Origin of the sequence: Sphingomonas sp. NBWT7, from assembly GCF_014217605.1 — a bacterium.
Classification (GTDB): Bacteria; Pseudomonadota; Alphaproteobacteria; order Sphingomonadales; family Sphingomonadaceae; genus Sphingomonas.
Window position 1 is genome coordinate 2,656,976 of the sequence record NZ_CP043639.1, and the last position, 113,016, is coordinate 2,769,991.

At 69.5% G+C, this 113,016-nt stretch carries 113 protein-coding genes, 1 pseudogene and 1 riboswitch (2 of these 115 only partly in view); of the genes and pseudogenes, 57 read left to right on the plus strand and 57 right to left on the minus strand.

Annotated elements, in window-relative coordinates; genetic code table 11:
- Positions 1–961: the 5' portion of an amidohydrolase family protein gene (locus tag F1C10_RS12870; protein ID WP_185206731.1), read on the minus strand. It extends 2,447 nt beyond the left edge of the window; 961 of the gene's 3,408 nt are visible here — the first part of the coding sequence; it begins with the start codon at positions 959–961; its stop codon lies off the left edge, out of view.
- A 120-nt stretch (positions 962–1,081) separates the two neighbouring features.
- Between F1C10_RS12870 and F1C10_RS12875 the strand changes: the two genes are divergently transcribed.
- On the plus strand, positions 1,082–2,185 hold the full coding sequence (locus F1C10_RS12875; RefSeq protein WP_185206733.1) for an NAD-dependent epimerase/dehydratase family protein: 1,104 nt from the start codon (positions 1,082–1,084) through the stop codon (positions 2,183–2,185).
- A 3-nt stretch (positions 2,186–2,188) separates the two neighbouring features.
- On the opposite strand, the gene F1C10_RS12880 is transcribed toward F1C10_RS12875, so the two are convergent.
- The 4 genes from F1C10_RS12880 to F1C10_RS12895 form a co-directional block, all read right to left on the minus strand.
- Positions 2,189–3,193 carry an NAD(P)-dependent alcohol dehydrogenase gene (locus F1C10_RS12880; RefSeq protein WP_185206735.1) on the minus strand — a complete coding sequence of 335 codons (1,005 nt, stop codon included), beginning with the start codon at positions 3,191–3,193 and terminating at the stop codon, positions 2,189–2,191.
- Positions 3,194–3,299: 106 nt separating this feature from the next.
- On the minus strand, positions 3,300–6,455 hold the full coding sequence (locus tag F1C10_RS12885) for a helicase-related protein (protein WP_185206737.1): 3,156 nt from the start codon (positions 6,453–6,455) through the stop codon (positions 3,300–3,302).
- Positions 6,456–6,550: 95 nt separating this feature from the next.
- Complete coding sequence (locus F1C10_RS12890; RefSeq protein WP_185206739.1) at positions 6,551–8,245, minus strand: DEAD/DEAH box helicase; 1,695 nt, start codon at positions 8,243–8,245, stop codon at positions 6,551–6,553.
- Between the two features lie 117 nt (positions 8,246–8,362).
- On the minus strand, positions 8,363–8,656 hold the full coding sequence (locus F1C10_RS12895; RefSeq protein ID WP_185206740.1) for a 4a-hydroxytetrahydrobiopterin dehydratase: 294 nt from the start codon (positions 8,654–8,656) through the stop codon (positions 8,363–8,365).
- 68 nt (positions 8,657–8,724) lie between these two features.
- Here F1C10_RS12895 and F1C10_RS12900 point away from each other — a divergent pair, with 68 nt between their 5' ends.
- From F1C10_RS12900 to F1C10_RS12910, 3 genes are read left to right on the plus strand one after another with little or no spacing between them, the layout of a single operon-like run.
- Positions 8,725–9,135 (plus strand): metallopeptidase family protein, encoded by a 411-nt coding sequence (locus F1C10_RS12900; RefSeq protein ID WP_185206741.1) that lies wholly within the window; start codon positions 8,725–8,727, stop codon positions 9,133–9,135.
- Positions 9,132–9,734, plus strand: a complete 603-nt coding sequence (gene ccmA, locus F1C10_RS12905; protein WP_185210304.1) for a heme ABC exporter ATP-binding protein CcmA — start codon at positions 9,132–9,134, stop codon at positions 9,732–9,734. The genes F1C10_RS12900 and ccmA overlap by 4 nt, the downstream gene beginning before the upstream one ends.
- Positions 9,731–10,366, plus strand: a complete 636-nt coding sequence (locus tag F1C10_RS12910; protein WP_185206742.1) for a heme exporter protein CcmB — start codon at positions 9,731–9,733, stop codon at positions 10,364–10,366. The genes ccmA and F1C10_RS12910 overlap by 4 nt, the downstream gene beginning before the upstream one ends.
- Before the next feature lie 15 nt (positions 10,367–10,381).
- Here F1C10_RS12910 and F1C10_RS12915 read toward each other — a convergent pair whose 3' ends face one another.
- Positions 10,382–11,422, minus strand: coding sequence for a cell wall hydrolase (locus F1C10_RS12915; protein ID WP_258042916.1), 1,041 nt, complete (start codon positions 11,420–11,422; stop codon positions 10,382–10,384).
- A 132-nt stretch (positions 11,423–11,554) separates the two neighbouring features.
- On the opposite strand from F1C10_RS12915, the gene F1C10_RS12920 reads away from it, so the two are divergent.
- Positions 11,555–11,833 (plus strand): hypothetical protein, encoded by a 279-nt coding sequence (locus F1C10_RS12920; protein ID WP_185206743.1) that lies wholly within the window; start codon positions 11,555–11,557, stop codon positions 11,831–11,833.
- A 17-nt stretch (positions 11,834–11,850) separates the two neighbouring features.
- On the opposite strand, the gene F1C10_RS12925 is transcribed toward F1C10_RS12920, so the two are convergent.
- From F1C10_RS12925 to pyrE, 16 genes are all read right to left on the minus strand, one after another.
- Positions 11,851–12,201, minus strand: coding sequence for a hypothetical protein (locus tag F1C10_RS12925; RefSeq protein WP_185206744.1), 351 nt, complete (start codon positions 12,199–12,201; stop codon positions 11,851–11,853).
- 69 nt (positions 12,202–12,270) lie between these two features.
- Positions 12,271–12,582 (minus strand): hypothetical protein, encoded by a 312-nt coding sequence (locus tag F1C10_RS12930; protein WP_185206745.1) that lies wholly within the window; start codon positions 12,580–12,582, stop codon positions 12,271–12,273.
- Positions 12,583–12,701: 119 nt separating this feature from the next.
- Complete coding sequence (gene aroC / locus F1C10_RS12935) at positions 12,702–13,775, minus strand: chorismate synthase (RefSeq protein WP_185206746.1); 1,074 nt, start codon at positions 13,773–13,775, stop codon at positions 12,702–12,704.
- Positions 13,772–14,296, minus strand: a complete 525-nt coding sequence (locus tag F1C10_RS12940; RefSeq protein ID WP_185206747.1) for a GNAT family N-acetyltransferase — start codon at positions 14,294–14,296, stop codon at positions 13,772–13,774. Before F1C10_RS12940 ends, aroC begins: the two co-directional genes overlap by 4 nt.
- Positions 14,296–15,099, minus strand: coding sequence for an enoyl-ACP reductase FabI (gene fabI, locus F1C10_RS12945; RefSeq protein ID WP_308458060.1), 804 nt, complete (start codon positions 15,097–15,099; stop codon positions 14,296–14,298). Before fabI ends, F1C10_RS12940 begins: the two co-directional genes overlap by 1 nt.
- Positions 15,096–16,061 carry a YihY/virulence factor BrkB family protein gene (locus F1C10_RS12950; protein ID WP_258042917.1) on the minus strand — a complete coding sequence of 322 codons (966 nt, stop codon included), beginning with the start codon at positions 16,059–16,061 and terminating at the stop codon, positions 15,096–15,098. Before F1C10_RS12950 ends, fabI begins: the two co-directional genes overlap by 4 nt.
- A gap of 25 nt (positions 16,062–16,086) precedes the next feature.
- Complete coding sequence (locus F1C10_RS12955; protein ID WP_185206749.1) at positions 16,087–17,031, minus strand: DnaJ C-terminal domain-containing protein; 945 nt, start codon at positions 17,029–17,031, stop codon at positions 16,087–16,089.
- Between the two features lie 78 nt (positions 17,032–17,109).
- Entirely contained in the window at positions 17,110–17,991 is an 882-nt protein-coding gene (locus F1C10_RS12960) for a transglutaminase family protein (RefSeq protein WP_185206751.1), read from the minus strand.
- A gap of 11 nt (positions 17,992–18,002) precedes the next feature.
- Entirely contained in the window at positions 18,003–20,483 is a 2,481-nt protein-coding gene (locus tag F1C10_RS12965; protein WP_258042918.1) for a circularly permuted type 2 ATP-grasp protein, read from the minus strand.
- Between the two features lie 104 nt (positions 20,484–20,587).
- A complete protein-coding gene (locus F1C10_RS12970; protein ID WP_185206753.1) occupies positions 20,588–22,210 on the minus strand; it encodes an alkaline phosphatase in 1,623 nt (540 codons plus the stop codon).
- A gap of 152 nt (positions 22,211–22,362) precedes the next feature.
- Positions 22,363–23,004, minus strand: a complete 642-nt coding sequence (gene maiA / locus F1C10_RS12975) for a maleylacetoacetate isomerase (protein WP_185206755.1) — start codon at positions 23,002–23,004, stop codon at positions 22,363–22,365.
- Positions 23,001–24,092: an AI-2E family transporter gene (locus tag F1C10_RS12980; protein ID WP_185206757.1), complete on the minus strand. Its 1,092-nt coding sequence runs from the start codon at positions 24,090–24,092 to the stop codon at positions 23,001–23,003. The genes maiA and F1C10_RS12980 overlap by 4 nt, the downstream gene beginning before the upstream one ends.
- Entirely contained in the window at positions 24,089–25,021 is a 933-nt protein-coding gene (lepB, locus tag F1C10_RS12985) for a signal peptidase I (protein WP_185206759.1), read from the minus strand. The genes F1C10_RS12980 and lepB overlap by 4 nt, the downstream gene beginning before the upstream one ends.
- Before the next feature lie 5 nt (positions 25,022–25,026).
- Positions 25,027–25,446, minus strand: coding sequence for a holo-ACP synthase (gene acpS, locus F1C10_RS12990; protein WP_185206761.1), 420 nt, complete (start codon positions 25,444–25,446; stop codon positions 25,027–25,029).
- Positions 25,443–26,177 (minus strand): pyridoxine 5'-phosphate synthase, encoded by a 735-nt coding sequence (locus tag F1C10_RS12995; protein WP_185206763.1) that lies wholly within the window; start codon positions 26,175–26,177, stop codon positions 25,443–25,445. The genes acpS and F1C10_RS12995 overlap by 4 nt, the downstream gene beginning before the upstream one ends.
- Positions 26,174–26,758, minus strand: coding sequence for an orotate phosphoribosyltransferase (pyrE, locus tag F1C10_RS13000; RefSeq protein ID WP_185206765.1), 585 nt, complete (start codon positions 26,756–26,758; stop codon positions 26,174–26,176). Before pyrE ends, F1C10_RS12995 begins: the two co-directional genes overlap by 4 nt.
- A 215-nt stretch (positions 26,759–26,973) precedes the next feature.
- Here pyrE and coxB point away from each other — a divergent pair, with 215 nt between their 5' ends.
- Together coxB and ctaD are read left to right on the plus strand one after the other, a co-directional pair.
- Positions 26,974–28,164, plus strand: coding sequence for a cytochrome c oxidase subunit II (coxB, locus tag F1C10_RS13005; protein ID WP_185206767.1), 1,191 nt, complete (start codon positions 26,974–26,976; stop codon positions 28,162–28,164).
- Positions 28,165–28,168: 4 nt separating this feature from the next.
- Positions 28,169–29,848, plus strand: coding sequence for a cytochrome c oxidase subunit I (ctaD, locus tag F1C10_RS13010; RefSeq protein WP_185206769.1), 1,680 nt, complete (start codon positions 28,169–28,171; stop codon positions 29,846–29,848).
- A 101-nt stretch (positions 29,849–29,949) separates the two neighbouring features.
- On the opposite strand, the gene F1C10_RS13015 is transcribed toward ctaD, so the two are convergent.
- Positions 29,950–30,639, minus strand: a complete 690-nt coding sequence (locus F1C10_RS13015; protein WP_185206771.1) for a DUF2490 domain-containing protein — start codon at positions 30,637–30,639, stop codon at positions 29,950–29,952.
- A gap of 77 nt (positions 30,640–30,716) precedes the next feature.
- Between F1C10_RS13015 and F1C10_RS13020 the strand changes: the two genes are divergently transcribed.
- From F1C10_RS13020 to F1C10_RS13030, 3 genes are read left to right on the plus strand one after another with little or no spacing between them, the layout of a single operon-like run.
- A complete protein-coding gene (locus tag F1C10_RS13020; protein WP_185206773.1) occupies positions 30,717–31,688 on the plus strand; it encodes an alpha/beta fold hydrolase in 972 nt (323 codons plus the stop codon).
- Between the two features lie 49 nt (positions 31,689–31,737).
- The gene (locus tag F1C10_RS13025; protein ID WP_185206775.1) at positions 31,738–33,081 is read left to right on the plus strand and encodes a lipopolysaccharide biosynthesis protein; all 1,344 of its coding nucleotides are present in this window, start codon (positions 31,738–31,740) and stop codon (positions 33,079–33,081) included.
- Positions 33,078–34,115 carry a glycosyltransferase family 4 protein gene (locus tag F1C10_RS13030; RefSeq protein WP_185206776.1) on the plus strand — a complete coding sequence of 346 codons (1,038 nt, stop codon included), beginning with the start codon at positions 33,078–33,080 and terminating at the stop codon, positions 34,113–34,115. Before F1C10_RS13025 ends, F1C10_RS13030 begins: the two co-directional genes overlap by 4 nt.
- On the opposite strand, the gene F1C10_RS13035 is transcribed toward F1C10_RS13030, so the two are convergent.
- Entirely contained in the window at positions 34,081–35,562 is a 1,482-nt protein-coding gene (locus F1C10_RS13035; RefSeq protein WP_185206778.1) for a hypothetical protein, read from the minus strand. The genes F1C10_RS13030 and F1C10_RS13035 overlap by 35 nt on opposite strands.
- 145 nt (positions 35,563–35,707) lie before the next feature.
- Between F1C10_RS13035 and F1C10_RS13040 the strand changes: the two genes are divergently transcribed.
- From F1C10_RS13040 to F1C10_RS16740, 6 genes are all read left to right on the plus strand, one after another.
- The gene (locus F1C10_RS13040) at positions 35,708–36,298 is read left to right on the plus strand and encodes a putative colanic acid biosynthesis acetyltransferase (protein WP_185206780.1); all 591 of its coding nucleotides are present in this window, start codon (positions 35,708–35,710) and stop codon (positions 36,296–36,298) included.
- Positions 36,299–36,318: 20 nt separating this feature from the next.
- Positions 36,319–37,257 carry a glycosyltransferase family 2 protein gene (locus F1C10_RS13045; RefSeq protein ID WP_258042919.1) on the plus strand — a complete coding sequence of 313 codons (939 nt, stop codon included), beginning with the start codon at positions 36,319–36,321 and terminating at the stop codon, positions 37,255–37,257.
- Complete coding sequence (locus F1C10_RS13050) at positions 37,254–38,438, plus strand: glycosyltransferase (protein WP_185206782.1); 1,185 nt, start codon at positions 37,254–37,256, stop codon at positions 38,436–38,438. Before F1C10_RS13045 ends, F1C10_RS13050 begins: the two co-directional genes overlap by 4 nt.
- Positions 38,439–38,500: 62 nt before the next feature.
- Positions 38,501–38,929 (plus strand): hypothetical protein, encoded by a 429-nt coding sequence (locus F1C10_RS13055; protein ID WP_185206784.1) that lies wholly within the window; start codon positions 38,501–38,503, stop codon positions 38,927–38,929.
- Positions 38,926–40,350, plus strand: a complete 1,425-nt coding sequence (locus F1C10_RS13060; protein ID WP_185206786.1) for an SGNH/GDSL hydrolase family protein — start codon at positions 38,926–38,928, stop codon at positions 40,348–40,350. Before F1C10_RS13055 ends, F1C10_RS13060 begins: the two co-directional genes overlap by 4 nt.
- Positions 40,351–40,409: 59 nt before the next feature.
- On the plus strand, positions 40,410–41,384 hold the full coding sequence (locus F1C10_RS16740) for an acyltransferase family protein (RefSeq protein WP_374939350.1): 975 nt from the start codon (positions 40,410–40,412) through the stop codon (positions 41,382–41,384).
- 59 nt (positions 41,385–41,443) lie between these two features.
- Here F1C10_RS16740 and F1C10_RS13065 read toward each other — a convergent pair.
- Positions 41,444–42,607 (minus strand): annotated as a pseudogene (locus F1C10_RS13065) (WcaI family glycosyltransferase); the annotation flags it as partial.
- 414 nt (positions 42,608–43,021) lie between these two features.
- Between F1C10_RS13065 and F1C10_RS13070 the strand changes: the two are divergent.
- From F1C10_RS13070 to F1C10_RS13085, 4 genes are read left to right on the plus strand one after another with little or no spacing between them, the layout of a single operon-like run.
- Positions 43,022–43,717, plus strand: a complete 696-nt coding sequence (locus F1C10_RS13070; RefSeq protein ID WP_185206790.1) for a glutathione S-transferase family protein — start codon at positions 43,022–43,024, stop codon at positions 43,715–43,717.
- Positions 43,714–44,427, plus strand: coding sequence for a DUF1428 domain-containing protein (locus F1C10_RS16920; RefSeq protein ID WP_185206792.1), 714 nt, complete (start codon positions 43,714–43,716; stop codon positions 44,425–44,427). The genes F1C10_RS13070 and F1C10_RS16920 overlap by 4 nt, the downstream gene beginning before the upstream one ends.
- Before the next feature lie 43 nt (positions 44,428–44,470).
- A complete protein-coding gene (locus F1C10_RS13080; protein ID WP_185206793.1) occupies positions 44,471–44,968 on the plus strand; it encodes a VOC family protein in 498 nt (165 codons plus the stop codon).
- Positions 44,965–45,411, plus strand: coding sequence for an SRPBCC domain-containing protein (locus F1C10_RS13085; protein WP_185206795.1), 447 nt, complete (start codon positions 44,965–44,967; stop codon positions 45,409–45,411). Before F1C10_RS13080 ends, F1C10_RS13085 begins: the two co-directional genes overlap by 4 nt.
- Before the next feature lie 15 nt (positions 45,412–45,426).
- Here the strand turns inward: F1C10_RS13085 and F1C10_RS13090 are convergent, their stop codons facing one another.
- Both F1C10_RS13090 and F1C10_RS13095 read right to left on the minus strand, forming a co-directional pair.
- Complete coding sequence (locus tag F1C10_RS13090) at positions 45,427–46,884, minus strand: S41 family peptidase (RefSeq protein WP_258042920.1); 1,458 nt, start codon at positions 46,882–46,884, stop codon at positions 45,427–45,429.
- A 53-nt stretch (positions 46,885–46,937) separates the two neighbouring features.
- On the minus strand, positions 46,938–47,372 hold the full coding sequence (locus tag F1C10_RS13095) for a DUF1810 domain-containing protein (protein WP_185206799.1): 435 nt from the start codon (positions 47,370–47,372) through the stop codon (positions 46,938–46,940).
- Between the two features lie 72 nt (positions 47,373–47,444).
- On the opposite strand from F1C10_RS13095, the gene F1C10_RS13100 reads away from it, so the two are divergent.
- Positions 47,445–48,077 (plus strand): YbhB/YbcL family Raf kinase inhibitor-like protein, encoded by a 633-nt coding sequence (locus F1C10_RS13100; protein WP_185206801.1) that lies wholly within the window; start codon positions 47,445–47,447, stop codon positions 48,075–48,077.
- A gap of 366 nt (positions 48,078–48,443) precedes the next feature.
- Here F1C10_RS13100 and F1C10_RS13105 read toward each other — a convergent pair whose 3' ends face one another.
- Positions 48,444–49,523, minus strand: a complete 1,080-nt coding sequence (locus F1C10_RS13105) for a GGDEF domain-containing protein (protein WP_258042921.1) — start codon at positions 49,521–49,523, stop codon at positions 48,444–48,446.
- Between the two features lie 97 nt (positions 49,524–49,620).
- The gene (locus F1C10_RS13110) at positions 49,621–50,160 is read right to left on the minus strand and encodes a peroxiredoxin (RefSeq protein ID WP_185206803.1); all 540 of its coding nucleotides are present in this window, start codon (positions 50,158–50,160) and stop codon (positions 49,621–49,623) included.
- 65 nt (positions 50,161–50,225) lie between these two features.
- On the opposite strand from F1C10_RS13110, the gene F1C10_RS13115 reads away from it, so the two are divergent.
- Positions 50,226–51,059 carry an inositol monophosphatase family protein gene (locus F1C10_RS13115; RefSeq protein WP_185206805.1) on the plus strand — a complete coding sequence of 278 codons (834 nt, stop codon included), beginning with the start codon at positions 50,226–50,228 and terminating at the stop codon, positions 51,057–51,059.
- A gap of 42 nt (positions 51,060–51,101) precedes the next feature.
- Here F1C10_RS13115 and F1C10_RS13120 read toward each other — a convergent pair whose 3' ends face one another.
- A complete protein-coding gene (locus F1C10_RS13120; protein WP_258042922.1) occupies positions 51,102–53,222 on the minus strand; it encodes an AsmA family protein in 2,121 nt (706 codons plus the stop codon).
- A gap of 150 nt (positions 53,223–53,372) precedes the next feature.
- On the opposite strand from F1C10_RS13120, the gene rpmI reads away from it, so the two are divergent.
- The 11 genes from rpmI (at position 53,373) to F1C10_RS13175 (ending at position 65,081) form a co-directional block, all read left to right on the plus strand.
- Positions 53,373–53,576 carry a 50S ribosomal protein L35 gene (gene rpmI / locus F1C10_RS13125; RefSeq protein WP_076743996.1) on the plus strand — a complete coding sequence of 68 codons (204 nt, stop codon included), beginning with the start codon at positions 53,373–53,375 and terminating at the stop codon, positions 53,574–53,576.
- 17 nt (positions 53,577–53,593) lie between these two features.
- Positions 53,594–53,965 (plus strand): 50S ribosomal protein L20, encoded by a 372-nt coding sequence (rplT, locus tag F1C10_RS13130; RefSeq protein ID WP_085808231.1) that lies wholly within the window; start codon positions 53,594–53,596, stop codon positions 53,963–53,965.
- Between the two features lie 184 nt (positions 53,966–54,149).
- Complete coding sequence (gene pheS, locus F1C10_RS13135; RefSeq protein WP_185206807.1) at positions 54,150–55,256, plus strand: phenylalanine--tRNA ligase subunit alpha; 1,107 nt, start codon at positions 54,150–54,152, stop codon at positions 55,254–55,256.
- A 13-nt stretch (positions 55,257–55,269) separates the two neighbouring features.
- Entirely contained in the window at positions 55,270–57,636 is a 2,367-nt protein-coding gene (pheT, locus tag F1C10_RS13140; RefSeq protein WP_185206809.1) for a phenylalanine--tRNA ligase subunit beta, read from the plus strand.
- Positions 57,637–57,760: 124 nt separating this feature from the next.
- Positions 57,761–58,636: an aldose 1-epimerase family protein gene (locus F1C10_RS13145; protein WP_185206810.1), complete on the plus strand. Its 876-nt coding sequence runs from the start codon at positions 57,761–57,763 to the stop codon at positions 58,634–58,636.
- Positions 58,633–59,517: a class I SAM-dependent methyltransferase gene (locus F1C10_RS13150; RefSeq protein ID WP_185206812.1), complete on the plus strand. Its 885-nt coding sequence runs from the start codon at positions 58,633–58,635 to the stop codon at positions 59,515–59,517. Before F1C10_RS13145 ends, F1C10_RS13150 begins: the two co-directional genes overlap by 4 nt.
- Positions 59,518–59,566: 49 nt before the next feature.
- Positions 59,567–60,616, plus strand: a complete 1,050-nt coding sequence (locus F1C10_RS13155; RefSeq protein WP_185206814.1) for a type III polyketide synthase — start codon at positions 59,567–59,569, stop codon at positions 60,614–60,616.
- Complete coding sequence (locus tag F1C10_RS13160; RefSeq protein ID WP_185206816.1) at positions 60,613–61,296, plus strand: methyltransferase domain-containing protein; 684 nt, start codon at positions 60,613–60,615, stop codon at positions 61,294–61,296. The genes F1C10_RS13155 and F1C10_RS13160 overlap by 4 nt, the downstream gene beginning before the upstream one ends.
- Entirely contained in the window at positions 61,293–62,405 is a 1,113-nt protein-coding gene (locus F1C10_RS13165) for an NAD(P)/FAD-dependent oxidoreductase (protein WP_258042925.1), read from the plus strand. Before F1C10_RS13160 ends, F1C10_RS13165 begins: the two co-directional genes overlap by 4 nt.
- A gap of 5 nt (positions 62,406–62,410) precedes the next feature.
- Positions 62,411–62,806, plus strand: coding sequence for a peptide-methionine (R)-S-oxide reductase MsrB (msrB, locus tag F1C10_RS13170; RefSeq protein WP_185206820.1), 396 nt, complete (start codon positions 62,411–62,413; stop codon positions 62,804–62,806).
- A 97-nt stretch (positions 62,807–62,903) separates the two neighbouring features.
- A complete protein-coding gene (locus tag F1C10_RS13175; RefSeq protein ID WP_185206822.1) occupies positions 62,904–65,081 on the plus strand; it encodes a transglycosylase domain-containing protein in 2,178 nt (725 codons plus the stop codon).
- Here F1C10_RS13175 and F1C10_RS13180 read toward each other — a convergent pair.
- From F1C10_RS13180 to F1C10_RS13190, 3 genes are read right to left on the minus strand one after another with little or no spacing between them, the layout of a single operon-like run.
- Positions 65,051–65,731: a M48 family metallopeptidase gene (locus F1C10_RS13180; RefSeq protein ID WP_185206824.1), complete on the minus strand. Its 681-nt coding sequence runs from the start codon at positions 65,729–65,731 to the stop codon at positions 65,051–65,053. The genes F1C10_RS13175 and F1C10_RS13180 overlap by 31 nt on opposite strands.
- Before the next feature lie 7 nt (positions 65,732–65,738).
- Positions 65,739–66,170, minus strand: a complete 432-nt coding sequence (locus tag F1C10_RS13185) for a YcgN family cysteine cluster protein (protein ID WP_185206826.1) — start codon at positions 66,168–66,170, stop codon at positions 65,739–65,741.
- A 27-nt stretch (positions 66,171–66,197) separates the two neighbouring features.
- Entirely contained in the window at positions 66,198–66,779 is a 582-nt protein-coding gene (locus F1C10_RS13190) for an SCO family protein (protein WP_185206828.1), read from the minus strand.
- Positions 66,780–66,841: 62 nt separating this feature from the next.
- On the opposite strand from F1C10_RS13190, the gene F1C10_RS13195 reads away from it, so the two are divergent.
- The 6 genes from F1C10_RS13195 to F1C10_RS13220 all read left to right on the plus strand — a co-directional run bounded on the left by F1C10_RS13195 (position 66,842) and on the right by F1C10_RS13220 (position 72,576).
- On the plus strand, positions 66,842–67,438 hold the full coding sequence (locus tag F1C10_RS13195) for an ankyrin repeat domain-containing protein (protein ID WP_185206830.1): 597 nt from the start codon (positions 66,842–66,844) through the stop codon (positions 67,436–67,438).
- Positions 67,439–67,599: 161 nt separating this feature from the next.
- Positions 67,600–68,604, plus strand: a complete 1,005-nt coding sequence (cobS, locus tag F1C10_RS13200) for a cobaltochelatase subunit CobS (RefSeq protein WP_185206832.1) — start codon at positions 67,600–67,602, stop codon at positions 68,602–68,604.
- 3 nt (positions 68,605–68,607) lie between these two features.
- The gene (gene cobT / locus F1C10_RS13205) at positions 68,608–70,431 is read left to right on the plus strand and encodes a cobaltochelatase subunit CobT (protein WP_185210247.1); all 1,824 of its coding nucleotides are present in this window, start codon (positions 68,608–68,610) and stop codon (positions 70,429–70,431) included.
- A 6-nt stretch (positions 70,432–70,437) separates the two neighbouring features.
- Positions 70,438–70,695, plus strand: a complete 258-nt coding sequence (locus F1C10_RS13210) for a ribbon-helix-helix domain-containing protein (protein ID WP_185206834.1) — start codon at positions 70,438–70,440, stop codon at positions 70,693–70,695.
- A gap of 34 nt (positions 70,696–70,729) precedes the next feature.
- Positions 70,730–71,413 carry a Fe2+-dependent dioxygenase gene (locus F1C10_RS13215; RefSeq protein WP_185206836.1) on the plus strand — a complete coding sequence of 228 codons (684 nt, stop codon included), beginning with the start codon at positions 70,730–70,732 and terminating at the stop codon, positions 71,411–71,413.
- Positions 71,414–71,472: 59 nt separating this feature from the next.
- A complete protein-coding gene (locus tag F1C10_RS13220; protein ID WP_185206837.1) occupies positions 71,473–72,576 on the plus strand; it encodes a PepSY domain-containing protein in 1,104 nt (367 codons plus the stop codon).
- Positions 72,577–72,581: 5 nt separating this feature from the next.
- On the opposite strand, the gene F1C10_RS13225 is transcribed toward F1C10_RS13220, so the two are convergent.
- The gene (locus tag F1C10_RS13225) at positions 72,582–73,274 is read right to left on the minus strand and encodes an anti-sigma factor domain-containing protein (RefSeq protein WP_185206839.1); all 693 of its coding nucleotides are present in this window, start codon (positions 73,272–73,274) and stop codon (positions 72,582–72,584) included.
- On the minus strand, positions 73,258–73,815 hold the full coding sequence (locus F1C10_RS13230; RefSeq protein WP_258042926.1) for a sigma-70 family RNA polymerase sigma factor: 558 nt from the start codon (positions 73,813–73,815) through the stop codon (positions 73,258–73,260). The genes F1C10_RS13225 and F1C10_RS13230 overlap by 17 nt, the downstream gene beginning before the upstream one ends.
- A gap of 234 nt (positions 73,816–74,049) precedes the next feature.
- Here F1C10_RS13230 and F1C10_RS13235 point away from each other — a divergent pair, with 234 nt between their 5' ends.
- The 7 genes from F1C10_RS13235 to dapF all read left to right on the plus strand — a co-directional run bounded on the left by F1C10_RS13235 (position 74,050) and on the right by dapF (position 81,750).
- Positions 74,050–75,033, plus strand: a complete 984-nt coding sequence (locus F1C10_RS13235) for a ferritin-like domain-containing protein (protein ID WP_185206843.1) — start codon at positions 74,050–74,052, stop codon at positions 75,031–75,033.
- Positions 75,034–75,061: 28 nt separating this feature from the next.
- Complete coding sequence (locus F1C10_RS13240; RefSeq protein WP_185206845.1) at positions 75,062–76,084, plus strand: ferritin-like domain-containing protein; 1,023 nt, start codon at positions 75,062–75,064, stop codon at positions 76,082–76,084.
- Positions 76,085–76,167: 83 nt separating this feature from the next.
- Positions 76,168–76,276: riboswitch (TPP riboswitch) on the plus strand.
- A 40-nt stretch (positions 76,277–76,316) separates the two neighbouring features.
- Positions 76,317–78,191, plus strand: coding sequence for a phosphomethylpyrimidine synthase ThiC (gene thiC / locus F1C10_RS13245; protein WP_185206847.1), 1,875 nt, complete (start codon positions 76,317–76,319; stop codon positions 78,189–78,191).
- Between the two features lie 114 nt (positions 78,192–78,305).
- On the plus strand, positions 78,306–79,061 hold the full coding sequence (locus F1C10_RS13250; RefSeq protein WP_185206849.1) for a DUF4019 domain-containing protein: 756 nt from the start codon (positions 78,306–78,308) through the stop codon (positions 79,059–79,061).
- Between the two features lie 450 nt (positions 79,062–79,511).
- Positions 79,512–80,249 carry a phosphatase PAP2 family protein gene (locus tag F1C10_RS13255; protein WP_185206851.1) on the plus strand — a complete coding sequence of 246 codons (738 nt, stop codon included), beginning with the start codon at positions 79,512–79,514 and terminating at the stop codon, positions 80,247–80,249.
- A 59-nt stretch (positions 80,250–80,308) separates the two neighbouring features.
- Positions 80,309–80,773, plus strand: a complete 465-nt coding sequence (locus F1C10_RS13260; protein WP_219729756.1) for a DUF6456 domain-containing protein — start codon at positions 80,309–80,311, stop codon at positions 80,771–80,773.
- A gap of 44 nt (positions 80,774–80,817) precedes the next feature.
- The gene (gene dapF / locus F1C10_RS13265; RefSeq protein ID WP_185206854.1) at positions 80,818–81,750 is read left to right on the plus strand and encodes a diaminopimelate epimerase; all 933 of its coding nucleotides are present in this window, start codon (positions 80,818–80,820) and stop codon (positions 81,748–81,750) included.
- A 10-nt stretch (positions 81,751–81,760) separates the two neighbouring features.
- Here the strand turns inward: dapF and F1C10_RS13270 are convergent, their stop codons facing one another.
- Genes F1C10_RS13270 through F1C10_RS13290 form a run of 5 tightly spaced genes read right to left on the minus strand, consistent with a single transcriptional unit; the run spans position 81,761 to position 87,957 of the window.
- On the minus strand, positions 81,761–83,362 hold the full coding sequence (locus F1C10_RS13270; protein WP_185206855.1) for an acyl-CoA dehydrogenase family protein: 1,602 nt from the start codon (positions 83,360–83,362) through the stop codon (positions 81,761–81,763).
- Between the two features lie 28 nt (positions 83,363–83,390).
- Positions 83,391–84,614, minus strand: a complete 1,224-nt coding sequence (locus tag F1C10_RS13275; RefSeq protein WP_185206857.1) for an acetyl-CoA C-acetyltransferase — start codon at positions 84,612–84,614, stop codon at positions 83,391–83,393.
- A 24-nt stretch (positions 84,615–84,638) separates the two neighbouring features.
- Complete coding sequence (locus F1C10_RS13280; protein ID WP_185206859.1) at positions 84,639–85,835, minus strand: CoA transferase; 1,197 nt, start codon at positions 85,833–85,835, stop codon at positions 84,639–84,641.
- 3 nt (positions 85,836–85,838) lie between these two features.
- Entirely contained in the window at positions 85,839–87,029 is a 1,191-nt protein-coding gene (locus tag F1C10_RS13285) for an acyl-CoA dehydrogenase family protein (RefSeq protein ID WP_258042927.1), read from the minus strand.
- Between the two features lie 10 nt (positions 87,030–87,039).
- Positions 87,040–87,957, minus strand: a complete 918-nt coding sequence (locus tag F1C10_RS13290; protein WP_185206861.1) for an SDR family NAD(P)-dependent oxidoreductase — start codon at positions 87,955–87,957, stop codon at positions 87,040–87,042.
- Positions 87,958–88,052: 95 nt separating this feature from the next.
- Here F1C10_RS13290 and F1C10_RS13295 point away from each other — a divergent pair, with 95 nt between their 5' ends.
- On the plus strand, positions 88,053–88,796 hold the full coding sequence (locus tag F1C10_RS13295; RefSeq protein ID WP_185206863.1) for an IclR family transcriptional regulator: 744 nt from the start codon (positions 88,053–88,055) through the stop codon (positions 88,794–88,796).
- A gap of 54 nt (positions 88,797–88,850) precedes the next feature.
- Here F1C10_RS13295 and ispG read toward each other — a convergent pair whose 3' ends face one another.
- Positions 88,851–89,975, minus strand: coding sequence for a flavodoxin-dependent (E)-4-hydroxy-3-methylbut-2-enyl-diphosphate synthase (gene ispG, locus F1C10_RS13300; RefSeq protein WP_185206865.1), 1,125 nt, complete (start codon positions 89,973–89,975; stop codon positions 88,851–88,853).
- 69 nt (positions 89,976–90,044) lie between these two features.
- Here ispG and F1C10_RS13305 point away from each other — a divergent pair, with 69 nt between their 5' ends.
- The 4 genes from F1C10_RS13305 to F1C10_RS13320 are packed head-to-tail and all read left to right on the plus strand — an operon-like array spanning position 90,045 to position 93,991.
- Positions 90,045–90,566, plus strand: a complete 522-nt coding sequence (locus tag F1C10_RS13305) for a DUF1993 family protein (protein ID WP_185206867.1) — start codon at positions 90,045–90,047, stop codon at positions 90,564–90,566.
- 43 nt (positions 90,567–90,609) lie between these two features.
- On the plus strand, positions 90,610–91,797 hold the full coding sequence (locus tag F1C10_RS13310) for an acyltransferase family protein (RefSeq protein WP_185206869.1): 1,188 nt from the start codon (positions 90,610–90,612) through the stop codon (positions 91,795–91,797).
- 11 nt (positions 91,798–91,808) lie between these two features.
- Positions 91,809–92,978, plus strand: a complete 1,170-nt coding sequence (locus tag F1C10_RS13315) for an acyltransferase family protein (RefSeq protein WP_185206871.1) — start codon at positions 91,809–91,811, stop codon at positions 92,976–92,978.
- A gap of 11 nt (positions 92,979–92,989) precedes the next feature.
- Positions 92,990–93,991, plus strand: coding sequence for an isoaspartyl peptidase/L-asparaginase family protein (locus F1C10_RS13320; RefSeq protein WP_185206873.1), 1,002 nt, complete (start codon positions 92,990–92,992; stop codon positions 93,989–93,991).
- A gap of 137 nt (positions 93,992–94,128) precedes the next feature.
- Here the strand turns inward: F1C10_RS13320 and F1C10_RS13325 are convergent, their stop codons facing one another.
- From F1C10_RS13325 to F1C10_RS13400, 16 genes are all read right to left on the minus strand, one after another.
- On the minus strand, positions 94,129–95,457 hold the full coding sequence (locus F1C10_RS13325) for an HlyD family type I secretion periplasmic adaptor subunit (RefSeq protein WP_185206875.1): 1,329 nt from the start codon (positions 95,455–95,457) through the stop codon (positions 94,129–94,131).
- A 4-nt stretch (positions 95,458–95,461) separates the two neighbouring features.
- Positions 95,462–97,189 carry a type I secretion system permease/ATPase gene (locus F1C10_RS13330; protein WP_185206877.1) on the minus strand — a complete coding sequence of 576 codons (1,728 nt, stop codon included), beginning with the start codon at positions 97,187–97,189 and terminating at the stop codon, positions 95,462–95,464.
- Entirely contained in the window at positions 97,186–98,580 is a 1,395-nt protein-coding gene (locus tag F1C10_RS13335) for a TolC family protein (RefSeq protein WP_185206879.1), read from the minus strand. The genes F1C10_RS13330 and F1C10_RS13335 overlap by 4 nt, the downstream gene beginning before the upstream one ends.
- A 193-nt stretch (positions 98,581–98,773) precedes the next feature.
- Positions 98,774–99,679, minus strand: a complete 906-nt coding sequence (locus tag F1C10_RS13340; protein WP_185206881.1) for a flagellar motor protein MotB — start codon at positions 99,677–99,679, stop codon at positions 98,774–98,776.
- The gene (motA, locus tag F1C10_RS13345; protein WP_185206883.1) at positions 99,680–100,543 is read right to left on the minus strand and encodes a flagellar motor stator protein MotA; all 864 of its coding nucleotides are present in this window, start codon (positions 100,541–100,543) and stop codon (positions 99,680–99,682) included. It lies immediately after the preceding gene.
- 117 nt (positions 100,544–100,660) lie between these two features.
- Entirely contained in the window at positions 100,661–101,548 is an 888-nt protein-coding gene (gene flgL / locus F1C10_RS13350) for a flagellar hook-associated protein FlgL (RefSeq protein ID WP_185206885.1), read from the minus strand.
- Positions 101,548–102,882 carry a flagellar hook-associated protein FlgK gene (gene flgK / locus F1C10_RS13355; RefSeq protein WP_185206887.1) on the minus strand — a complete coding sequence of 445 codons (1,335 nt, stop codon included), beginning with the start codon at positions 102,880–102,882 and terminating at the stop codon, positions 101,548–101,550. The genes flgL and flgK overlap by 1 nt, the downstream gene beginning before the upstream one ends.
- Entirely contained in the window at positions 102,879–103,283 is a 405-nt protein-coding gene (locus F1C10_RS13360; protein WP_258042928.1) for a rod-binding protein, read from the minus strand. The genes flgK and F1C10_RS13360 overlap by 4 nt, the downstream gene beginning before the upstream one ends.
- Positions 103,280–104,374 (minus strand): flagellar basal body P-ring protein FlgI, encoded by a 1,095-nt coding sequence (locus tag F1C10_RS13365; RefSeq protein WP_185206889.1) that lies wholly within the window; start codon positions 104,372–104,374, stop codon positions 103,280–103,282. The genes F1C10_RS13360 and F1C10_RS13365 overlap by 4 nt, the downstream gene beginning before the upstream one ends.
- Positions 104,375–104,427: 53 nt before the next feature.
- Complete coding sequence (locus F1C10_RS13370) at positions 104,428–105,165, minus strand: flagellar basal body L-ring protein FlgH (protein ID WP_185206891.1); 738 nt, start codon at positions 105,163–105,165, stop codon at positions 104,428–104,430.
- Positions 105,166–105,177: 12 nt separating this feature from the next.
- On the minus strand, positions 105,178–105,966 hold the full coding sequence (gene flgG / locus F1C10_RS13375; protein WP_185206893.1) for a flagellar basal-body rod protein FlgG: 789 nt from the start codon (positions 105,964–105,966) through the stop codon (positions 105,178–105,180).
- Between the two features lie 32 nt (positions 105,967–105,998).
- Positions 105,999–106,751, minus strand: a complete 753-nt coding sequence (locus tag F1C10_RS13380) for a flagellar basal body rod protein FlgF (protein ID WP_185206895.1) — start codon at positions 106,749–106,751, stop codon at positions 105,999–106,001.
- A 113-nt stretch (positions 106,752–106,864) separates the two neighbouring features.
- Positions 106,865–108,121: a flagellar hook protein FlgE gene (locus tag F1C10_RS13385; protein ID WP_185206897.1), complete on the minus strand. Its 1,257-nt coding sequence runs from the start codon at positions 108,119–108,121 to the stop codon at positions 106,865–106,867.
- A gap of 42 nt (positions 108,122–108,163) precedes the next feature.
- Positions 108,164–108,844 (minus strand): flagellar hook assembly protein FlgD, encoded by a 681-nt coding sequence (locus F1C10_RS13390; protein WP_185206899.1) that lies wholly within the window; start codon positions 108,842–108,844, stop codon positions 108,164–108,166.
- 3 nt (positions 108,845–108,847) lie between these two features.
- A complete protein-coding gene (gene flgC, locus F1C10_RS13395) occupies positions 108,848–109,258 on the minus strand; it encodes a flagellar basal body rod protein FlgC (RefSeq protein ID WP_185206901.1) in 411 nt (136 codons plus the stop codon).
- A gap of 3 nt (positions 109,259–109,261) precedes the next feature.
- Positions 109,262–109,606 carry a flagellar basal body protein gene (locus F1C10_RS13400; RefSeq protein ID WP_085808279.1) on the minus strand — a complete coding sequence of 115 codons (345 nt, stop codon included), beginning with the start codon at positions 109,604–109,606 and terminating at the stop codon, positions 109,262–109,264.
- A gap of 259 nt (positions 109,607–109,865) precedes the next feature.
- Here F1C10_RS13400 and F1C10_RS13405 point away from each other — a divergent pair, with 259 nt between their 5' ends.
- The 6 genes from F1C10_RS13405 to F1C10_RS13430 form a co-directional block, all read left to right on the plus strand.
- A complete protein-coding gene (locus tag F1C10_RS13405) occupies positions 109,866–110,534 on the plus strand; it encodes a motility protein A (protein ID WP_185206903.1) in 669 nt (222 codons plus the stop codon).
- Entirely contained in the window at positions 110,531–111,064 is a 534-nt protein-coding gene (locus tag F1C10_RS13410; protein WP_185206905.1) for a flagellar motor protein MotB, read from the plus strand. Before F1C10_RS13405 ends, F1C10_RS13410 begins: the two co-directional genes overlap by 4 nt.
- Positions 111,061–111,564, plus strand: a complete 504-nt coding sequence (locus F1C10_RS13415; protein WP_374939351.1) for a flagella basal body P-ring formation protein FlgA — start codon at positions 111,061–111,063, stop codon at positions 111,562–111,564. The genes F1C10_RS13410 and F1C10_RS13415 overlap by 4 nt, the downstream gene beginning before the upstream one ends.
- Before the next feature lie 68 nt (positions 111,565–111,632).
- Entirely contained in the window at positions 111,633–111,920 is a 288-nt protein-coding gene (gene flgM / locus F1C10_RS13420; protein ID WP_185206907.1) for a flagellar biosynthesis anti-sigma factor FlgM, read from the plus strand.
- Positions 111,907–112,218, plus strand: a complete 312-nt coding sequence (locus F1C10_RS13425) for a flagellar protein FlgN (protein ID WP_085808282.1) — start codon at positions 111,907–111,909, stop codon at positions 112,216–112,218. The genes flgM and F1C10_RS13425 overlap by 14 nt, the downstream gene beginning before the upstream one ends.
- 94 nt (positions 112,219–112,312) lie before the next feature.
- Positions 112,313–113,016, plus strand: partial view of a lytic transglycosylase domain-containing protein gene (locus F1C10_RS13430; protein ID WP_185206908.1) — the 5' portion only. It continues 169 nt past the right edge of the window; the window shows 704 of its 873 coding nt (coding positions 1–704); its start codon is at positions 112,313–112,315; its stop codon lies beyond the right edge, outside the window.

The following is a 113,016-nucleotide window of genomic DNA, read 5'->3' on the forward strand; positions in this document are numbered from 1 at the left end:
GGCGGACGAAGGCGATCTTGCGGCCGTCGGGCGAGGGGGTGGGGCGCACCGCGCCGCCCGCGCCGGTCACCGCCTTGGTCACCTCGCCGGTCTCGAGATCGTAGCGCTCGATGTCGAACAGATCGGTGTTCGAATCCTGCGCATATTCGAAGATCGGGCCGGGGGTGACGTTGCGCGTGTAGAAGACTGACTTGCCGTCGGCGGCGTAGATCGGCTCGCCGAGTTCCTTTTGGTGCGTCTCGTTCGGGCGCTTGACCAGCACGACGCCGGCGCCGCCCGAGACGTGGTACATCCACACCTCGCCGGTGCCCAATGAGCGGCCGGTGGTGAAATGCTTCTTGGCGACGATGAAGCGGCCGTCCTTGCTCCAGCTCGGCTGGTTCAAGAGGCGGAAGTCTTCCTTCGTCACCTGCCGCTTGTCGCTGCCGTCGACGTTCATCACCCAGATGTTGTCGCCGCCGCCGCGATCGGAGGTGAAGGCGATGCGGCGCCCTTCGGGCGAGAAGCGCGGCTGCACTTCATAGGCGAGACCCTCGGCGATGCGCGTCGGCGTGCCGCCGGCGATCGGCATCGTGTAGATGTCGCCGAGCAGCGTGAAGGCGAGCGTGCGGCCGTCGGGGCTGACGTCGACATCCATCCAGCTGCCCTCGCTGGTGCGGATCGGCACCTGGCGGACGGTGGCGCCGGCGGGGGCGTTGACGTTCCACTTCGTTGGCTTGCCGGGCGTGGCCGCGTCGACGGCGGCGGGAGCTGGGGCGCTGGCGGGGGTGGGAGCAGCGGCCGGGGCGGAAGCGGGTGAAGGCGTGGGCAGCGTGTCGCGCGGCGGGGCCTGCTGCACGCTGCGATCCTCGGGCGCCTGCGTTTGCGCGGGTGTTGGCTGGACCGGCGCGGCGACCTGCGCGGGCGCGCCGTGCGCGGCGAGGGCCGTGAGGGAGACGAGCGACGCCGCGTAGAACTTCATGAAAACCCCCAGGAAACGGCCGACGCAAAGAACGGCAAGAAGATTGCCCTACTATGCGCCGCGCGCGGCGGGTGGCAAGGCACGCGCGACGAGCCGAACGGCCGCGAGCGGGGGGGGATGATGGACGAGCGTTGCGTGCTGATTGCGGGGGCAAGCGGGGTGATCGGGCAATCCGCGGTGGCGCGCTTCGCCGCCGACGGCTGGCGCATCCTCGCGGTGTCGCGCCGCGCGCCCGACGTCGATGCGGGTGTGGCGTACGAGCACGTGCCGCTCGATCTGACCGACGCGGACGCGTGCCGCGCGGCGGCGGCAGGGTTCGCGGGGGTGACGCACGTCGTCTACGCCGCGCTGTACGAGAAGCCGGGGCTGTACGCGGGCTGGTTCGAGGCGGACCAGATGGAAACCAACCTCGCGATGCTGCGCAACCTGATGGAGCCGCTGCTCGCCGCGGCGCGCGGGCTGCGGCACGTCAGCGTGTTCCAGGGCACCAAGGCCTATGGCGCGCACCTCCACTCGATCGCGCTGCCGGCGAAGGAGGATCGGCCGCGCGATCCGCACGCGAACTTCTACTGGCTGCAGGAGGATTGGCTGCGTGAGCGGCGAGCGGGCGCCGACTGGGGGCTGACGATCTGGCGGCCACAGGTGGTGTTCGGCGGCGCGACGGGCGTGGCGATGAACATCGTGCCCGTGCTCGGCGCCTATGCCGCGATCTGCCGCGAGCTTGGGCTACCGCTCGCCTATCCCGGGCGGGCGGGCGGGGTCAGCGAGGCGGTCGACGCCGATCTGATCGCCGATGCGCTCGCCTGGGCGGCGGATGCACCGGCGGCGGCGGACGAAACGTACAACATCACCAACGGCGACGTCTTCACCTGGGCCGATGCGTGGCCGGGGATTGCGCAGGCGGTGGGGCTGGAGGCGGCGTACGGCGCGCCGTTCGCGCTGGTCGACCTCCTGCTGGAACACGAGGCGGTGTGGGATCGGCTGGTTGCGCGCCACGGTCTGCGCGCGACGCCGCTGCGCGCGCTGCTCGGCGAATCGCATCATTACGCCGACCTGCTGTTCGGCGTGCACGCGCCCGATCATGCCGCACGCGCGCCAGTGCTGGTGAGCACGATCAAGCTGCGCCAGGCGGGGTTCGGCGCGTGCACCGATACCGACGCGATGTTCGCCAAGTGGCTGGCGCGGCTGGCCGAGCGGCGGATCGTGCCGCCGCCCGGCGCTTGAGCGTCAGATATCGAGCACGATCTTGCCGAAATGCTTGCCCGATTCCTGGTGGCGGAAGGCATCGGCGATCTGTTCGAGCGGGAAGTGGCGGTCGATCACCGGCTTGATCCCGTTGGCCTCGATCGCGCGCACCATGTCCTGCTGGTGCCGGCGCGCGCCGACGGTGAGGCCGATGATGCGCTGGTTGTTGTGCATCACCATGACCGTCGGCACGTGCCCGCCGACGCCGGCGAGGACGCCGATCAGCGAGATGTGGCCACCGGTACGCGTCGCGACGATCGACTGCGGCATGGTGCCCGACCCGCCGATCTCGACGACGTGGTCGACGCCGCGCCCGCCGGTCTTCTCGCGCGCGATCTCGCCCCAATTCTCGTGGCTCTTGTAGTTGATGAGGTGATCGGCGCCCATGCCGCGCAGCCGATCGAGCTTCTCGTCGGACGAGGAGGTGGCGATGACGGTCGCGCCCGCCGCCTTGGCGAACTGCAATGCGAAGATCGAGACGCCGCCGGTGCCCTGGACGAGCACGGTGTCGCCGCTCTTCACCTGTCCGTTGACGACCAGCGCGCGCCACGCAGTGAGCCCGGCGCAGGTGAGCGTCGCCGCCTCCGCATCCGAATAGCCGGCGGGGGCGCGGGTGAAGGCGGTGGCGGCGTTGGTGACATATTCGCGCGCGAAACCGTCCGCCATGTCGCCCGGCACGTCGCCCATCATCGCGCGGTCGGGCTCGCCATCGATCCAGTGCGGGAAGAAGGTGGAGACGACCTTGTCGCCGACTGCGAATTCGGTGACGTCCTCGCCGATCTCGACCACCTCGCCCGCGCCGTCGGACATCGGCACGCGGCCGTCGGGGGTAGGGATCATGCCGGCGACGACGGCATAGTCGTGGAAGTTGAGCGAACTGGCGCGCACGCGCACGACGATCTCGTCGCGGCGCGGTGCAACGCGCTCGGTTTCGGTGACCTTCAGCCGATCGAGGCCGCCGGGTTTCTCCAACTGGATCGTGCGCATCGTCTCTCCTCGCGTCGGCGCCGTGCGCCGTTGCGCGCCGGGGTAGGGCGCGGGCGGCGGGCGTGCAACGACAAAGTAAGTCGAAGGGCTTAGATACGGCGCAGTGTCAGGCGATCGCCTCGAACAGCTGCTGCACGCGTTCGAGCCGCGCCGGCGCCTCGGCAATCGGCTCGCGCAGCAGGAAGCGGTCCTTTGCCGCCTCCAGCCCGGCGGCCTTCGCGTCGATCGTGCTGCCCCGCCGCGGGGTAAGCGCGATCGCCGCGGGGCCGGCATCGATCCGCGCCACGCCGCTGGCGATCGCGGCGGCACGGATGCGCGCGGTGGCGAGCAGCAATCGCGCTTCGTCTGGCAGCCCGCCGAAGCGGTCCTCGAGCTCGTCCTCGAACGCGTCGAGCGCGCCCTCGTCGGTCAGCCGGGCGAGGCGGGCGTAGAGCGAAACGCGCAGGTCCACGTCGGGAATCCACGCGTCGGGCAGGCGCCCTTCGAGGCCGAGGTTGAGCTCGGGCGACCAGCGCTCGGCATCCTCGCCGCGTGCGGCGCGCAGCGCGCCTTCGAGCAATTGCTGGTATAGCGCGACGCCGATCAGCCGCATGTGGCCCGCCTGCGTATCGCCGAGCAGATCGCCCGCACCGCGCATGTCGAGATCGCGCGCACTGATCGCGAAGCCCGCGCCGAGGCGGTCGAACGCCTCCAGCGTACGTAGCCGCTTCAGCGTTTTCGGCGCGATCGCATCGTCGGCGTTGGTGAACAGCAGCACCTGCCCGCGCCGGCTGCCGCGCCCGACGCGCCCGCGCAGCTGGTGCAGCTGCGACAGGCCGAAGCGATCGGCGCGCATGATCGCCATCGTGTTGGCACGCGGCACGTCGAGCCCAGCCTCGATGATGTTGGTGGCGAGCAGCACGTCGCCGTCGCCGCGCCCGAAGCGCACCATCGCCTCGTCGATCTCCGCCGCGGGCATCTTGCCGTGCGCCTCGAGCACCTCGAGCTCGGGGACGAGCGTCGCGAGTTCGGCGGCGAGCGGCGCCATGTCCTCGATCCGCGGCACGACGACGAAGCTCTGCCCGCCGCGGCTCTGCTCGCGCAGCAGCGCGGCGCGCAACGTGTCGGGCGCGTAGCTGCCCACCGCGGTGCGGATCGGCTGGCGGCGCGCGGGCGGCGTCGCGATGACGGACAATTGCCGCAGCCCGACGAGCGCCGATTGCAGCGTGCGCGGGATCGGCGTGGCGGACAGCGTCAGCACGTGCCCGGCGGACAGATCGCGCAGCCGCTGCTTGTCCGCCGCGCCGAAGCGCTGCTCCTCGTCGATGATGACGAGCGCGAGATCGTGATAGGCGATGCCCTTGGCGGCCACTGCGCCGGTGCCGACGACGACGTGGATCGAGCCGTCATTCAGCCCCGCCTTCACCTGCTTCTTCTCCGCCGCGGAGGACAGGCGCGAGAGGCCGGCGACGACGATCCCCGTGCCCTCGAATCGCTCGGTGAACTCCTCGATATGCTGGCGGGCGAGCACGGTGGTGGGGGCGGCGAGTGCGACCTGCTTGCCGGCGAGCGCGGCAAGCGCGGCGGCGCGCAGCGCGACCTCGGTCTTGCCGAAACCGACGTCGCCGACGATCAGCCGGTCCATCGGGCGGCCCGAGGCGAGATCGGCACGCACGGCGTCGATCGCGGCGAGCTGATCGGCGGTCTCGCTATAGGGGAAGCCTGCGGCGAAGCGTTCGTAGGCGGCGGTATCGGGATCGAGGACGGGCGCGGTGCGCGTCGCGCGTTCCGCCGCGAGCGCCGTCAGCTGCCGTGCGCTCTCCGCGATCGCGACGTCGATCTCGGCGCGGCGCTTCTGCCAGCTCGATCCGTCGAGCTTGTCGAGCGTGACGGCATCTTCTTCCGCGCCGTAGCGCCACAGCCGGTCCGCCTCCGCCACGGGGACGAGGCGCACCGCATCGGCGGCGTAGACGAGCTTGATCGCCTCGCCCCCGCCCTGCGCCTCGGGCAAGGCCTCGAGCCCGGCGACCTGGCCGATGCCGTGATCCTCGTGGATGACGAGATCGCCGACGCGGATCTCGGTCGCCTGCGCGAACACCGGCTCGGCGACGTGCTGAACGCCGTCGTCGCGCTCGGCGCGGCTGCCGAGCAGATCGGCGGCGGCGACCGCGAGCACGCCGTCGCGGCGGAAGCCACGATCGGCGGTCATGGTCAGCGTGACGAAGCTGCCGGATTTGGCGCGGAGCGCATCGGCCCAGGAGGAAACGGCGGTCGCTTCCACCTTGAGGACGTTGGCGGCGCGGCGCGTCAGGTAGCGCAGATCGCGCGCGGTGCCGATCAGCACGACGCGCTGCTTCGCCTCAAGCGCGGCGCGCCCCTCCTTGCCGAACGCGCGTAGGGGGGCGGCGCCCTCGACGAAGCGCGGCGGCGGATCGCCGGCGCGGGTCGCGTCGATCCGCTCACGCGTCGCCAGCGCCGCCTTCCACTGCTCTGCATCGAGCAGATCGCGCAGCGCGCGCTTGGGGCGGCGGCGCGCGATATCGGCGGCGAGCGCGAGCACGCGGCGGCGGCGATCCTCCGCCGCCGCGCCGATCACCAGCCGCGCGCCGGGCAGGTGATCGATCAGTGCGACACGCTCCTTTCCGAGCGGCGGTTCTGCGACGCGGCCGAGTTCCTGCCGCTCGATCTCGCCCACGCTGCGCTGATCGGCGGGATCGTAGCAGCGAATCGCCGCCACCTTGCCGTCGTCCGCCTCGATGCGCAGCGGACGCCGCGCGTCGGCAGGAAATACGTCGAGCACCTGGCCGCGCAACGCGATCTCGCCCGGCTCGTCGACGCGCTCGTCGGCGACATAGCCGAGCTCAGTCAGCTTCTCGAACAGTGCCGGAAGGTCGATCGGCTTGCCGAGCGCGACCACCGGCGGCTCGGCGGCGAATTCGGCAGGCGGGGGATAGGCCCGCGCGAGCGCCTCGCCCGTCGTGATGAGCGCGATTCGCGGCCGCTTCCTGCGCGCCAGCAGCGTGTGGAGCTGGCGCAAAGCCGAAGCGCGCTGGCCGACGTTCTCGGGCGAGGCGGGCGCCGCGTCGCCGGGCAGCGCATCGCTGCCGGGGCAGAATAGCACGCAGGCATCGGGCACCGCGGCGCCCAGCGCGTGCGCGAGCGCGAGCCCACGCGCCTCGTCGGCCGCCGCGACGATCAGATCGCCGTCCGCCACCACCTCCGCCAAGGCAGCCGCGCTTTCGGCGATGCCGAGCGTCGGCGCGATTGGCGAGGGATCGGGCATGGCGGACCTTTCAGCGGGGAACGGCCCGAACGGGCGGCTACCGGCTGCGTTCCGCCCGGCTGATCTCGATCAATACGGCGCCGACACCGATGCGGTCAGCGGCGCGGCGTGCGCGCCGGCGGACGGCCAGACGGCGGGCGGGCGCCGGCGGGCGGACGGCCCGCCCCGCCGGTGCGCGGGGCGGCGGCGGGCGGACGATCCGACACCTCGATCAGCACGTCGTCCTCCGCGCTGGCAGTGCGGGCCACCGACGCTTGGAACTTGGCGGCGAGCGCGCGCGGGATCTGGAACGCGGTTTCGTTCGGGCCGATACGGATCGCGCCGATATCGTTCTTGGTCAGATGCCCGCGGCGGCAGATCAGCGGCATGATCCAGCGCGGATCGGCATTCTGCCGCCGGCCGATGTTCATGCGGAACCACACGATGTCCTCGAAACCGGGGCGGTGCTTCTCGCGCTGTGCGGCGCGCTGCGCCTCGGGCGTCGCGGCGACGATCTCCTCGGGCGCGGGCATCGCGTTGCGATAGGCGTGAACCAGCGCGGCGGCGATATCCTCCGCGCTCTTCTCCGCCATCAGCCGCTCGATCAGCGGGCGATCCTCTTCGTCGCTCTCGGTCGGCGCGAGCAATTGCTCGAGCAGCCGCTCGCGATCCTTGGCGCGCACGTCTTCCGGCGTCGGCGCGTTGGTCCATTCCACCGGGATGCGCGCGCCGCGCAGCATCGCTTCGGCCCAGCGGCGGCGCTGGAACGGCACGATCAGCACCGCGGTGCCCTTCTTGCCCGCGCGCCCGGTGCGGCCGGAGCGATGCTGCAGCGTTTCCGCATCGCGCGGGAGCTCGACGTGGATGACGAGGCTGAGCGTCGGCAGATCGATGCCGCGTGCCGCTACGTCGGTCGCGACGCAGACGCGCGCGCGGCGATCACGCAGCGCCTGCAGCGCGGCATTGCGCTCGTTCTGGCTGTGCTCGCCCGAGAGCGCCACGGCGGTGAAGCCGCGCTCGACCAAGCTGGCGTGGAGATGGCGGACGTTGTCGCGCGTTGCGCAGAACAGCATCGCCGTTTCCGCCTCGTGCAGCCGCAGCAGGTTGATCACCGCATGTTCGATGTCCGACGGGCTGACCGTGACCGCCTGGTAGGTGATGTCGCCGTGCCCGCGATCCTCCTCCACCGTCGAGATGCGCAGCGCATCCTTCTGGTAACGGCGCGCGAGCTGGACGATCGGCTTGGGCATCGTCGCCGAGAACAGCAGCGTGCGGCGCTCGGTCGGCGTTGCGTCGAGGATTGCTTCGAGATCCTCCCGGAAGCCCATGTCGAGCATCTCGTCCGCCTCGTCGAGCACCGCGGCTTTTAACGCGGAGAGATCGAGTGCGCCGCGTTCGATATGGTCGCGCAGCCGCCCCGGCGTGCCGACGACGATGTGCGCGCCGTGGTTGAGGTTGCGGCGCTCCTTGGAGGCATCCATCCCGCCGACGCAGGTGACGACACGCGCGCCGGTCGGCCCGTAGAGCCAGATGAGCTCGCGGCTGACCTGCAGCGCGAGCTCGCGCGTCGGGGCGATCACCAGCGCGAGCGGCTCGCGCGAAGGCAGGATGCGTTCGTCCTCGCCGACCAGCTCGGGCGCCATCGCCAGCCCGAACGCGACCGTCTTGCCCGAGCCGGTGCGGGCGGAAACGATGAGGTCGCGGCCGGCAGCGTCGGGCTCGAGAACGGCCGCCTGGACCGGGGTGGGCGCTTCATAGCCGCGCGCGGCGAGCGCGCCGGCGAGCGGCGCGGGTAGGGTATCGAATGGCATGATTGCCTGCCACATGGCGTTTTTGTGCGTCAAAGCAAGGGCGTTGACCAGCCCGGCGCACTTATCGCGGGGCGATCAACGGCTTAGCGGACGGCAATTCTTAGGCCGCGGCGCGGATCAGCCGTCGAGGATCGAATCGATCGCGCTCGCCAGTTCGATGTCGCGTTCGGACAGGCCGCCGGCATCGTGCGTCGTCAACGTGATCTCGACGCGGTTCCACACGTTGGTCCATTCGGGATGGTGATCGGCCTTCTCGGCGATCAACGCGACCTGCGTCATGAAGCCGAACGCCTCGGCGAAATCGGTGAACACGATCGAGCGCGTGATCGCGTCGCGCCCTTCGTCGTAATCCCAGTCGGGCAGGGTATCGAGCGCGTCGGCCCGCTCGGTTTCGCTCAGCTGATCGACCATCGCGCCTGTTCCTTGGCCCCGCGCACCCGCTTGTCGCGTGCCGGTGCCCCCGCCTATGGCGAAACGCGATGAGCGGACAAGACCTTCCGGGCGAGGCGCCCTCGCTCGACGCGATCGAGCGCCACGCGCGGCAGGTGATCGAGCGGCTGCCGGCGGCGCTCCGCGCGCACCTCGGCGACGTCGTGCTGCTGGTCGAGGAAGAGGCCGACGTCGAGACGCTGGCGAGCCTCGGCATCGACCACCCGCTCGATCTGTCGGGCGTGTATCACGGACGGCCGGTCGGCGAGAAATCGGCGTTCGACAGCGGCGGGATGCCCGATCGCATCCACCTCTATCGCCAGGCGATCCTTGCCGAATGGTGCGAGACGGGGGTGCGGCTCGACGATCTGGTGACGCACGTGACGATCCACGAGATCGGGCATCACTTCGGGCTGAGCGACGACGATATGCACGCGCTCGAGGATCAGGTGGCGGATTGAGCGGCGCGCTGGCGGCGGACGATGTCGCGTGCCGGCGCGGCGGGCGGCTGGTGTTCGCCAACGTGTCCTTTGCGCTGGGGGCGGGCGACGCGCTGGTCGTCGCCGGGCCGAACGGCTGCGGCAAGTCGAGCCTGCTGCGGCTGATGGCGGGGCTCGCCGCGCCGTTCGCGGGGGCTGTGACACGGAAAGGCGCGACTGCGCTGCTCGGCGAGGCGAGCGCGCTCGACGGGGAATTGCGGCTCGGCGATGCGCTGTCCTTCTGGGCGCGGCTCGACGATCGTGCGACGGTCACCTCACGCGTCGCGGCGGCACTCGGCGATGTCGGGCTGGCGGCGCTGTCGGACGTGCCGGTGCGGATGCTGTCGACCGGCCAGCGGCGGCGCGCGGCACTGGCGCGAGTGATCGCGGGCGACGCGGCGATCTGGCTGCTCGACGAGCCGGCGAGCGGGCTCGACGCCGCCTCGATCGCGCTGCTGGAGACGGTGATCGCGCGCCACCGCGCCGCGGGCGGCATCGCCGTGGTGGCGACGCACCAGCCGATCGCACTGCCGGGCACGGCGGCGATCGATCTCGCGGCGCACCAGGCGGCGGCGGCATGATCGCGCTGATCTGGCGCGACGTGCGGCGCGGCTATGGCGGCGGCGGCGCGACGCTGACGGTCGCGTTCTTCCTGCTCGTCGCGATCCTGTTTCCGTTCGCGATTGGGCCCGATGCCGCGCTGCTTGCGCGCGTCGGCGGCGGGGTGATCTGGGCTGCGGCGCTGCTCGCCGCGCTGCTGCCTATCGAGCGGCTGATCGGCCCCGATCTCGATGCGGGGGTGATCGATCAGCTGGCGGTGCGCGGCTATCCGCTGACGGGCGTGGCGGCAGCGAAGGTGGTGGCGCACTGGCTGGCGTTCGCCCCCCCGGTGATGGCGGCAGCGGTCGTCGCCGCGGGGCTGCTCACGATCGATGCGACGACGCTTGCGCGGATCGAGCTCGGGCTGCTGCTCGGCACGCCGGGGCTCGCCGCGCTCGCGGTGGCGACGGGCGCACTGACGACGGGGCTGCGCGGCGCGGGCGCGATTGCGGGGCTCGTGATGCTGCCGCTCGCCATCCCGCTGCTGATCTTCGGCGCGGGTGCTGTGGACGGCGGGGCGGGTGGGCTCAAGCTACTCGCCGCAGTGAGCCTGTTGCTGGTGGTAGGGGCGCCGATCGTCGCCGCGGGGGCGATGCGCGTCGCGATCGAGTAGCAACGCGCGCGGACGCTAGCGCAGCGGTTTGCCCGAATCCTTCCAGCGGTCGAGGATCTGCGATTCGGCCGTCGCTGCCGACGCGGCGCTGGGCGCGATCGGGGCGCCGCTGTCCTGATGCGCCGGCTGGATCTGCGCCGGGGCGGTGACGGGCGGCGCGACGGGGACCGGCCGCGCGAGGGCGATGGCAGGAAGCGGGATCGTCGCCTTCGGCAACGGGCCGGGCACGGGCTCGTTGCCCCGATAGCGCTGGTGGAAGGCCGACGCGGTGCCCCAATAGCCTTTCCAGCGGTGGAAGAAATGCGCGCCGATCGCGTCGGTCATCACCAGCGGGCGGTTCCACGCCGGGGTGACGGCATAGGTGTGATAGTGCGTCGCCAGCCCGACCGGCGCGAAGACATAGCCGCCGAGCGCCGCCGCCGCGTTGCGCGCGGCGCGTGCCCAGGCCGAGCGCGACGGGATGCGCGCCATCGATCCATCGCAGGCATAGCTGAACTGGCACCCGCTCGCGCGGTCCGATCCCTGGTAGATCACGCCGCAGACGGTGGCGGGGAAGGCCGGATGGCGGACGCGGTTGAGCACGACCTGCGCCACCGCGCGCTGTCCGTCGTCGGGCTCCGACGCGGCTTCGTAATAGATCGCGCTCGTCAGGCATTCGAGCGCGCGTGCGCGGTCGAGGCTGGAGGCGCCACGTAGCGTGAAGGGGGCCGCGGGGATGATGCCGCCGCCCGGTGCCTCCACTAGCGCAGCGGCAGGCACCGCGCCGATCGGGATCGGGGGCAGCGTGGCCGTACCCGTCGCGCCACCGCCCGGCGAAGCGATCGCTGCCGGATCGGGCAGGCGCGCGGGGGCGGCGCTGGACGAGGGGGCACGGTGCTGGCGCGAGGCGGCGGCGGACGCCGGCAGCATCGTCAGTAGTGCCTGCGCGAGAAGCGCGATGATTGCAACGATCGGCACGGCGATCAACGCGGCGCGGCGCCACTTGCGACGCGTCGAGGGGCGCATCGCCTGTTTCAGCGCGGCGCGTTCGCTGGGGTGCAGCGCGACGTAGCTCATCGATCTCCCTCCAGCATGACTGCGACACCAGCGCCGCGCGGGGGGCAGATACGCACGATGGATGAAGATTTCGCCCGCCGTTTGCCGCGTGTGCCGGGGAGAGACGAAAGGTGGTTAACGCAAGCGCTTAGCTTGCGCGGTGCTTACTTCGGCTCGGTCGGCGGCGGCGAAGCGGAGGTACTCAACATGTTGTCGGTGCCATCGTCGGGCATCGGTGCGGCAGTGTTCGACGGGGCTGGGTTAGAAGGGGCTGGGCTAGAAGGCGCGGGGCTCGCAGGGGCGGTGCCATTCTCGACGACGGCAGCGTTGTTGCTCGGCTGCGCCGGGGCAGCGACCTGCGCGAGTGCGGCGGAGGACAGCGCGATGATTGCGACGCTGGCAGAGGTGGCAAGGCGCATGGGTAATTCCTAGGAGCGAATCGGGTCGGGTCAGAATTGCGGGGTCGACGGCGAGGCGCTCGACGAGGGCGGCAGTGCGCCGCTGCCGAGCTGTTGCACGCCCCCCGGTCCGTCGATCGTGGTCGACGTTGGCGGCGGACCCAATGGTGTCGTCGCTGTCCGCGCCGAAAGATCACTGCGCTGCCGATCGAGCGCTGCACGCGTATCGGGCAGCGACGTTGGCGCCGACGACAGCGATCGGTCGATCGCGTTGGGCGTGATGCCTCGCGACATGACGTCAGCAACTTGCGCCGAAGCGCCACCGGTGCCGATCATCGACACGAGAATTACGGGAAACAGGCGCATGGTGGATACCTCTGCGGCAAGGACGCGCCGTCGCATCAGGGGTTCCATCCATGCACGATAGCCCGATCGTTGCCGATCGGGCTATCGCGATGGTTGAACGATCAATCAGCCCTGTGGCGGCGCCGTCGGCGTCATTGCCTGCGGATCGACCGGGGGCGATACGGTGGCCGACGGATCGGTCGGTGTGGTCGTCGCAGCGGGATCGCTTGTCGTTGAGCGGGACATTCCGCCGCGCCGCGCCTTCTTGCTCGCACGATCCGTGGGGGCGGTGTCGACGGACGGTGTCGTCATCGTCTCGGTCGCACCCGGGACGGTCGATTGGGGCATTCCCGCGGCGGGGGTACCGGTGGTGGCGGTCTGCGCCGACGCGGCGGCCGGCAGCGCGAATGCGGCGGCGGCGATCAGAAGAACTTTCATGGGCGACCTCTCCTTGGGTTTAGTCGTTGTAAGAGAACGGATCGCGACCGTCGAAAGTTCATCGGGCCACCGTGCGCACGCCCCGGCCTGTCACGCTTCGTAGGGGCGTACGTCCGCGATCAACCGCACTGGGCGCGGTGCAGCAGCGCCTGATCGGCGAGAACCAGCGCCATCATCGCCTCAACGACGGGAACGCCGCGGATGCCGACACACGGATCGTGCCGCCCCCTGGTCGCGATCTCGGCCGCGGCACCGCCGCACGTGATCGTCTCGACCGGGGTCAGGATCGAGCTGGTCGGCTTGAACGCTACGCGCAGGCGGATCGGCTGGCCCGTCGCGATCCCCCCGGCGATCCCGCCGGCGTGGTTCGACAGGAACGCCGGCCCTGCAGCATCAGCGCCGGGGCGCATGCGATCGGCATTCTCCTCCCCCGACAGGGCGGCCGCGGCGAAACCGTCACCGATCTCGACACCCTTCACCGCGTTGATCGACATCGCGGCGGCCGCAAGCTCGCTGTCGAGCTTGGCGTAGAGCGGCGCGCCCCAACCCGCGGGCACGCCGGTCGCCTCGCACGCGACGATCGCGCCGAGCGACGAGCCGGCCTTGCGCGCGGCGTTGACCTTCTCCTCCCACCGCGCGGCGGCGGCGGGATCGGGGCAGAAGAAGGGGTTGGTGTCGATCAGCGCATCGTCGAACGCAGCAGGATCGATCGCGTCGCCGCCGATCGCCTCGACCCAGGCGCGGATTCGCACCTGCGGGATGACGGCGCGGGCGACCGCGCCCGCGGCGACGCGCGCCGCCGTCTCGCGGGCCGACGATCGCCCGCCGCCACGATAGTCGCGAAAGCCGTATTTCGCGTCATAGGCATAATCGGCGTGACCGGGGCGATACGCCTCGGCGACCTCCGAATAATCCTTCGAGCGCTGGTCAACATTCTCGATCATCAGGCTGATCGGCGTGCCGGTGGTGCGCCCGTCGAACACGCCCGACAGGATGCGCACCTGATCGGGCTCGCGCCGCTGCGTGGTGAAGCGCGACGTGCCGGGGCGCCGCTTGTCGAGCCACGGCTGGATATCACCCTCAGCGAGCGCGATCCCCGGCGGGCAGCCATCGATCACCGCGCCGAGCGCGGGCCCGTGCGATTCGCCCCAGGTGGTGAAACGAAACACGCGGCCGAAGCTATTCCAGCTCATACCGCGCCCAATCGCGCGAAGGCGGGCGCATGATGCGCGGCGTCGCGCACGCCGCACGGCACGAGCCCGCCCTGCAGCGGCAGTGCCATGAGATGCTCCCCGGCGTAGGGCGAAGCGAAGTTGCGCGCGACCGCGGCGTCATAGCCGAAGCGGGCGTAGAAGGCGGGATCGCCCAGAACGAAGCTCAGCACCACACCCGCCGCCTCGAGCCGTTCGTGCGCGGCATGGATCAATGCGTCGGCCACCCCCTGGCGGCGATAGGCGGGCGCGACGGCGATCGGGGCGAGCGCGACGGCGGCGACCGGGCGGTCGTTGACGCTCACCGCCATGCGGCTGAACACCACCGCGCCGACGGTCTCGCCCGTCGCCTCGTCGTCGGCGACCATCGTCAGCACCATGTCGCCCGCGAGGCACAGTTCGCGCACCAGATCGGCCTCGTCCGGCGCGGGAAAACAGGCACGCAGCAGCGCGTCGATGCGCGGCACGTCGGCGGCGGCGGCGGGGCGGATCGCGATCGTCATCAGACGAGCGAGATGTCGGGCGCGTCCTCCGCCTTCATGCCGATGACGTTGTACCCGGCGTCGACGTGATGGATCTCGCCCGTCACGCCGCTGGCGAGATCGCTGAGTAGGTAGAGGCCGGCGCCGCCGACATCCTCGATCGTCACGTTGCGCTTCAGCGGTGAATTATGCTCGTTCCACTTCAGGATCAGGCGGAAATCGCCGATCCCGCTCGCCGCGAGCGTCTTGATCGGCCCGGCGGAGATGGCGTTGACGCGAATGTCGTCGCGCCCGAGATCGACCGCGAGATACTGCACGCTCGATTCGAGCGCCGCCTTGGCGAGCCCCATCACGTTGTAGTGCGGGATGACCTTCTCGGCGCCGTAATAGCTCAGCGTCAGCAGGCTGCCGCCGTCAGGCATCATCTTCGCCGCGCGCTGGCAGACGGCGACGAACGAATAGACGCTGATGTTCATCGTCATCAGGAAATTGTCGAGGCTGGTGTCGACGAAGCGCCCGCGCAGCTCGTTCTTGTCGGAGAAACCGATCGCATGGACGACGAAGTCGATCGTCGGCCATGTCTCGGCGAGCTTCGCGAAGGTCGCGTCGAGCGCGGCCATGTCGCTGACGTCGCAATCGTAGAGATGCGCCGTGCCGAGCTGCTCGGCGAGCGGGCGCACGCGCTTCTCCATCGTCTCGCCCTGGTAGCTGAAGGCGAGCTCGGCGCCCGCCTCGGACAGCTTCTTGGCGATACCCCAGGCGAGGGACTTGTCGTTGGCGAGGCCCATGACGAGCCCCCGCTTGCCTGCCATCAATGCGTTCACGTTGCTGCCTTCGCTCCCGACGGGGTGGGCGCCTGCTCTAACCCGTTCTCCGGGGGTTCCGCCAGTGCCGCGTTGAGATGCGCGCCGAAGACGAGGCCGAGCCCGATCAGGTAGAAGAACAACAGCATGACGACGACGCCGGCGAGGCTGCCGTAGGTAAGATCGTAACCGCCTAGGTTCGCCAGCACGAGTGGGAGCCCTGCCGTCATCCCGATCCACCAGGCGGCGGTGAACAGTGCGCCGGGCCATTTGCGGTTGGTGGAGTAGCGGTACTTGCTGGGGGTGACGAAGTAGAACAGCATGTAGAGCGCGCCGAACATGACGAGGCCGGGGATCGCGCGGCTGATCCCGATCCAGCCGGCGACGTCCTGTGCCCAGGGCACCAGCTTGTAGATGAACTGTTCGGCCGCGAGCAGGATACCCTGAATCAGGAACGAGACCAGCGCGAGGATCACCGAAGCGACGATGCCGAGGCTGAGCCCCAGCCGCGACCGCCACAGCGCTTGGGTACTGTGCGTACCGTAGGCGCGGCGAAAGATCTCACGGATCGTTTCGACGAAGCTGCCGACCGTCCACAGCCCGACCAGCGCGCCGAGCCACAGCAGCGAACCGGTGCGCGCGGTCAGCACGTCGGCGATCGGTTTGCGCAGGATATCGCCGACGTCGGCCGGCAGGACGTGAAGAAAGGATTCGACCGCGGTGCGCGCCTCCGCGCTCTGTCCGAAAACCGACAGGACCGCGGCGGCGACGATGAAGAACGGAAATACCGTCATCAGCGCGAGATAGGCGAGGTTGCCGGCGTGGATGAAGCCATCGGTATAGACACCGAGGCCGGCACGCTTCAGCACCTCAAAGGCGTAACTCCCCGGCCGCACCTTCGCGAGCTGCCGATCGAGCCGAACGCGCGCGGGGCCGTGACGCTTGCGATCCTCCGGCGTCAGCGCGATCGTCGCGTCGGTCAATGATCCTGCCCCCTGTTGCCCAATATCAGACGCCCATGTCGGCGCGCGGGTTCCCCCCTCCCGCCCAGCCGTCGACGAACGCGGAGAGCGTGGCATCGTCGGCGGGGATGTCGATCATCAGCGTGACGAGTTGGTCGCCGCGCGTCCCGTCCTTGCGGTGGAAGCCCTTGCCCTTGAGGCGCAGCGTGCGGCCCGACGACGATCCCGCGGGCACGGTGAGCATCACCGGCTTGTCGACTGTCGGCACTTTGATCGGCCCGCCCTTCACCGCCTCGACGAGCGTGATCGGCAGATCGAGCCGCACATCGTCGCCGTCGCGCATGAAGTAGCGGTGCGGCTGCACGTCGATCGTGACGATCGCGTCGCCCGCGCCGCCCGGTCCAGGCTCGCCCTTGCCGGTGAGGCGCATCTGCGTGCCGCTCTCGACCCCGGCAGGGAGCTTCAAGTCGATCGTCTTGCCATCCGCCAGCGTAATCCGCTGCGGCGCGAGCGCGGCGGCGTCGACGAAGGGGACGCGCAGGCGATAGGCGGCGTTGGCGCCCTTGGGCGGCGGGGCGGCACGCTGCCGTCCGAACCCGCTGGAGAAGCCGCCGCCGCCGAAACCGGCGCCCCCGGCGGTGCGCCCGCCGAATAGCCCTTCGAACAGGTCGGACACGTCGACCCCCTCGCCCGCGCCGCCGAAATCCTGGCTGCGGAAGCCGCCGCCGGGATGGCCGCCGCCAAACCCGGCACCGAAGGGCGAGGCGGGATTGCCGTCACCGTCGATCTCGCCGCGGTCGAAGCGTGCGCGCTTGTCCTTGTCGCTCAGCAGATCGTACGCGGACGTCACCTGGCTGAAGCGTTCGGACGCCTTGGGATTGTCCTTGTTGCGATCGGGATGCAGCTCCTTCGCGAGCTTGCGATACGCTTTCTTGATGTCGGCCTCGGAAGCGCCCCGCGCGACGCCGAGGGTAGAATATGGATCCGCCATTGGTGCCCCGGTTGGTGTATTATGCGACTATGTGGGGGAGAGCGGCGCGGCGCGCAATCCGCGTCGTGCGGGCGCCCGCTATTCCTCGACCGGCGCAACGTCGACGCTGACGTCCATCTGCTGCGCGCCCGAGCCGAGCACGACGCCGTCGACGGGCGCGATCTCGGCATAATCGCGGCCCACCGCCATCACGATATGGTCACTCGCCATCCAGATGCCGTTGGTGGGATCGAGCCCGACCCAGCCCTTCGCCGGGCCGCACCACAACAGCACCCAGGCGTGCGTCGCATCGGCGCCGACCAGCCGTTCCTGCCCCGGCGGCGGCAGCGTGCGGATATAGCCCGAGGCATAGGCGGCGGGGAGGCCGGCGGCGCGCAGCCCCGCGATCATGATCTGCGCGAAATCCTGGCACACGCCGCGGCGCTTGGCGAACGCCTCGTGCGGCGGGGTGTCCACCAGCGTGGCGGCGGGATCGAACTCGAAATCGTGCTGGATGCGGCGTGCGAGCGCGATCCCCGCCTCCAGCGCGTTGCGCGCCGGGTCGAGATCGGGCGCACAATAGGCGTCGATCGCGCGGTCGAGAGCGATCAGCGGCGAGGGAAAGAGATAGCTTGCCGGGCAGCGCGGCGAGAGATCGCGCGACGCGCGCGCCAGCGCCGCGACCTCACCCAGCGTCGGATCGCCTGCCTCCGGCACCGGCACGAGCCGGTCGACGGTGACGCGCGCGATGCTCTCGATCACCAGCCGGCGAACGGGCTCGTCGACGGTGAGGCGGGTGACGTTGGCGAGCCCCGCCTCGGCGCGCGCAGGTGCGGTGCGCCCCGCCGGCGAGACGCGCAGCATGTACGATTCGAGCCGCTGGCCCGGCCAGTCGATCGGCTCGAGCCGCAGGTTGCAGCGCGCGAACTTCACCTGCGCGCCGTAATCGAACGTGGTGGTGTGATGGATGTCGTAGAGCATGCGGGCGGCGATCAGGCGAGCGTCAGCCCGCCGGCGCGCAGCGGTTCGGCGCCCTGCAGGAAGTAGCGCCGCGCAACGGCGTCGGACAGGCGCGAGAGGCGGCGTTCGAGCTCGTTCAGCGTATCGGCGTCGAGCAGTGCGGCGCGCGCGATCGACACGATCGCCTTGAGCTCGGTCGCTTCGGCCTGCTGCGGCTCCGCCATACCGTCGTCGTCGAGCACGGGCAGCGCGGCGACATGCTCGCAGATCCGTTCGACCTGAAAGGCGAGCGCGCGCGGGTTGCCCGGATCGAGCGCGACGAGATCGACCACGGGAACGCGCGCGAGCCCGGTGAGATAGCGCTGGCGATAGCTGATCTGGCTGTCGGCGAGATCGAGCAGCGTCGACAGATCGTCGAGCGACGCGCCGGGGAGGCCGAAGGTGCGCGTCGCGCGGACAATCGCCCCTGCGCGCTCGATGCGGCGGCCGAGATCGTGAAAGCGCCACGCTGCGGTGCGGCTCATGTGTTCGGCCGACAGCCCGGCGATCGCGGCGTAGCGGCGCTGGAGCGATCCGGCGCGATCGAGCATGCCGCGGTGACTGGGGAAGGGCGCGTCGAGCAGCCGCATCACGTCCGCCGAAAGCCGATCGCGCGAGCCGTCGCCAATGCGCCGCGCGTGGCGGTTGATCTCTGCGACCGACTGCCACTCGCCCGCGGTCGATTCCATCGCGGTACGCGCCATCTGGCGCAGGTCGGCGCGGGCGAGGGACGGGGGCACGGGTGCCGCCCCCGCGCTGGCGACCAATCCGACGAGCCGCCCGACCGTATCGGGGCCGAGCGCCGCGCCGCCATCGGCGTCGATCGAATTGCCGAGCATCACGCGCAGGATCGCGAGCAGCGCCTCGCCGCGTTCGAGATAGCGGCCAAGCCAGAAGAGATTGTCCGCGACGCGGCTGGGCAGGGTGCCGGGATTGCGGCGGACGTGATGCGAATCGGGTGCGGGGAGCAGCGATACGGGATCGACGCGCCGGCGCCCGTGGACGACGACGTCGGCCGACCAGCTGCCCTCGCCCATCACCGCGGCGCGTGGATCGGGCCGCTCGCCGATGCGCGCGAAGCCGCCGGGCAGGACGGTCCACGCGCCGTCCGCGCCGCGCGCGGCGAACACGCGCAGATTGAACGGGCGCGCGACGAGATCATGCCCCGACACGACGGGCATCGTCGACAGCCGCACGATTTCCTGCCCGACATAATCCTGCGGGCGGCGCGCCATGTCGGCGAGCAGGGCGTCGCGCTGCACCGGCGTCAGATCGCCGCCCGCGATCGGCGCGTCGTCGGGCAGGCCGAGCGTGCCCGATCCGAAGGCGGGGGCGATGATGAGGTTGGCGAGATCCTCCTCCACCCGCGCGCGCTCGCGATCCTGCCCGCACCACCAGGTGGCGATGTTGGGCAGGCTGAGATCGGCGCCGGTCAGCCGCGTCGAGAGTTGCGGCAGGAAAGCGTGCCACGCCGGTGCCTCGAGCACGCCGACACCCGGTGCGTTGGAAAGGACGACGTTGCCCGCCGCATAGGCGTCGACCAGCCCCGGTACGCCGATCTGCGAGTGAGTATCGAAGGCGAGCGGATCGAGGAAGCGCGGATCGAGCCGCCGCCACAGCGCGTCGATCCGCTTCAGTCCGCCGATCGTGCGGACGTAGACCTTGTCCTCCAGCGCGGCGAGATCCGCCCCCTCGACCAGCAGCAGGCCGAGGTAGCGCGCGAGGTGCGCCTGTTCGGCGTAGCTGGCATTGTAGCGCCCGGGGGTGAGCAGACCGATGCGCGGATCGCTGCGCCGGCACAGCGCGGCGAGCCCGTCGCGAAAGGCGGCAAAGAACGGCGCGTGCCGCGCGACGTTGAGCCGCGCCTGGAGCCCGCCCAGCGTGCGGCTGACCGCCAGCCGATTCTCGAGCGCATAGCCCGCGCCGACCGGCGCGCGCAGGTGATCGGCGAGGACGCGCCACTCGCCGGTCGGCCCGCGCCCGAGATCGACGGCGAGGAAGTGCAGGTGATGGCGCCCCGGGGGCGTGAGGCCGACGAGCTGGCGCAGATAATATTGGCTGCCCGCGACGAGCGACGGCGGGACGAGACCCTGGCTGACCAGCCGTGCCTCGCCATAGAGGTCGGCGACGATCGTCTCGAGCAGCCCGGCGCGCTGGATCACGCCGCGCTCGATGCCGCGCCACTCGTCGCTGTCGATCAGCAGCGGGACGGGGGAGAGCGGCCAGGGGCGTTCCTCGTTCTCGCCTGCGACGCGGAAGCCCGTGCCCATGTCGGCGGCGTGGCGCTGGACGCGCTCGCGCGCATGGCCGAGATCGTCGCCGACGAGGCTGGCGAGCTCCGCGAACATCACCGCCCATGGCGCGTCGTCACCGCCGCACAGCACGTCGCCGCCGGCACCGGCGTGCGCGCAATAGTCGGCGATCCAGCGGCCGGCCTGCGCGGCGGGATCGGACAGGACAGGCTGTATCGCCAAGCGTGCCGACTCCCCAGAAACGCGGCGGCGGCGACCCTAGCGGGGCGATGCGGCGGCGCAATATGCAAATCGCGCCGCCGCCGCCGATCGCTCGTCGCTCGCGATCAGGCGTCCATCATGCGTCGTCCACGCCGCGCGACGGCGGTGTGGCCGACGGTGGCGGCTGGCGTGCGCGTGCGGACGGTGTCGACGAACAGCCAGTCGTTGCTGACGCGATCGGGGGTGACGGTGAGCGCCATGTAGCCGCGGCGGCTGGTGTCGCACCATTTGAGCTCGGGGCTCGCCTTGACCAGCGCGCGCGCGACGGTGGCGGGATCGACCGCCAGCGCACTCTCATAGCCCGACGAGGTGACGGCGTGGCCGGCGAACTCGACGCCAACGGGCGAGCCCTGCGCGAGATCGAACGCCCAGGCGTTGTGGCTGTCACCGCACAGCACGACGAGGTTCGCGTCCGCCGCTTGCGCCGCGTTGAGGAAGCGCGCGCGTGCGGCCGGATAGCCGCCCCAATTGTCGAGATCGGACGGCAGCCCCGCCTTGCCCGCCGCGATGCCGGCGCGCACGTAATTGGCGGCGAACGGCCGGGCCTTCGACAGCCAGCCCTCGGTTTCGGCGGGAACGCGCATCTGTCCCATGATCGTGCCGAAGCCGACGATCTGCCAGCGCGCGCCGTCGCGCACCGATTGCGCGAGGCCGCGATACAGCCAGTCCTCCTGCTGCGATCCCAGCATCGTGCGCGCGGGATCGTTCCACGCGCCATCACGGAACGCGGCGAGCGCACGAGCCGGATCGGGGGCACGCAACAGATCGCCGATGTCGGTGCCCTGCGTGCGCGCGGCGAGCCGCGTGTCGGTGCGGAACAGGGTGGCGAGCCGGCCGATGTCGTAGCGTTTCCACGGCTCGTCCGACACGGGCATCCACTCGCGCCACGCCTGGATCGCGGCGGCCTTGCGCGCGTTCCAATCGCCCTCGGTCGCCGGATCGTGGTTCTGTGCGCCGCCCTCCCAGCTGTTGTTGGCGCTCTCGTGATCGTCCCACGAGGCGATCACCGGCAGCCGCGCGTGCAGCGACTGGAGATCGGGATCGGCGCGGTAGCTGGCGTAGCGCAGGCGATAGTCGGCAAGGTGGATAATCTCGCCCTTGGGTTGCGGCAGGCGGTTCGCCACCACTTCCTGCAGCGCCGGGTAGGTGCCGTTGGCATATTCGTAGAAATAGTCGCCGAGGTGCAGCGCGAGATCGAGATCATTGCGCGCCGCGGCGTGGGCATAGGCGTTGAAGAAGCCGAAGCCGATGTTCGAGCAGGAGAAGATCGCCGCCTTGAAGCGCGACGCGCGATCGTCGGGCAGCGTCTTGGTGCGGCCGACCGGGGAATAACTGCCGTCGGGGGCGACGAAGCGGTAGAGGTAGCGGCGGCCGGGGCGAAGGCCGGTGACGGTGATCTTCGCGGTCCAATCGCGCCACGGCCCGGTGATCGCCTCGCCGCCCGCCGCGATCCGCGCGAAATCGGGCGTCTCGCTCACCTCGACCTTGAGCGTCACCGCGTCGCCGCCGGCGGGGACGTAGCGCGTCCACAGCAGCATCGTATCCGCGCCGGGTTCGCCGCTCGCCACCGCGTGGGTGAAACCGCGCGCGGCGAGCACGGTCTGCGCGGGGGCGAGGCCGGGAATGGCGAGCGCACCTGCGCCGAACATGCCGGTCGCGAGCAGCGAACGACGGCTTACCTCGATCATAGATCATCTCCCCTGGCGGTGCGGTGCGGCTCGTGCCGCCTCCTGCCCGCGCAGGGTGACAGATCGGCGTCGCGGGGGATAGGCCCGGCGCGGGCATTGTTGCGCGCGACGTGCATTGGCCCGATGGGGTGCGCGCGGCCGTCCGCGTCGGTTCAGTCGGGCTTGACGTGCTCGGGCGCGGCGGCGGCGACTTCGGGCAGCGCGAGCATCGCGGCTTCCGCCGCCAGCAGCCGGGGATAGGCGTCGAGCGGTACCGCGAAGCGGCGGGCATTGTAGAGCTGCGGCACGAGGCACAGATCGGCGATGTCGGGCGACGCGCCGCCGAGGAAATCGCCGCCGGGCAGCGCGTCCTTCGCCATCGTTTCAAGCGCGGCGAGCCCGTCGGCGACCCAGTGGCGGTACCAGTCGTCCTTCGCCGCCTGGTCGGCGCCGAACTGCGTTTCCAGCCGCTTCAGCACGCGCAGATTATCGATCGGGTGGATGTCGGCCGCCACGACGAGCGCGCGGGCAAGCTGCCCCGAGCGCGTCGCCGCGTCGGACGAGACCATCGGCGGATCCTTGAAGGTCGCGTCGAGGAAATCGATGATCGCGAGGCTCTGCACCAGCGGGCGCCCGTCGACGACGAGCGTCGGTACGAAGCCCTGCGGGTTGAGCGCGCGATTGTCCGCGCTGTCCTGTTCGCCGGCGATCAGGTCCACTGCGACGCGATCGTATGCGACGTGCTTTAGGTTGAGGCACAGCCGGACGCGGTACGACGCCGACGAGCGCCAGTAATCGTGGAGGACGATCTTCATGCGCGGGCCTCCCCTTCGTCGTCGCCGTCCTCGACCTTCTCGCTGCGGCGCTCCATCGCGGTCTTGATCATCGCCGTCATCGGATCGGCGAGCGCGAGCCCGAGGATGCCGAAGAGCGCGCTTGCCATGATCTGCGTGCCGAGCGTCAGCGCGGGCGGCATGTCGACGGTGCGCTTGGCGACGATCGGGATCAGCACGTAGCCGTCGAAGGTCTGCACGATGACATAGGTGCCGATCGCCCACAGCCCGGCGTCATACCCGGCGGAGAAGCCCACCGCGATCATCAGCGCGCCCGAGATGAACGCGCCGATATTGGGGATAAAGGCGAGCAGGCCGGTGAGGATGCCGAGGATCGCTGCCATCGGCACCCCGCCAACCATCAGCGCGAGCCACGTCAGCACGCCTTCGGCGACCATGCCGAGGATGCGGCCGAACAGCAGGCGGCGCAGCGTGTGGCTCATCCGTGCGACGGTGATCGCGAACTCGGCGCGGTTGCGCTCGGGCACCATCCACTGCAGCCCGCGATCGTAGACGCGCGGATCCATCGCCACGAACAGCCCGATCACGATGATCATGAACATCGTGGTGAGTGCGCCGAACACCGTGCCGACCCATGACGTAAGCCGCCCGGCCGAGCTCAATGCCTGGCGCGCGATGCCGTTGATGTCCGATGCACCAGGCATCAGCCCCTGGCGGCTGAGCCACGTCGACACGCGCGTCGCCTGGCCTTCGAGCGTGGTGCGCAGCTGCGTGATCTGTTCGGCGACCTGGACGCCGGTGAGGTAGAAGGTGCCGACGAGAAAGGCGATCGTCAGCAGGCAGACGATCAGCAGCCGCCAGCCGCGTCCGATCGGCAGCACGCGGCCGAGCAGGCGAACCCCGCCGTCGAGCAGCGCGGCGAAGACAAGCCCGGCGAAGATGATCAGCAGCGGCTGGACGAGCAGCACGACCAGCGCGATCGCGCTCGCCATGCCGAGCCACACCGCGGCGCGGCGGATTTCGTGCCGCGTCCCGGCGTCGCGCACCTCGTGCGGGCTCGCGCCGTCGACGACGTCGACCGCCGGCTCGTTACCGCTCGGTTCGGTCATCGCGTTTCCTCCGGATGGAGCGAGGTGCCCGCGCGGCCAGGGCGCAGCGCCGGCCACCAGGTAAGCGGGTTGAGCGTCGCGCTGCCGTCGACCGAGAAGGTGATGAATTCGGCGCGGCCGCCGATATTCTCCCACGGCACCGGCCCGCCGAGCCCCTTCTCGCTGCCACCCAGCGCGAAACGGCTGTCGGCCGAGCGATCGCGATTGTCGCCCATCAGGAACACGCGGTCGGCAGGGATACGAATCGGGCCGTAATCGTCGCCAGGGCTCTCGCCCAGTTCGACCGTGTCGAAGCGGCGACCGTTGGGCAAGGTCTCGGTGACGATCGGCAGGCGGCAGACTTCCGCGCCGCTCGGCAGCCGGGTGCGCGCATCGGGATATTGCCACATGTCGCACGTCGCGTTCGCGTCGACCGGCAGGTCGCGATAGTGGATCGGGCCGCGCGCAACGGGACGCCCGTTGAGGATCACCGTACCGCCGCGCACCTGCAGCGTGTCGCCCGGCAGGCCAATGACGCGCTTGATATAGTCGCTGCTCTGCCCCGGCGGCGTGACGATGACGACGTCGCCGCGCGCGGGCAGCTTGCCCCAGATCCGCCCGTGCCACGCCGGCGGCTGCCACGACCAGCTGTCGACCGGCTGGCGCAGCACTGCGCCGCGGAAGATCGCCACCGGATCGGGGATCGTCGGCGAGACGAACGACCAGCCATAGGCGAATTTGGAGACGACCAGCCGATCGCCGACCTCGAGCCCCGGCAGCATCGATTCGCTGGGGATGTAGAACGGCTTGGCGATGAAGCTGTGGAAGCCGAGCACCGCGAGGATCAGCCAGAACAGTCCCTTCGCCTCGCCCCACCAGTCGAACCCGCCCGTGCGGCGCTGCGGCTCGTCCGCAATGGGGTCGCCCGTCAACGCCAGATCGTCCGCCACGTCACTCACTCGGCCAATGCTTTCTCGACCGCGACCGCCTCGATGATCACGAAGGCCTGCGCCCAGGGATGATCGTCGGTCAGCGTCAGATGGATGTGCGGCGCGTGGCCGGGCGGGATCATCGCGTCAAGCCGCGCCTTCGCGCCGCCCGTCACCGCCAGCGTCGGCCGGCCCGTCGCGGCACTGACGACGCCGATGTCGCGCATCGCCACGCCGTGCTGGAAACCGGTGCCCAGCGCCTTAGCGAACGCTTCCTTGGCCGCGAAACGCTTGGCGTAGCTGCCCGCCGCGGTGAACGGGCGGGCGCGCGCCCGGTCACGCTCGGCAGCGGTGAAGACGCGGTCCTCGAAGCGGGTGCCGAAGCGGTCGATCGACGCCTTGATCCGATCGATGTTGCACAGATCGGCGCCGAGCCCGACGATCAACGCGCCGCGTCCATCGCGGCGCGCATTTGGCGGATGGCGTCGCCGAGCCCGGTGAAGATCGCCTCGCCGATCAGGAAATGCCCGATGTTGAGCTCGACCACCTGCGGGATCGCGGCGACGGGAGCGACATTGTCGAAGGTGAGGCCGTGGCCGGCGTGCACCTCGATCCCGTTCTTGGCGGCGAGCGCGGCGGCATCGGCAAGGCGACGCAGTTCCTCGGCGCGCGCCGGGCCATCGAGCTCGCAATAGCGGCCGGTGTGCAGTTCGATAACCGGCGCGCCGAGCCGCAGCGCGGCATCGATCTGGCGCGCATCGGGCTCGATGAACAGCGATACGCGGCTGCCCGCGTCGCGTAGCGCGGCGACGATCGGGACGAGGCGATCGTGCTGCCCGGCGGCGTCGATCCCGCCCTCGGTCGTGCGCTCCTCGCGCTTCTCGGGCACGATGCACACTGCGTGCGGGCGGTGCTTGAGCGCGATGGCGCACATCTCGTCGGTCGCCGCCATCTCGAGGTTGAGCGGGATGGCGAGCGCGTCGACCAGCCGCGCGATATCGTCGTCGGTAATGTGGCGGCGATCCTCGCGCAGGTGCGCGGTGATGCCGTCCGCCCCCGCCTCTGCGGCGAGCAGCGCGGCGCGGACCGGATCGGGATAGGCGCCGCCGCGCGCGTTGCGCACGGTCGCCACGTGATCGATGTTGACGCCGAGGCGCAGCGTGCGATCCGCGCTCATGCCGCGGCCCGGCTGCCCGGCTTGATCGCGGGGATCGCGGCGAGTTCGGGTGGCAGCGCGTCGGGGGCGTAGGTCGGCACGTCGAGCCGGATGAGCGGAAAGAAGGGGACGCCGATGTCCGCGCTGCCATTTGACCGGTCGACCAGCGCGGCACCGGCGACAACGCGCCCGCCCGCCGCCTCGATCGCCTTGATCGCCTCGCGCGACGACAGCCCGGTGGTGACGACGTCCTCCATCATCAGCACTTCCTGGCCGGGCGCCAGCCGGAAGCCACGGCGCAGCTCGAACGTGCCCGTCGGGCGTTCGACGAACATCGCCTCGACCCCCAGTGCGCGTGCCATCTCGTGCCCGGCGATGACACCGCCCATGGCCGGGGCGACGACCGCGGTGATGCGCGATCGCAAATCGGCGGGCAGTCGCGCGGCGATCGCCTCAGCCAGCCGCGCGCCGCGGCGCGGATCCATCAGCACGCGCGCGCACTGGAGATAGCGCGGTGAGCGCAGCCCGGAGGAGAGGATGAAATGCCCCTCCAGCAGCGCGTCCGCTGCACGAAACTCCGCCAGCACCTCGTCTTCGGTCACGCCTAGATCCTTGCCATCGCGGTCCGCCGACCGCGCGTGCGAGATACGGCGGCGCCCGCGGCGGCGCAACGCGCGGGGCGAAGCGGCGGGCAAATAAAGCGCAAGCCGCGCTTGAGGCGCACCCGCGCCCTGCGTATAGGCCGCCCGATGGACGGATTCCGCGCAGGGCACGCGCCGGCGCCGCGCCAGACGACGCGAGGGGTGACGACGATACGATGAAAAGCGCGTTCAAGGGATTGATGCTGGCCGCAGGGCTTGCGCTGGCCGGGCTGGCGCCTGCTGCCGCGCAGCAGGCGGCGCCCGCACCGGCAGCGTCGCCGACGGCGGCGGTCGAGGCCTCGGGCCCGGTGACGACGCCGGGCGCGACCGCGATCGGCAATTCGACGGCGGTCACCGATCGCGCGCCCGTCGCGGCGCCCGCTGCGCCGACGCTCGCGCTCGACGGCGCACCGCAGCTGACCGCGCAGCCGGGGATTGGCCAGCCGACCGACGGGCTGATGACGATCCAGCCGCAGGTGACCAAGAATGGCCAGCGCGCGCACTGGTTTCACGACAAGATCCTCTTCCCGCTGATCACCATCGTCTCGCTGCTGGTGCTCGCGCTGCTCGTCTACGTGATCGTGCGCTATCGTCAGGCGCGCAATCCGGTGCCGTCGAAGACCAGCCACAACACCTTCATCGAAGTCGTCTGGACGCTCGTCCCCGTGCTGATCCTGGTGGCGATCGCGGTGCCGTCGATCGGGCTCCTCTCGGCACAGTTCAAGCCGGCGCCGTCGGGCGCGGTGACGCTGAAGGCGATCGGCAACCAGTGGTATTGGAGCTATCAATATCCCGATCACGGCGGGATCGAGATCACCGCCAACATGCTGAAGGAGCAGAGCCAGGTCGCCGCCGGCGAGCGCGCGCGCACCGACGCTGACGGCCCCCGCCTGCTGGCGGTCGACAACCGCATTGTTCTGCCGGTCGGCGTGCCGATCCGCCTGATCACCACCGCGAACGACGTGATCCACAGCTGGGCGATGCCCGCGTTCTGGATCAAGCTCGACGCGATTCCCGGTCGCCTGAACGAGACGAGCTTCACGATCGACAAGCCGGGCCTCTACTTCGGCCAGTGTTCGGAACTGTGCGGCGCGCGCCACGCCTTCATGCCGATCGCGGTCGAGGCGGTATCGCCGGCGCAGTTCGCGGCGTGGATCCGTGCCAAGGGCGGCAAGATGCCGACCCCGGGCCAGGCCTCCGCCGCCGCGATCCCGCAGCCGGGCGCCGACACCTCGGCGGCCGCCAACGCCGATGCCGCGGCGACCGACAACGCCACCGGCCCGGTCGAGAACGCGACCGCCGTACCCACCACCTCCCCGCAGGGGGCCACCGGCAATCCGGGCGGCACCGGCGACACGGGACGCTAAGACCATGACCGATACCGCTCTCCATCCCTCTGCGTTCCAGTCGCACGGCGACGACGCGCATCATCACCATGATGCCGATCACAAGCCCGCGTTCTTCCAACGCTGGTTCATGTCGACGAACCACAAGGACATCGGCACGCTGTACCTGATCTTCGCGATCTTCGCGGGGATCATCGGCGGCGCGATCTCGGGCCTGATGCGCGTCGAGCTGCGCGAACCGGGCATCCAGTATCTGCCGACATGGCTAGCGATGCTGCACGGCCCGGGCACGTTCGACGAGGCGCTGCACCTGTGGAACGTGATGATCACCGCGCACGGCCTCATCATGGTGTTCTTCATGGTGATGCCGGCGATGATCGGCGGGTTCGGCAACTGGTTCGTGCCCTTGATGATCGGCGCGCCGGACATGGCCTTCCCGCGCATGAACAACATCAGCTTCTGGCTGCTGGTGCCATCGTTCATGCTGCTGCTCGCCTCGCCGTTCTTCGGCGTCGGCGCGGGCACGGGCTGGACGGTCTACGCACCGCTCTCCACCTATGGCGAGCCGGGCCCGTCGGTCGACATGGCAATTCTGTCGCTGCACCTTTCGGGTGCGTCGTCGATCCTTGGGGCGATCAACTTCATCACCACGATCTTCAACATGCGCGCGCCGGGCATGACGCTGCACAAGATGCCGCTGTTCGCCTGGTCGGTACTGGTGACGGCGTTCCTGCTGCTGCTCGCGCTGCCGGTGCTCGCCGCGGCGATCACCATGCTGCTGACCGATCGTAACTTCGGCACGACCTTCTTCGATCCGGCCGGCGGCGGCGATCCGGTGCTGTACCAGCATCTGTTCTGGTTCTTCGGCCACCCCGAAGTGTACATCATGATCCTGCCGGGCTTCGGCATCGTCAGCCACATCATCGCGACGTTCAGCCGCAAGCCGGTGTTCGGCTATCTCGGCATGGCCTATGCGATGGTCGCGATCGGCGTGGTCGGGTTCGTCGTGTGGGCGCACCACATGTTCTCGACCGGCCTCAGCGTGAACACCAAGATGTACTTCACCGCCGCGACGATGGTGATCGCGGTGCCGACGGGCATCAAGATCTTCTCGTGGATCGCCACCATGTGGGGCGGGTCGCTGTCGTTTAAGACGCCGATGACGTGGGCGATCGGGTTCATCTTCATGTTCACCGTGGGCGGCGTGACGGGCGTCGTGCTCGCCAACGGCGGCGTCGACGATTACATGCACGACACCTATTACGTGGTGGCGCACTTCCACTACGTGCTGTCGCTCGGCGCGGTGTTCGCGCTGTTCGCCGGCTTCTACTATTGGTTCCCGAAGATGTCGGGTAAGATGTACAGCGAGCTGCTCGGCCAGCTGCACTTCTGGGTGTTCTTCATCGGCGTGAACATCCTGTTCTTCCCGATGCATTTTCTCGGCCTGCAGGGCATGCCGCGGCGCTACCCGGACTATCCCGATGCCTATGCGCAGTGGAACGGCGTCGCGACGCTCGGCTACGAGATCATGGCCGCGGGCATGGCGATCTTCTTCGTCAACATCATCTGGTCGCTGATCGCGGGCAAGAAGGCGCCTGACAATCCGTGGGGCGAAGGCGCGACGACGCTGGAGTGGACGCTGTCCTCGCCGCCGCCGTTCCACCAGTTCGAGACGCTGCCGGTGATCGAGGATTCGAAGCACTGAGCCGGACCGACCGGACGTGAAACGAAGCGCCCCGCCAGGAAACTGGCGGGGCATTTTCGTTTAACGGGACCGCGAGGTGCGCCGGTCGCGCTGGCGCCCCGCTAGAGCCGCAGGAACAGCGTCAGCGAGGCGATGTGCGCCATGTCGGTGCGGCTGCCGGCGCCGTTGCGCAGCTGGTTGAGATAACCGGCCTCGATCGTCGACCTGCCCGCGAGCGGAATCTCCAGCCCGGCGAAGCTGCGCAGTTGATCGAACCCCTTGGTGCCGCCCCATTCGGCGCGGGTGAGGCCGACGAACGCCTCAGCCGATCCCATCAGCGCGACGCGGCGGCTGCCGGCGTGCAGCGGATATTCGAGCCGCACCATCTGCCGTGCGCGCAGCGACATGCCGTCGCCGTCGTTGCGCCAGCGCTGCTCGAGCCGGGTGCGCGACTGGACCTCGAGCTTGCCGATCTTGCCGACGTTCCACGTCGCCTGCTGGAACAGGCGATCCTCTTGCCGGTCGCGCCCGCCGTCGACCGGTTCGACGACGCGCGCATAGCCCTGGTAGACCGTCAGCGCCTTCGACACTTGCCAGCCGATCGCGGGGCGCAGCAGCAGCGCGGAGAGGCGCGAGGCGCCGTCGGTGATGCGCGGCTGCACCTCCGCGAAGAAGACCAACCGGTCCGCGATCGGCCCCATGACGGTGGCGTTGATCCACACGCCTTCGTCATGCACGGTTTGCGCTGCCGCCGGCACGGCCAGCACTGGGAAAAGGCACATGCCAAGCGCGGAAAACATCATCGATCGCATGCGATGCGTCTAGCCGCACCGTCATGCGCACGTCATGGCTCGCGCATTGATAGCAACAAAACGTTGGAGAGCGGGTGATGCCGGACTTTCGCATGATCGATACGGAAGGCGCGACGATCAGAGTCGCGGTCGAAGGCGCGGGGCCGCTGGTGCTGATGGTGCACGGCTTTCCCGAGAGCTGGTATTCCTGGCGGCACCAGTTTGCACCAGTGACGCAGGCGGGGTTCACTGCCGCCGCGATCGACGTGCGCGGCTACGGCGGATCGAGCAAGCCGAACCGCGTCGAGGATTATGCGATGGAAGCGCTGGTGGCAGATATCGCGGCGGTCGCGCACGCGCTTCAGCCCGATGCGCCTGCGATCATCGTTGGCCATGACTGGGGCGCGCCGCAGGTGTGGAACTCGGCGCTGACGCGCCCCGATGCCTTCTCGGCCGTCGCAGCGCTGTCGGTCCCCTACGCCGGCGTCTCGACGCGGCCGTTCACCGAGGTGTTCCGCCAGGCGTTCACCAACAAGGGCCGCTTCTTCTACCAGGAATGGTTTCAGGAAGTCGGCCCCGCCGAGGCGGAGGCAGAGCGCGACGTGCGCGATTTCCTGCGCAAATTCTACTATGCGATCTCGGGCGACGCGCCTGAAGGCACGTGGCCCAACAAGCCCGCGGGTGCGACGCTGCTGCAGGACATGGTGCATCCCGATCCGTTCCCGGCGTGGCTGTCACCCGAGGATCTCGACTATTTTGTCGCCGAGTTCGAGGCGTCGGGTTTCTTCGGCCCGATCAGCCGCTATCGCAACCACGAGCGCGACCATGATTGGCTGCAGCCGTATCGCGAGCGGCGGATCGAGCAGCCCGCGCTATTCATCGGCGGCACCAAGGATCCGGCAACGACGCTGTTCGGTGCAGTCGCCGATCCGATCGCGCTGATGCGCCCGCACGTGCCGCTGGTGGAGGGGCATCTGCTCGAGGGATGCGGCCACTGGACGCAGCAGGAGCGCCCGGAGGAGGTCAACCGCCTGCTGGTCGATTGGTTGAACCGCGTGCGGCCACGCTGACGCGGCGCTTGCGCGGTCCTCGCAAACCCCGCAGTCTGCGCGCGGGGTGATGGGGCGGCTGGGATATTGGGGCAAGGTGGCCGCGATGTGCGGGGCGGGGCTGCCCGATCGCGCCGCGGCCGCGCGGCTGGGCCGCACGCTCGGCGCGCAGAGCTACGCGCAGATCGTCACGATCGCGGTGCAGCTGGGGCTGGTGCCGGTGCTGCTTTCGGTCTGGGGCGTGCGCGGCTACGGCACGTGGCTGCTGCTGTCGGCGATCCCGGCGTATCTGTCGTTCAGCGATCTCGGCTTCACCTTCGTCGCCAAGAACGAAATGGTGATGGCGGTGGCGCGCGGGCAGCGTGATGCGGCAGTGGCGACGTTCCAGAGCATCTTTGCGCTGCTGTGCGTCGGCGCGCCGCTGCTGCTGGTGGCGAGTGCGATCGGCGCGGGGAGCGTCGACCTGCCGGCACTGCTGTCGCTAAAACGCGGCGATGGGGCTGCCGAGCAATGCGCACTTGTGCTGCTGATCGGCACCGTACTCGTGTATCAATTCTTTCTGCTCGTCTGCGCGGGTATCCGCGCGGAGAATCGGCCGGCGAGCGAGGCGATGTGGGCGGCGAGCGGGCGGCTGGCGGAAGGCGCGGCGATCGGCGGCGCAGCGCTGGCGGGCGGTGGTTTCGTCGCAGCCGCTGCCGGCGGGTTGGCGATGCGCATCGCGCTGACGATAGGGGCCTATCGGTGGTTGCGGCGCCGTACGGCGTGGCTGCGGTTGGGGTTCGCGGCGGCGCGGCGGGGCGAGATCGCCCGATTGTGGCGTCCGGCGATCGCCTATACCGCGATGCCGGTGGCGCAGGCGTTGCTGATTCAGGGGCCGGTGCTGATCGTCGGCGCGCTGCTCGGCCCCGCGAGCGTGGTGGTGCTCGCGACGTCGCGCACGCTTGCGCGTCTCGGCACGGCGGCGACCAACATGGTCAACAACAGCTTCGTCAGCGAATATTCGGCGCTCGCCGGGGCGGGCGCGGCGAGCGCCTTCGACCGTCTGGTCCGCGTTCAGCTCGGTGCGACGGCGGCGATCGTCAGCGGCTACGCGCTCGTGGTGCTCGCGACGGCGCCTTTCGCGCTCGGGCTGCTGACGCACGGCCGCGTCGCCATGGCCCAGCCGTTCTTCGCGCTGCTCGTGCTGAGTGTAGTCGCAGAGATGCTGTGGTCGGCGCTGTTCACGCCGATTTCGGCGACCAACCAACACGCCGCGGTAACGCCGATCTTCATTGCGCTCAGCGGTGCGGCGCTCCTCGCCACGGCGCCGCTGATCGCGCATCTGGGGGTGAGCGGCGCGGCGATCGCGCTGCTCGCCGCGCACGGCGCGATGATCCCGGTAACTTGGCATCGCCTGCGGCAGACGCGGGCGTGACCGAGCCGTCAGCGCCGCTGTTCGTCGGGCTGTCTGCCGAAGGGCCCGGCGGCATCCAGCGCTTCAATCGGCGCATCATCACCGGGCTCGGCGAGATCGGTGCGGCACCGCGGTGCGTGATGCTGAACGATGCAGCGATCGCCGGCCGCCGCGCGCGACTGTTTCGGGCCGTTATGGGCGCAGCGCGGCGGGCACCGACGTTGCTGCTGGGGCACGTCAACTTGTTGCCGATCGCCGCGGGCTATCGCGCGCTGAACTCCGTGGGGCGCGTGATCCTGTTCGCGCACGGCATCGAGGTGTGGGGCGATCCGACGTACCGCCGCGTGCGTCGCTGGGAGCCCGCGGCGATGCGCGCGCTGGTCGATCACGTCGCGGTGGTGAGCGATTTTTCGCGCGGGCGCATGGCGGCGGCGTTCGGCGTCGCGCCGGATCGCTTCCACCTTTTCCCGAATGCGGTCGATCTGCCGCCGCTCGAGGCCGGCGTGCGACCTACGCCGACGATCCTGGCGGTCGCGCGGCTGGGGGCGGGAGAGCGCGAGAAGCGCGTCGACGATCTGATCCGCGCGCTGCCGATCGTCGCTGCCAGCGTGCCCGCTGCGCGACTGACGATCATCGGTGACGGGCCGCTGCGCGCCGAACTCGCCGGCCTTGCCGCGACGCTGGGCGCGTCCGGCCGCGTCGACCTGCCGGGCAGCGTCGACGATCACGTACTAGCCCAGGCCTATGCCGACGCGCGCGTCTTCGCGCTGCCGTCGACCAAGGAAGGGTTCGGCATCGTCTATCTCGAAGCGTGGGCGCGCGGCGTGCCGGTGGTGGCGGCGCGCGGCGGGGCGCCGGCCGAGATGATCGCCGACGGCATCGACGGGCTCTCCATTCCGCCGGGCGACATATCGGCGCTGGCCGCGGCGCTGATCGCGCTGCTCGTTGACCCCGAGGCGGCGGCGCGCATGGGCGCGGCGGGACGCGCGAAGGTGGAACGATACTATTCGGCGCAGGCATTCAGCGCCAATCTGCGGCGCCTGCTGGAGCGCTGATCCGCATCCCGCCGAAGGCGCGCCTTGCGCGATGCGACCGATCGAGCAGCAGGAGCGCAGCCCCGACCAGCAGCAGGAACGGAAAGCTGCGGCAGAAGAACGACAAGGTGGTGCTGACTTCGCGCTCGGCCAGAAAGGCGGTGGCGGCGAAGACGAACGCCGCCCAAGCATTGTTCGCCATCCGCCCGGTGGCAAGATCGAGCACGACGAAGGTGATCGCGACGGTTATGGCGGGCAGGACGAGCACGCCGACCCAGCCGAGCGCGGCAAGGCTGCTCGCGACAAGCCCGACGACGGGGCGCGCGATCGATCCCCTCGCGCGAAAGCCGTAATGCCAGGCGATGCGATCGGGCGCGGTCACCAGCGTCTTGCGCAGGAGGAAGCCGGGCAGCAGCGTTTCCGCCGGATCGCGCCACAGATCGGCGAGGCCCATCGTGCCGCGATCGCCCAGCCGGCGCGCTACCTGATCGATCGGCTGGATCATCGTGAAGCGTTCGGTGTTCCAGGTGCGCGGATAGACGTAGCTGTCGTAATAGGTGAGCTGGAAGCCAGCGGCGATGCGATCCGCATCGGCGGCGAGGCCGACGGGATCGAAGCGTGCCGCGGCGATGACCCGAGCGGTGGCGGCAATCCGGCTCAAGCCGCGCGCGTCGGGCTGCGCGCGGACGATCTGGATCGCGGGGACGACGAACGCGACGGCGACAATCGCGGCGATCGCGGCCGGCACGATCCATCGCCACCGCATGCGGACGCGGAACGCCAGTAGCGTGACTAGAACGACCAGCGCGAAATCGAACAGCGTGCGCTTGGTGTTGTCGGCGAGCGTCAGCGCGAGGACGACGATTGCCATCGCGGCGAGCAGCGCCTTGGGCGCGACTGTCGCGGGACGCTGCGCGACGAGCGCCGCCTGCAGCCCGGCGCCGAGCAGCAGCAGTGGATAGAAGGTGCCGAACCCACCGAACCCGCCGCCCTCGAACCCGCCGTTGCTGGCAATCGCGCGGAACTGCGTCTGGAGAAAGACGAAGAGCGCGCCGAGCGCGAAGGCGAGCGGCGCGAGCCAGGCGAGGCGCGCCGGATCGGCGGTGATCGTGCGCAGGCGGATCGCGAAGCGCGACGGGCGGCGCACCATATGGCTTGCCGCATAGCCGACACCGATCGAAGCGAAGCCGGCGAGGAGGTAGGTTGCGGTCGTCTCGGGTACGACGAGGTTCGTCTGCACCGGTTGGGCGGCAAGCGTCTTCACGACGAGGCTGGCGGTGCCGAAATAGACGCAGAACAGCGCGAACAGCCCGTCCGACACGCGCGGATTGCGCTTCGCCAGCGGCGCGAGTGCGGCGGTGGCAATTATCACGAGCGTGCCGAGCACGCCGACGCTCGCGCCGAGCAGCGCCTGCATCACGGCCAGCGCCGCGACGGTGATCGCGTAGAACAGGCATCGCGCGCGCACGGCGATCGTCCTTCCCCCTCTTCCCCACCGCGTTGCTAGCAGCCCGCGCAAGTGCCGTCGACGGCGAGCGGTTGCACAAGACAGTCGCTTCGTTAGACCTTGGAGAAAGGGGGGCGCCGGGGGGCGCCCCGGGAGGGCAGCGCATTTGCGGTTCGGCGACGACGACAGGCCGCTCGACGGCGGCGCCGCGCGCGCGTGGCAGGGGGGTGCGAGCTTCTCGAAGGCCAACCGCCTGTACCGGCTGGCCTGGACGATCGCGTGGCTGCTGCTGGCGGCGTGGACGCCGCCGCCGCTGCGCGGTTGGCGCCGACTGGTGCTGCGGACGTTCGGCGCACGGCTGGCGCCGACTGCCAACGTCTATGCCAGCGCGCGGATCTGGTCGCCGCGCAACCTGTCGATGGGGGCGCATGCCGCGATCGGGCCGCGCGCGACGATCTACTCGATGGCGCCGATATCGATCGGGGCGCACGCGGTGGTGTCGCAGGGCGCGCATCTGTGCGCGGGCACGCACGACATCGAGGATGCTGCCTTCCAGCTCGTCGTGCGGCCGATCTGCATCGGCGCGCGCGCATGGGTGGCGGCGGACGCCTTCGTCGGGCCGGGGGTGTCGATCGGCGAGGGTGCGGTGCTCGGCGCGCGGGCGGTGGCGATGCGCGACGTCGCGCCGTGGACGATCGCCGCCGGCAACCCGGCGCGCGTCGTGCGCGAGCGGTGCATCCGGTTCGATCGCGCGTGACGGCGGGCATCTCTGCCGTGATGATGCCACCGGCCGGCGTTGACCTGACGGTGGTGATCCTGACGTACAACGAGGCACACCATATCGAGCGTGCGATCGAGAGTGTCCGCGGCCTTGCCCGCGCGGTTCTCGTCGTCGACAGCTATTCGGACGACGCGACCGTCGCGCTGGCGCAGGCCGCGGGCGCGACCGTGCTGCAGCACCGCTTCACCAGCCATGCCGCGCAGCTGCAATGGGCGCTGGATCATGCCGGAATCGCAACCGGCTGGACGATGCGGCTTGATGCCGACGAGCTGATCGAGGCGGACCTCGCGGCGGCAATCGTCACGACCTTGCCGACGCTGCCGCCCGAGGTGAGCGGGATCGAGCTCGATCGCAAGCACGTGTTCATGGGGCGCTGGATCCGGCATGGCGGGCGCTATCCGTTGCGGCTGCTGCGCCTGTGGCGAACGGGTCATGCGCGGGTCGAGCAGCGCTGGATGGACGAGCATATATTGCTCGAGCGCGGGGCATCGATCGTGCTGGCGGGCGGCTTTGTCGACGAGAACCTCGGCGATCTCACCTTCTTCACCGCCAAGCACAACGGCTATGCGACGCGCGAGGCGGTGGAGGTGATCGCTGGGCGCCACGCGCTGTTCGGCACGCGCGAAACGCTATCACGCGGCGGCGGCCCCAAACAGGCGCGCGGCAAGCGGCGGATCAAGGCGCTGGTGTACGACCGGCTGCCGCTATGGGCCGCGCCGCTCGGCTATTTTCTGTACCGCTTTATCGTGCAGCGCGGCTTCCTGGATGGGCGTGCCGGGCTGATCTACCACGTGCTGCAAGGCTTCTGGTATCGCTTCCTCGTCGCCGCCAAGGTGGTCGAGTTCGAGCGGGCGCTGGCGGGCTGCACGACGCGCGAGGCGCGAATCGCGAAGTTGTGCGCGCTGACCGGGCTGCCGATCGGGGAGGCGGGGTGACGCGCATCCTGCGCATCATCACCAGCGCCGATCCGCGCACCGGCGGGCCGATCGAGGGCGCGCGGCAGGTCGCGGCGGCGTGGGCGCGTGCGGGGCATCGCCAGGATCTGCTGACGCTCGATCCGCCCGAGGAGCGGCACTTGCCCGATTATCCGGGGCGGATCGTCGCGCTCGGCCCGCCGCGCGGGCGCGGGCTGCGCGCGCGCTATCGCTACGGCGCGGCGATGGTGCCGTGGCTGCGCGCGCACGCCCACGACTATGACGCAGTGATCGTATCGGGGCTGTGGCGCTATTCGGCGCGCGGCGCGATGCGGGCGCTCGCCGATGGGCCGGTGCCGTATTTCGTCATCCCGCACGGCATGCTCGATCCGTGGTTCCGCGAGGGCGCCACGGGCAAGCAATTCGTCAAGCAACTGTCGTGGTGGTGGGCCGAGGGGCCGTTGCTGGCGGGCGCGCGCGCGGTGCTCTTCACCAGCGAGGAGGAGCGGCGGCGCGCGCGGGGTGCGTTTCGCCCGTATCGCCTGACCGAAGCGGTGATCGATTACGGCACGGCGGATATCGGTGCGGCGAGCGCGGGGGAAGCGGTGGCGCAGGTCGCGGCGTTCCGCGCGCTGCTGCCGGCGCTGAATACGCGCGAGCATTTGCTGTTCCTCGGGCGGCTGCATCCGAAGAAGGGGTGCGACCTGCTGATCGCGGCGTTCGCGGAAGTGGCCGGGTGCGCGCCTGGGCTCGATCTCGTCCTTGCCGGGCCCGACGATGCGGGGTTCGGCGCGGTGCTGCGCGCGCAGGTGGCGGCGGCCGGGCTCGCTGATAGGGTGCATTTTGCGGGCATGCTGCGCGGCGCGGCGAAGGCGGGAGCGCTGCGATCGGCGGCGGCGTTCGTGCTGCCGTCGCATCAGGAGAATTTCGGCATCGCCGTCGCCGAGGCGCTGGCGTGCGGCACGCCGGTGCTGATCAGCCACGAGGTCGCGATCTGGCGCGAGGTGCTGGCCGAGGGCGGCGGCCTTGCTGCGCCCGATACGGCGGCGGGGACGCGCGATCTGCTGGAGCGCTTCCTGTCGCTTCCGGCAGAGGAGCGGCAGACGATGCGGCAGGCCGCGCGTGCCGCGTACGAGCGGCGGTTCACGATCGAGCGCGCGGCGCACAGCCTGCTGACGACGATCGAGCGGCATCTCGCCTGACGGGCTGTCCTACACGGTTGATCGTGATGTAGAACAAATCACGAACAATCAGGAGGGCGGCAATGGTGGCGGAAGTCGAAGTTCCGGCGGGGTTCGTCCCGCAATATGCGTTGGCATTCGGCGCGGTGGACGCGCCGGCGGTGTCGGTGCACGCGGGCAATCCGCTGCCGGTGCGTACCGTGCGGCAGGCGGCAGGCAGCGTGCCGCTGATCGGCAGCACGTCGGCGAGCGGGACCGCGGGGCCGTTCGTGCCCGAGCTCGGCACACCGATCCGCGTGACGCTGACCGGCAGCTGGTCGGGCGTGGTCGAGCTGCAGCGGTCGATCGACGGCGGGGCAACGCGCGTGCCGCTGACCGCGGGGGGCGAGCGCTGGGGACGGTTCACCGGCAACGCCAACGAGGCGGTGACGGACGAGAGCGAGGCGGGCGCGACCTACCATCTCGCCATCGCACTGCAATCGGGCACGCTCACCTATCGAGTGGCGCAATGAGCGCGGCGGACGTGATCGCGCGCGGCATGGCGGCGCAGGCGCGCGCAGCGGTGGCGACGAACAATCGCCACGCGCGGCTGATCGCGGCGGCGGCGGCGAGCGAGCGGCGCAACCCGATTGTCCTGCCGCCGTGGCTGGCACCGCCCGCCTACGCGTCCAACACCGCTTATTCGGTGGGGCAGGTGGTCGCCAATGCGGGCGGCTGGTTCATGTGCGGGATTGCCGGCACCAGTCCGGCGAGCGGCGGCGGGCCGACGACGACGGCGAGCGGGCAATATGTCGCCGATGGGGCGACCGCGGTCTATTGGACGTATCTGGGCGGCGCACGCGCGGCCGATCCGGGCGACGGCGCACCGGCGGTGTCGGCGGTGACGAGCAACCCGTCGCTCGGCGCGAACTGGTTGCCGGCGAGCTTTCCCGCGTCGTACCGCGTGCGCGGCGCGGCGCCCACCGCGTATCGCGGCAGCTTCTGGTCGCTCGGCAGCTTCGAGGCGAAGGCGGGCGTGGTCGCGTGCGCCGGCGCGTCGGTGGGATTCGACTGCGACGCCGACAAGCTGGCGATCTTTCTGCCGGCCAATTCGGCGCAGCTGCGCTTCATCGTCGACGGGCGCTATCTGATGCCCGGCAGCCATGTGGTCGGCGGGGCGGACCAGTGGCTGGTGATCGACTGGACGGCGAGCACCGGCCGGCGGCTGCGCAGCTACGAGGTCGAGACCGGCAAGAGCGCGGCCTATTTCGGCTGTGCGCAGACGCCGCTGTCGGCGAGCGTCAGCGCGGGGGCTAGCGGGGCGCCGCGGCTGGTGGTGATCGGCGACAGCTATAATGCGGGATCGAGCTACGGGCCGTGGCTGGCGGGCGGATCGATCGCGCAGCTCGTCGCCAAGCGGCTCGGCTGGCGCGACGCTTGGAACCTGTCCGCGGGGGGCACGGGCTATCTCAATCCGTCGGCCGCGGCGTTCCACACCTATCGACAGCGCGTGCCGCAGGCGCTCGCACTCTCGCCCGACGTCGTGCTGCTGATGGGATCGACCAACGATACCGGCTATTCGCCCGCGCAGGTGCAGGCCGAGGTACTGGCGACGGTGCAGGCGATCCGCGCGGGTACGCGCGCGCCGATCATCGTCGTCGGCGTGCCGTCGATCAACCTCGCCGGTGCGGCCGCGACCGAGGCGGCGATGCAGGCCGGCGTGGCGCAGGCGGGCGACCCGTTGACGTTCTTCGTCCCGATTGCGGGGGCGACGCCGCCGTGGGTGTTAGGTAGCTGGAACAATGCGAGCGGGGTGCCGGCGGGCGCGGCCAATAACGGGCTCTACGTCGCGGCGGACAACGTTCATCCGCCAGAGATCGGCTATGATTACTACGCGCAGCGGGTCGAGCGCGCGGTGCGGGCGAGCGTGCTGCCGGTGCTCGCCGCCGGCTGAGCGGCCAGCGGCACGGCGCGGCGCTGGGCAAGGCCGCGCCGCGCCGATAGGCTGGCGCGATGGGGGAGCGCATCGGCTGGCTGGACAAGGCGCGCGCGATCGGGATCGTCGCGGTGGTGATCGGCCACGTCACGCGCGATCCCGCGACATGGGCGGCGATGTTCCATTTCCACCTGCCGCTGTTCTTCATGGCATCGGGCATGGTGTTCACGCCGCGGCCGTGGCGTGAGACGGCGCGGCGGCAGGCGGTGAGTTTGCTGTTGCCGTATGTAATGTGGCTGGCGCTGGTCGCGGTAATCGATGTCGCGATCGCTGCGGCGCTGGGGCATCGCACCTATCTGCCGTGGGACCGTCCAATGGTGGCAATCGCGCGGATGGCGCTCGGCGGCACCTATCTCGTCGGGCCGTTCGGCATCTTCTGGTTCGTCACCTGCCTGTATCTGGTGCAGATCGCCGGCAGCGCGGTGGTGCGGCGGGGCGGGCGATCGGTGTGGATCGCGGCGGTGGCCGCGCTCGGCATCGCGCACGTCATGCACCATTGGCCGAGCCCGTGGGGGATGATCGGGGTGCCGCTCGGCCTGTTCTTCTTCCTCGCGGGCGTGCTTTATCGACGGCATCTGGCACGGCTCGGCCGCGGCGCGATGCTGGCGGCGGGCGCGATGGCGGCGCTGGTGCTGGTGACGGCGCCGCTCGACATCAAGATCGCCGACTATGGCACGCCGGTGGCGAGCAGCGTCGCCGCGCCCGGGCTATGCCATCTGATTTTCGTCGCCGCCCGATACGTGCCTTCGCCACCGCTTGCCGCAATCGGTCAGGCAAGCCTCGTCATCATGTACGCGCATCTGACGATCGCCTACGCGCTGCGCGACAGGTTGCCCGACGCGGTGGTGATCGTGCTCGCGGTCGCGGCACCGACCGGGTTGTGGTGGCTGCTGCGTCGCTCCGCTGTAACGGCGCGTCTCCTGCTCGGCGAAAGGCGCACGACGGCGTTGGCGACGATCGCCGGCGCGCGGCGGCGCTCGCCCTCGGCATAGGCGACGAGCCGCTGCGTGATCCCGCTTAGGATCATTTCCTTGTGCCAGTGCGTCGCGGCGCGCGCGATCGCGGCGGCGCCTAGCGCAGTACGGTGCGCGGGATCGTCGAGCAGCGTCTCGATGGCGCGGGCGAAGGCGGCGGGATCGTGCGGGCAAGTGGAGATGCCGCATCCCTCGACCTCGTGCGCGAGGCCAGTGCCGGCGCGGGCGGTGGCGACGACGGGACGGCCCGAGGCGAGCATGTTGGGCAGTTTCGACGGCAGCACGAGATCGGCCGCGCCGGCGATCTGCGGCAGGAGATGGACGGTGGCGAGACCGAGCAGGTCGCGCATCCGATCGGCCGGCACCAGATCGAAGAAGCGCACGTTGCCGCAATCGCGCGCGGCCGCCTCGATCAGCGGGCGGTGTGGGCCTTCGCCGCAGATGACGAACACCAGATCGGTGCGGTGGATCAGCAGCCGCGCGGCGGCGAGGACGACGTCGAGCCCCTGCTTGCCCGCCATGTTGCCCGAGTAGAGCGCGACGTTCGGTTCGGTGATGCCCCATTGATCGCGGAACGGCGACGGGCGATCGAGCGGCGTAATCGCCGGGTTCGCCCAATTGCGGAATTCGACCACGCGCGCCGGATCGCGGCCGAGCCAGCGCAGCCTGCGGCACATCGCGGGCGAGATCGAGCTCGTCCGGCCGCTGCGCAGCGCCCAGTGTTCGATCAGGCGGAGCGCGGGCTTGAACAGGCGCAGCCAGGTGAACTGACCTGTCGCGACCGCGAGCTCGGTCTCGAAATCGTGGATGTGCACCCACAATCGTATCCGCCAATACCAAAAGGCGAGCAGGCGGATCAGCACGGTTGCGATGATGCTCGGTGCGATGCTGACGATCACGTCGGGGCGGCGGTCGCGTATCATCGCGTTGGCGGTGGCCGCCGCGCGCCACGCGAAGGCGAGATGGTAGCGCACGCGGGCGAAGCCTTTCGCCGCCGGCGCGACACCGTGCGCGACGCGGCATACCTCCACGCCGCGCTCAACGCTGCGTGTCTCGCTCGCGCTGACATAGCCGGGCATCACCGCCCAGCCGGGATAGGCGGGCTTGTCGCAGATAACGCGTACACGGTGGCCGGCGGCGGCGAGATACTCGGCGAGACCCGCGGTATAGGGGCCGATGCCGATCGGCTCCGGCGCGTAATTATGGCCGACGATGACGATGTTCATCGGCCGCTCGCTCATGCGACGCGCGCCGCCGAACGGCGCCGGGCGGTAGCGAAAACACGGCGGCGTCGATCTCGCGCGGGCGCACGAACGGTCAAGGTGAATCGTACCATGACAAGGCTCCCCCCCTGGTCGCGAGGCCCCGCCGCGACCCGCTAACCATATGGAATGCGGCGCACCTGTCTAGAGATATGTAAGATACATATGTCCTACCCGTTACGGACTAGATTCGGTGGTCGGCGCGGCGTGCCGCCGAATGCCGTTCGACGGCGCCCCGCGGCATATAGCGGTATCTTCGCGCGTCGCGTGAGGCGGAGCATCGTTCAGAATAGCGGTTGCCTCGATCGGTGAACGGGGGGGATGATGCCGCCTTCGCGCATTGGCCGGCGGAGTCGGGCTGGTGGCGCGGGGAAGCGGGACGGGGGAGATACGATGGCGAAACCGATCATCACCGCGTTCGACTGGGTGCCCGATTTCGCGCGCGGGCAGGTGCGCGACCTGCGCGTGCGCTGGGCGCTCGAGGAGGTCGGCCAGCCGTATGACGTGCTGTATCTTGCGCAGGGCACCCAGAAGGCAGACGCACATCGCGCGCGCCAGCCGTTCGGCCAGGTGCCGACGTACGAGGATGGCGGGCTGATCCTGTTCGAATCGGGCGCGATCGTGCTGCACGTCGCCGAGCGGCACGGCACGCTGCTGCCGCGCGATCCCGCGGCGCGTGCCCGTGCGATCGGGTGGATGTTCGCCGCGCTCAACAGCGTAGAGCCATCGATCATGGACCACGCCTTCGCGACGCTGTTCGAGGCCGGCGAGCCGTGGTCGAAGCCGCGGCTGCCGTCGATCGAACAGCGGATCCACGACCGCTTCGGCGAGGTGGCGCGGCGGCTGGGCGACCGAGAGTGGCTGGAGGACGACACCTTCACCGCGGGTGACCTCATGATGATATCGGTCCTGCGCATCATGGAGGAGGACGGCTTCCTCTCGCCGCATCCCAATCTCGCCGCTTATGTCGCGCGCGGCACCGCGCGGCCGGCGTTCCAGCGCGCACTCGCCGACCAGCTGGCCGGGTTTACCGGCAGCCCGCCGCCCGAGTTCGCTGCATGGCTCAAGCAGCAGGGAGAGACGGCGTGACCTACGTCGACGGCTTCGTGGTCGCGGTGCCGACCGCCCACAAGCAGCGCTATATCGATTATGCCGAGGGCGCGCTCGATCTGTTCAAGGAGTTCGGCGCGACCCGCATGGTCGAGGGGTGGGGCGACGATGTGCCACGCGGCCAGGTGAACGACCTGTACCGCGCGGTACAGGCGACCGGCGACGAGACGGTGCTGTTGAGTTGGGTCGAATATCCCGATCGTGCGACGCGCGACGCCGCGGGCGAGAAGATGATGCGCGATCCGGGGATGGAGACGATGGGCGCGATGCCGTTCGACGGCAGCCGCATGATCTACGGCGGGTTCGCGCTGCTGCATGAGGCGGGCGGCGGCGGCGCGTGCGGCTATATCGACGGCGTCGTCCTGCCCGTGCGGACCGACAAGCGCGAGGCGTATCGCGACTTTGCGCGGACGTCGGCGGGTGCCTTTCTCGATCACGGTGCATCGCGCGTCGTCGATACCTGGGGCGGCGACGTGCCCGACGGCAAGGTCACCGATTTCCGCCGCGCGGCGCATCTGCAGGACGAAGAGACGGTGGCGCTGGGGTGGATCGAGTGGCCGTCGAAAGAAGTGCGCGACGCGGCGTGGGAGCGACTGATGCGCGACGAACGGCTGATGGGCGACGGCGATCGCCCGTTCGACGGCATGCGCATGATGTTCGGCGCATTCGTGCTCGTCGTCGATCGCTGACGGCGAGGACGGATCGGGACCGTAGGTGGAAGGGAGAGAGAGGATGACGACCGACAAGCTCGTGACCTGCGTGTGGTTCGATCTCGGCCAGGCGCGCGAGGCGGCGACCTTCTATGCCGGGCTGTTTCCGGACAGTCATGTCGGCGCGGTGCAGGCGTCGCCCGCCGACAATCCGTCGATGGCGCAGGGCGAGGAGCTGACGGTCGAATTCACCGTGCTCGGCCAGCCCTTCCTCGGCCTCAACGGCGGACCCAACTTCGTTCCCAACGAGGCGGTCAGTTTCATGGTGCTGACCGACGATCAGGCCGAGACCGATCGCTATTGGGACGCGATCGTCGGTAACGGCGGGGCGGAGAGCGCGTGCGGCTGGTGCAAGGATCGCTGGGGCTTCTCGTGGCAGATCACGCCGCGCGTCCTGATGGCGGCGATGGCCGATCCCGATCGCGCCGCGGCGAAGCGCGCGATGGAAGCGATGATGACGATGCACAAGATCGACGTCGCCGCGATCGAGCGCGCCTGGCGCGGGGAGACGGCGGCATGACGCACGAGCTTCGCATCGAGCGGCTGATCGATGCGCCGGTGGCGCGCGTGTGGACGGCGTGGACGCAGCATTTCGCCGAATGGTTCGTGCCCCGGCCGTTGCGCGTCGAGGTGATCGCGCTCGAGCTCGTCACCGGCGGCCGATCGGCGATGGTGATGCATGGCCCCGACGGCGAGGAGCAGCCGAGCGAGGGCGTGTATCTGGAAGTTGTGCCCGAGCGGCGTATTGTCTCGACGGATGCCTTCGCCGCCGGCTGGATGCCGCAGTCGCCTTTCATGCTGCGCATCGACGATTTCGCGCCGGTGGATGGGGGCACGCGCTACACCGCGACTGCGCGGCACTGGACCGCCGAGGCCGCGGCGCAGCACGCGGCGATGGGGTTCGAGGCGGGGTGGAATGCGGCGACCGATCAGTTGGTCGAGGTGGTGCGGCGGCTCGGCTGACGCGATGCGCGCGGCTCAGAACGCGCCGGGCGTCTCGCGCTGGATCGTCGTCGGGCGCGGCGGCGTAAGCGCCTCCCGCCGCACCGCGACATCGCTCGTCCTGGCCGCCGAGGCCGACGGGCGGGCGCCGCCGATCGGCGTGCAGGCGCGTCCCGCGAGGAAGTCGAGCGCCTGGCGCACCGATGCCTCGCGCACGTCACCGAGTGGATAGGCGAGGTCGTCGCTCGCTTGGCACGTCGCTTCGACGACGGGGGCGAGGCCGGTGTAATAGGCGCCCTGCCGCGCGGCGTTCTGCGTCGCGAAGGCGACGAGCCGCAGCCGATCGTCGCACGCGGCGAGATCGCGCGCGATCTGCCCGACCGGCTTGCCGTAGGTATTGGTGCCGATCAGCGCCGCGTTGGTGTGAAGATACGGCGTGAAGGCGTTGATGACGAGCTCGCTCGCCGAGGCGCTCGCCCCCGTGCCGATGAAGGCGATCCGCGTCGCCGCGATCGATTGCGGCTGCGGCGTGAAAAAGTCGGTGCGGTTCTCCGCCGCCTTCTCGGGGCGGAAGGTGGTGTAGCTGAACACGTCGTTGGTGCTGCGCCCGCCACCGAGCAGATCGCCGAACAGCTCGGCGGTCGCGACCAGCCCGCCACCGTTGTAGCGCAGGTCGACGATCACTTCCGTCACGCCTGCCGCGCGGAACTGCGCGAACCCGTCGCGCAGCGCCTGATCGGCCGTCGAAATGAAAGTGCGCAGGTTGACGTAGCCGACGCGCCGCCCGCCATCCTCGATGATGCGGATGCCGTAGCGCGACGAGACGGGCAACAGCGCGTAATCGCGCTGCGCCACGGTGACGTCCGATTGCGTGCCGTCCGGCGCGCGAACGCGAAAGACGCGCGCAACGCCGGCGTCGGGCGGGCCGAACGCGTCGGTCAGTGCGCTGCCGCCCGCCTGGATCAGCGAGGCGACGGTGCGCAGATCGCCCGCGGACGTGCCGATCGCGAGGATCTCGGTACCGCGATCGATCCCCGCGGCGAGCGCCGGCGCGCCCTCGAACGCCTCGCTGACGAACAGGCGCTGCGCCGCCGCGTCGACCGCGAGCCGCACGCCGTAGCCCGCGCTGGAGCCCGAGCTGTAATAGGCGTTCTCCTCCGCGATCGAGGTGACGTAGGTGAAGAAGCGGTCCTTGCTCTGCGCGCGCGCGGTCGCGGTGAGCGTATCGACATACGCCTGCAACGTGGTGGCGCCGCCCGGATCGAAACTCGTGGGGAGCGTTTCGGGGAACAGATACCATTCGCGCAACTGCGCCGCCGCCCAATCCTGCCGCGCGCGAAGGCTGCACGCGGCGGTCGCGGTCGGCGTCGGGCTCGGGGCGGGCGCGACCGCGGTGCCGCCGCTGCTTGCCCCGCCCGATCCACCGTCGCCGCCGCAACCGGCGAGCAGCGCGGCGACACACAGGCCAGCCGAAACTTTGCGAATTCTACTCACCGCCGCGGTCCTTCGCTTGTTTCGACGCATCTTACGGCGCGGCGTGGCGGAGGCTAGTCGTCCCGTGCCGCGGCGAGCAGCGCGATCGTCGCGGGATCGCGCTGACCGCCGTAGAAAAGATCGAGCACCGCCACGAACGGTGCAGGATCGTCTGCCGCGGCGGCGAATAGCGTCATCGACGAGCGCAGCTTGAGCGCGTCGACGCTGCCCATGATCGCGTCGGCGCTCCCCGGCGCCGCCGCCACCAGCCGGGCCGCTTCGATCAGGCGCGGGCCGAGCACGGGGTGCACGGCATAGGCGCGCGCCTCCGCCAGCGAGACGATGCCGTAATGCTGCGCCGTCGCGCTGCGCCCAAGCCCGCGCAGTTGCGGAAAGACGAACCACATCCAGTGCGTGGTCTTGCGCCCGCGCGCGAGCTCGGCGCGGGCGGCAGGCCAGCTATCTGCCTGCGCCGTGACGAACCGGTCGAGATCGAAATCGTCGCTCATCCTCGACGAACGCGCCGATGCGCCGCAGGTGCCGGCTCGTGCGTTACGCCTGTGCGAGAAGGAGGAGGCCCGATGCTCGAACATATTCCTGCCTGGCTGGGCCGCGCGCTGACGAGCGTACGCGCCGGTGCGGACAAGTTGGCGATCGCGCAGACGGAGCTGGGCGGCAGCTTCGGCGCGCTCGACCTCACCAGCCCGGCGTTCGCGCATGGCGGGCGGCTGCCGCCGCGCTTCACCGCCGATGGCGCGGGCGTGTCGCCGCCGCTGACGTGGGGCGCCGCGCCAGAAGGCACCGCGATGCTCGCGCTGTTGGTGGAGGATGCCGACGCACCCGCGCCGCAACCACTGGTGCACGCGATCGTCTGGGGCATCCCTGCCGATGCGGCGCGGCTGGCCGAGGGCGCGATCGTCGCGGACGGCGACGGCGTGGCGGCGCGCGGCGATGTCGGGCGCAATTCGTATTATGGCGAGGGCTGGCTGCCGCCCGATCCGCCGACCGGGCATGGCGAGCATCGCTACGCCTTCCAGCTGTTCGCGCTGGATGCGGATGCGGGCGATCCCGGCGCCTCGCCCGGCCGTACCGCGCTGCTGCGCGCGATGGCCGGGCATGTGCTGGCGGCGGGGCTGCTGATCGGCACCTATGCGCGCGGCGAGGCGGCCGCGGCGACGATCGATCAGGCGAGCCGTGCCGCCGCGTCGACATAGGCGATGAGGGCGGACGTGCTGGCGAATGCGGCCAGCGCGACGAGCGAGAAGCGAACCATGATATCTATCTCCCTGAACGATCGAGCGCGGGGCGCTGCGATCACGCGATCGGCACGACGGGAACGGCAGCGCTGATCATCAGCGCGGCGAAGACGAGCGCGCCGGCGAGGCTGGCGGCGTAATGCTGGACGGAAGCGAAGCGGGTCATCATTGGTCTCCTGGTAGCCGGTCGGGCGATCCGATCGGTGATGCCAGAAGCTTTGCATGCACCGTGCCAATTCACGCGGCGACGCAGAAACAATGACTTAGCGGCAGGCAGATACGCAGATCGCAGATTGCGCCACACCGACGTGGCGTATTACGCCATTATGCGGCGCAGACGATCCGGTTACGGCCTGCGGCCTTGGCACGATACAGCGCCGCGTCGGCTGCGGCGTAGAGTTGCTCGCGGCTATCGGCGGCGGTACCGACCGCGATCCCGCCCGATATCGTGACGCTGCCGATCGGCGTATCCGTCTCGCGTGAGCGGAACCGGCGCGCGGCGACCGCGCTGCGCGCAGCGTCGACCAGCGTGATCGCCGCGTCGCGATCGCCACCGACGATCAGCATCGCGAATTCCTCACCGCCGTAGCGCGCGACGAGTGTGCCTTCCGTCTCGGCGGCGAGCGTCTGCCCGATCGCGCGCAGCACGCGATCGCCCACGGCATGTCCGAAATCGTCGTTCACGCGCTTGAAGTGATCGATATCGCACACCGCGATTGCGACCGGCGTGTCGGGGGCGAGCGCGGCAAACGCCTCGTCGAACGCGCGCCGGTTGGCGAGATCGGTCAGCGGATCGCGCCGGGCGCTGCCACGCGCCTCGTCCAGCGCGTCGCGCAGCACGTCGGCCTCGCGCTCGGCATTGGCGAGCCGCTGCTCGGCATCGCGCACGCGGCCGATCATCGCGGTCGTGAGCTCGGCGATCTGGTCGATCCCGGTCAGCGGATCGTGCCCGCGCATCGCCGCCGCGCTGGCTGCAAGATCGCGCCCGAAGCCGCTCGTTTCGGCGTGGATCGATCGCACGGTGTCGGAGAAGCCGGCAACCTGCGCCTCGGTGCGCGCGAGTAGCGCGTCGGACGCGGCGCGGGCCGGATCGGTATCGGTCGAGGCGGCCGGCGGTGTTGGGGGGGCGACGATCGCCAGCCGCGGCGGCCGGCTCGCGACCGGCGCACCGGCGACCGGCGTGCCGCCGAGCGCCGCAATATCCTGGCCGGTGATCCGCACGCCCCCGTCGGTCAGCCGGGCGACGCGCTGCGCGAGCGCGCCACTCGGCTCGCTCAACATCTCATAGACGAAGGCATAGTGCGACGGTTCGGAGCTCAACCGGTGATCGGCGAGGAACCTGCCGATCGCGTCGAATAGATCGAGCGGCTCTATCCCCGCTGCGCTGTTCGAAATCGCCTGCACCGTCCGCCCCGCTGCTCGCAGCACCCCGATGATGCCCCGCCCCGCTCCGGCTGTATGCGGCAACCTCTAAGATTGCGTTGCCGGCGAGCAGCGCGGATCAGGAAGACTTGAGGCGCCGCACCGCCGCCAGCGTCAGCGCAACGTGTTGATCCGCCGCCAGTTCGCTGTGAACGAAGTTGATCCGCCCATCGCGCGTGATGACGTAGCTGGTACGATTGGTTGCGTCGCGCCCCTTTATTTGCCGCCCGAGCGCGACATCGTAGCCGGCGACGACGCGCGGCCCGGCGCTCGCCACCGCGAACTTGCCGGCGCATTCGGTCGCAGAGAACTTGACGAGATCGTCGACCGGATCGGCCGACAGCCCGATCACCGTTGCGCCCGCGGCGCGGAAATTGGCGATGTTCTCGGCAAAGGCGCGCGCTTCGGCGTTGCAGCCGGCGGTGAAGGCGGCGGGGAAGAAGTACAGCACCACCGGGCCCTTCTTGAGCTGCTGCGCGAGGTTCACCGTCACGACCTTGCCCGCCACCGCGCCGCGCGTCGTGAAGTCGGGCGCCTTGGCACCGACGGCGAGCGTCGCGGCGGCCGGCGCGGCAAACGCGAGCGAAACGGCGGCGGCGGCAGCGAGGATGTGACGCATGGATCGGATCTCCCGGATGACGCTTGATCCTAGCCGTTCGCGTGAGGCTGCGATAGGGCGAGCGGATGCCGATCCGCCAAGCCGACCTCGATCTCGCCCACCGCCTCGCCGATGCGGCGGGGGAGGCGATCCGCCCCTATTTCCGCGGCGAGCTGGGCACCGAGACCAAGGCCGATCACTCGCCCGTCACGCTGGCGGATCGCGCCGCAGAGGCCGCGATGCGCCGCATCCTCGACGCCGAGGCGCCGGGCGATGCGATCCACGGCGAGGAATATGGCGTGAAGGACGGCGTGACCGGGCGGCGCTGGGTGCTCGACCCGATCGACGGCACGCGAAGCTTTACCGTCGGCCGCGCGATCTTCGGCACGCTGATCGCGCTGGTCGAGGACGGCTGGCCGATGCTGGGGGTGATCGACCAGCCGATCGTGCGCGAACGCTGGATCGGCGCGGCGGGGCGGCCGACGCTGTTCAACGGCGCGCCCGCGCGCACGCGGGCGTGCCGCGAGGTGGAGGGCGCGATCCTCGCCACCACCAGCCCGCATGCGTTCAACGACGACGAGGTGCCGCATTTCCTCGCCCTCGTGGCGGCGGTGTCCGGCGGGCACGCGCGGCAGGGGCCGGTCTATGGCGGCGACTGCTACAATTACGGGCTGCTCGCCAGCGGCCACCTCGACATTGTGTGCGAGGGCGGGCTGGCGCTGCACGATTTCGCTGCGCTCGCGCCGATCGTCGAGGGCGCCGGCGGGCGGATGTGCGACTGGAACGGCGATCCGCTGACCGAGGCGAGCACCGGGCAGGTGCTGGCGATCGGCGATCCGGCGCGGATGGACGAGGTGCTGGAAGCGCTCCACGCCGTCGCCGGTGGGCATGACCACGGCTCGCACACGCACGGGCACTGATCGGCCTGTCGGTCCGCCGCCGCCGAGGCCAGCGACGGGCCTTTAAAAGATGCCCAGGAACTTCTTGCGCTGTTCCTTGCCCGGCTTGTCGCGGCCTTTCTCGTCCTTGGCCGTCGTCCCGCGTCCGACATCGTCGCGCGCCTCGCCCTTCGTGGTGCGCTGCGCCGCCGCGGTCGCACCGCCCAGCACCGGCCCGCAGGCCGCCGACTTGGCGTCACCCACGTCGACGAACGCGAGCACGCCCGCCAGCGGTGACGCGACCAGCGACAGTCCGAGGCCGACGCCGGCGCGCCCGACGAGCTGCGGGCTGATGACGTCCATCGCCGGGGCGGAGAAATAGCCGCCGAGCCCAACCGGCGACTGGCCGGAAAACAGGCTGAACTTCTTCGCGTCGGCGCGCACCGCCAAGTCGATCGCCTCCGTCCGGAAGCTGAACCCACCGCGCCCGACGATGACGTTCTTGGTGGTATCGATCAGGATCGGATCGGCCGCCGCGATCCCGCCGCGGACGGTGAAGGCGATCAGCCCGCAGTTGATTTCGACCGGCTTCTTGAGCTTGCCGGCGAACATCTTCTGCACGAACGTGCCGATATCGAGCTCGGCGAGCTGGACGTTGCGCGTCCACAGCGTGCCCTGCGGCATGACGAAGGCGATCCGGCCGCGCGCCGTGGCGAGCGAATCGGCGAACGAATCGCCGCGGCCGGCAAGCTCGACACGGCCCTTGATCGTGCCGCTCGTCCCGGCTTCCTCGACGCCCCAGCCGGCGAGCAGCCGCCCCATTGGCGTCGGCGCCAGCCGCACGTCGTAGCTGACCGCGCTCGGCCGCTGGCGCGTGTCGAACACGATGTCGGTGGCGACGTTGCCGCGCGCCATCGCGAAGCTGAGCGGCGACAGCGCCAGCCGCCCGCGCTCGAGATCGAGCGTCATCTCGACATCGGAGATCGGCACGCGGCGCGATTTGACCGCACCGATCGACCATTTCAGATCGGCGTCGAACGCGCGCAGCTTTTCGACCGGCAGATCCGAATCGGGGATCAGTTTGCGCGGCCCCGACCCTGTCGCCGCCGCCGCCGCGACGACGCCCTGCGCCTCGACGATATCGGGATTGTAGCCGATGATCGATGCGGCATCGATGATGTCGAGGTTGCGTGTGCGGATCGTCGAATCGAGGTGGACGCGATTGCCGTTGGTGACAGTCAGCACGCCGGCGACGTCGCTCCGCCCCACCGTGCCGCCCAGCCGGGTGAAGCGATAGACCTCACCGTCCTTCACCATCTGCGAGCGGATGGCGTAGCGCCGCGTGTCGGGCATGACGACGCCGATGATGCCGAGCAGTTCGGCGAGGTTGCGCCCGCGCGCGCGGGTCGCCAGCGGCACGTTCTCGATCTCGGCGATCGACGGCAGCGTGCCCGAGACGTCGACGACGTTATTCGCCGCCCAGGCGCGCGCGACGAGTTCGTTCCTGCCGCGATTCGCCGTCGCGTCGGGGGACAGTAACTGCGCGGTGACGCGGAACGGCGTTTCGCGGATCATCCCCGTGCCATTGACGCCGACCGCGTGGCCGATGCGCGCATCCTGCGAGCGGATGTCGTCGACCTTGAGGTTCGCCAGTACGCGCATCCGCGGATCGAGATACCGCACCGTGGTGCCGCGCACCGTCGCCACGTCGATGCGGGGAAATTCGAGCCGCTTGCCGCCCTTTTTCTCGCTGAACGTCCAGCTGTTGCGCGTGTGCTCGCGGTTCCACTCGAGGTCGACCGCGCCGTTAACGAGATCGAGCCAGTAGAGCCGGCGCTTGCCGAAGATGAGCGACAGCGGCGCGATACGTGTGTCGAGCCGGTCGGCGCGGAACAGATAGCGCTGCGTCGCCCAGGCGGGATTGGCGATGGTGAAGCGCTCGGCGTAGAATTTGATCCGCCACGGCGCGAAATACAGCTGGAAATCGCCGCCGACCTTGACCTCGCGGTTGGTCAGCCGGCCGACGATCGTCTCGAACGGCCCCTTCAGGAAGCGTCCCTTGGTGATGTACAGGACGAGCCAGATCAGAGCCGGCACCGCCAGGATCGCAAGAATCGTGTTGCGGATCCGCCGCCGGCGCTGCCGACGACGATCTTCCGCTCCGGACGACGCCGGCTGCTCGTTACGCTGAGTCGCCATGTCCATGTCGCACGCAATCGTTCGGCGCGGGCATTGGTTGCATTTGCCGTGCGGCATCGCTACAGGGCCGCGCTTCTCCAAGCGAGGTGATACGAACCGCCCGGCCATCAGGGCTGCCGCGGCGGTTCCAGTCTCGCTCGATACGAAAGGACCAAAATGCCCAAGCTCAAGACCAAGAGCGGCGTGAAGAAGCGCTTCAAGCTCACCGCAACCGGCCTGTTGAAGCACGGCGTCGCCGGCAAGCGCCACCGCCTGCTGCACCACACCGGCAAGTACATCCGCCAGAACCGCGGCACCAAGGTGCTGTCGAAGGCCGACACCGCGACGGTGAAGGCCTGGGCCCCCTACGGCCTGCGTTGAGCGAGAGGAGTTAAGACATGGCACGCGTCAAGCGGGGCGTAACCACTCGCGCCAAGCACAAGAACATTCTGGAACAGGCCAAGGGTTACCGCGGCCGTCGCAAGAACACGATCCGCGTCGCGCGGCAGGCGGTCGAAAAGGCCGGCCAGTACGCCTATCGCGATCGCAAGGTGAAGAAGCGCACCTTCCGCGGCCTGTGGATCCAGCGCATCAACGCCGGCGTCCGCGCGGAGGGGCTGTCGTACAGCCAGTTCATGCACGGGCTGAAGCTCGCCGGGATCGAACTCGACCGCAAGGTGCTCGCCGACATCGCGATGCACGAGGGCGCGGCGTTTACCGCACTCGTCGCTCAGGCGAAGAACGCGCTGCCGGCCGCAGCGACCGCCTGATCTAGCACCAGCTGGATCAGGCCTTCGCCAGGCCGGGCAGCGGAGCAGCGCAGCTGTTCCGTCTGACGGCGTGGCGGTTCAGACCTGAAGCGACACGAAGGGCGTGGGTGGCGACACCCGCGCCCTTTGCGTGTCCGGCGCCTTCGCAGCTAAAGCGCCCCAACAACCCGCACGGGCGAGACCGATGACCGACATTGACGACCTGAAAACGCATCTGCTGACCGCGATCGAGGCCGCGGCGGGGCTCGAAGCGCTGGAAACCGTGCGCGTCGACGCGCTGGGCAAGCAGGGCCGCGTCACCGCGCTGCTGAAGTCGATGGGCGGGCTCAGCCCCGAGGAGCGTCAGGTGAAGGGCCCCGCGATTCACGGCCTGCGCGAGGCGGTGACCAATGCCATTGCCAACCGCAAGACTACGCTGGAGGCCGCCGCGCTGGAGGCGAAGCTCGCCGCCGAGCGGATCGACATGACGCTGCCGGTCGACGCGCCGCTCGCCGGCACGATCCACCCGGTCAGCCAGGTGATGGACGAACTGGCGGAGATCTTCGCCGATCTCGGCTTCGCGGTCGCCACCGGTCCGGAGATGGAGACCGACTGGCACAATTTCACCGCGCTCAACATTCCGGAAACCCATCCGGCGCGCGCAATGCACGACACCTTCTATCTCGCCGGCGATCATGTGCCCGAGGACCGTGAGCGCCCGCGTCTGCTGCGCACCCACACGTCGCCGGTGCAGATCCGCACCATGCTGGCGAACAAGCCGCCGATCCGAATCATCGCGCCCGGCCGCACCTATCGCAGCGACAGCGACGCGACGCACACGCCGATGTTCCACCAGGTCGAGGGCCTCGTGATCGACAAGGGCATCACCATGGGTCACCTGAAGTGGACGCTGGAGACGTTCCTGAAGGCGTTCTTCGAGCGTGACGACATCGTGCTTCGTTTGCGCCCGAGCTATTTCCCCTTCACCGAACCTTCGGCGGAGGTCGACGTCGGCTACACGCTGCAAAAGGGCAAGCGCGTGATTGGCGGCGGTGGTGACGTGCCCAACGGCGGCTGGATGGAAGTGCTGGGCAGCGGCATGGTCCACCCCAAGGTGATCGCCGCCTGCGGACTCGATCCCGACGAATGGCAGGGCTTTGCCTTCGGCTGCGGCATCGATCGCCTCGCCATGCTGAAATACGGCATGGACGATCTGCGCGCCTTCTTCGACGGCGATATCCGCTGGCTCAAGCATTATGGCTTCTCCGCCCTCGACGTCCCGACGCTGTCGGGCGGCGTCGGCGCGGCGTGATCGGACGACTGAGATGAAATTCACGCTTTCCTGGCTCAAGGACCACCTCGACACCGCGGCGTCGCTGGACGAGATCCTCGTTGGCCTCACCCGCATCGGCCTTGAGGTCGAAGGGGTCGAGAACCCCGGCGAGAAGCTCGCCGCCTTCCGCATCGCCAAGGTGCTGACTGCCGAGCGCCACCCACAGGCGGACAAGCTTCAGGTGCTGTCGGTCGACGCGGGTGGCGATGTGAACGGAGGGGGGCCGCTCCAAGTCGTGTGCGGCGCGCCCAACGCGCGCGCGGGCCTCGTCGGCGTGTTCGGCATGCCCGGCGCGACGGTGCCGGCGAACGGCATGGTGCTGAAGGTCGCGGCGATCCGCGGCGTCGAATCGAACGGCATGATGTGCTCCACGCGCGAGCTGGAGCTGGGCGACGATCACGACGGCATCATCGAACTGGCCGCCGATGCGCCGGTCGGCGACGTCTACGCCGAATGGGCGGGCCTCAACGATCCTGTCATCGACGTGTCGATCACGCCCAACCGGCAGGATTGCATGGGCGTGCGCGGCATCGCGCGCGATCTTGCGGCCGCCGGCCTCGGCGCGCTGAAGCCGCTGACGGTCGAGCCGGTTGCGGGCGAAGGCCCCGGTCCCGATGTGCGCACCGACGATCCCGCCGGCTGCCCCGCCTTCTTCGCGCAGGGCGTCAACGGCGCCAGCAACGGCGCATCGCCCGAGTGGCTGGCGAAGCGGCTGCGCGCGATCGGTCAGAAGCCGATCTCGGCGCTGGTCGACGTCACCAATTACGTCACCGTCGACCTCGGCCGCCCGCTGCACGTCTATGACAAGGCGAAGCTGTCCGGCGGCCTCGTCGCGCGCAAGGCGACGACGGGCGAGACGGTGCTCGCGCTCAACGGCAAGACCTACCCGCTCGACGAAACGATGACGGTCATCGCCGACGACGCGCACGTTCACGACATCGGCGGCATCATGGGCGGCGAGGAATCGGGCGTGTCGGACACGACCACCGACGTCGTTATCGAATGCGCCTATTTCGATCCCGAGCATATCGCCCGCACCGGTCAGAAGCTGATGCTGACCAGCGATGCGCGCCAGCGGTTCGAGCGCGGCGTCGACCCGGCGTTTCTGGACGATGGCCTCGCGATCGCCACCCGCCTCGTGCTCGACCTGTGCGGTGGCCAGCCGACCGGCATCACCCGCGCGGGTGAGCCGCCGCTCGGCACGCGCAGCTATGCCTATGATCCGGCCCGCGCCGAAACGCTCGGCGGCCTTGCCGTCGCGCCGGAACGGCAGCGCGCGATCCTGACCTCGCTCGGCTTCAGCATCAGCGACGATTGGCAGGTCACCCCGCCCACCTGGCGCCGCGATGTGGACGGCCCGGCCGATCTGGTCGAGGAAGTGATCCGCATCGAGGGCATCGATAACGTCCCCTCGGTGCCGCTGCCGCGCGCGCCGGGTGTCGCGACGCCGACCGCCACGCCGGAGCAGAAGCTGGAACGCCGCGTCCGCCGCGCCGCCGCCGCACGCGGCCTCGACGAGGCGGTGACGTGGAGCTTCATCGCGGAGCCCGAAGCCGCGCCGTTCGGTGGTGGTGCCTTCACGCTCGCCAATCCGATCAGCGAAGACCTGAAGGTCATGCGCCCGTCGCTGCTGCCCGGCCTTCTCTCGGCAGCCGCGCGCAACGTGCGGCGCGGGGCCGGCACGATCCGGCTGTTCGAGATCGGCCGCCGCTATCTCGCCGACAAGGAGCGCCCGACGCTCAGCCTGATCCTCGCCGGTGATCGCCGCGCGCGGCACTGGCAGACGGGCAAGGCGCAGGGCTTCGATGCGTTCGATGCCAAGACCGAGGCGCTGGCGCTGCTCGCCGCGGCCGGCGCGCCGGTCGACAACCTGCAGGTGTTCGGCGAAGCCGGTGACGCATGGCACCCCGGTCAGTCGGGCACGCTGCGGCTGGGGCCCAAGACGGTGCTCGCCGCCTTCGGCATCCTCCACCCCAACGTCACCCGCGCGTTCGATCTCGACGCCGGCGTCGCCGCAGTGGAGCTGTATCTCGATGCGATTCCCGGGAAGCGGTCGGCTGGCTTCATGCGCCCGGCCTATACGCCGCCCGCGCTCCAGGCCGTCCGCCGCGACTTCGCCTTCCTCGTCCCCGATGGCGTCGCTGCCGATGCACTGGCGCGTGCGGTAAAGGGCGCGGACAAGGCAGCGATCGTGTCCGCCCGTGTGTTCGACGTCTTCACCAAGGACGGCGAAACCTCGATGGCGGTCGAGGTGGTGCTTCAGCCGGGCGAAAAGGCGTTCGTCGAGGCCGAGCTGAAGGCGATCGCCGACAAGGTCGTCGCCGCCGCCGCCAAGCTGGGTGCCTCGCTGCGCGGCTAACCACCACCCCCGTTCGGCCTGAGCCTGTCGAAGGGCGTGTCACAAAGCGCAACACTGCGTGGCACGGGCTTCGACAAGCTCAGCCAGAACGGGGTAGGAATGGCGCCAACATGTTGGAGGCAAAGTGACCGACTGGATCACCATCGCGAACGATCATCTGTCGGCGGCGATCAACCCGCTCGGCGCGGAGCTGTCGTCACTGAAGGACGCGGACGGGCGTGAATTGATGACCGAAGCCGATCCCGCCTTCTGGACCGGCCGCGCGCCCCTGCTGTTCCCGGTCGTTGGCAAGCCTGCGGGCGAGGTGATCCGCGTTGCGGGCCGCGAGTATCCGATGAAGCAGCACGGCTTCGCTCGCCGCATGCCGTTCGCGCTGATCGATCACGGCCCCGCGCACGCCACTTTCCGCCTGACAGCGAACGACGAGACGCGCGCGCACTACCCGTTCGCCTTCACGCTCGACGCCAGCTACCGGCTCGACGGGGCGACGCTCGCCATCGACGTCGCCGTGAACAACGCCGGCGACACGGACATGCCGGCGAGCTTCGGCTTTCACCCCGCCTTCGCCTGGCCGCTGCCCTATGGCTGCGACCGCGCCGACCATCGCATCACCTTTGCGCAGGACGAACCCGGCGGCGTCCGCCCGATCGCCGCCGACGGCACGATCGCGGCGGGCGAGATGCCGTCGCCGCTCGATGGCGGGGTGCTGCACCTGTCGGATGATCTGTTCGCGCACGACGCACTCGTGTGGGACCAAGTCCGCTCGGCGCGCGTCGTCTATGGCGCGGACGACGGGCCGAGCCTCGAGATCGCCTTTCCCGACACGCCGATGCTCGGCATCTGGACCAAGCCCGGTGCACGCTTCATCTGCGTCGAGCCGTGGCACGGCATCGCTGACCCGCAGGGATATGCCGGCGAACTGAAGGACAAGCCCGGCATTTTTATCGTGCCGCCCGGCGGCGCAAAGCACATCGCCATGTCGATCACGCTACGCGGATGAAGCTCGAGACACTCATCGGCGAGCCGTGGGGCGACTATGGCCTCGTCGACAGCGGCAACGGGCGCAAGCTCGAGCGCTACGGCGACTATCGCTTCATCCGCCCCGAGCCGCAGGCGCTGTGGGCGCCGGCGCACGCCAACTGGCAGGCGCACGGCGAGTTCGTGCCCGGCAGCGACGAGGATGGCGGTGGGCAGTGGCAGTACCGCCGCTCGACCCCGCGCGACGGCTGGCCGTTGTCGTGGGGGATCGGGGCGGAGGCGGTGCGCTTCACCGCGCAGACGACGCCGTTTCGCCACCTCGGCTTCTTCCCCGACATGGCGCCCGTATGGTCTTGGCTGCGCGAGCGGCTGAGCGGAGTCGCCGAGCCCGAGGCGCTCAACCTGTTCGGCTATACCGGCGTCGGCACGCTCGCGCTCTCCGCGCACGGCGCGAAGATGGTGCACGTCGATGCATCCAAGAAATCGGTCGAGGCGGCGCGCGCCAACGCCAAGCTTTCGGGCATGGCCGATCGTCCGGTCCGCTGGATCGTCGACGATGCCGCCAAGTTCGTCGCGCGCGAGGTGCGGCGCAATCGCCGCTACGATGCGATCCTGCTCGATCCGCCGAAATACGGCCGCGGGCCCGACGGCGAGATCTGGCGGCTGGAGGAGCATCTGCCCGCGCTGATCGCCGAGTGCCGCCACCTGCTCGACGGCAACTCGCGCGCGCTGTTCCTCACCGTCTATGCGGTGCGCATGTCGGCGCTGGCGATCGGCGAGATGCTGCGCCAGGCGTTCGCCGATCTTCCCGGCACGATCGAGTGCGGCGAGCTGGGCGTGCGCGAGGAGGCGCGCGGGCTCGTGCTGCCCACCGCGATCTGGGCGCGCTGGTCGAACGATTGAGCATGGCGCTGCTAGCGCCGAAACCCGCCGTCGCGCGTTGTACCCGCGAATGACCGCCTACCTCCACGCGATCGGCACCGCCGTGCCACCGCACGACATCCACGCCGCCTTCATCGGCTGGGCGCACGCGCGGCTGCCCGAGCGCGAACGCCGGCTGTTCGATCGCATGGCGGCGCGGGCGGGGATCGGGCATCGCTGGTCGGTGCTGCCCGAAACGGACGGCTCGCCGGTCGATCCGGGCGGCTTCTACGCCGACGAGCCGCATCCCGGCACCGCCGCGCGCATGCGACGCTATGCCGAGGCCGCGCCGACGCTCGCGCTGCAGGCGATCGACGATCTCGCGCGGCAGGCGCCGCTCGGCACGATCACGCATCTCGTGGTGGCGAGCTGCACCGGCTTCGTGGCGCCCGGCATCGATCAGATCATCGCCGCGCGACTCGGCCTCGCGCCCAGCGTCGAGCGGCTGCTCGTCGGCTTCATGGGCTGCTACGCCGCGGTCGCCGCGCTGCGCAGCGCGCGCCACATCGTCCGTTCGCAGCCCGACGCGCGGGTGCTCGTCGTCACCGTCGAGCTCTCGACGCTGCACCTTCAGGCGATCGACGCGATCGAGCCGCTGCTCGCGATGCTGCAGTTCGGCGACGGCGCCGCCGCCGCGCTCGTCACCGCCGAGCCGCACGGTTTCGCGATCGAGCGGCCGTTCGCCACCACCTTGCCCGTGTCCGCCGATCTCATCCGCTGGGACATCACCGACACCGGCTTCGCGATGCATCTGTCGGGCGAGGTACCGGGCCGGATTGCGACTGCGCTCGCCGATCCAGCACTGGTTGAGACGCTGACCGGCGGCGCGGCGCCCGACGGCTGGGCGGTGCACGCCGGCGGCCGATCGATCCTCGACGCGGTCGAGCAGGCGCTCGGCCTGCCGGGCGACGCGCTCGACCATTCGCGCGCGGTGCTGGCGGCGAACGGCAACATGTCGTCGGCCACGCTGATGTTCGTCCTCGCGCGGGTGCTTGCCGGCCCACCGGTCGGTCATGGCGTCGCGCTCGCCTTCGGGCCGGGGCTGGCGGCGGAAGGTTTCGGTTTCCGGAGCGCGCCGTGAGCCTCGCGGTGCGCGCCGAGGCCGAGGAGCTGATGGACGCCGACGACCTCGATCCCAAGGTCTACGCTGCCGTCGTCGCCGATCTCGCCAAGGTCAACGTCGTCACGCTCGCCGCGCGTCCGACGCTCGGCTTCCTCGCGCGGATGACGGCGAAGGGCGGCCATTACCGCCTGCTCGACGTCGGCTTCGGCGATGGCGACATGCTGCGCCGGATCGCGCGCTGGGGCGCCCGCCACGGGCGCAGCTTCGACCTCGTCGGGGTCGATCTCAATCCGCGCAGTGCCGCCGCGGCGCGCCCGCATACGCCGCCCGCGATCCGCCTCGTCACCGGCGACTATGCCGATCTCGGTGGGGAACAGTGGGATTTCGTCATCTCCTGCCTGGTCGTGCATCACATGACGCGGCTGCAGCTCTTCGCCTTTTTGCGCTTCATGGAGGCGCATGCGCGGCTCGGCTGGCTGGTCAACGATCTCCACCGCCACGGTTTCGCCTATCGCGGCTATCCGCTGCTCGCCCGGCTCGCGCGCTGGCATCCGATCGTCCGCCACGACGGCACGCTGTCGATTGCGCGCAGCTATCGCCCGGGCGAATGGCCCGCGATCCTTGCCGAAGCCGGGATCGAGGGCGCCGAGATCCACCGCCGCTTCCCGTTTCGCCTGTGCGTCGAGCGGCAGCGGTGAGCGCCGACACGCTGATCGTCGGAGGCGGGCCGGCGGGCGCGGCAGCGGCGATCACGCTTGCCAACGCCCGCGCACCGCACCTGCTGATCGAGCGCAGCCGCGTGGTCGGCGACGCCTTGTGCGGCGGCTTTCTAAGCTGGCGCAGCCTCGACACGCTGGCGGCGCTCGGCCTCGATCCTGATGCGCTCAACCGCGACCGTGTGACGCGCGTGCGCCTGTTCGCCGGTACGCGGATGGTCGAGGCGCCGCTGCCGCGCCCGGCGATCGGCGTGTCGCGCCACCGCCTCGATACGCTGCTGATGCACCGCGCGGTCGCGGCGGGTGCCAGGGTGGAGCGCGGCCTTGCCGTACGCGCGATCGACGACGGCGTGCGGCTCGACGACGGGGCGACGCTGGCGCCGCGCGCGCTGTTCCTCGCCAGTGGCAAGCACGACGTGCGCGGCCGCGCCCGGCCTGCCGCGGCGCGCGGCGAGGATCCCTCGCTCGGGCTGCGCGTCCGCCTCGCGCCGCATCCGTCGCTCGACCGGCTGGTGGGCGATGCGATCGAGCTGCACGCCTTCGATCGCGGCTATGCCGGGATCGTGCGGCAGGAGGACCGCTCGGTGAACGTGTGCCTCGCGCTGCGCCGCTCGCGGTTGCACGCGGCCGGCAGCCCCGCCGCGCTGCTCGCCGAACTGGGCGACGAATGCCCGGCGCTCGGCGAGCGGCTCGCCTTCGGCTTTCCCGCTGCCGACGCGGTCGCCAACGTGCCCTACGGCTGGCGCGCCACCGCCGGCGAGGACGGGCTGTTCCGGCTCGGCGACCAATCGGGCGTCATTCCCTCGCTCGCCGGTGAGGGGATGGGAATCGCGCTGGCGAGCGGCGTCTCCGCGGCGCACGCGCACCTTGCCGGCATCGGTGCCGCCGATTGGCAGAGGGCGTTCGCGCGCCGCTTGCGCCGCCCGATCGGCATCGCCTCGCTCATCCGCGCGCTCGCCGAACGCCCGGCGTTGTCACGCATCGCATTGCCCGCCCTTGGCCTCGTGCCTGCGATACCCCAAATGGTGGCGAAAGCCACCCGCATCCCGCCGGATCCCGTCCGCTACGGCCCGGCCGCCTTGGAGATCTGACCCCGATGGATAAACTCAACCTGTCCGAGGCCGAATGGAAAGAACGGCTGACCCCCGAGCAGTATCACGTGCTGCGCGAGGCCGGCACCGAGCGCGCGTTCGCCGGCAAGTACAACGACAACAAGGCCGACGGCATCTATCACTGCGGCGCCTGCGGCCTCGAGTTGTTCGACAGCGCCGATAAGTATGATTCGGGATCGGGCTGGCCCAGCTTCACCCAGCCGCTGTCGCCCGAGGCGGTCACCGATCACCGCGATACCAGCCACGGCATGGTCCGCATCGAATCGCGCTGCGGCCGGTGCGACAGCCACCTCGGCCACGTCTTCCCCGACGGCCCGCCGCCCACCGGGCTGCGCTATTGCATGAACTCGCTCAGCCTCGATTTTCAGCCGCGCCAATAGGCGCTCCGATCCGCCGTCGCGCCTTGCGCCGACGGCGGGCCGTTGTGGGCACGTCTTGTTAACCACAGCCTAAGCTTATATCCCGCAAGGCGCTTCGATGGCCCGCGCCCCCGCCCCCCGTTCGCCCTGGCGCCGCCGCCTGTCGATCACCGTCAAGGTGCTGCTCGTGCTGGCGGTGCTCGCGCTCGGCGCCCTCGTCACCGCCGTCTATATCGCGCGCGCGCAGCTGCCGTCGTTCGACGAGCTCAAGTCCTCGCCCAACGGCCAGATGATCCGCGTCCATGCCGCCGACGGCACGGTGCTGGTGTCGATCGGGCCAAGCTACGGCGAGTGGCTGGCAGCCGATCGCATCCCGCGGGTGATGCGCGAGGCGACCGTCGCGGTCGAGGACAAGCGCTTCTACAAGCACATCGGCGTCGATCCGATCGGTGTCGCGCGCTCGGTCAAGGTGCGCGTCGATCGCGGCCGCTGGGTGCAGGGCGGCTCGACGATCACGCAGCAGCTTGCGCGCAACGTGTTCCTCAACAACCAGAAGAAGTTCGGCCGCAAGTTCCGCGAGTGGATCCTGGCGCTGGCGATGGAGCGCAAGTTCTCGAAGGAGCAGATCCTCGAGCTGTACCTCAATAAGGTCTATTACGGCGGCGGCGCGTACGGCATCGACGCCGCGTCGCGCAAGTTCTTCGGCCACGGCGCGAACCGGCTGAGCCTAAGCGAAGCGGCGATCATCGCCGGGCTGGTCAAGGCGCCGTCCAACTATTCGCCGACCGCCGACGCGCAGGCGGCGGTCGACCGTGCGCAGGTCGTGCTGCGCGTGATGGAGCAGAACGGCGCGATCAGCGCGTCGGAGGCGGCGGAGGCCGATCCGCAGGCGGTGAAGCTCGCGCCCGAACCGCGACAGAATTCGGTGCGCTATTTCACCGACTGGGCGCTGCCGCAGCTCGAACTGCTGATCGACGAGACCGAGAAGCCGCTCGACGTGTGGACGACGCTCGACCTGTCGATGCAGCGCGCCGCCGATGCGGCGATCCGCGCCAATGCGCCGGGCGGGGCGCAGGGCGCGCTGGTCGCACTCGATCGCGACGGCGCGGTGCGCGCGATGGTCGGCGGCAAGGATTACGTCGCCTCGATCTACAACCGCGCGACGCAGGCGCAGCGCCAGCCGGGATCGGCGTTCAAGCTGTTCGTCTATCTCGCCGCGCTCGAGGCGGGGAAGACGCCCGAATCGACCGAGGTCGACGAGCCGATCACGATCAACGGGTGGAGCCCGCGCAACTCGTCGCGCCGCTTCTCGGGCAGCATCACGCTGCGTACCGCCTTCGCCTATTCGATCAACACGGTCGCGGCGAAGCTCGGACAGCAGGTCGGCTTCGCGACCGTTGCCGATATGGCGCGGCGGTTCGGCATCACCACGCCGGTCAACACGCAGCCATCGATGGTGCTCGGCACCTCGGATGTACGGCTGATCGACATGACGCGCGCCTTTGCCAGCGTCGCCAACAAGGGCGTCGCCGTCACCCCATTCGGCATCACCAAGGTGACGGCGCAGAACGAGGTGATCTACCAGCACGAGGTCGATCGCAGCCGCGTGCTCGTCGCGCCCTATGTCGCCGCGCAGATGACCGATCTGCTGCAGACTGCGGTCAACACCGGCACCGGGCGGGCGGCGCAGATCGGGCGCCCGGTCGCCGGCAAGACGGGCACGACGTCCTCGTCGAAGGACGGCTGGTTCCTCGGCTTCTCGTCGGGCATCACCACCGGCGTGTGGATGGGCCGCGACGATGCCAAGCCGATCGGCGGGCTGCAGGGCGGTACCGCGCCGGCGCGCGCCTTCGCGCAATTTATGAGCAAGGCCGTTGCCAGCCGCCCGATCGAACAGTTCGAGACCGAGGTGACGCTGCCCGAATGGCAGCTCGAACCCGACGAGGAAAGCTATTACGGTGAGCCCGATACGGGCGCGTTCGTCGACGAGAACGGCAATCCGATCGCGAGCGACGGGGTGCCCGCGCCGCAGGACCAGCCCGGCGAGGGGATCGAACGCCCCTCGGCGCGCGGTGAGCGCCCGGTGTACGACGACGAGCAGGGCGGGGCGCCGCCGCCCGATCAGCGGCTCGACCAGGACTGGATCGATCGCGTGACCGGGCGCGATCCCGATCAGGATCGCCGCCCGCGGCGCGACGCGCGCCCGCGCGGCGAGGGCGATCCGCGCTACGATTCTCGAAACGACCCTCGCTACGATCCGCGCGCTCAGCCGGTGGACGAGCGCCCGTACCAGTGAAGCTGCGCGCCGTGGCGGCGTAGCCATTGGCGATGCGGCGTCGGATCGGCGCCGTAGAGCGTGGCGACGAGCGCATGGAATGCGGGCGAGTGATCCATGTGGACGCGATGCGCCACCTCGTGCGCCGCCGTCGCACGCCGTACCCCCTCGGGCGCCAGCACCAGCCGCCAGCTGTAGCGGATCGCGCCGCTGCCGCTGCAACTGCCCCACCGCCCGCGCGGGTCGCCGATCGCGACCTTTTCCACCCGCACGCCGGCGCGCGCGGCGTAAAACGCCGTATCCTCGCCGAGCAGCCGCAACGCCTCGCGCCGCAGCCAGCATTCGACACGACGCGCGATCGTTTCCGGCGGGCCGGACAGGCACAGCCGATCGCCGTCGCGGCGCACGATGCGCGACGTACCCGCTTGCCACGCGATCGTTAGCACCTCGTCGCCGAACGGGATCGTCGCGCCGTCGACGAACGGGCGGGGCTGCGGCAGCTTGGCGCGCTGCGCCGCGATCCAGTCGCCATAGCCCGCCGCCCAGGCGAGCGCCGCCTTGGCCGAGGCGCGCCGCGGGATCGTCAGCCGCACCCGGCCGCTCAGCGGATCGAAGACGAGCTTCGCGCGGCGTGCGGTCGGATGCCGCACGACGTCGATCGCCTCGCTCACCGCCCGATCACAGGTCGCGCTCGACGATGTGGTGCTCGAGCTCGCCCGCATCGTCCTCGCTGATCGTCCAGCCGCGCACCGACTGGCCGGCGCGATGCACCGCCTCGCGATCGCCCGAGACGAGATAATGCCACTCCGGCAGCGGTTCGCCTGCCGCACGCAGCCGATAGGCGCAGGTCGTCGGCAGCCAGTCGATCGCGTGCACGTTGCGCATCGTCAGCCGCACGCATTCGGCGACATAGGCGCGGCGGTTGCGATAGTTCGAACACTGCCCGCTGCGCCGATCGAGCAACCGGCAGGCGACGTTGGTCGGCACCAGCTCGCCCGTTTCCTCGTCCTCCAGCTTGTGCAGGCAGCATTTGCCGCACCCGTCGCACAGCGCCTCCCACTGCGCGCGGTCGAGCTTGTCGAGCGGGGTGTCCTCCCAAAATTTGGTCATGCGTGGCGGTTCATCACTTTCGCGGCGTCATTTTGCCCAGCGCTTGATCTCGTCGGCGATCGCCTGCGGCGGGCCTTCCTGCGGCAGCAGCGCGAGCGGCCTGCCGTCGGGTGCCATCAGATACGCCTGCCGGCTGTGATCCATCATATAGCCGTCGGGCGTGCCCTTGCCGCGCTTGTAGTAGATCGCAAAGTCCTTGGCGACCTTGGCAATTTGTTCCGGGCTGCCCGTCAGCCCCACCATGCGCGGATGGAAGGCGGAGACGAACTGCTTCACCACGCCCGGCGTGTCGCGTTCGGGATCGATGGTGACGAAGATCGGCACCACGCGCTGCGCCAACTCGGGATCGCTCTTGTCGAGCAGCTTCATCGCCGCGCCGATATTCTGCACGTCGACGGGGCAGACGTCGGGGCAGAAGGTGTAGCCAAAATACATGATGCGATATTTGCCCGCGAACGCCGCATCGGTAATCGGCTTGCCGTCCTGGTTGGTCAACGCGAACGGCGCGCCGATCCGCGCCCCTTCGAGCGGCGGGCGCGCGGGCGGCGCCTCGGGCGAGCAGGCGATGACGGCAAGCGGCGCGAGCAGCGCGAGAAGGCGGGTGTTCATGGCACCGCCAGCCTTGATCTGTTAGGCGCGTTGCCGCAACCACCAGATGGAACCTCCCCCCAGTGACGACGCTGCGCCTCCTGCTCCTTCCTGCCCTCGCCGCGCTGGCGCTGCCCGCCGCCGCGCAGCAGCAGTCGAAGGGCTACAAGTTCCTCGAGGCGGTGCGCGGCGCCAAGGGCGACGAGGTCGTCAAGACGCTCGACGAGCCGGGACAGACGATCGTCAATACGCGCGATGTCACCACCGGCGAAGGCGCGCTGCACATCGTCGTCAAGCGCGGCGATTCGACGTATCTGCGCTACCTGCTGCAGCGCGGTGCCGATCCCAACCTGCGCGACGGGCGCGGCGACACGCCGCTGCTGCTTGCGGTGCAGTACGGCCAGGGCGGCCTCGTCGACGTGCTGACCGCGGCGAAGGCCAACCCCAATCTTGCCAACAGCAGCGGCGAGACGCCGCTGATCCGCGCGGTGCAGAAGCGCGATCTCGGCCTTGTCCGGCAATTGCTCGCGGCCGGCGCCAATCCCGACCAGACCGACAATGTCGCCGGCATGTCGGCGCGAGACTATGCCAAGGCCGACGGCCGCGCGCCCGCGATCGTCAAGCTGCTCGACGAAACGCCCAAGCGTGCGACGCGGGTGGTTGCGGGGCCGAAGTTCTAGGCTGTCCGCGGGCGCTGCGTCGTTCGGGCCCGACCTGTGGCCCCGCCCCTCCGGGCGGACGCAGCATGCTTGATCGATTCTCTTCACGCGTCACGCGAAGCCAGAGGTTGAATAACGCGGCGAAGCGCGACTAAGGCAGTCGTGTTACTTTCGAGGCGCGCATGAACGACATTTCGAACACCTTGCCCGACAGCCGCGAGACGACGCTGCTCGACGCGCCCGACAAGATGGTCAGCGTGCGCGAGCTGTTCGGCATTGACAGCGACATGCAATGCCCCGCGTTCAGCGAGGCAGACGAGCGCGTGCCCGATCTCGATCCCGCCTATGTGTTCGATCCCGACACGACGATGGCGGTGCTCGCCGGCTTCGCGCACAACCGCCGCGTGATGGTGCAGGGCTATCACGGCACCGGCAAGTCGACGCATATTGAACAGGTGGCGGCGCGGCTGAAGTGGCCGTGTATCCGCATCAACCTCGACGCGCACATCAGCCGCATCGACCTCATCGGCCGCGACGCGATCGTGCTGAAGGACGGCCAGCAGGTAACCGAGTTCCGCGAGGGCCTGCTGCCCTGGGCGCTGCAGACGCCGACCGCGCTCGTCTTTGACGAATATGACGCCGGCCGCCCCGACGTGATGTTCGTGATCCAGCGCGTGCTGGAGACGGAGGGCAAGCTGACGCTGCTCGACCAGAATCGCGTGATCCGCCCCAACCCGCACTTCCGCCTGTTCGCCACCGCCAACACGGTCGGTCTCGGCGACACGAGCGGGCTGTATCACGGCACGCAGCAGATCAACCAGGGTCAGATGGACCGCTGGAACATCGTCGTGACGCTCAACTATCTGCCTGCCGCGACCGAGGCCAATATCGTGCTCGCCAAGTCGGGCGAGTACGACAAGCCCGAAGGTAAGAAGCAGGTCGAGAACATGGTCCGCGTTGCCGACCTGACCCGCAAGGGGTTCATCAACGGCGATATCTCGACGGTGATGAGCCCGCGCACGGTGATCACCTGGGCGCAGAACACGTTGATCTTCAAGGACGTCGGTTTCGCCTTCCGTCTGTCGTTCCTCAACAAGTGCGACGAGGCGGAGCGCCCGCTGGTGGCTGAATATTACCAGCGCGTCTTCGGCAAAGACCTGCCGGAGAGCGTGGTGGGGAAGGCGTAACCCCTGGCCACCGAAACTCCTCTCGACCGGTTCAAGAACGTCCTCGGCGGTGCCTCGCGCGCGCTGTCGGACGAACAGGAGCTGGAACTCGCCTTCACTGCCGACGCGCCGACGCAGTCGGGCAAGCATCTGAAGGTGCCGATGCCGGCGCGCGGGCTGCCGGCGGATCAGGTGGCGGAGGCGCGCGGCTTCGCCGACGGCTTCGCGCTCCGGCTGAAGCATCATGATGCGGCGATGCACCTGCGCGGCGCGCCGCAGGAGGCGGTGGCGCGCGCGGTGTTCGACGCGGTGGAGAGCGCGCGCGTCGAGGCGCTGGGCAGCCGCGGCTATCAGGGGATCAGCGACAATCTCGCGCACGCGCTCGACGTGCGGCTGCGCGCCGATCCGATCACGCGCGCCCGCAACCGCGACGAAGTGCCGCTGTCGACCGCGCTCGGGCTGCTCGTGCGTGAGGCGCTGACCGGGCAGCAGGCACCCGCCACCGCCGCACCGGGCGTCGCGCTGGTGCGCGAGTGGATCAAGGAAAAGGCGGATCTGTCGACGCTCGCCATGGCGCTCGACGATCAGCGCGCTTTCCAGAGCTTGGCGATGAAGCTGCTCGAGGATCTCGATCTTGTCGAGGGCGACCAGGTGCCCGACGAGACCGACGAGGGCGGCAGCGAGGACGAGGGCACCGACAGCGAGCAGCAGGACGAGGGCGAGGAGGGCGACAGCCAGGAGGGTGAGGGCCAGGCCGAGACCGAGCAGCGCGGCGAGCAGCGCGACTCGGAGGAGAGCGACGGCGAGGGGCAGGAGCAGGGCGAGGACAATGTCGACGATTTCGACGGCGAGCCCGGCGACGACGGCGAGGAGGGGATGCAGCCCGTCCGCCCGAACCGCCCGGTCGCGGATCTCTCGCCGCAGTTCGACTACAAGGCGTGGACCAACCAGTTCGACGAGGTGATCGCCGCGACCGAGCTGTGCGACCAGGACGAGCTCGCGCGGCTGCGCGGCTATCTCGATCAGCAGCTCGTGCCGCTGCAGGCGGTCGTGTCGCGGCTCGCCAACCGGCTGCAGCGCCGGCTGATGGCGCAGCAGAACCGGTCGTGGGACTTCGATCAGGAAGAGGGGCTGCTCGACGCGGCGCGGCTGGCGCGCATCGTCATCAACCCGATGCTGTCGCTGTCGTACAAGATGGAGAAGGACACCGAGTTCAAGGACACGGTGGTCACGCTGCTGATCGACAATTCGGGATCGATGCGCGGCCGCCCGATCTCGATCGCGGCGATCAGCGCCGATATCCTCGCGCGCACGCTCGAGCGGTGCGGGGTGAAGACCGAGATCCTCGGCTTCACGACGCGCGCGTGGAAGGGCGGGCAAAGCCGCGAGACGTGGCTCGCCGCCGGCCGCCCGCCGCAGCCCGGCCGGCTCAACGACGTGCGCCACATTGTCTACAAGCAGGCCGACGAGCCGTGGCGGCGCGCGCGCAACTCGCTCGGGCTGATGATGCGCGAGGGGCTGCTCAAGGAGAATATCGACGGCGAAGCGCTGCTGTGGGCGCACAACCGGCTGATCGGGCGGCCCGAGGAACGGCGCATCCTGATGGTCATTTCCGATGGCGCGCCGGTCGACGATTCGACGCTGTCGGTGAACAGCGGCTCGTATCTCGAGCGCCATCTACGGCAGGTGATCGACTGGATCGAGCGCAAGTCGCCGGTCGAGCTAATCGCGATCGGGATCGGGCATGACGTGACGCGCTACTACAATCGCGCGGTGACGATCATGGACGTCGAGCAGCTCGGCGGGACGATCATCGAGCAGCTCGCGGCGCTGTTCGACGCCGCCTGATCGGGCGTGGCGGCGATTACTGCACCGCGCGGTGGGTTCGTCGGGCCGGTCAAGCGGTCGATCACCATTGCCGGTCATGCGACGTCGATCAGCTTGGAGCCAATCTTCTGGCAGGCGCTGGAGGCCGAGGCCGCCCGACGCGCATTGCCGCTGTCGGCGCTGGTCGCGGAGATCGACGCGGTGCGTATCCTCGCCGACGATCCGCCCAACCTCGCCAGCGCGCTGCGGACGTGGCTGATCGATACGTTAGCGCCGCGCGATTGACGCTGCGAACGACTTGCAATAGCGACGCGCCGCAATGCTGATCGCTGTCCCCGACCTGCTCGACGCTGAAATGCTGGCAAACGTGCGTGCGATCATCGATGCCGCGCCATGGGTCGACGGCAACGTGACGTCCGGGCACCAGTCCGCGCTCGCCAAGCGCAACGAGCAACTGCCCGAGGACGGCATGGCCGCGCGCGAGGCGGGCAAGATCGTGCTCGATGCGCTGGCCGCGTCGCCGCTGTTTTTCGCCGCGACGCTGCCGCTCAAGGTGTTTCCGCCGCTGTTCAATCGCTACGGCGTGGGGCAGACGTTCGCCACGCATGTCGACAATGCCGTGCGCGTGCAGCGCGGCAGCGATTTCCGGGTGCGCGCAGACTTGTCGGTGACGGTGTTTCTCGAGGACGCCGACAGTTACGACGGCGGCGAACTGGTGATCGAGGACCTGTTCGGCGAGCAGCGCGTCAAGCTGCCCGCGGGCCATGCCGTCGTCTATCCCTCATCCAGCCTCCACCGGGTGACGCCGGTGACGCGCGGACGGCGCGTCGCGTCGTTCTTCTGGCTGCAATCGATGGTGCGCGACGATGCCGCGCGCCGCATCCTGTTCGACCTAGACCGCAGCGTGCAGTCGGTCGCCGCGGTACGCGGGCACGACGATGCCGACGTGATTCGGCTGACAGGCGTCTACCACAATCTGCTGCGCCGCTGGGCCGACGCCTGACGCCCGCGCCGACCGACACCGGCGCCAGGACACGCGCCGCGATCCGCGACTCCGACGCGATGACCGGCGTGCGATCGGGCACCCGCCGGTCTGCGCGGCGGTGGTGGTGGACGGTCCATAAATGGGGCGGGCTGCTGCTTGCCGCGGTGTTCGCGCTCATCGGCCTCTCCGGCACAACGCTGGTGATTGAGGACGGGCTCGACCGGCTGATCCATCCGCGGCGCTACGCCGTGACAGGTGAGGGGCATCAATCCTACGCGCGCTATCTTGCGACGGCCCGGACGGTCGCACAGCCCGGCGAGCGCGCGGCTAATATCGTGCGGTCGGTGGGCACGGGCCCGCTGACCGTTACGCTCGTCTCACGATCGGCGGGGGCGGCACGGCGGCTCGTGTACCTCGACCCGGCAACGGCACGCGTGCTCGACGTGGCGACGCCGGCTGGCGGGGTGATGCGGCTCGTTCACCGCCTGCACGGTTCGCTGCTCGTGCCTGTGATCGGGCGCACGATCGTCGGTTGGGTGGGGCTCGCGCTCGCGCTGTCGTGCCTCAGCGGCCTGGTTTTGTGGTGGCCCCGAAGCGGCGGGGTGCGGCGGGCGCTCAGCTGGCGGCGTGGCGCGGGCGTCGCCGCCAACCTGCACCGCCTCGCCGGTGCCGGGATCGCGCTGCCGCTGCTGGTGCTGGCGCTGACGGGGGCGTGGATCAGCTTTCCGAACGTTGCCGCCGCGCTGAGCGGCGAAGATCGCACGCGCGGCGCGGCCCGGCTGGCCGGTATGCTCGCGCCGCCGCTGGCCCGCCCGGCGCTGAAAATCGATGCAGTCGTCGCGCGCGCGCGTCCGCTTGCCCCCGCCGCGCCGCTGCGCACGATCATCCTGCCGACCGAGCGGAGCGCCGACTGGACGCTCGCCTACGATACGCAGCCGATGCTGACGGTGGCGGTCGCCGACGACAGCGGCGTCGCGGCGCGCGGTCTGGTATTGGGAAGCGTCGCCGGGGACAGCAGCGTCGGCCAGATCGTGCGCCGCGTGCACGACGGCACCGGCATGGGGAGGGTGTGGAACGGGGTGATCGCGCTCGCCGGCCTCGCGCCGACGCTGTTCGGTATCACCGGCGTCGCGCTATGGTGGCGGCGCCGCGTGACCCGCGACGCCAGCCGCCCCGCCTGACCGCGTCAGATCCGCGTCAGCGCGCCCGTCGCGACGACGGGGCCGGTTGGCAGCGGGCCCGGCGAGCCGCCGACCGGCTCGATCGAGATCGCCAGCGTCGCGCCAGCGGCGAGCGCGGCACGATCAGCGGGCTCGAGGCGTATCGCGGTCGTACCGCGTCCGGCGAGCAGGCCGAGCGAGTGCGGGACGCCGTCCGCGCCGATCCGCCACAGCTGTGCGACGCGCGTCGTAGGGACCTCGACCGCCGCGGGCACCCGGACCTGCCCGCGCGCCGTGTCGTACAAGGCGGCGAACGGCTTGCCGTTGTCGCCGGTCGCAGGGGCCATCGCCGCGGCATAGATGATCGCTGGTTTTGCAGGAGCCACCGCCGCGGGCGGCGGCACCGGCGTAGGCCGAACGACGAGCGCGATCGCCAGGCCGGCGGCGAGTAGCGAGGTACCCGCCGTTGCCCAGCGCCATCCTCGCGCGCCGGAGCCAACGCCCGTGAGGCGAAGGACACGCTCCTCAATCCACGCTGGCGGTGCGGCTTCGGGGTAATCCGCGATCAGCGTCGCAAAGCGCGTCCGCCACGCCTCCACCTCCCGCGCAAAGGCAGGCTCGGCGAGGACGCGGCGCAGCGCGGCGGCGCGCTCCTCGCCGTCGAGCAGGCCGAGCGCGAGTTCGGCGGCGGTGGCGCTATCGTCAGGCGTCGGCGCCATTGAGGCACTCCCGCAACCGCATCAGCCCGCGCCTGACCCAGCTCTTCATCGTGCCCAGCGGCACTGCCGCGCGTTCGGCGAGCTCGGCGTAGGTCAATCCATCGAAGAAGGCGGTCCTGATCGCGTCGCGCTGGCGGCCCTCCAATGTGTCGAGGCAGAAGTGCAGCCGCCGGTCGTGCTCGTCGCGCAGCATCGCGTCCGGCGCGGAGGGGGAAGGATCGGGTAGCGCCGCGATCATCTCATCCGAGGCGCCCGCGGGGCGATGGGTGCGTCGCCAGTCGATCGATCGGTTGCGCGCGATCGTCGCCAGCCATGCGATCGCGCTGCCGCGTGCCGGATCGAACCCTGCCGCGCGTGTCCACACCGATAGATAGACGTCCTGCAACACGTCCTCCGCCGCCCTGCGATCGTTGCAGATACGCAGGCAGATGCCGAAAAGCTTCGCCGCGGTCAGGCGATAGACCAGCCGGAACGCCCGCGCGTCCTGCCGGCCGGTACGGAACAGTGCATCGTTCAGCCGCCGCTTCGCCTCGCTCTGCACCCGCGCCCGTCCCTCCCAAGTTATTCGCCCGGTATGGCCGCATCGCAATCGTCGCGCCATGTACGCGCGGGGGACGGCAAAAAGAAAATCGCGCGAGCATCTTTATGTCAGCGCGTTCGTATCTGCAGGTTATCGCGGAAAGCTGACAATCCGTTCAGGATAGCGACAGCGAAACGATCTAGGCGGCAGACTGTCTGGCGCTGATCGGCGCGATGCAAAGGGAAGGATGCCGCGATGTCGCAATCGGATCAGCTGCTCGAGACGATGGAGTCGCGCGCCCGGCGCCGCGACGATCGGCGCGCGTTCTTCACCAATGCGCTGGGCGCGGCGGCGGTCGGCGCGGGTGCGTTCGCCTTCGCCAGCTCGGCCGCGGCGCAGACGGTGACCGACGCCGACGTACTGAACTTCGCGCTCAACCTCGAGTATCTCGAGGCGAATTTCTACTACTTCGCGGTCAACGGCACGGCGATTCCGGCGACGTCGCAAGGCACGTCGCCGGGCGCGGTGACGGGCGGGGCGAAGGTGAACTTTACCGATCCGCTGGTGGCGCAATATGCGCGTGAGATCGCGGCGGACGAACTCGCCCACGTCAACTTCCTGCGCAATCAGCTCGGCGGATCGGCGGTCGCGCAGCCGGCGATCAACATCTCGGGCGACGTCAACGGCGCGTTCAGCGCGGCGGCGCAGGCGGCGGGGGTCGTCCCGGCGGGGACGGCGTTCAATCCCTATGCCTCGGACGAGAACTTCCTGCTCGGCGCGTTCATCTTCGAGGACGTCGGCGTCACCGCGTACAAGGGCGCAGCGCCGCTGCTCACCAACAAGACCTTTATCGAGGCCGCGGCCGGCATCCTCGCGGTCGAGGCGTATCACGCCGCGATCGTGCGCACGACACTGTACCGCAAGGGTATCGAGACGCCGGCGCTGCAGCTGATCGAGACGACCGAGAAGATCTCCAGCGCGCGCGATGGGCTCGACGGCGCGCCGGCGGAGGACAAGGTGAAGGGCATCGGCCCCGACGCCGATCAGGGCATCGCGCCTACGACCAGTGCGGACGGAACGGTGTCGAACATCGCGCCGCTCAATTCGAACGGCCTCGCGTTCAGCCGATCGGCCGCGCAGACGCTCAACATCGTCTACCTCAACCGTGCCGCCGTCACGATGGGCGGGTTCTTCCCCGCCGGCGTGAACGGCACGATCAAGACCAGCGCCGCGAACTGATCGCGCCAGAAACCAGGGAAACCAGACCATGATCAAGGATTCCGTTTTCGCGGCGCTCGAACTCGCCGAGCTGCGCCGCGCCGAGCGCCGCCGCTTCCTCAAGATGGCGGGCGCGTCCACCGCTGCGATCGGCGGGCTGAGCCTGCTCGCCGCCTGCGGCGATGACGACGACGATACGCCGAGCCCGACGCCGTCGCCCACCCCCACGCCGACCCCCGGCGTCACCGTGACCGACGGCGACATTCTCAACCTCGCGCTCAACCTCGAATATCTCGAGGCGCAATTCTACTCGTTCGCGGCGTTCGGCACCGGCCTGCCTGAATCGAGCCTGACGGGCTCGGTCGGCACGCGCGGTGCGGTGACCGGGGGGCGCAAGGTGCCCTTCACCGATCCGCTCGTCGCGGCCTATGCGCGCGAGATCGCGGCGGACGAAATCGCACACGTCAACTTCCTACGTACCGCGATCGGCAACACCGCGGTCGCGCAGCCGGCGATCAACATCGACGGCGGCGCGAACGGAGCGTTCACCGCCGCCGCGCGCGCGGCGAAGCTGGTCGGTGCGACCGAGAATTTCGATCCGTACCTCAACGACAACACCTTCCTGCTCTCGGCCTTCCTGTTCGAGGACGTTGGCGTCACGGCGTACAAGGGCGCAGCACCGCTGCTGTCCAGCGCGACGTTCCTCGAGGCGGCGGCAGGCATCCTTGCGGCGGAGGCGTATCACGCCGGGCTCGTGCGCACGGTGATCTACGCCAAGGGGCTCGATGCCTCGACCGGGCTGCGGCAGGGCGCCAACGCGATTTCCGACGCGCGCGATTCGCTCGACGGCACGACGGGTTCGCAGGCCGATCTCGACCAGGGCGTGACGGGCAGCGATTCGAGCATATCGAACATCGTGCCGGCGGACGGCAACGCGATCGCCTACAGCCGCACGACGCAGCAGGTGCACAACATCGTCTATCTGCGCACGACTGCCGGCGTGGGCGGCGGGTTCTTCCCCAACGGCACCAACAACGCGGTTGCCGCGCTGCGGACGAGCGGCGCGTTCTGATCCCACGACAGACACGAACGGGGCCGTGCGGGAAACCGCGCGGCCCTTTTCATTTGGTGCCGCTGCTGAAAGCGCCTACAACGGCCGCATCCTCGGGGGACCGCTGACGGCGGTTGAGAGGTGGGCACGAGCCCGCGACCCGCTGAACCTGATCCGGTTGATACCGGCGGAGGGAAGGAGCGGCCTGCCACCACCGGCACCTCGTTTCTCCCGACGATGATGGAGAGAGACAATGGCCGACATTCCCGCCCGTACCGAAATCGGCGTCACCACCGGGCCGATCCGCGGCAGCCGCAAGATTCACGTCGCGGCCCCCGGCAACCCGCAGGTGCAGGTCGCGATGCGCGCGATCGATCTCGAGCCGGGCTGCGGCGAGCCGCCGCTTAACGTCTACGACACGAGCGGGCCGTACAGCAACCCGAACGTGCGGATCGACATCATGGCCGGTCTCGCGCCGCTGCGCCGCGACTGGATCATGGCCCGCGGCGACGTCGAGGCGTATGACGCGCGCGAGATCCGCCCGGAGGATAACGGCCAGCTTGGTCCCGATCGCTCGGGTGGCGTTCAGCCCTTCCCCAACGTCGTCCGTCGCCCGCTGCGTGCGAAGCCCGGCGCCAACGTCAGCCAGATGCACTATGCCCGCCGCGGCATCATCACGCCCGAGATGGAATATGTCGCGTGCCGCGAGAATCTCGGCCGCGAGATGCTGCGCGAATACGTTCGCGACGGCGAAAGCTTCGGCGCCGCCATCCCCGATTACGTGACGCCCGAATTCGTCCGCGACGAGATCGCACGCGGCCGCGCGATCATCCCCAACAACATCAACCATCCTGAATCCGAGCCGATGGCGATCGGCCGCAACTTCCTGGTCAAGATCAACGCCAACATCGGCAACAGCGCCGTCGCGTCGAACGTCGCCACGGAAGTGGACAAGCTCGTCTGGGCGATCCGCTGGGGCGCGGACACGGTGATGGATCTCAGCACCGGCCGCAACATCCACGACACCCGCGAGTGGATTATCCGCAATTCGCCCGTGCCGATCGGCACCGTGCCGATCTACCAGGCGCTGGAGAAGGTCGGCGGCATCGCCGAAGACCTGACGTGGGAGATCTTCCGCGACACGCTGATCGAGCAGGCCGAGCAGGGCGTCGACTATTTCACCATCCACGCCGGCGTGCGGTTGCCGTACGTGCCGCTCACCGCCAAGCGCGTCACCGGCATCGTCAGCCGCGGCGGCTCGATCATGGCGAAATGGTGCCTCGCGCACCACAAGGAGAGCTTCCTCTACGAGCGGTTCGACGAGATCACCGAGATCATGAAGGCGTATGACATCGCCTATTCGCTCGGCGACGGCCTGCGCCCCGGATCGATCGCCGACGCCAATGACGAGGCGCAGTTCGCCGAGCTTTATACGCTGGGCGAATTGACGCACCGCGCCTGGGCGCAGGACGTGCAGGTGATGATCGAGGGCCCCGGCCACGTGCCGATGCACAAGATCAAGGAGAATATGGACAAGCAGTTGGAGGTGTGCGGCGAGGCGCCGTTCTACACGCTCGGGCCGCTGACCACCGACATCGCGCCGGGCTACGACCATATCACCAGCGGCATCGGCGCGGCGATGATCGGTTGGTACGGCACGGCGATGCTCTGCTACGTCACGCCCAAGGAGCATCTCGGCCTGCCCGATCGCGACGACGTGAAGGTCGGCGTCGTCACCTACAAGCTGGCCGCCCACGCCGCCGATCTGGCGAAAGGGCATCCGGCGGCCAAGATGCGCGACGATGCGCTAAGCCGCGCCCGCTTCGAGTTCCGCTGGCGCGACCAGTTCAACCTAAGCCTCGATCCCGAGACGGCGGAGCAGTATCACGATCAGACGCTGCCCGCGGAAGGCGCCAAGACGGCGCATTTCTGCTCGATGTGCGGACCCAAGTTCTGCTCGATGAAGATCACGCAGGAGGTGCGCGACTTCGCCCGGCTGCAGAACCAGGGCAGCGAGGGCTTCATCGCCACGGCGGAGGCGGAAGCCGGCATGGCAAAGATGAGCGGCGTGTACGAGGAAAAGGGCCGCGAACTCTACATGGGCGCCGGCGATCGCGAGCGCGACTGACGTCGCATCAGACGCGTGCGGCGCATAGAGCGCGCGGCGGGATACAATCCTTTTGGGGGTCACGCCGCGCCGCCCTGGCGCTAGCATCGCGCCGATGATGGGCGAAGGTGTGCTGTGACGGTCGCGGGGATCGACGCGCTGAGCGAGAAGGAGAAGCAGACGCTTCGGCTGCTCCTCGTCGGGCATGACGCGAAGTCGATCGCGCGACATTTCGACCTGTCGGTGCATACGATCAACGAGCGGCTGCGCGATGCGCGGCGCAAGCTGTCGGTATCGAGCAGCAAGGAAGCCGCGCGGCTGCTGCGCGACGCCGAGGGGGCGAGCCCCGAAATCGATGGGGACACGGCGTTGCGGGATGCGCCCGGCGCTGCCGACGCGCTTCATTGTCCACAAGCCCGACCCACGCCGCGCACACTGCGCCACGTCGGCTGGGCGATAGGAGGAACCGCCATGCTCTCGATCATCGCCGCGCTGCTCGCCGTCTCGACCCCCAACCAGCTACCAGCCGAGGCGCCCGTCGCGAGCGCGCCATCGGCCGCCGCCGAAACCGAGGTCAGCAAGGCCGCGCGCGACTGGCTCGCCCTGGTCGATGCCGCGAATTGGCAACAAAGCTGGAAAGGCACGGGCGCCTCGTTCCGCTCGGTCAACACGGTCGCCAACTGGCAGGCGGCATCACAGAAGGCGCGCGTGCCTCTCGGCGCAGTCGTCACGCGCACGCTGATCAGCGACGTCGACACGCCAGCACCGCCGAATGGCTACCGCACGGTGCAGTTCCGCACCGATTTCGCCAACAAGCGCGGCGCGTCCGAGACGCTGGCGCTCAATCGCGAGGGCGGGGTGTGGAAAGTCGTGGGCATCTATATCGACTGATCGCGCCTGAGGTGCGACCCGCAGGGCCGTCGATCGTCGCCGGTCCTGCGCGGCACGTTCACGACGCCGGCCGTGCGATTACGGTAGTTACACGCGAAGCCGAGGGCCGGGCTGGTGAAGCGCCGAAACAGTGTCGGCCATCGGGACCGTCGCTTGGTGCCGCCTTTCCATGACGAGCAGGTCGGCACGACGTATCGCGGAGATAAGTTCATCAGTTAATGGCGGTTGGCCGAGCAACGTCGCGCTCGTGGTCTTATCGCTGACGACCGATCGGAGGGCATCGTCGAAATCGGGTCGATACTGCCTTGGCGCCGCGCCCCCGCGTGGGCGGCGGCGATCGATCGTTCACCGTCTGTCGAAGCACGCGTCCTACCGCCGGCATTCCAGCGTCCCGTCGTACCGCCCGAACAAATCGCCCCATTGCGCGCCGTCGCTGCTACACCCCCCGGCATGGCCCCCAACTCCCCGCTCGATCACCTAGCCGGCTTGCCTGCGAGCCCGGACCAAACCGCGCCCGAGGGCATCCGCCACCCACCCTATGCCTTCATCGGCCTTGCCGCCGTCGCGCTGGCGGTGCTGATCGTCGCGCTGGTCGGCGCGACGATCGCGCGCGGCACGCAGTTCGCGTTCGATTCGGCGATCATGCTTGCGCTGCGGACACCGGGCGATCTCGCCGTCCCGATCGGCCCGGTATGGCTGCGGCATGCGATGATCGACGTCACCGCGCTCGGCGGGCAGACGGTGCTGACGCTGGTCGTTATCGCAGCGATCGGCTTCCTCCTTGCCGGGCGCCACTATCTCACCGCCGCGCTGGTCTTCGGCGGCACGGTGAGCGGATCGATCGCGGTATCGATCGGCAAGCTGCTCGTCGGCCGTGCGCGGCCGGCGCTGGTCGATCACCTCGTCGAGGTATCATCGGCGAGCTTCCCCAGCGGCCACGCGTCGAACAGCGCGATCATCTATCTCACCATCGCGCTGATCGTGATGCAGATCGTGCCCGATCGGCGCGCGCGCTGGTTCCTGTTCGCCACCACGATCGCGCTCGTCGTGCTGATCGGCATCAGCCGCGTCTATCTCGGCGTGCATTGGCCAAGCGACGTGCTTGCCGGGTGGAGCGCTGGCGCGCTCTGGGCACTCGCCTGGTGGGCGCTCGGCGCGCGGCTGCGGTTGCGCGCCCGGCGGCGCTGAGCAGCTGTCCTACACGCCTCGTGCCGTGCCATGAACGTACGGAACACAAGGAGAACATGATGCAGGAACTGACCGAACGCGCGATCGACGCCGATGGCCGGATTACCGCCGTGCCGCGCGGCGTCGGACGCCGCGTCACCGTCAACGTCGCCGAATCGCCGCTGTCGTGGCTCGCCGCGCGCGGGCTCGTCACCGCGCGGCAGGTCGAGGCGGGGGAGCGGCTGCGCGCTGATTACGAGCGCGCGGCAATCGCGCCGTCGGTGACGATGCGCTGGTCGGCGCGCGTCGACGGCGGCGCGGGGCAGGGGCTCGATCCGACCGCCGCTCACCTTGCTGCGAAGCGCCGCTTTGACGCCGCGATCGCCGGCGTCGGTCCGGGGCTGTGCGACGTCCTGTGGCGCGTGGTGTGCGCCGGCGAGGGGTTGCCGGTGGCGGAGAAGGCGCTTGGCTGGCCGGTGCGATCCGGACGGCTGGTACTGACGATGGCGCTCGATCGCCTCGCCGACCATTATCGGCTCGGCTGAGCCGCCGCTTGCGACAAGGCCGTGGTCGGCCGATATGCGCCGGCATGCGGCTCGCCATCACCAAGTGTCACGGTTCGGGAAACGATTTCGCGCTGATCGACGCGCGTGCGCTCGATCTGCCCGATGCAGGGTGGGCGGCGACAGCACGCGCGCTGACGGATCGTGCTGGCCCGGTCGGGGCGGACGGCATCCTGTTGCTCACCGCGGGCGACGATCGCGCCGCCTTCGGGATGCGCATCTTCAACGCCGACGGATCAGAGCCGGAAACGTGCCTCAACGGCCTGCGGTGCGTCGCGCGGGCAGGGCTCGAGGCGCTCGGGCTCACGACGGCGACCGTGCGGCTAAAGACCAGTCACGTCGACGTGCGGCGCGATCCGGCGCTGGCCCCCGGCGTCTATACCGTGCGCGAGACGGCAGGGCCTGCGACGCTGGACGTCGCCGCCTGGCCGCTGACGGGCGAGGGACGTGAGATCGTGGATCGCCCGATCGCGGCGCTGTCGCCCGATCTGCGCTTCACCGCGGTCGGCATCGGCAACCCGCATCTCATCGCGTTCGTCGACGCGATCGACGAGGCGGCGCTCGTCCGCGTCGGCACGGTCTGCGAGTTCGCTCCGGCGTGGCTGCCGAACCGCGCCAACCTCTCGTTCGTCCAGGTGCGGGGCGACGACGAACTGTACGTGCGCACGTTCGAGCGCGGCGTCGGCCTGACCAACGCGTGTGGCAGCGCGATGGGCGCGTCGACCTACGCCGCCGGGCTGACCGGGCGCCTGGCGTTCGACCGGTTGGTCACGGTGCGCAACAGGGGCGGGCTGGTACGCGCAATCGCGTCGGCCGACGGAATGGTGACGCTGTCGGGCAACGCCACATTTGAATGGACCGGCAGCGTGACGGTGGAGGACGGCGTCGCGCGCGATCTCGCCGTCACGCAGCGCAACGCGGACGAAGTTGCCGCGTGGGCGGCCGTCGCCGCTGGCTGAACGCTGCGCGTCAGTTACGCTGTGCGACCAGCCCGCGCGCAATCACCTGCGCCTGAATCTCCGCCGCGCCCTCGAAGATGTTTAGGATGCGCGCGTCGCACAGGATGCGGCTGATCTCGAATTCCAGCGCATAGCCGTTGCCGCCGTGAATCTGGAGCGCGGCATCGGCATTGCTCCACGCGGCGCGGGCGGCGAGCAGCTTCGCCATGCCGGCCTCGATATCGCAGCGCTTGCCCGAATCCTTCGCGCGGGCGGCGGCGTAGGTGAGCTCGCGCGCGGCGATGAGATCGACGAGGCTCATCGCCAGTTTGTCGGCGACGCGCGGGAAGTGGATAATCGCACGGCCGAACTGCTGGCGATCGAGCGCGTAGCTGAGGCCGAGTTCGAGCGCGCGGCGGGCGACGCCGACGGCGCGCGCGGCGGTCTGAATCCGGGCGCCTTCGAAGGTGCGCATCAACTGCTTGAAGCCTTGTCCCTCCTCGCCACCGAGCAAAGCGTCGGCGGGGGCGGCCATGCCGTCGAAGGAGAGCGCATATTCGCGCATCCCGCGATAGCCGAGCACCTCGATCTCGCTGCCCGACATGCCCGGCGCAGGGAAGGGATCGCCGTCGGTGCCGCGCGGTTTCGGGACGAGCAGCATCGAGAGGCCGGCATAACCCTTCGCGTCCGGCAAGGTGCGGGCGAGCAGGGTCATGAGGTCGGAGCGGCTGGCGTGGGTGATCCAGGTCTTTGCGCCGTCGATGCGCCAGCCGTCGCCATCCCCATCAGTGGCGGCCCGGTGGGCGCGGGTCTGGAGCGAGCCGAGGTCGCTGCCGACATCGGGTTCGGTGAAGACGGCGGTGGGCAGCACCTCGCCGCTGGCGATGCGCGGCAGCCACTCGGCCTTTTGCGCCTCGGTGCCCGAGCCGGCGATGAGCTCACCGGCGATTTCGGAGCGGGTGCCGAGCGAGCCGGCGCCGATCCAGCCGCGCGACAATTCCTCGGTAACGATGCACATGACGAGCTTCGACAGGCCGAGGCCGCCGTAATTTTCGGGGATGCAGACGCCGAAGGTGCCGAGTTCGGCCATCTTGGCGACGGTGGCGTCGGGGATCAGGTCGTTGGCGAGGTGCCAGCCGTGGGCGTGCGGTAGGATTTCGGCATCGGTGAAGCGGCGGAACTGGTCGCGGATCGCGTCCAGCTCGGCATCGTGGAGCGTCTCGCTGGGCCATGCGCCGGCGGCGAGCCGGTTGACCAATGCGCGTCGATCGGCGGCGGCGTCCTGATCGAGGAGGTCGGCGCAGGCGCTCGCCAGCGTGCGGGCGGCGGCGGTGAGGCCAAGGTCGGCGGGGCGGAACAGCTCATTCTGGCCCATCGGCAGCCCGCCGACGAGCTGGGCGATGCTTTCCTGAAAGGCGAGGCGGGCGACGAGGGCGTTGATCTCGCCGGGGTTGCGGTCGGCCCAGTCGGCCACCGACTGCAGCGCGGCGACGGTGGTGGCGACCCAGGCGAAGCCGTGCGCCGCGCGCTGCTCGCGCTCGATTGGCGCGGCGTCGAGCCGGGCCGCGAGGGCGGCACGGGCGTCGTCGCGATAGCGTTGCGCCGCCGCCAGTGCCCCCCCAAGCGCGCTCATGCGCGCGTCTCCATCGAGAGCCCCAACATCAGGCGCGCTCGAAGACCGCGGCGATGCCCTGGCCGCCGCCGATGCACATCGTCTCCAGCCCATAGCGGCCGTCGCGGCGGACGAGCTCGCGGGTCAGATTGGCGAGGATGCGGCCGCCGGTGGCGCCGATCGGGTGGCCGAGCGAAATGCCCGAGCCGTTGACGTTGAGGATTTCGTTGCGGCTGTCGTCCTCGCTCCAGCCCCAGCCCTTGAGCACGGCGAGCACCTGCGGCGCAAACGCCTCGTTCAGCTCGACGAGATCGATGTCGGACCAGGACAGGCCGTTGCGGGCGAACAGACGCTCGACCGCCGGGACCGGGCCGATGCCCATGCGCGAGGGGTCGCAGCCCGCCGCGGCCCAGCTGTGGAACCAGGCGATCGGCTCAAGCCCCAGTTCCTCCAACTTGTCCTCGGCGACGACGAGGCAGGCGGCCGCGGCGTCATTCTGCTGGCTGGCGTTGCCGGCGGTGACGACGCCGCCCTCGATCGGGCGCAGACGCCCGAGCGTCTCCAGCGTGGCGTCGGGGCGATAGCCCTCGTCGTGATCGAACACTACGGGCTCGCCCTTCTTCTGCGGCACCGAGACGGGGACGAGTTCGTCGGCGAACAGGCCCTGTTCCCAGGCGGCGGTGGCGCGCTGGTGCGAGCGGACGGCGTAGGCATCGGCCTCCTCGCGGCTGATGTCGTAGTCCTTGGCGAGGTTTTCGGCGGTCTCGATCATGCCGCTGATGACGCCGAAGCGCTCGACCGGCTGCGACATGAGGCGGCCGCGGGTGAGGCGATCGTGGATGGTGAGGTTGCCGGCGCGCACGCCCTTGCGGATGTCGGTGGTGTAATGTTCGACGTTGGACATGCTCTCGCAGCCGCCGGCGACCACCACGTCGCTGACGCCGGTCTGCACCATCATCGCCGCGTCGATGACGGCCTGAAGACCCGAGCCGCAGCGGCGATCGAGCTGATAGCCGGGGACCTCGATCGGCAGGCCGGCGGCGAGCCATGCCCAGTGGCCGATCGCCGGCGCCTCGCCATTGCCATAGCCCTGCGCGAAGACGACGTCGTCGACGCGGCTCGGGTCGATCTTGGTGCGCTCCATCAGCGCCTTGAGGATCGTTGCGCCAAGCTGGCCCGCGGTGAGCGAGGAGAGGCTGCCGCCGAACTTGCCGACGGCGGTGCGGATCGGGGCGACGATGGCGGCGCGGCGTAGGCCGGTGGTGGGGGTCATGGGTCGGGTCCTCAAATTGGTAGGTCAGGCGGGGCGGGCGATGCCGCTGTCGAACAATCTGGCGATTTCGCCTGACGACAGGCCGAGGCGTTCGGCGAGGACTTGCTCGCTGTGCTGGCCGTTGCGCGGGGCGGGCAGCGGCGGGCGGCGCTCGTCGGCGGGTAACGTCGCAAAGGCACCGGCGGCGGGATAGCTGGTGCCGCTTGGGTCTGCCGCGGTGCCGAAGATCGGATTGTCGCCGACCAGCCGCGGATCGCGCACCGCGTCGGCCATCGTGCCATAGGCGGAGTGGACGATCCCGCCGGCATCGAACGCAGCCGCAAGATCGGCGTGGTCACGCGCGACGATCGCGCCCTCGAACAGCGGGAACAGCGCGTCGCGGTGCGTGAAGCGCAACCCGTCGTCGGCGGCGAAGCTGACGCCGCGTTCCGCCTCGACGCGCGCGATTGCCTCACCCAGCCCGAGCGCCGCGACGAGATTGGCCCATTGCCGGTGCGTGACGACGACGATCATCGTCCGCTTGCCGTCACGCGTCGTGAAGTCGCGCCCGAACAGACCGAACACGGTGTTGCCGAGCCGCGGTCGATCGCTGCCGGTGTGCAGCACCTCGGCAATTCCGCCGAGGTTGGCGACGGTGCCGATCGCGACGTCCGACAGCGGCAGCCGCACCTCGCCGCCCTGGCCGGTCGCGTCGCGGCGGCGCAGCGCGGCGAGCAGTGCGAAGGCGGCGTACGACCCTGTCAGCAGGTCCCAGGCGGGCAACACGTGGTTGACGGGCTCCGGCCCCGGCCCGGTCAGCATCGGATAGCCGACCGCATTGTTGACGGTATAGTCGAGCGCCGGGCTGCCATCCGCCCAGCCCATCACGCGCACGGTGATCAGATCGGCGCGCCCGTGCGCCAGCGTGTCGTGCGCAAGGAACCCCTTCGCCGGGAAGTTGGTGACGAACTGCCCCGTCGCGCGCACCAGCGCCTGGAGCAGCTCGCGCCCCTCCGGCCGGCCGAGATCGAGCGCGACGCTCTTCTTCGCGCGGTTGAGGTTCTCCCAGTAGAGCGAATCGTTGTTCTCGGTCACCGGCCAGCGGCGAAAGTCGGGGCCGCCGCCGATCTGGTCGACGCGGATCACCTCCGCCCCCATCTGTGCGAGATAGAGCCCCGCGGTGGGCGAGGCGACGAACGACGACGCCTCGATCACGGATAGGCCGGGGAGGAGATCGTACATCGGTCAGGCGACTCCGGCGTTGAACTCGCGCAGCATGTGCTTGGCGATCTGCAGCTGCAGGATCTGCGTCGTGCCCTCGTAGATGCGATAGATGCGCGCGTCGCGGAAGAAGCGTTCGGCGTCATATTCGGCGAGATAGCCCGCGCCGCCGTACACCTGCACGACGCGGTCGACGATCCGCCCGCACGCTTCTGACGCGAAGACCTTGGTCGCCGCCGCCTTGCGCAGCACCGCCTCGCCCGCATCGGCGCGGCGCGCGCAGTCGGCGAGCATCGTCTCGGACGCGTAGAGCTCGATCTCGCTGTCGGCGAGCATCTGCTGGATCAGCTGGAAATTGGCGATCGGCTCACCGAACGCCTTGCGCTCGGTGGCGTAGCGCAGCGCCGAATCGAGCGCGCGACGGGCATAGCCCATCGACGCCGCAGCGACCGACAGCCGCCCATTGTCGAGGCTCTTCATCGCGGTAACGAAGCCCTTGCCTTCCTCGAGCCCGAGTAGCGCGTCGGCCGGGAGGTGAACGTCCTCCAGGATGATGTCGGCGATGTGCGACCCCGCCTGGCCCATCTTCTTGTCCGACTTGCCGACGGTGACGCCCGGCGTGTCCATCGGCACGATGAACGCCGACACGTGCGCGTTCTTGGGCAGCGCCTCCTTCGACGTGCGCGCCATGATGACGGCCATCTTCGCGTCGGGCGCGTTGGTGATGTAGCGCTTCGTTCCGTTCAGTACCCAGCCGTTGCCGGAACGAACCGCCATCGTCTGCATGCCCGCCGAATCGCTGCCCGATCCCGGTTCGGTCAGGCCGAAGGCGGTGACCATGCCGCCCGCCATCTGCGGCAGCCATTCGCGCTTCTGCTCCTCGGTGCCGCCGTTGCGCAGCGCCGAATTGACCATGCCGATGGTGATCGAGATGATCGAGCGGAAACACGGCATCGCGTAAGCGAGCTCGCGGATCGTCTGCGTATACTGGTACGTGTTCATCCCCGCGCCGCCATATTCCTCGGCGATCGTCAGCCCGAACAGCCCCATGTCGCGCATCTCGGCGAGGATGTCGTCGGGGATGCGGTCGGTCTCGAGGATTTCCTTCTCGGCCGGGATCAGCCGGTCGCGCACGTAGCGGCGCAGCTGGTCGATGAACTGGGCGAACGTCTCGGCATCCATGCCGGTATTCGGGCCGGTATTGAGCGTGCTCATGCGGGAAACCTCAGATCGGATCGTAGGGAAAGACGTGCGCCGACACCTCGTCGGCGCGCGCGAAGCTTGGGCGGAACGAGGGCGCGAGTTCGTCGGCGATCGCCTGCGGCGTCCAGCCTTCGAGTTTGGTCATCGAGCGGATCGGGCGCGGCTTGGAGAACAGCACGATCTCGTTCTTGCGTACTGCGAAGATCTGGTTGCTTACGTCCGCCGACAGATCGGACGCGAGATAGGCGACGAGCGGCGCGATCTTGTCCGCGCTCATTGTCTGGAGCCGCGCGACGCGCTCCTTTGCCTCGGGCGTCTCCGCCGGGATCGACGCGGTCATGCGGCTCCACGCGAACGGCGCGATGCAGTTCGAGCGGACGCCGACGCGCGCCATGTCGAGCGCGATCGACTGCGACAGGCCGACGATGCCGAGCTTGGCGGCGGAATAGTTCGCCTGGCCGATGTTGCCGATCAGCCCGGACGTCGAGGTGAAGTGGACGAAGCTGCCCGACTGCTGCTCGCGGAAATACGGCGTCGCTGCCTTAGAAACGTTGAACGCGCCGTTGAGGTGCACGTCGATCACCGCGCGCCAGTCCTCGTGGCTCATCTTGTGCCAGATCGTGTCGCGCAGGATGCCGGCGTTGTTCACCACCGCATCGATGCGGCCGAAGCGCTTCACCGCGTCCTCGACGATCGTCGCCGCGCCGGCGGGATCGGCGACGCTGGCGAGATTGGCGATTGCTTGGCCGCCCGCCTCGACGATGTCGCGCGCGGTCTGCTCCGCTGGGCCGGCCTCGCCGCCTTCGCCGCCTTCGCCGACGCCCGGATCGTTGATGACGACCGCCGCGCCCTCGCGCGCGCAGAGCAGCGCGATTTCGCGCCCGATGCCGCGCCCCGCGCCGGTCACCGCGACGACCTTGCCTTCGAGAATGCCTGCCATCCCGCTCTCCCTTGTCGGCGTCAGCCGTACAGCGATGCGCCCAGACTTTCAACATCCGGCATTGTTTTTCAGGATGTTGAAAGATAGGTCAGGGCATGGAGCTTCGGGTACGCTCGGTCGGTCACGCCTTTGCGATCATGCGGCTGCTCGCCCATGGCGAGGCGATGACGCTGTCGGAGATAGCGCGCGGCTGTGCGCTCAGTCCGTCGACCTGCCTCGGGCTGCTGCGCACCCTGATCGGCGAACGCGTGCTCGCCGCGCAGCCGGGCAAAAGGTACGCCCTCGCGCCGGCGTGGCGGGAGGGATCGGCGCGATGGGCCGATCCGCACGCGCAGATCGTCGCCACCGCCCGCCCGCTGCTCGACCGGGCGGCGCGCCAACTCGACGCGCCGGTCGGGCTGTGGCGCGTCGTTGCGGGGGAGCGGCTGCAGCTGATCGCGCTGGGCGAGAGTGCGGCGTCGACCCGGATCCACATGCAGGTGGGGCAGCGCCAGCCGATCGGCGGCGGCGCGACCGGCCGCGCGCTTGCCGCGGCGCAGAGGCTCGAGGAGGCGGCGGTGGCGACGCGGTTCGCGGCGGTGCGCTGGGAACGCGCGCTCGATCTCGCCGCCTATCGCAGGCAGATCGCGGATGCGGCGCGTGACGGCTATGCGGTCGACGATCGCTACGGCCACGCCGGCGTGCGCTCGATTGCGGTCGCCGTTCCCGGCGACCCGCCGACGCTGTGCCTGTCGGTATCGTTCTTCGCCGCCGACGCCGGCTGCGCCCGCGACGCCGAGGCCGGCCAGCTGTTGAAAGACCTAGCCAACGGACTCCATGCGTCGACTAGCGCAGCCTAGGCACCACGGAACGCCTGCCAACCCGCATGGAAGTACCACTTCCACGCGCACCCTTTACGCCGCCACCACCTTGCGTGCCTCGTCCGCCGCCTCGATCTCTGCCGCCTTCGCCTCGACCAGGCCGACGATGTGCTCGATCATGCCGGCGTCCTGCACGTGATGGTCGGTGACGCCCGACAGATACACCATGTGCTTGCCGTTGCCGCCGCCGGTGATCCCGATGTCGGTTTCGCGCGCCTCGCCCGGGCCGTTGACGACGCAGCCGAGCACGGAAAGCGACATCGGCGTGCGGATATGCTGCAACCGTTCCTCCAGCGCCTGAACGGTGCGGATGACGTCGAACCCCTGCCGTGCGCAGCTCGGGCAGCTCACCACGCGCACGCCGCGATTGCGGATGCCGAGCGCCTTCAGGATCTCGAACCCGACGCGCACTTCCTCCTCGGGCTCGGCCGACAGCGAGACGCGGATCGTGTCACCGATGCCGTACCACAGGAGCGAACCGATCCCGATCGCGCTCTTCACCGTGCCGCCGACGAAGCCGCCCGCCTCGGTGATGCCGAGATGCAGCGGGCAATCGACCACTTCGGCGAGCTGCTGGTAGGCGGCGACCGCGAGGAACAGATCGGACGCCTTCACCGCCACCTTGAATTCGTGGAAGTCGCGGTCCTGCAGCAGCTTGATATGATCGAGCGCGCTTTCCACCAGCGCCTCGGGGCAGGGTTCGCCGTATTTCTCGAGCAGGTCCTTTTCCAGGCTGCCGGCGTTGACGCCGATGCGGATCGCGCAGCCATTCGCCTTGGCGGCGTTGACCACTTCGTTGACGCGCTCGGCCGATCCGATGTTGCCCGGGTTGATGCGCAGGCACGCGGCGCCGGCATCAGCCGCCTCCAGCGCGCGCTTGTAGTGGAAATGGATGTCGGCGACGATCGGCACGCGCGCGGCGCGCACGATTTGGCGCAGCGCCGCGGTCGATTCGACGTCGGGGCAGCTGACGCGGATGATGTCGACGCCGGCATCCTCGCAGCGGCGGATCTGATCGATCGTCGCGCGCGGATCGGACGTCGGCGTGTTGGTCATCGTCTGCACGGTGACGGGCGCATCGCCGCCGACGGGCACGGTGCCGACCATGATCTGGCGGCTTTGGCGGCGCGTGATATCGCGCCAGGGACGGAGGGACATGGAGGCTTCCTATCGGCTTTGCCGGCGATATAGCGTCTCGCGGACATAAACGAAATCAGGGGCAGGATCATGACGCTTTCGCTGTACGACGCGGTTATTCCGTCGAACCTCCAGATCCTCGGCGCGGTCGACGGCCTCATCGACAAGGCGGAGGCGTTCGCGAGCGAGAAGGGCATGGCGCCCGCCGCGCTGATCGACGCGCGGCTCGCGCCCGACATGCTGCCGTTCGGCTATCAGGTGAAGTCGGTCGCCGAACATTCGATCGGCGGGATCGAGGGCGTGCGCGGCGGCAACTTCTCGCCCAGCATGACGCCGTGGCCGACCGATTTCGCCGGGCTTCACGCCAAGGTGCAGGGCGCGATCACCGCGCTCGAGGCGGTCGACCGTGCCGAATTCGACGCGCTGGCGGACAAGGACACGCAATTCTCGATGGGCGAGATGCGCATGCCGTTCAGCGGCGCGCAGTTCCTCTTGTCCTTCTCGCAGCCCAATTTCTATTTCCACGCCACCACCGCCTACGCGATCCTGCGTGCGCAGGGGGTGAAGCTGGGCAAGCGCGACTTCCTGGGCAAATTGCGCATGGCGATCTGACCGCAGCAATAGTTCGTTACGGTTCTCGCGCTAAGGCGGGGCGGTGCCAAAACCCGCCGCCCCCGCCACACGCCACTATGGCCTCGACTGGCTGCGGATCGGCGCGTTCGCGCTGCTGATCGTCTACCATGTCGCGATGGTTTTCGCGCCGTGGCCGTGGGTGGTGAAATGGCCCGAGACGTTTCCGGCGCTGATCGTGCCGATGGCGCTGCTGACGCCGTGGCGCATCCCGCTGCTGTTCGTCGTATCGGGCTTCGCGACGCGCAAGCTGCTGTCGCGTAGCCCCGATCTCGCCGGCTTCGTCCATGCGCGCAGCCTGCGCCTGCTCGTCCCGCTCGCCTTCGCGATGCTCGTGCTGCTGCCACCCGAACTCTGGGTCCGCGTGCGGCTCGCGGGCGATCCGGAGGGGCTCGCGACCTATTGGCTGGGCGATTACTGGAGCCCGTTCGTCCACTACGGCCGTGCCTTCCCGAACTGGGAACATATGTGGTTCGTCGTCTACCTGTGGGCGTATACGATGGTGCTCGCCGCGATGATCGCACGGATGGGCATCGCGCGGATCGACCGCTGGTTCGCGCTGCTGACGATCGGATGGCGGCTCGTGTGGCTGCCGATCGCCGCGCTAGTGGGCATGAAGATCGCGCTGATGTTCGTCGTGCCGGAAACGCAGGGGCTGTTCAGCGACTGGACCGGGCATTCGGCGTACCTGCCGCTGTTCGTCTTCGGCTTCGCGCTCGGGGGCACGCCTGCGCTGTGGCAGGGCATCGCGCGCGGTTGGCGCGCGGCGCTCGCCATCGCGCTGGCGTGTGCCGTCGTCGTCACCTGGGTGGAGCTCGCCTATCAGGGAAGCACGCTGCCGGGGCATGCGGTGATGGCGCTCGATCGCGCGGCGCGGCTCGGCATGGCGTGGGGCGTGATCCTCGCGCTGCTGCGTCTCGCCGACGCGCGGCTCAACTGCGATCACCGCTGGCGCGCGCCGCTCGCGGAGGCAGTGTTCCCCGCCTATATCGTCCATCATCCGGTGCTCGTCGTACTCGCCTGGCTCGCGCCCGGCTGGGGGCTTGGGCCACTCGCGGGCTTCGCCTTCCTGCTCGGCGCGACGGCGCTCGCCTGTTGGGGCGCCTATGCCGCGGGGCGCCGCATCGCCTGGCTCGCGCCACTGATCGGGCTTGCCCCGCGCCGCGCGGTGCCGCCGCGCGCGATGGTATCGGGGGCGGGGGGAAGCTGCTAGGCACCGCGCCGATGCAGCGGCACTACGGCCTCGACTGGCTTCGCATCGGGGCCTTTGCGATCCTGATCCTCTACCATATCGGCATGGTGTTCGTGCCGTGGCCGTTCCACGCAAAGCTCGATGCGCAGCCGTGGGTCGCAGTGCCGATGATGCTGTCCAACCCGTGGCGATTGTCGCTGCTGTTCGTCGTCTCGGGCTATGCCAGCCGTGCGCTGTTCGTGCGCCATGCGACGGCATGGACGTTCGTGCGCAGCCGCACCGCGCGGCTGCTGATCCCGCTCGCGTGCGGCGTCGCGGCGATCGTGCCGCCGCAGGCATGGGTCGAACTCGTCACGCAGCACGGCTACCAGCGCGGCTTCGCTGCCTTCTGGTGGGGCGATTACTTCCGCTTCGGGCGGCTAGACGGCATCGCGCTGCCGACGTGGAACCACCTGTGGTTCGTCGGCTATCTGTGGGTCTACACGCTCGGCTGGACGCTGGTGCTCGTCGTGACGCCGGTCGCGGTTCGCCGCGCCGCGCAAGGGGCGTTCGATCGCTTGTTCGGCGGCGTCGGCGCGCTGCTGCTGCCGATGGCGTGGCTGATGCTCGTCAGCGGCGTGCTGTTCCCCGGCGCGCGCGAAACGCACGAGTTGCGGGGCGATTGGGTGGCGCATGCGAGCTACTTCCCGATGCTCGTCTTCGGCTATGCGCTTGCCGGCAGCGAAGCGACATTGGCGTCGTTCGCGCGCTGGTGGAAGCCGACCGCGCTGCTCGCACTGCTCGCCTATGGCGTCGTCGCGGGGATCGCGATCGTCTACGCCGGCTATCGCGTCACCCCACGGCCATTCGGGACGATCTTCAGCCTGGCGCGCGGCGTCGAGGGCTGGATGGCGATTGCCGCGCTGATCGGCGTCGCGGAAACCTTCTGGAACCGCGACCATCGCTGGCGGCCGATGCTGACCGAGGCGGTATTTCCCTTCTACATCGCGCACCAGACGATCATCGTCGTCGTCGCCTATTGGCTGATGCCGTCGGCGCTGCCGGGTGCGGCATCGTTCGCGATCCTCGTCGCGGCGACGCTGACGGGATGCAGCGTTTTCTACCTAGTCGGGCGACGTGTGCCGCTGCTGCGCCCGCTGATCGGGCTGCGGCTCCATCGCCGCGCGCCCGCGATCCCCGACGACCGCCCCGCCATCGTTTGAGAAGGACCATCATGCGCCGCCTGCTGCTCGCCGCTCTCCTCACCGCCCCGCTCGTGCCCGCCTGCATCTCGTCGGCCGCCGCGCAGACCGCGCCGCGCTGGTCGCTCGCCATCCACGGTGGCGCCGGGGTGATCGAGCGCGACAAGCTTACGCCCGAACAGGACAAGGCGATTCGCGCCGCGCTCGCCCGCGCGCTCGAGGCCGGATCGGCAATCCTCGCCAAGGGCGGCGCGGCGCTCGACGCCGTCGAGGCGGCAATCAAGGTGCTCGAGGACGATCCGCATTTCAACGCCGGGCGCGGCGCAGTGCTGACGTGGGACGGGCACAACGAGCTCGACGCGGCGATCATGGACGGGCGCACGCGCGCCGCGGGGGCGGTCGCCGGCGTCACCGCGACGCGCCACCCCGTCAGCCTCGCCCGCGCGGTGATGGAGAAGAGCGACCACGTGTTCCTGTCGGGCGCCGGGGCCGACGCCTTCTCGCGCGTGCAGAAGCTCGAACAGGCCGGCCCCGAATGGTTCGCGACGCCCGAGCGCCGCCGCCAGCTCGAGACACTGAAGGCGAACAAGCTGTCGGCGATCGACGTCGACCGCAAATACGGCACCGTCGGCGCCGTGGCGCGCGACGCAAGCGGGCATCTCGCCGCCGCCACCTCGACCGGCGGGATCACCGGCAAGCGCTGGGGCCGGATCGGCGACGCGCCGGTGATCGGCGCGGGCACCTATGCCGACGATCGCGCCTGCGCCGTTTCCGCCACCGGCGCCGGCGAGTATTTCATCCGCGAAGGCGTCGCGCACGAGATCTGCGCTCGGATCCGCTTCGCGCGTGAAGCGCCGCAGGTGGCGGCGGACCGCGTGATGGACGAGGTGAAGGCGCTGGGCGGCGACGGCGGGGTGATCGTCAATAGCCCCGACGGCACGATCGCATGGAGCTACAACACGCCGGGCATGTACCGCGGCCGCATCTCGGCGGGCGGCAAGCCGGTCGTCGCGATCTACCGCGACGAGCCGTAAGGGATAGCACGTAAGCACCGCGTTCCCGGCAGAGCGGGGAGCCACGCGCCGTGCGAGTGCCGCCAGGCCTATCCCGCGGGCAAGCAGGGGAGTGGGCGGCAGGCAGCGTCCGCGACCGCCGCCCGCCCGCCCGCTTGTCACTCGCGGAAGGCGCGTTCCGACAGGCGCGTGATCGGCGTCAGGATATACTGCATCACCGTGCGCGGATCACCGAGCAAGTTGATCTCCGCCGTCATGCCGGTGCCGATCGGCAACAGCGTGCCCGTACGGCGATCGAGCAGCCCCTTCGTGTCGGTGCGCACGAAGACGTTATAGTAGCTCGCCTGCGCCTTCTCGTCGACGATCGCGTCGGGCGAGATCGATTCGACCTTGCCGTCGATCCAGCCGTAGACCGAACTGTCGTAGGCGGTGATGTTGATCCGCGCATGCTGCCCGGTGCGCACGCGCGCGATGTCCTCGGGGCGAACGCGCGCCTCGACCAGCAGCGTGTCGCGGCTCGGCGAGATTTCGGCGATCGGCGCGCCGGGGGCGACCGCCGCCCCGACGGTGGTGACGATGACGCGGTTGATCCGCCCCGCGAGCGGCGCGCGCACGGTTGTTCGCTCGAGCCGCGCGGCGAGCGCCGGCATCGTCGAGGCGCGCGCGGACAGGTCAGCCTGCGCCTTGGCGAGTTCGTCCGCCGCGCGCGCGCGCCAGTCCTGCCGCGCCTGCGCAAGGCTGGCACCGGCTTCCGATACCGCCGCCTGCGACCGCGCGAGCGCCGCCGACGCCTGCGCCGCCTCGCTTGCCGCCACCGCCGCGGCGCTGCTCGCCTGATTCAACGTGAGCCGCGGCTCGATGCCCTTGTCGACCAGCGGCTTGATCATCTCGAGTTCGTAGGCGCGCGCCTCGCTCGCGCTGCGCCGCGCCTCGAGCGCGGAGCGCGCCTCGTTGACCGCGCGGGTCGCCTGCACGCCGCGCGCGCCGTACGCGCCGGTGATCCCGGCGAGTTCCTGCATCTTGGCGGCGTGCAACGCGCGCTCGATCTCGATCTGCTCGGCGATCGCCGGATTGCTTGCGGCGGGATAGACCGGCTCGCGCCCGAGCACCTCGGCCTTCAGGCGGGCGATCTTGACGAGCAGCGCGGCGGTCTGCGCTTCGCCCGAGCCGAGCTCGCCGCCGGTGGCGGTGGGATCGAGCCGAACGATCGGCTGCCCGGCGCGCACCAGTTGCCCGGTACGCACCAGGATCTCCTTCACCACCCCGCCTTCGAGGTTCGACACCGTCTGCAGCTGCGAGCTGGCGATGACGCGTCCCGAACCGCGCACGGTGCGGTCGAGCGTCGCCCACGATGCCCAGACGACGAAGATCACGAAGAAGGCGACGATCGCCCACAGCAGCAGGCTCGACGCCTGGCGTGGCTTCACGCGCGAGGCGAGATCCTCGAGATGCGTGTGCGGGGCGGGCTGGGTTGCGAGTTCGGACATCGGATCAGGCCACCTTGGGTCGCGTGAGCTGCTGCATCACCTGGTCGCGCGGGCCGTCCATGATGACGTGGCCGCGCTCCATCACGATGATGCGCTGGACGAGCTGGAGCAGCGGCGGGCGGTGCGTGACGAGCACCATGGTGCGGCCCTGCACCTCGCTCTGCAGCCGATCGATCAGGCTCTGCTCGGTCTGCGTGTCCATGCTGGCGCTGGGCTCGTCGAACACCAGCATCTGCGGCCGGCCGGCGAGCGCGCGCGCGATCGCGATCGACTGGCGCTGGCCGCCCGACAGCCCCTCGCCGCGATCGGCGAGCTTCAGGTCGTAGCCGTTGGCGATCTGCCCCATGAACTGGTGCGTGCCCGACAGGTCGGCGACGCGCAGCATCTCGGCATCGTCGATCCCGGCGCGGCCGAGCGAGATGTTCTCACGCACGCTGCCGGTCATCAGCACGCTGTCCTGCATCGCGACGCCCATCTGGGCGCGCAGCGTGCTGGGATCGATCTGCCGGACATCGGTGCCGTCGACCATCACCAGCCCATCGGCGGGCGGATAGAGGCCGAGGATCAGCCGCGTCACGGTCGACTTGCCCGATCCGACGCGGCCGAGCAGCGCGACGCGCTCGCCCGGCTGGATCGTGAACGACACGCCGTGAAGCGCGGGCTCGCTCGCGCCGGGATAGCGGAAGCTGACGTTGCGGAATTCGATCTTGCCGGCGAGCTTGGCGAGGCGCAGCGGCTCGCCGGCCGGCCCCTCGCTCGGCTGCACCATCATTGCGTTGATCTGGCGATAGGCGGTACGCGTGGCGGAGAGCCGCGCGAGCAGCTGCGAGATCGTCGCGAGCGGCGCGATCGCACGCCCGGCGAGCAGCGAGCAGGCGATCAGCCCGCCCGACGTCAGCTCGCGCTCCGCGATCAGGTTGACGCCGACGATCACGACGCCGGCGTAGCTGATCGTGCTCGCCGACCCCGCGACGGTGATCGCGATGGTCGAGATCAGCCGCTGGCGCAGCGACGAATCGGATTGCTGGCGCACCGCATCGACCCAGCGCCGCGACAGCATCGGCCCCGCGCCGGACGCCTTCACCGTCTCCAACCCGCCGATCGTCTCGACCAGCACCGACTGTTTCGACAGCCCCTCGCGCAGCGTCCGCGCGGTCAGCCGCTCGAGCGCGGGGTTGGTCGCCCACGCCGTCAGCAGCACCACCGGGATGATGACGAGCAGCACGATCACCACCTTGCCGCCGATCGCCCAGATCACCGCGACGGTGAGGATCAGGAACGGCAGGTCGACCAGCGCCGACATGGTGGCCGAGGCGAAGAAATCGCGCAGCGCCTCCAGCTCGCGCATCAGCCCGGCGAGTGCGCCGGTCGATCCGCGCTTCTGATCGAGCCGGATCGCGAGCAGCTTGGCGAACACGCGCTCGCCGACCTGCTGGTCGATGTCAGCGCCCGCGATGTCGACAAAATAGGATCGCAGCATCTTCAGCACGAAATCGAACACGATGACGATCGTGAAGCCGATCGACAGCGCGACGAGGCTCGACATCGCGTTGTTCGGGATCACGCGATCGTAGATCACCATCGAGAACAGCGAGGTGACGAGCGCGAAGATGTTGATCAGCACCGCCGCGGCGGCGACCTTGAAATAGGTCGGCTTGTTTTCGAGCATCGGCTCGACCAGCCACGGCGCGAAACGCTTCTTGGGGTCGGGGACGAGCGTATGGTCGCTCATTGCGGGCGTCCTTGGACTGGATCGGTGATGCCGAGCGTGGGAAGCAGCTGCCCGGTCTTGGACAGCAGCACGTACCGCGACGCGTCGAGTTCGGTGACGGATTGGAGGTAGCCGACAGCGGTCTCGAAATAGCTGTCCTCCGCGCCGATCACGTCGAACAGCGTGCCCGACGAGACGCGAAAGCGCTCGGCGATCGTATCGCGCGAGCGGCGGCTGGCGAGATACGTCGCTTCGAGCGCGACGCGCTGCTCCTCGAGCGCCTGGACGTCGGACCAGGCGATCTCGGCGTCACGCGCGGCCTCGATCGAAACGCGGTTCGCGCGCGCCTCGGTCGCGCGGGCGCGGGCCTGCGCCTGCTGGTCGCGCTCCTCGATCCCGCCCCACAGGCGCTGGCGCAGCGTCAGCCGCGCGCGCACGTCATAGTCGCGCGGCGTTTCGTAGATGCCGTAGCGCCCGGTATCGAGCCCGGCGGACAGCGTTGGCAGGCGATCGGCGTGCGCCGCCTTGGCATCGTTGCGCGCGCCTTCGGCCAGCGCGCGGGCGGAGCGTACCGCGGGCACCTCGATCGCGCGGGCGACGGCAAGGTCGCGGCTGATCCCTGCCTGGCCGATGAACGGCGCCCGTGCCAGTCCGGCGGGCGGCGGCGTGCCGGCAAGCGACTGAAAGCGCGCGGCGGCCTGCGCCTCCAGCCGGCGGAAGCGCGCGAGTCGCGCGTCGGCGGAGGCGATGTAGCTATCGACCCGCGCGATGTCGGCCTCGGCCGAGACGCCGCGCCGGATGCGTTCCTGCACCATCACCCGCAGTTCGCGCTGGCTGGCCGCGAACGCGGTCGATAGCGCGACGAGCGAGCGATAGGTAAAAACGTCGTACCACGCCGCCAGCGTCTGCAGCGCAACGCGATCCTGCGCGCCGAGGATGTCGGTCTCCGCCGCGCGCAGCCGCTCGCGCGCGGCGCCGATCCGCGCGTTCGCGCTGCCCCCGTCGAGCAGCAGCTGATCGACCGACAGCAGCTGATCGGTACGGCGGCCGGGGCGCGATTCCTCGATGATGTTCTCGACGTTGTTGCCGAAGTTGCGCGACAGCACCTTGTAGCTGGTGATGGTGACGTCGACGGTGGGGCGGCGCACCGCACGTGCTTCGCCCAGCGCGGCGCTGGCCTCGTCGCGGGTCGCGCTCGCTTCGTCCGCCTCGGGCGCACGGGCGATCGATTCGACGACGATACGCTGGAGCAATTCGACCGGTGCGGTCGTCCGCGTCAGCGCGAGCAGCGGGTCGGACGCAGCGCTTACCGCCATCGGATTGCCGCTGTGCGTCGGCAGCAGCGGCGGGGTGGGGGCAGGAGTGGGCGGGGCGGCAGGCGCGGGAAGCGCCGGTGCGGAAGGACTCGCCATGGGCGACATGGCCTGTCCCGAAAGCACGAGCGCAGCCAGCGCCAGGCCCATCGCCGACGCGCCGATCACATCCTGCTCCTGAAAAACGCTACGCGAACCATCTATCCCCCCCGGGACAAGATGGCGCCTCTATCCTGCGGCGAAGCGTTCGCCAAGTATTGTAACGCGCTGGTAAATAAAAGCCGGCTGTGCGTTACTGGCCGAACACACCCGCGCGGTAGAGCAGGGTGATCGCGACGCGGCGGTTGCGCGGATCCATCGGATCCTTCTCGATCATCGGCTCGCGATCGGCGACGCCTTCGATGCGGTGGAACCGCCCCTCGGGAATGCCGCCGAGCAGCAGCCGGCGACGCGTCGCCTCGGCGCGGCCGGTGGCGAGCATCCAGTTGTTCATCGCGCGTGGGTCGCCGAACGGCAGGCTGTCGGTATGGCCGCGGATCATGATCGGGTTCTGCGTCGCCTTGATCCCGTCCGCGACCATCCCGATCAGCTGGGACGCGTCGCTTTCCAGCGCGGTGGTGCCGAGCGCGAACATCGAATAATCGGCATCGTCGACCAGATCGATCCGCATCCCCTGCGGCGTCATGGTGAAGCGGATGTGCTTGGCCCATGCGGCGAGGCTCTTGCGCTCCTTGAGCTGCTGCTCGACCTGCTGTTTCAGTTTGGCGAAGTTCTTGCGGTCCTCCGCCGCGACCGCATCGGGGCTGCGCAGCGATCCCTTGCGGCCGGTGCCGATATCCTTGCCGCCCGCGCCGTCCACCTTGGAGACGATCGTCGGCATGCGCGAATTGCCGTCATGCGGACCGGTCTTCATCTGCGAGGTGACCGATTCGCCGCCGAGCAGCCCGCTGCCGCCGATGCCGAGCGACTTGGTGTTGAGGACGGTGGGCGCGAAATAGTCCGCGATGCCCTTGCGCTGCTTCTCCGATGTGGCGCCGAGCAGCCACATCAGCAGGAAGAACGCCATCATCGCCGTGACGAAATCGGCGTACGCGACCTTCCAGGCGCCGCCGTGGTGCCCGCCATGCCCCTCGATATAGATCTTCTTGACGATGATCTTGGGCGGCTGGTTGTTCCCGTGGGGCGCGCGCGCGGCCATTTACTTGCCCCTGAGGCCGTCGAACACCTCGGCGAAGCCGGGCTGGTTGGTGTGCGCGATGCCCGAGCGCGCCGCTTCGATGACGAGCGGCTGCGGATGGCCGTGGAGCGAGGCGATGATGATCTGCTTCACCACGTGATAGATCGCCGCATCGGCATCGATCACCTGCTTCAGCCGCGAGGCGAGCGGGCTGACGATGCCATAGGCGAGCAGCACGCCGAGGAACGTGCCGACCAGCGCCGATCCGATCATGCCGCCGAGGATCGACGGCGGCTTGTCGATCGAGCCCATCGTCTTCACCACGCCGAGCACCGCGGCGACGATGCCGAGCGCAGGCAGCGCGTCGGCGAGCGAGGAGAGCGTCGTGTGCGGCCCCTCCACCTCGTGATGGTGGGTCTTGATCGCATTGTCCATCACGTCCTCGACCGCATGGACGTCGAGCGTGCCCGACGACACGACGACGAGACGCAGCGTATCGGCGATCAGCGCGACCAGCGTGTGATCGGCGAGGAGGCGCGGATATTCGGCGAACACCGCGGAGGATTTGGGATCCTCGACGTGCGGCTCGAGCGCGATCGGACCGTCCATCCGCAGCATCTTCATCAGCTTGCTGACGAGGAAGATGACGTCGAGATAATCCTGCTTCTTGTACTTCGGCCCCTTGAAAACCTTGGCAAGGCCGCCGCCCATCGCCTTCAACTCCTTGCCCGAATTACCGATGATCAGCGCGCCCGCCGCGGCGCCGCCGATGATCAGCATCTCGTGCGGCAGCGCGTGAAGCACAGGGCCGAGCGCGCCACCGGTGAAGGCGAAGCCACCGAACACCATGGCAATGAGGACGACGAGGCCGATGGCGGCGAACATGTGTTTCCCCGGGACAGGAGCAATTCGCGCTGATGGTTAACCCGACATGGTAGCCAAGAGGTTACCGGGCGAAGGTTTTTCTATCGCTTCGGCGCGCCGGCGGCGGCGTGCGGCGGATCAGCGCAGGTAATCGAACAGCGACAGGCTGGAGAGCTTGGAGAAGCTCGCCTGCGTCGCCTGAAGGATCGTCATCGTCTTCTGCAGCTCGACGATCGTCTCGGTCGGATCGGCATCCTCGATGCCCGAGCGGGTGACCTCGCGGTCGTCCGCCGCGCTCTTCAGCTGCGCGGCGAACAGATCGACCCGCGCCTCGCGCGCGCCGAGCGAAGCCTGCGTGCCGATCACCTGGTCGGCGACCACGTCGAGCGTCTCGGACGCGTCCTCGGGCACGTCCTCGCCCGCGCGCAGCGCGGTGACGATCGCCGTCAGCGCGGCGGCGATGTCGCTCGTCGGCGTGGCGAGGAAATCCTTGGCATTGACGGTCGCCTCGACGCTCTGCCCGTCGCCGAGCGGCATCGCCGGGGCTTTTCCGGCCGCGAAAGCGAGGCCGCCGCCGCTCTGCGTCACCGCCGCGCCGTCGTCTTGGCCGCCGAACAGCGGCATGCCGCGCGCGTCCTTGGCGTTGGCGAGCGAGACGACCGACTGGAGGATGCCGTCGAGTTCGGTTGCGATCGCCGCCTTGGCGCTCGCCGAATTGGTGCCGCTCTTCGCCTGCACGACGAGTTCGGCCGCGCGTTGCAGCCGATCGGTCATCTGCGTCAGCGTGGTGCCCGCCTGCTGCAGTGTCGACTGCGCGAGCTTGACGTTGGCCGCGTCCTGCACGCCGTCGGCATTGGCGCGCTGGATACCCTGCAATCGCTGGTAGCCGACCGAATCGTCGGACGGTTTCAGCAGCTTCTTGCCCGTCGAGATCTGCTCGTTGAGCGTATCGAACTTCGACTGGAGCGCCTGCATCGTGCTCGTCGAGCGATCAAAGAACAGGCTGGTGGAAAGGTTGACACTCATCAGCGAATATCCAGCAGGGTCTGCAACGTCTCGCGCGCGATCGAGATGACGCGGCTCGACGCCTGATAGGCTTGCTGGAAGCGCAGCAGGTCGACCGCTTCCGAATCGAGATCGACGCCCGATACAGCGTCGCGCGCGGCGATCGCGCCGTCGTGGATCGCGGTCTGCGCCGCGGCGACGGTGCGGCGCGTCTGGATCGCGGCGGCGTTGCCGCTGACCAGCGCGGTCAGCCCGCCTTCGACATTCGTCGCGCTTCGCAGCGCCTCGAGCGTGGCGAGGTTGCCGTTGCCGCGGGTACCTTCGCCGACGCTCGCCGCGGCGATGCCGCGCGGATCGTCGAGCGTCATCGAGATGTCGGTCGGCGCGGCGCCGACGGTGAACATCGCGTTGCCGGCATTGCCGTCGAGCGTGCGTCCGCCCGCCTGCGTGTCGTTGACGGTGTCGACGAAGGTGGTCGCGAGCTCGCCGAGCGCGCTGCGCGCATCCGCGATCCGCTGCGCCCCGTCGACCACACCGCCGAGCGTGCCGCCGCCCGGCGTCAGCACCGACGTATCCTTGCCCGACTGGACCGCGAAAACGACCGCGCCGGCGGCGTTGCGCGCATAGCTGACGGTCGACACCTGGTTGCCGCTGACGAGCGCGACGCCGTTGCCGCCGCCGGCGCGTACGCTGGCACGGCCGAAGCCGTCGATCGTCGCGCTGACGTCGACCAGCCCGCTCATCTTCTCTAGGATCGCGTCGCGCTGATCGGCGAGATTGGCCGCCGCCGCACTCCCCGCGCCGACGCGGCCGAGCCCGTCGTTGATCTTGGCGAGCGCGGCCGAAAGCCCGTTGAGATCGGCGACCGCCTGATCAGCCGTCGCGTCGAGCTCGCCCGTCGCGTTGGCGAGCGCGGCGCCGGTCGCGGTGAACGCGCCGGCCACGGCGCGCGCCTGCTCGAGCATCGCAGCGCGCGGCGCGGTGGCGGTAGGATCGGCGGTAACGCCTTTGGCGGCGGTGAAGAAGGCGGTGAGGCGGGTGTCGAGATCGGCGCCGGTCAGCGCGGTCTGGATGCGATCGAGCCACACGCCGCCCGCTTCGGTCCGCGCCAGATCGGCGCCCGACGCGCGGACCGACGCCGCCTTGAACATGTCGGCCGCGCGGCTGACGCCGGTGACGAACACGCCGTGACCGCTGGTCGCGCCGGACGCGGTGACCGAGACCACTTCCTTCGTCGTGATCGTGCGGCGCGAATAGCCCTCGACCCCGCCGTTCGCGATGTTCTCCGACACCACGGACAGCGCGGCCTGATTCGCGCGGACGCCCGATGCGCCGATGGAAAGAAGGTCGCTCACGCCGGCGGCATCGCCGATCGCTGGTTAAGATCGGGTTTCGCCTCGGCCGAACCGGACGCATCGCCGGTCTGGTCCGCCGATTTCGCCGCCGCCGTTGCCGAAAGGCCACGCGACAGGAAGTCGGTCATCGCCTTGCCGATCCCGAGCGGCGTGTGCTGCGCCATCTGCTGGACCATCTTCTGGTCCTGCATGTCGCGGAAGGTGTCGATCGCCTGGCTGTCGAACAGCGGCTCGGCGAGTTTCGCCTGGCGCATCGACTTCAGCATCATCGCGGTAAACACCGATTCGAACTGCTGCCCGGCGGCGACGAGGTTCTCGCGCGTCTGCGTGCGCTTCAGCCCGGTATCGATACCCGTCGCGCCAGAGATGGTGCCGACGGGCGGCGGCGTGATCTGCGTCACAGGACGATCAGCTCGGCCTTGAGCGCGCCGGCCTCCTTCAGCGCTTCGAGGATCGCGACCAGATCGGCCGGCGAGGCGCCGATGGCGTTCACCGCCTTGACGATGTCGGCGAGCTTCGGGCCGGGGGCGAGCAGGAACATCGGGCGATGTTCCTCATCGACCGCGACGCCCGATTTCTGCTCGGTCGCGGTCTGCCCTTGGCTGAACGGCGCTGGCTGGCTGATGCGCTGATTCTCGTCGATCCGCACCGTCAGCTTGCCGTGCGTCACCGCGGCCGGGCCGACGCGCACCGCCGAATTGATGACCACGGTGCCCGAGCGCGCGTTGACGATCACCTTGGCGGGCGGCTCGGCCGAGGTGACGTCGAGATTCTCGATCGTCGACATCAGCGTCGCGCGTACGTCGGCGCCGATTGGGGCACGGACCGCGACCGACACGGCGTCGATCGCCTGCGCGGTGCCGAAGCCCAGCCGCTGATTGATCGCGCCGGCGACGTTCTGCGCAGTGGTGAAATCGGCGCGCTGCAGGTTGAAGGTCAGCGTCGGCGTGTCGGCGAAACCCGTCGCCACCGCGCGCTCCACCGTCGCGCCTTCCGGGATGCGGCCGGTGGAGGGGGTGTTGACGACGATCTGCGAGCCGTCCTTGCCCTCCGCGCCGAGCCCGCCGACAGCGAGGTTGCCCTGCGCCATCGCGTAGACCTGCCCATCCGCGCCGAGCAGCGGCGCCATGATCAGGCTGCCACCGCGCAGGCTCTTCGCCTTGCCCATCGACGAGACGGTGATGTCGATCCGCTGCCCCGGCTTCGCGAAGGCGGGCAGCTCGGCGGTGATCATCACCACCGCTGCGTTCTTGAGCCCCGGATTGGCATTAGGCGGCAGCTGCAGCCCGAAGCGCGAGGCGACCGCCTTCATCGACTGGACGGTATATTCGAGATTGTCGTCCCCGGTGCCCGGCAGGCCGACGACGACGCCATAGCCGGTCAGCTGGTTCGAGCGGATGCCCTGAAAGCCGCCGAGATCCTTGATCCGGTCGGCCGTGGCGGGCGCCGCGATCAGCGATGCGGCGAGGCAGGCGAGGAGAAGGCGAAGCATCGTCATGGCGCGGGACCGTGCAGTCGGCATGGTTAACGGGCGGCTAAGAGGCATCAGAACGGGCTGACCACCTGGAAGAAGCGGCTGAGCCAGCCCTGGCGGCCGGCGCGCGCGACGTCTCCCTTGCCGGTATAGGCAATCTGCGCGTCGGCGACGCGGGTGGAGAGGACGCGGTTGTCGCGGTCGACGTCGGCGGTGCGGACCAGCCCCTTAATCTGGACGAATTCGTCGCCGCGGTTGAGCGTCACGCGCTTCTGCCCCTGCACCAGCATCGTGCCGTTGGGGAACACCTGCGCCACCGTGACCGACACTTCGCCCGACAGCGAATTGGCCTGGCCCGCGGTACCGACGCCGTTGAAATTGCGATCGCCGCTGATGCTCGCGTCGGAGCGGTTGAAGAGGTTGAGCGCGCCCGTCGTCGGTGGCGTGATGCCGAAGCCGCCACCCGAATCGAGCTTCGACGTCGACGATTTCGACGCCGCCGTCCGCTCGACCAGTACGATCGTCAGCGGATCGCCGACGCGCCGCGCACGCCAGCCTTCGTGCAGCGCGGCATAGCCGTCCGCCGCCTGGAAGATCGATCCATTGGCGGGCGCAGGGGCGGCGAGCGGCGGCGGCGCGACGGGAGCGAGGCGCACGGCGGTGAAATCCTCCGCCGGCTTCTTCTTGCCGAACAGCCCGGCTTCGGCGGGCGCGGGCACGAACGCCGCCGCGACGAGCGCTGCGGTGGCGGCGCCGAGCGCGATCTCGATCCAGTGCGCGGCGAACGGATTGGGGGCGCGTGATGCCATCGTCGTCGCCCTTTAGATGTTCTGGTTGACGTATTTGAGCATGTCGTCGGTCGCCGAGATCATCTTGGAATTGACCTCATAGGCGCGCTGCGTCTCGATCATGTCGACGAGTTCCTCGACGACGTTGACGTTCGACGCTTCGAGCATGCCCTGGCGGATCTTGCCGCGCCCGTCCTCGCCCGGCACGCCGAGGTTGGCAGCGCCCGACGACGCGGTCTCGACGAGGTAATTGTCGCCAACCGACTGAAGCCCCGCGGTGTTGGGGAAGCTCGCCACCTGCACCTGGCCGAGGTTCTGCGCCTCGTTCTGGCCGGGGATCGTCGCGGACACGGTGCCGTCGGTGCCGACGGTGATCGAGGTGGCGTTCTCTGGGATCGTGATCCCCGGCATCACCTGATACCCCTCCGACGTGATCAGGAGACCCTCGGGCGAGCGCGAGAAATTGCCCGCGCGCGTGTAGCCGAACTGTCCGCCGGGCAGCTGCACTTGAAACATGCCGTCGCCGTCGAGCGCCATGTCGAGGCTGTTACCGGTGGTGTTGAGCGAGCCTTGCGTATCCATCCGCGCGGTGCCCTGCACGCGCACGCCGGTGCCCAGGTTCAGCCCGGTCGCGTACTTCGTCTCCTGCGTCGACTGCGCGCCAGGTGCGGTGATCACCTGGTAACTCAGCGTCTCGAACGCCGCGCGGTCGCGCTTGTACCCGGTGGTGTTAACGTTCGCGAGGTTGTTCGAGATCACCCGCATGCGCGTATCCTGGGCGTCGAGCCCGGTGCGCGCGATGTGCATGGCGGCGGTGGTCATGTCTCTATCGTCCTTATTCTATCGCGCGGGGATCAGCCGGGCATCCGCATGACGGACGCGGCGCCTTCGTCCATCGTCTTGGCTTCCTTGAGCAGGTTCGCCTGCACTTCGTAGCTGCGCTGATTCTCGATCATGTCGACCAGCACCTGCGTCATGTTGACGTTGCTCTGTTCAAGCGCGCCGGACGCCACCTTGGCATCGAGGTTCTCGGGCAGCACCCCGCCGCCGCGCACGTGCATCAGATTGTCGAGCCCCTTGGTGGTCGACGATCCCTTGTCGGAGACGACCTTGATCCGGTCGATCACCGTCGTCTCGGTCGCCTCCGCCCCCTGCGGGACGATCGAGATCGATCCGTCCGAGCCGATCGACAGCGAATTGTACGGCGGCACGGTGATCGGGCCCCCCGAGCCCATCACCAGGAACCCGTCGCCCGTCTGCAACGTGCCCGATGCCGAGACGCTGAGATCGCCGCGGCGGGTATAGGCCTCGGTGCCGTCGGGCGCCTGCACCGCGATCCAGCTCGTCGCGTCGGTCAGCGCCACGTCGAGGTTGCGCCCGGTCTGCGAAAGCGCGCCGACCGAACGGTCGGCGTCGGTCACTTCCTGCGCCGCGGGCGCGCGCGCTTCGAACCGGCTGCCGCCGCCCTTCATCTCGATCCGGTCGAACACGACGCGGTCGGCGCGAAAGCCGGTGGTCGACACGTTCGCCATGTTGTTGGCGATCGCGGCCTGCGCCGCCATGTGCGCCTTGAGCCCCGTCGCCGCGGTATAGACCAGTTTATCCATGCAACGTGCCCCCGGCGCTCAATTCACGAGCGAATGTTGAAGCCGCCGCTCGTTCACGAGCGGATGTTGAAGCCGCCGCTCGTTCACGAGCGGATGTTGAAGCCGCCGCTCGTTCACGAGCGGATATTGAAGATCGTCTGCGAGATCTGGCTCGCGGTATCGAGCGCCTTGGCGTTCGCCTGGAAATTGCGCTGCGCGCTGATCAGCTCGACCAGCTCCTCGGTAATGTCGACGTTCGAGCCCTCGACGGTACCCGACATCAGCTTGCCGAAGCCGTTCTCGTTCGCGCTGCCCATCGTCGCGCTGCCCGACAGCCCGGTCGAGCTCCAGTAATTGCCGCCGTTCTGGCGCAGCCCAGTCGGGTTGACGAAGTTCGCCAGCGCGACCTTGCCGAGCTTCACCGCGTCGCCGTTCGAGTAGCTCGCCATGATGACGCCGGCGCTGTCGACCGCGATGCCGGAGAATTCGCCGAGCGCCGTGCCGTCCTGCGTGCGCGCAGTGATCGCGAACGGTTGCTTGCTCGCCGTCGAGCCGCCGAGGTCGAGCGTGATCGTGCGCGGCTCGCCGCCGGCGACCGGAAACTTGAGCTCTGCACCGCTGGCGGAAATAAGATTGCCGTCGCTGTCGAACGCCATATCGATCGGGCCGCCATCCTCGGGCGCGCTCTCGCCGAGGAAGCTGTGGACGGTCCAGTTGCTAGCCTTGCTCACCGTGCCGTCGCCGGCCGTCTCCTCGGGCTTCCTGACGAAATACTGCGTCAGTGTCTGCGCATTGCCCTTGGCGTCGTAGACGGTGGTGCTGGTGGAGTGCGTGAACGTCGCCGCGTTCGAGCGGCTGAATTCCGCGTCGGTGCCCTTGGCGCCGGCGTTGAGTGCGGCCTTGATGGACACCGTCGAGGTTGCCGTCGCCTCGCCGCTGGTCGTCGGCACCTGCACGTCGATCAACGTGCCGACGCCCGGCACGGTGCCGTCGGTCTCGACCGCATAGGCTTGCAGGCGGCTGCCCTGCGCATCGGTGATGAAGCGATTGGGATCGACAGCGAAGGTGCCGTTGCGCGTGTAGGCAACCGTCGCGCCGCCCGCCGCCGGCGTCTTCACCGCGAAGAAGCCGTCACCCGCCACCGCGAGATCTAGCGACGAGCCGGTGGTAACAAGGCTGCCCTCGCCGAACATCTGCTTGTTCTGCGCCAGCGCGGTGCCCGAACCGACGAGCCGGCGCGGATCGCTGGTGAAGTTCGACGCCATGATGTCGGTGAATTCGCTGCGGCTCTTCTTGAAGCCGTTGGTCGAGACGTTGGCGAGGTTGTGCGAGATCGTCGACATATCGGTCTGCGCGGCCTGCAAGCCCGAGAGCGAGGTATAGAAGGACATGGGGGTTGCTCCTAGAAACGGGGAAAGGGGGGAGGGGCTGGATCAGCCGATCTGGCGTACGGCGCTGGCGGGCACCTCGCCGATCCCCGGCAAGGTGAGGACGGCGGCGCCGCTGGTAGTCGAGACGGAGGTGACGGGCGCCCAGACCAGCCCGGTCGCGGCGATCGCCTGCGTCCCGTCGTTGGCGCTGATCTGCACGGTGAACGGCCCGCTGCCAGCGTCCGCACCGGCGAGGTCCTTGCCGTCCCAGTCGTAAGTGATCGTGCCGGCCTTCTGCGCGCCGAGATCGGCGGTGTGTAGCAGCTGGCCGTTGGCATCCGAGATCGAGACGGTGACCTGGCTCGCGTCCGCGCCAAGCTCGACCGCGCCGGCGATGCCGCCTGCCGATCGGCCGTAGGCGGTGCTGCCCGCCGTCAGCACCGTGCGCCCGACGTAGCTTACCGCGTCCTGCATGCTCGTCGCGCCGAGCTTGTCGGCGATCGCCTTCAGCGTCGAGCCCATCTCGGTGATCCCGGCGAGCGACGAGAATTGCGCCATCTGGGCGACCATCTGCGTGTTGTCGACCGGATCGAACGGATCCTGGTTCTTCATCTGCGCGGTCATAAGCTTCAGGAAATCGGCCTGGCCGAGCGAGGCGGATTTCGCCGTCGCGGTTTTCGCCGCGCCGTTCGCGGTGCTGCTGATCCCGAGGTTCGCGATCGTGCTGTCGAAGGAGGAGGCCATCTATCAGCGCCCCATCTTCAGCGTGTCGACGATCAACGACTTGGCGGTGTTCATCACCTCGACGTTGTTCTGATAGGAGCGCGCGGTCTCCATCATGTCGACCAGCTCCCGCGTCTCGTCGACGGCGGATTGGTAGACGTAGCCGTCCTTGTCGGCCATCGGATTGTTCGGATCGCGGATCTTGATCGGCTCTTCGCCGGCGGTGACGACGCGCTCGACATCCACCGTCGCCATGCCGCTCGCCTGATCGAACTGCGTGCGGAACACGGGCTTCATGCTGCGATACGCCGTTGCCGACGATCCTGTCACTGCGCCTGCGTTGGCCAGGTTCGAGGCGGTGGTGTTCATCCGCACGAGCTGCGCGGACATCGCGCGCCCGGCGACCTGGAAGATCGAGAGTGGATTGGCGGCCATGGCTTATTCTCCCCGCAGCGCGCGCGTGAGCTGATTGATGCGCCCGTTCAGGAACGATAGCGTTGTCTGATACTGGACGGCGTTCTCGGCGAAGGCGGTCTGCTCCTTGCTGAGCTCGACCGTGTTGCCGTCCATCGACGGCGAGTCGGGCACGCGGTACAGCAACGCCTGGTCGATCCCGCTCGCACCCTGTCGCTCGACCGAGGCGAGCGCCTTGGTGAAGTCGATATCGCGTGCCTTGAAGTTCGGCGTCGAGGCGTTGGCGATGTTCGACGCGAGCACGTTCATGCGCTGCGCGCGCACCTCGAGCGCCGCTCCGTGAACGCCGAATAGACTGTCGCTGGCCACTGCCCGAACTCCTGCACGTCTGATGCGCGGGACAATCAGCAAGCGGCGTGCCAAGTGCCGATGCGCCGGCGCAGCAGGCGATCCGGCGGCGCGTGGCGGCAAGATGTTGCCGGGCGGCCGGCAAGCGTTGCCGGACGCGCCATCGCAGCCGCGGCACCACCGCCGCGCGCGATCGCCTCGCTATGGCTTGCCGGTGCGGCGTGCGACGAGCCGAAGGTGACGCCGGTCGATCTGGCCCATGGCTTGCAGACGACGGGGCATGGACCTCGGCACCTTCATCGATCCGACCGCGCTCGCCATCGTCGGGGGCGGCACGATTGCGAGTGCGATCCTGCGCACGCCGGCGGGCGATCTCGCGCGTGCGATCGCCGCGCTCGCCACGCTGCCGCGTCGCCGCTTTTCCGCCGAGCCGCTGTTGCAGCAGATCGCTGCGCTCGGCCGCATCGCGCGGCGGCACGGCGCGATCGCGCTCGACAAGTCGGTGATCGCCGACGCCGATATCGCTGCCGCGGTCGCCGACATCGTTGACGGCCACGCGCCCGAGGCAGTCGCCGTCCGCCTCGATCACCTGCGCCGCGCGCGGATCGAGCGGCATTGCGCCGCCGCCGACGCTTGGGCCGGCATGGCGGAGGCGGCGCCGGCGATGGGCATGGTCGGCACGCTCGTCGGGCTCGTCGCGATGTTCGTGCAGATGACCGATCCGCAGGCGATCGGCGGCGCGATGGCGGTGGCGCTGCTCGCAACGCTCTATGGCGCGCTGCTCGGCAATCTCGTCGCCATGCCGATCGCGAGCCGGCTGCGCGCTGCTGCCCGCCACGAAGCGTTCGAGCGCGCGCGGATCGTCGCGCCGCTCGTCGCGCTCGCAACGCGCGAACAGCCGCGCCCCGTCAGCTTCGCGCCGATTCACCGTGCGAGCGAGGCGGCATGACGCCGGCGCTTGCTTACACCGTCGACGATTTCCCCATGCCCGCGGCGGCGCGCCCGCTGTGGCTCGTGACGCTCGCCGATCTCGCGCTGTTGCTCGTCGGCTTCTTCGTCCTGTTGCAGGCGAACCAGCAGCTCGACAAAAAGGCGCTGGCGAGCGGCTTTCGCGCCGGCTTCGGCGCGTCGGCGGACAAGGGCGCACCCGATCCGCTACCCGTCGCGGCGGCTGGCATGTTCAACTTCGCCCCCGGCAGTGCGACGCTGCCCGCCGCGCCTGACGGCCTTGTCGCTTGGGCGCGCGAGGCGACGCGTGATCCGCGCGTGTCGCTGCGCATTACCGCTGCGGTCGACGGCACGGCAGCCGACGTCGATGGTGATACCGGCAGCGCCGCGGTGCTGGCTGCCGATCGCGCGCGCGCCGTCGCCGCCGCGCTTGCCGATGTCGCCCCCGGCCGCCTCGTCATCTTCACCGCCGACCAGCCATCGCGCCGGCAGGTGGTCGTCACCCTGTCGTTTACCGGAGAGAAGAAGTGATCGCGCTCCTGCTGGCGCTTGGCGCCGTCGCCTTTCAGGATACCGCCGCGCTCGACCGCGCCGTCGCCGCCTTCACCGGCAAGCCGATCGGCAGCGAGGGCGGCGCGCGCGCCGTGGTCGACCCGCGGCTGCGCCTGGCACAATGCCCGACGGTCGCGCTGTCGTGGCGCACCGACGCGCACGATGCCGTCGTCGTGTCTTGCGGCGGACCCGATTGGCGCATCTTCGTGCCCGTCGCGATGCCGCCCCGCGCTACGGTGATCGCGCGTGCCGCCGCCGCGCCACTCCCCGCCGCAGCGGCGGAAAAAGTCATCCGCCGCGGCGATCCGCTGGTGATCGAGGCGGGATCGCCAGGCTTTGCGATCACCCGCGAGGGCGTCGCGATGGCCGATGCCGCCACCGGCCAGCGGCTGATGGTGCGCGTCGACGAGGGCAAGATGCCGGTCCAGGCCGTCGCGCTGTCGCCCGGCCGCGCGACGCTGCCCGGCTGGGGCGAGTAAAAAAATGCTAAAGTTCGCACAGCGCCGGCCGTTTGTTGGATCGCAGAGGCGGCGAAGCAGGTGTTCCGATGGTCGATCCGATAGGGCCGAAACCCGTAGCGAACGATCGCAGGATCGGCGCGATAGCACGCGCGGTATCGCCGCGCGGGGCGACCAGTGCCGCCAGCCAGCCGCTCACCACGCCGACGACGCCGACGCTCGCGGCGCAGCTCGCCGCCAGCCCGCCGGTCGACGTCGAGCGCGTGGCGAAGATCAAGCGCGCGGTGGCAGAGGGCAACTTCCCGCTCTCGCCCGATACGATTGCCGATCGCCTGATCGCCGCCCGCTACGAATGGATGTCGCATGACCCGGCGTGACGCCCTGATCCGCGTGATCGACACGCTGCATCACGAGATCGCCGCGCTGAAGACGAACGACGTCGCCGGGCTCGAGCGCGCCACCTCGGCCAAGCTCACCGCGATCGAGACGTTGCAGCAGCTGGGCGACGGCCCGGCCGGCCCCGAACTGCGCGAGCTGGCGGACGAAGCCGATCGCCTCAACGATACGTGCCGTATCTACGTCAACCTGATGGCGGCAAATGTTCGCCGCCGCCTGCAACTTCTGACCGGCGAGGGCGGCAACGCCTATCGCCGCGGCCCCGTCGCCTACGCCTGATCGCGCGCACTATCGGCTAGCGCGCCTGCGCTGATCGCTGACTGGCACACTCCTTGCTGCTTGGGTTCCCGAACAGGGAAGTGCCGCAGCAACGATGACCGTCAATGCCCTCAATACCGCGATCGGCCGGGTGCAGTCCGCGATCCAGCGCGCATCCGCGAAGACCGGAATCGACTTCGATTACCTGCTCGGCCAGGCAAAGGTCGAGAGCGGCTTCAACGCCGGTGCGCGGGCGCGTACCTCCTCGGCGAGCGGGCTCTATCAGTTCATCGAACAGTCCTGGCTCGCGGTGGTGAAGGATCACGGCGCGGAGCACGGGATGGGCTGGGCCGCGAACGGCATTCAGCGGACCTCGTCGGGGCGGCTCACCGTCACCGATCCGCAGATGCGCCGCGCCATCCTCGATCTGCGCAACGATCCCGAAGCCGCCTCGCTGATGGCGGCCGAGCACGCGTCGGACAACAAGGATGCGCTCGAGGCAAGTCTCAGCCGGGCAGCGACTGGCACCGATCTCTACATGGCGCATTTCCTGGGGCTGGGGGGTGCCAAGCAGTTCCTGAAGGCGATGCAGGTATCGCCCGAGCGCCCCGCCGCGAGCATGTTCCCCGCCGCTGCGGGCGCCAACCGCAACGTCTTCTACAATCGTGACGGCTCGGCGCGCTCGCTGTCGGACGTTTACCAGCGGTTCGGCGCGAAGCTGGGCGAGGGGGCAGGGGCTGCCGGCAGCACCGGCAATGCCGGCAACGATCTGCCGCGCATGCAATTTGCCGCGCAGATGCTCGACATGGAAGGCGCGAC

Bases quoted from the DNA above. Each gene is read 5' to 3' on its own strand.
- F1C10_RS12895 (WP_185206740.1), bottom strand. From the start codon at position 8,656: ATGGTCGATCAGCTGAGCGAAACCGAGCGGGCCGACGCGCTCGATACC.
- F1C10_RS13365 (WP_185206889.1), bottom strand. From the start codon at position 104,374: ATGCTTCGCCTTCTCCTCGCCTGCCTCGCCGCATCGCTGATCGCGGCG.
- F1C10_RS13285 (WP_258042927.1), bottom strand. From the start codon at position 87,029: ATGAGCACGCTCAATACCGGCCCGAATACCGGCATGGATGCCGAGACG.
- F1C10_RS16740 (WP_374939350.1), top strand. From the start codon at position 40,410: ATGGGGGAGCGCATCGGCTGGCTGGACAAGGCGCGCGCGATCGGGATC.
- F1C10_RS12910 (WP_185206742.1), top strand. From the start codon at position 9,731: ATGATCGCGCTGATCTGGCGCGACGTGCGGCGCGGCTATGGCGGCGGC.
- F1C10_RS13095 (WP_185206799.1), bottom strand. From the start codon at position 47,372: ATGAGCGACGATTTCGATCTCGACCGGTTCGTCACGGCGCAGGCAGAT.
- F1C10_RS13175 (WP_185206822.1), top strand. From the start codon at position 62,904: ATGGCCCGCGCCCCCGCCCCCCGTTCGCCCTGGCGCCGCCGCCTGTCG.
- pheT (WP_185206809.1), top strand. From the start codon at position 55,270: ATGAAATTCACGCTTTCCTGGCTCAAGGACCACCTCGACACCGCGGCG.
- F1C10_RS13220 (WP_185206837.1), top strand. From the start codon at position 71,473: ATGACCGGCGTGCGATCGGGCACCCGCCGGTCTGCGCGGCGGTGGTGG.
- rplT (WP_085808231.1), top strand. From the start codon at position 53,594: ATGGCACGCGTCAAGCGGGGCGTAACCACTCGCGCCAAGCACAAGAAC.
- F1C10_RS13305 (WP_185206867.1), top strand. From the start codon at position 90,045: ATGACGCTTTCGCTGTACGACGCGGTTATTCCGTCGAACCTCCAGATC.
- F1C10_RS13055 (WP_185206784.1), top strand. From the start codon at position 38,501: ATGGTGGCGGAAGTCGAAGTTCCGGCGGGGTTCGTCCCGCAATATGCG.
- F1C10_RS13405 (WP_185206903.1), top strand. From the start codon at position 109,866: ATGGACCTCGGCACCTTCATCGATCCGACCGCGCTCGCCATCGTCGGG.
- F1C10_RS12900 (WP_185206741.1), top strand. From the start codon at position 8,725: ATGAGCGGACAAGACCTTCCGGGCGAGGCGCCCTCGCTCGACGCGATC.
- F1C10_RS13110 (WP_185206803.1), bottom strand. From the start codon at position 50,160: ATGCGTCACATCCTCGCTGCCGCCGCCGCCGTTTCGCTCGCGTTTGCC.
- cobS (WP_185206832.1), top strand. From the start codon at position 67,600: ATGAACGACATTTCGAACACCTTGCCCGACAGCCGCGAGACGACGCTG.
- F1C10_RS13385 (WP_185206897.1), bottom strand. From the start codon at position 108,121: ATGTCCTTCTATACCTCGCTCTCGGGCTTGCAGGCCGCGCAGACCGAT.
- thiC (WP_185206847.1), top strand. From the start codon at position 76,317: ATGGCCGACATTCCCGCCCGTACCGAAATCGGCGTCACCACCGGGCCG.
- F1C10_RS13335 (WP_185206879.1), bottom strand. From the start codon at position 98,580: ATGGCGAGTCCTTCCGCACCGGCGCTTCCCGCGCCTGCCGCCCCGCCC.
- F1C10_RS13225 (WP_185206839.1), bottom strand. From the start codon at position 73,274: ATGGCGCCGACGCCTGACGATAGCGCCACCGCCGCCGAACTCGCGCTC.
- F1C10_RS13100 (WP_185206801.1), top strand. From the start codon at position 47,445: ATGCTCGAACATATTCCTGCCTGGCTGGGCCGCGCGCTGACGAGCGTA.
- F1C10_RS13155 (WP_185206814.1), top strand. From the start codon at position 59,567: ATGACCGCCTACCTCCACGCGATCGGCACCGCCGTGCCACCGCACGAC.
- maiA (WP_185206755.1), bottom strand. From the start codon at position 23,004: ATGAAGATCGTCCTCCACGATTACTGGCGCTCGTCGGCGTCGTACCGC.
- F1C10_RS12940 (WP_185206747.1), bottom strand. From the start codon at position 14,296: ATGACGATCGCGATCCGCCCCGCCGCCGCCGCCGACGTGCCGCGCATC.
- F1C10_RS13340 (WP_185206881.1), bottom strand. From the start codon at position 99,679: ATGGCCGCGCGCGCGCCCCACGGGAACAACCAGCCGCCCAAGATCATC.
- F1C10_RS13070 (WP_185206790.1), top strand. From the start codon at position 43,022: ATGGCGAAACCGATCATCACCGCGTTCGACTGGGTGCCCGATTTCGCG.
- F1C10_RS13115 (WP_185206805.1), top strand. From the start codon at position 50,226: ATGCCGATCCGCCAAGCCGACCTCGATCTCGCCCACCGCCTCGCCGAT.
- F1C10_RS12955 (WP_185206749.1), bottom strand. From the start codon at position 17,031: ATGGCGGATCCATATTCTACCCTCGGCGTCGCGCGGGGCGCTTCCGAG.
- F1C10_RS13370 (WP_185206891.1), bottom strand. From the start codon at position 105,165: ATGGCATCACGCGCCCCCAATCCGTTCGCCGCGCACTGGATCGAGATC.
- F1C10_RS12875 (WP_185206733.1), top strand. From the start codon at position 1,082: ATGGACGAGCGTTGCGTGCTGATTGCGGGGGCAAGCGGGGTGATCGGG.
- F1C10_RS12885 (WP_185206737.1), bottom strand. From the start codon at position 6,455: ATGCCCGATCCCTCGCCAATCGCGCCGACGCTCGGCATCGCCGAAAGC.
- F1C10_RS13330 (WP_185206877.1), bottom strand. From the start codon at position 97,189: ATGAGCGACCATACGCTCGTCCCCGACCCCAAGAAGCGTTTCGCGCCG.
- ispG (WP_185206865.1), bottom strand. From the start codon at position 89,975: ATGTCCCTCCGTCCCTGGCGCGATATCACGCGCCGCCAAAGCCGCCAG.
- F1C10_RS13235 (WP_185206843.1), top strand. From the start codon at position 74,050: ATGTCGCAATCGGATCAGCTGCTCGAGACGATGGAGTCGCGCGCCCGG.
- motA (WP_185206883.1), bottom strand. From the start codon at position 100,543: ATGTTCGCCGCCATCGGCCTCGTCGTCCTCATTGCCATGGTGTTCGGT.
- F1C10_RS13185 (WP_185206826.1), bottom strand. From the start codon at position 66,170: ATGACCAAATTTTGGGAGGACACCCCGCTCGACAAGCTCGACCGCGCG.
- F1C10_RS13025 (WP_185206775.1), top strand. From the start codon at position 31,738: ATGGGGCGGCTGGGATATTGGGGCAAGGTGGCCGCGATGTGCGGGGCG.
- F1C10_RS13020 (WP_185206773.1), top strand. From the start codon at position 30,717: ATGCCGGACTTTCGCATGATCGATACGGAAGGCGCGACGATCAGAGTC.
- F1C10_RS13280 (WP_185206859.1), bottom strand. From the start codon at position 85,835: ATGTACGATCTCCTCCCCGGCCTATCCGTGATCGAGGCGTCGTCGTTC.
- F1C10_RS13190 (WP_185206828.1), bottom strand. From the start codon at position 66,779: ATGAACACCCGCCTTCTCGCGCTGCTCGCGCCGCTTGCCGTCATCGCC.
- F1C10_RS13425 (WP_085808282.1), top strand. From the start codon at position 111,907: ATGACCCGGCGTGACGCCCTGATCCGCGTGATCGACACGCTGCATCAC.
- F1C10_RS13260 (WP_219729756.1), top strand. From the start codon at position 80,309: ATGCAGGAACTGACCGAACGCGCGATCGACGCCGATGGCCGGATTACC.
- F1C10_RS13150 (WP_185206812.1), top strand. From the start codon at position 58,633: ATGAAGCTCGAGACACTCATCGGCGAGCCGTGGGGCGACTATGGCCTC.
- F1C10_RS12925 (WP_185206744.1), bottom strand. From the start codon at position 12,201: ATGCGACGGCGCGTCCTTGCCGCAGAGGTATCCACCATGCGCCTGTTT.
- flgC (WP_185206901.1), bottom strand. From the start codon at position 109,258: ATGGCCGCCAATCCACTCTCGATCTTCCAGGTCGCCGGGCGCGCGATG.
- F1C10_RS13320 (WP_185206873.1), top strand. From the start codon at position 92,990: ATGCGCCGCCTGCTGCTCGCCGCTCTCCTCACCGCCCCGCTCGTGCCC.
- flgL (WP_185206885.1), bottom strand. From the start codon at position 101,548: ATGAGTGTCAACCTTTCCACCAGCCTGTTCTTTGATCGCTCGACGAGC.
- F1C10_RS13410 (WP_185206905.1), top strand. From the start codon at position 110,531: ATGACGCCGGCGCTTGCTTACACCGTCGACGATTTCCCCATGCCCGCG.
- F1C10_RS13270 (WP_185206855.1), bottom strand. From the start codon at position 83,362: ATGAGCGCGCTTGGGGGGGCACTGGCGGCGGCGCAACGCTATCGCGAC.
- F1C10_RS13290 (WP_185206861.1), bottom strand. From the start codon at position 87,957: ATGGCAGGCATTCTCGAAGGCAAGGTCGTCGCGGTGACCGGCGCGGGG.
- F1C10_RS13045 (WP_258042919.1), top strand. From the start codon at position 36,319: ATGATGCCACCGGCCGGCGTTGACCTGACGGTGGTGATCCTGACGTAC.
- F1C10_RS13275 (WP_185206857.1), bottom strand. From the start codon at position 84,614: ATGACCCCCACCACCGGCCTACGCCGCGCCGCCATCGTCGCCCCGATC.
- F1C10_RS12880 (WP_185206735.1), bottom strand. From the start codon at position 3,193: ATGCGCACGATCCAGTTGGAGAAACCCGGCGGCCTCGATCGGCTGAAG.
- F1C10_RS12970 (WP_185206753.1), bottom strand. From the start codon at position 22,210: ATGATCGAGGTAAGCCGTCGTTCGCTGCTCGCGACCGGCATGTTCGGC.
- F1C10_RS13315 (WP_185206871.1), top strand. From the start codon at position 91,809: ATGCAGCGGCACTACGGCCTCGACTGGCTTCGCATCGGGGCCTTTGCG.
- ctaD (WP_185206769.1), top strand. From the start codon at position 28,169: ATGACCGATACCGCTCTCCATCCCTCTGCGTTCCAGTCGCACGGCGAC.
- coxB (WP_185206767.1), top strand. From the start codon at position 26,974: ATGAAAAGCGCGTTCAAGGGATTGATGCTGGCCGCAGGGCTTGCGCTG.
- F1C10_RS12890 (WP_185206739.1), bottom strand. From the start codon at position 8,245: ATGCCATTCGATACCCTACCCGCGCCGCTCGCCGGCGCGCTCGCCGCG.
- F1C10_RS13255 (WP_185206851.1), top strand. From the start codon at position 79,512: ATGGCCCCCAACTCCCCGCTCGATCACCTAGCCGGCTTGCCTGCGAGC.
- F1C10_RS13120 (WP_258042922.1), bottom strand. From the start codon at position 53,222: ATGGACATGGCGACTCAGCGTAACGAGCAGCCGGCGTCGTCCGGAGCG.
- F1C10_RS13215 (WP_185206836.1), top strand. From the start codon at position 70,730: ATGCTGATCGCTGTCCCCGACCTGCTCGACGCTGAAATGCTGGCAAAC.
- F1C10_RS13240 (WP_185206845.1), top strand. From the start codon at position 75,062: ATGATCAAGGATTCCGTTTTCGCGGCGCTCGAACTCGCCGAGCTGCGC.
- F1C10_RS12915 (WP_258042916.1), bottom strand. From the start codon at position 11,422: ATGAGCTACGTCGCGCTGCACCCCAGCGAACGCGCCGCGCTGAAACAG.
- flgG (WP_185206893.1), bottom strand. From the start codon at position 105,966: ATGACCACCGCCGCCATGCACATCGCGCGCACCGGGCTCGACGCCCAG.
- F1C10_RS12930 (WP_185206745.1), bottom strand. From the start codon at position 12,582: ATGAAAGTTCTTCTGATCGCCGCCGCCGCATTCGCGCTGCCGGCCGCC.
- F1C10_RS13015 (WP_185206771.1), bottom strand. From the start codon at position 30,639: ATGCGATCGATGATGTTTTCCGCGCTTGGCATGTGCCTTTTCCCAGTG.
- flgM (WP_185206907.1), top strand. From the start codon at position 111,633: ATGGTCGATCCGATAGGGCCGAAACCCGTAGCGAACGATCGCAGGATC.
- aroC (WP_185206746.1), bottom strand. From the start codon at position 13,775: ATGAGCTGGAATAGCTTCGGCCGCGTGTTTCGTTTCACCACCTGGGGC.
- pheS (WP_185206807.1), top strand. From the start codon at position 54,150: ATGACCGACATTGACGACCTGAAAACGCATCTGCTGACCGCGATCGAG.
- F1C10_RS13080 (WP_185206793.1), top strand. From the start codon at position 44,471: ATGACGACCGACAAGCTCGTGACCTGCGTGTGGTTCGATCTCGGCCAG.
- F1C10_RS13085 (WP_185206795.1), top strand. From the start codon at position 44,965: ATGACGCACGAGCTTCGCATCGAGCGGCTGATCGATGCGCCGGTGGCG.
- F1C10_RS13325 (WP_185206875.1), bottom strand. From the start codon at position 95,457: ATGTCCGAACTCGCAACCCAGCCCGCCCCGCACACGCATCTCGAGGAT.
- F1C10_RS13390 (WP_185206899.1), bottom strand. From the start codon at position 108,844: ATGGCCTCCTCCTTCGACAGCACGATCGCGAACCTCGGGATCAGCAGC.
- F1C10_RS12960 (WP_185206751.1), bottom strand. From the start codon at position 17,991: ATGCTCTACGACATCCATCACACCACCACGTTCGATTACGGCGCGCAG.
- F1C10_RS13060 (WP_185206786.1), top strand. From the start codon at position 38,926: ATGAGCGCGGCGGACGTGATCGCGCGCGGCATGGCGGCGCAGGCGCGC.
- msrB (WP_185206820.1), top strand. From the start codon at position 62,411: ATGGATAAACTCAACCTGTCCGAGGCCGAATGGAAAGAACGGCTGACC.
- F1C10_RS13295 (WP_185206863.1), top strand. From the start codon at position 88,053: ATGGAGCTTCGGGTACGCTCGGTCGGTCACGCCTTTGCGATCATGCGG.
- F1C10_RS12995 (WP_185206763.1), bottom strand. From the start codon at position 26,177: ATGAGCGCGGATCGCACGCTGCGCCTCGGCGTCAACATCGATCACGTG.
- F1C10_RS12980 (WP_185206757.1), bottom strand. From the start codon at position 24,092: ATGACCGAACCGAGCGGTAACGAGCCGGCGGTCGACGTCGTCGACGGC.
- dapF (WP_185206854.1), top strand. From the start codon at position 80,818: ATGCGGCTCGCCATCACCAAGTGTCACGGTTCGGGAAACGATTTCGCG.
- F1C10_RS13380 (WP_185206895.1), bottom strand. From the start codon at position 106,751: ATGGATAAACTGGTCTATACCGCGGCGACGGGGCTCAAGGCGCACATG.
- rpmI (WP_076743996.1), top strand. From the start codon at position 53,373: ATGCCCAAGCTCAAGACCAAGAGCGGCGTGAAGAAGCGCTTCAAGCTC.